The sequence below is a fragment of the Tamlana crocina genome (assembly GCA_040429635.1).
GTDB classification, from domain to species: domain Bacteria; phylum Bacteroidota; class Bacteroidia; order Flavobacteriales; family Flavobacteriaceae; genus Flavisericum; species Flavisericum crocinum.
This window is the reverse complement of sequence record CP158972.1, coordinates 3,453,528-3,568,870: the sequence shown is the minus strand read 5'-3', so window position 1 is coordinate 3,568,870 and position 115,343 is coordinate 3,453,528. Positions and strand designations below refer to the sequence as shown.

Below are 115,343 nucleotides of genomic sequence, written 5' to 3'. Positions count from 1 at the left end.
CATGGTTGATGTGGTTTTAGGCGGACAGAAAATTGAACCTAATAAAATAGAAAACGTAAAAGTGGAAGCTGGAACGGGCTATTTTAAAACCTCATGGAATACTGGGGAAATAAAACCCGAAATGGCCGAGGTTAAAATGTCTAAAAAAGGAGAAGGCATCGCATGGGGCGCACTGTATTGGCAATATTTCGAGGATTTGGATAAAATTACTTCGCCCGAAACGCCTTTGAAATTGAAGAAAAAACTCTTTTTGAAGAAGAATACCGATGCGGGCGAGGAAATTTCAGAAATCACAGAAAACACTCATTTAAAAGTGGGCGATTTGGTGCGTGTGCGTATTGAATTACGTAGCGACCGAAACATGGAATTCATCCACATGAAAGACATGCGTGCTGCCGGATTGGAGCCCGTAAACGTAATTAGCCGATACAAATGGCAGGATGGTTTGGGCTATTACGAAAGCACCAAAGACGCCAGTACTAATTTCTTTTTCGATTATTTGCCCAAAGGCGTTTATGTTTTTGAATACGATTTGCGGGTAAACAACGTCGGAAACATGAGCAACGGCATCACCACCATACAAAGCATGTATGCGCCCGAGTTTAGTAGCCATAGCGAAGGCGTTCGGATAGAAGTAAAATAGCAAGCAGTTTGTCGTTAAACGGCACAGTTCGTTTTCAAAATAGGCATTTTTAAGCAGATTCAAGGTTTTAATCATTAATTTTGTGGAAACCTTGAATCTGTTTTGACATTCATTTTAACCCATAACATTCTAAAAACCGTTTGGTGTTTCGGCTTACTATTTTTGTTGTGCCTATCGTGTGGAGGGAAAAAACAGGCTGTTCATTCTTCAGCTGGCCTCGAAAAGAGCAACAGCATTATTTTTTTAAATTATAAAATGAATAAACTTGCCGATGGAAAAAGGGAGGTTAAATACCTAAACCATGTGGTTCGCCAAGGCCGTTTGAAAAAGCATTTTGATGAAGCAGGGCAGGAAGGCGATTTGGAAGCTACTCAATTGGATAAAAAGAATAGGGTTTTAAACCGAATGATTATCAAAAATCCTTTAAAAAAGACTTTGGAATTTGTTGATGAATCTAAAGGGTTTCAAACTAAAGCCTTAGATTTGAATGAAGTGTCATTTTCAGTCCGAATGCAACTCCATCCAAAAACAAGCGAGGTTTTAATAAAATCATTTTCTGAGGACAGAGATTTAATCCAAACCAAAATAAACCAAGAATGAAACAGCTGTTATTGGGATTGCTATGCTTACTAAATGGCGTTTATTCATTTGCACAGATATTTGATGTTGAAGCCATAAAAGTTTCAGGAGCTAACGAAAACCGAATCAATTTAGTGGTGCTGAGCGAAGGTTATCAAGTTACGGAATTTGAGGACTTTATTGCAGATGTTACTGCGTTTAGTGATGCGATGTTCAACCAAAGTCCGTTTAAGGAATATACCAATTATTTTAATGTTTATGCCATAAAAGTGCCTTCGAACGAAAGTGGTGCAGATCATCCAGCGACAGCAACCGATGTGGATGAATCAGGAAGTACGCCACAATTGGTCGATACCTATTTTAACGCTACTTTCGATGCTTTTGGTTACCATAGGTATTTGTATTATGGCATCGATTATGCCGAAGCGGCAACGGCCGAAGCAAAAATCCGTTCGGTGCTGGCAGATAATTTTCCGACTTACGATCAGGCTTTAATCTTGGTTAATACGCCTTATTATGGTGGAACGGGAGGCGAGTTTCCCATCGCAGCGGCTAGCGCTGATGCCAACGAATTGGCGTTGCATGAGTTGGGGCATTCCATGTTCTATTTAAAGGATGAATACCTATTGCCTGATGAGTACTATTCCGAAGGCATTAATATGACACAAGAGTCAAATTCTAATTTGGTGAAATGGAAAAATTGGATGGGTATTAACGGTATAGGTACCTTTCAGCACGGTACTACTGGCGTGCCAGCTTCCTGGTACAAGCCCATAAATGCACAATGTAAAATGGAAGTATTATATAAGCCGTTTTGTTCGGTTTGCACGGAAGGTATTGTTGAAAGAATACACGATTTAATCTCTCCAATTGAATCATATTCCCCTGTTTTGAATACGGTTGAAGGTTCCGGTTTCCCGATGGATTTTCAACTGAATTTAATAAATACCATTCCGAATACTTTGGAAACGGAATGGACTTTAAATGAAACCAATTTTTCAAACAATCTTGACGGTGTTTCGGTTGAAGAAACGGATTTGGTTGAAGGAGAAAATACGTTGATTGCTGCGGTGCATGATGCATCGTCGTTCCTAAAAATTGATAACCACGAAAGCTTGCACATTAATACGGTAACTTGGACGATAAATTATTCCACTTTGGGCGTTGAAGGCATTACAAGTACAGAAAACAGTTTAAGTATTTCGATGTACCCCAACCCAACTAGCGACATAATTCATTTTAAGTTTGAAAACAATAACGGTCGCAGTTTAAAAATCGATATTATTGGTGTGGATGGGAAAGTCATAAAATCACTGTCCGTTGAAAATTATGGACAACAGCAATTAAACCTCGGAGATTTAAAAACGGGCGTATATATTGCCCGCTTTTATTCCGATAAGATTCTTTTAGCGACCAAAAAAATAGTGAAAAATTAATTATTTCTTTGGAGGCATAGTGGGACGAACTTCAATCTTGCTTGGTAAGGTTCTGGGGTTCATTTTTAATAAATCAACTGCCAATTCGCCAATATCTTCAATTTGTATTTTCCAATCGTCGTTTTCGCCGGGCGTTCGATTATTAAAATAGGTAGATACCGAACCGGGCATAATGGTACTTACTTTTACACCGTGGTGCCTTAAATCGAGCATCACAGCTTGCGTGAATCCTGTTAAGCCAAATTTACTGGCATTGTAAGCCGAGCCATTGGCAAAAAAGTTGGTGCCCGCTAAACTTGAAATGGTAATGAAATAGCCCTTGGATTGTTTTAGGGCTTCCACACTCGATTTGATAGTGTAGAAAACGCCTGTAAGGTTGGTGTCAATGGTTTCGTGCCACTGTTCCACGCTTAAATCTTCAATACTGGCGTAGTGTCCCAATCCAGCATTGGCAACTACCACATCCAATTGGTTGAAATGGGTCAAGACCTTTCTAACAGCGTTTTGCTGACTTTCAAAGTTTCTAACATCGGCTTTTATGCCAATGGCTTCAGCTTTGGTTGTGTTGCTTTTGTTTAACAAACCGGCTGCTTCGTTTGCTGCTGATTCACTTCTACTGGTAAAGGCAACGTTTACGCCTTCTGCCAAAAATGCTTGAGCAATGCCAAAACCTATGCCTTTCGATCCGCCTGTTATTAGGGCGACTTTATTTTTTATATCGTTCATAATTATGTCGTTTTTGTAAAACTACAAAATCATAAAAAGACGAAAGCATTAAAAATGTTATGATAATTATAAAATGTGAATGCTACTTGGATGGTGGATATTCCGAAAGTATTTTTTCGGCTACAGCATTGAATTTTTCTTCTCTTTTTTCAGGTTGAAAATTGGGATTAAAATCGAACTCGCTAACGGCTTGCCAAAAGAGTTGTTTTTTACTTTCGTCAACGAAATCGATGGTAAGTTGTTTGTTTACGTTACTTTGCCCAACGGGAATACCAATGGAAATACCGCCACCAACATTTCGGCCGCCACCGCCCAAGCCAACGCCAACAGAGCTGCGTTGAGGTTCGTGGTATTCGGCACTTTTAATGTCGATAAAAAAATCAGGGATTTCAGAAATGGAGAAACCTTTTGCCGACATTTGGGCATCGATGGCATCCAAGAGGCGTTTGGTATCCAATTCGCTCAAGCCCGTTTCCATGTTTCCGTAATATTGGTAGGTTTTGTAGTTACTGAAGGAAGCCTGTTTGTCGTAATCATAATTCACCCGAATAGGTGCACAGGCTACAAAAAGTAGAGCTAAAAGTGTGGTGTATAGAAATTTCATAGTGGGTGCTTTTATGGTAAATTTAATCAAAAATTATTCCAATGCTGTTTTTAAGTTTGGGTTTGCGCTAGGGATTGAAATGGAAAGCCCACAGCGAGGTACGAGCGAGGACTTGGAATGAAAAGCCCGACCCATTTGCTTTGATCGGAGCCCAAGGGTGGGGTAGCGCCCAAAATGAAATTAATAGTTGTACTTATCTTTCCAGCGTTGTTTTAAAAATTCGCGGTGCGCATTTTCGCGGGCGTTGTTTCCGGGGTCGTAAAGTTTGGTGTTTTTTATTTCGTCGGGCAGAAATTCCTGATTGGCAAAGTTGTTCTCGTAGTTGTGGGCATATTTGTAATTATCGCCATAACCGAGTTCTTTCATGAGTTTGGTTGGGGCGTTACGAATTTCCAATGGAACGCTTAAATCGCCCGTTTGCCTCACCAATTGTTGGGCATTGCCTATAGCCTGGTAGGCGGCGTTACTTTTGGGCGAGCAGGCCAAATAGGTGGCACACTGGCTCAGGATAATGCGCGATTCGGGGTAACCAATGGTGGTTACGGCCTGGAAGGTGTTGTTGGCAATGACCAGGGCCGTGGGGTTGGCGTTGCCGATATCTTCGCTGGCCGAAATAAGCAACCGGCGGGCAATAAATTTTACATCTTCGCCGCCCTCAATCATGCGGGCCAGCCAATATACGGCACCGTTGGGGTCGCTGCCACGAATGGATTTTATGAATGCCGAAATGATGTCGTAGTGCTGTTCGCCAGTTTTGTCGTAGCGTACCGTGTTGTTTTGTACGCGTTGCAGTACGGCTTCGTCGGTGATTACAATGGGTTCGGAATCGTAGGAATTAATGATGAGTTCAAAAATATTGAGCAGTTTTCGGGCATCGCCGCCAGACAACCGCAATAGCGCATCGGTTTCCTGTAAGTCGATATTTTTTTTTGAAATGAATTCGTCTTTTTCAATGGCACGTTTCAACAAAGTTTCCAAATCGGTTTTGTCGAAGGCATTTAAAATATACACCTGACAGCGGGAAAGCAATGCCGAAATAACCTCAAAGCTGGGGTTTTCGGTGGTGGCGCCAATAAGGGTTATCCATCCTTTTTCAACGGCCTGTAACAGCGAATCTTGTTGCGATTTACTAAAACGATGGATTTCGTCAATAAATAAAATGGGGTTTTTGGTGGTGAAAAGTCCACCACTTTTTTTGGCTTTTTCAATCACATCACGAACGTCTTTCACCCCTGAGTTTATGGCACTCAAAGTATAAAAAGGTCGGCCCGATTCAGTGGCAATAATATTGGCCAAAGTGGTTTTTCCCGTTCCCGGTGGCCCCCAGAAAACCATGGACGGAATCAAACCTTGTTTAATGTGCTGTGTTAACGAGCCGTTTGGCCCCACCAAATGGGTTTGACTTACGTAATCGTCTAAGGTTTTTGGCCGTAATCGTTCTGCTAAAGGTTCGTTTGCATTCATAAATGTAAAATTAAATCAAATTTTTAATGTTTTGGGCTTGCCCCCTAAAAAATCGGGGTCGGGCTTTACGCTGCAATCTTTTTGATCGTGCCTCCCAAAAAGGATTTCCACTGCAATCCCTCACGCGGGCTTATCTGCCATTTTTACACAGTTCACCAAATTGGTCAGCTATTTGCTATCTTTAGATTTATGAAAACGCAAGACCATTTTAAATTTTCAACGGGGGTAGTGGCCTACCCCGTTTGTTTTGTGCTTGTTATTTGGTTGGTGTTTTGGTTCGAAGTACGTTTTGGGTATAATTTCAGTAAATATGGGGTTTATCCGCAAACTTTAAAAGGACTACGAGGCATAGTGCTTAGCCCGTTTATCCATGGCAGTATCCAGCATATTTATCATAACACCATTCCGTTGTTTGTGCTATCGGTGGCGCTGTTTTATTTCTATCGCAATATTTCTTGGAAAATTATAATTTATGGCATATTGCTGTCTGGTTTTTTAACGTGGTGTATTGGTCGACCATCGTACCATATTGGGGCTAGCGGACTCATTTATGTTCTGGTAAGTTTCACCTTTTTTAAAGGTGTTTTTGCTAAACATTTTAGGCTTATTGCTTTATCGTTGTTAGTCGTGTTTCTTTACGGAAGTATGATTTGGTACACCATGCCCATTGAGGAAGGTGTTTCGTGGGAAGGTCATTTGGGAGGATTAATAACCGGATTGTTGTTTGCCATTGCTTTTAGAAAGCAAATTGCTAAACCCAAAAAATATGAATGGGAAGAAGACACTTTTAATGAAGATGACGACCCGTTTTTGAAGCATTTTGATGAAGACGGCAACTTTATAGAAGCTCCTTCTAACTTCTCCAAAGGGGAAGAACTTGGTAATGATAATAAGGATAAAATTACTGTAAACTATGTTTTTAAACCGAAGCCCCAAAATTCAGATGAGGTAGGCAAGAATTCCCCCTTTGGGGGTTAGGGAGCTATACGTTGTCTTACCGCTTCGTACAAAAAGGCGCCACAGGCTACCGATACATTTAACGATTCAATATCGCCCAATAAAGGCAGTTTAGCTTTGGAATCTACAACTTTTAAAATTGATGGGTTAATGCCACGACCTTCAGAACCCATAATAATAGCGCTTGGTTCGGTAAATGAAACGTCGAACAATGAATCGTTCGTTTTTTCGGTTGCAGCAATCACTTTAATTCCTGATGCTTGCATGTAAAACACAGCATCTTTAATATGGTCCACTTTACAAATGGGAACTTTAAATACTGCCCCAGCACTGGTTTTTATAGTATCGCCATTAATGGGAGCAGCACCTTTTTTCTGAATGATAATTCCATCGACTCCTGTGCATTCTGCAGTACGTATAATAGCACCAAAATTACGCACATCACTCAATTGGTCCAACAACAAAAACAAGGGTGTTTTTCCAGATTCCGTAACTTGCAAAACCAATTCTTCCATGTCGTAAAATGCGATGGGTGATATTTGCGCCACTGCACCTTGATGGTTGCCTTTGGTAAGTTTGTTCAATTTCTCAATAGGAACATAGGATTTATTAAGAGACGTTTTGTTGATTAACGATTCCAGTTCGCTAAATAAATCGCCCTTTAAGCCTTTTTGAAGAAAGACTTTATCAATGGTCTTTCCTGCATTTATGGCTTCTATGATTGCTCTTATCCCGAAAATTTGAGTTTGGTTTTCCATGGGGTAAAGGTATGAAATGAGGTAGCTCAAAAACAATTTTGGATAAATTCTTTTCAGATTGTATTTGTTTAAAAGTAATACAGGGATTTGGTGTTTGAGGCATTTAATAAATATTTCAACCAAATATTGGGGTTAGCTAAAACATGTAGATAGTGGTTTCCTGTAAATGAAAAATCAGGATTGGTTTTGTGAAGATTGGAAAGAAAAAAGGTCTTCGTTTGAAAGAAGACCTTAATTTTTCTAATTAAGTTGTTTGAAAACTTAAAATAATTGAGTGACTTTTAATGCTCATCTTCTAAATAGCCACTACGTTTATAGCCTTCAATGTGATATATGTTTCCTGGTTCATCCGAAAACTCAGCGTCAAATGAAATTAAATCAGTAGTCATATTGGTGTCACTGGTAAGAGTCCCATTTTTCTCAATTTTTCCATTGGTAATGTTTACTGTTATTTGATAGCCATCAACGTCGCTTGACAAACTTGATCCCTCAAATGTTAAGTTTTCTACGTTAACAGGAACAGCAATATTAAACGCCCAGATATGCTCATGGTCAAATATTCTAATGGCTGAGTTATCATTCGCTGTGTTTGAAGTTGTGATAATTTCATAACCAAGAACAACACTTCCATTTAAAGATGTTTCAACATACCAGTCTCCAGATAATTCAATTACATCTGTTTTTTCAACATTAAAATCTTTATAGCCTTCTTCTGTTTCACATGAAGTGAATAGAGATACAGTAAGTGAAAGCAATATAAGAATGTATTTCAAATGATTTTTCATGGTTTTTTAATTTTAGTCTTTAAGAAAATTACGAGTAAATATGCCACAGCATCCAATAAATGTATTGAGGGTGATATCTCCATCTCCAGATATGATCCCACTGCTTCCTGATACATCACTTGGGTCAGCAACAATATCACCGAAACGGCTTGGTTGTCGTGGTATAACGACTTCGGTGTCAGAAACATGGAATACAAATACAGATATGTTGTTTGTTGGTAAAATATCATCAGCATGGTAAACACCGTCTGCGACTTTAGTTAAAGTCATAATATGAGCAGAGTTAGAATCTCTTGTGTAGCTTCCGCTTAAATCACTTGACTTAACAAAATCTGGATTGTCAACAACAATTATATACCTAAAAGCGGTTCCATCAAAACCATCATCGTTAGTAGCGGCATAATCTAGTTTGTATACACCTGGAGTATTTGTGTTAACCGTGCCGGATGTTGTAAAAGGTAGTTCGTCTGTCCCTGCAATAGCTTTTACTCCAGAGTCAGAGAACGAAGATCCTGTTTGAATGATTGAATATGGTTCATCGATCTCAAAACTAGGAAATTCAGTAATTTGCGACTTAATTGGACTAGCTTCAGAACAAGATGCTAATACAACTAGCAAGCAAATTACAGAAATAAGCCCTATAAATTTATTTTTTATTTTCATTATCTTATTTTTTAAGTTAGAATACTTTAAATTATTTTTGATCCCACCATACCTTCTCTGTTAATGAAGTCTTCTGAGTGATATTAGGGTTTTTTGAGGTTTCTGTGTCAGGATAGAAAAGTGTATTTGGTGTTTGAGTACCTGTTAAAACAGAACCTACTGATGCTACAAAACTACCATTTGTATAATCTTCATCTCCAAGGGCTACAGTTTCAGGGTATTGAGTTCTGTTTGTTTCAAAGAATCCTTCAATATTATTCACATAGGCTAAAGAGATCCACTTCTGAATAATCACTTGCCTTATCGACGTTTCAATATCTGTTGAAGGAACATATTCATAAACTCCTCCTGGGCCAGTTAAAGCATTGGCTAAGCTAGGGTCAAGACCATAAGTTAAAAAAGAGTTCGAAATACCAGCATCATATTTAGCTTTTGCACCAGTACCTCCAGAATATCTAATTAAAGCTTCTGCTTGAAGGAAATTGCTTTCAGAGACAGTCATTAAGTAAACAGGCGTAGTAGCGGTAATGTTTGGTCTTGAAAAATTTGATGCGACTTCAGAAGCATAATTACCGCGATCACCTTGGTCAATCCCTCTAAATATTCCAGGAGTGTCGTCGTTTAATCTGTATATTGCCGCATCTCGCGGGTCGCCATTTGTTAACAAGAATTGAAGTAAAGAATTACTTGCAATATTGTTGACATCACCTAGGCGATCTATTTGAACGTCGTAGAATGGGTTTGCTTTATCTACGGCATCTTCATATAAGGCAAATTTAGCATCGGAGGTAATAAAATTGTCAACTGCTAAAAGTGCAGTTACGGCTGAAGGGTCAGCTTGTGAAGTGTATGCCATTCTAATGTATAACTTCAATTTTAACGTGTTTGCAAATCTTACCCATTCATCCATATCAGCATTATAAATTGCATCTTGCGCACCAACATTTGAGGCAACAGGATTATTATTATATTTGCTTAATGCTGAATCAATTTCTGCTAGCAATCCGGTGTAAATATCTGCTTGAGAATCTGGACTTGGCGTAATGTTTTGATCTCCTAATAATGCTTGCGAATAAGGAATGTCTCCATACAAGTCAGTCAACACTTGAAACGTATAAACCCTTAGTAATGTTGCGATTAAAAATGATCCAGTATCTCCTTCTTCATCCGATTTCTCCATAACAAACTTCAAATCGTTCAAGCAACCCGCCCAAATTTCATTCCATAATCTGTCTGAAAAATCGATATTCATGTTGTATGTATCTATTGAAAGATACTGAGACGCACTAGGGGGCTGTGTATGGTATTGAGCTAAAAAGCCCCCTAAATTTGATAATTGTCCCCCCAATCCGGTAGCCAAAGAACCTTGAGCGGCAGTCAGTACAAAACTTTTGTCAACATTCACTGGGGTGTTTGGGTTTTCATTTATATTCAGATTCTCTTCACATGAAGTAATGAGCACGAAGAAAAAAAGAAGCTTTAAAATATTTTTCATTTTTTTATTTTTTTAATTAAAATTTGGCCTTAAGTATAATTCCTAGACTTCTAGTACTTGGATTGGCACTGAACTCACCAAAAAGACTAGCTAAATCTGTACCAAATGTAGACACCTCAGGGTCAATATATTGATTAGATTCAGGTGTGAACAATAAAAGATTCCGGCCTACAACATTTATTGACAATGATTCAAAAGGGGTCTTTTTAATTATTTTTTTTGAAAAATTGTAACCAAAAGTAACCTCTCTTAACTTAACAAAAGACTTGTCTATAACATCGCCTCTTTCATTAGCGACTGCTCTATAATAATCATCCCAATGTTCAATATCTATTGGTATAGTATTTTCTTCGTAACTTATGTTACCATTACCATCGTCAATTCGAACTACTGAGCCAGGGATAATGTAAGGGTTTCTATCATTAATTGTTGTTGTAATCGAATTACCTGTAAAGCGAGTGTTACTAGCTGTGCGACTAAACATTAAACCTCCTTGTCGAATATCGAATGAAAAGCCGAAAGAAAACCCTTTGTAAGAAAAATTATTAGATATGCCTAATGTGTAGTCATACTGAGTGTCACCATAAACTTCTTTTTCAGGAGCTGCTACTGGAACACCAACAGCGTCAACAACGATGTTTCCATTGGGATCTCTCAAAGGAACGCTTCCCTCTATCAAAGCTATTGGTTGTCCTTCTCTAGCAACCAAGCTTATTGTGCTCAAGCCACCTAGGGCAATTTGTTCTACTCTATCGTCAAGTTTTTCTAATATGGCGTCGTTGGTAGAATAATTAAAAGCCATATCCCAATTAAAACCATCAATATTTTTAAATAGGCCTAAAGTAAGCAAGGCTTCGTACCCTTTATTTGAAATAGTACCAATATTAGCTGTTTGATTTGTAAAACCAGAAGTAGACGCTAAAGGTAAACTCAAAATCTGATCTTCAACAGTAGCGTCGTAATACGCAAAGTCTAGATTAATACGATTCTTTAAAAATGATAATTCAGCACCAATTTCGAATTCTTTTCTCCTTTCAGGCGCTAAGTCTGGGTTACCAGCTCTATTTCCTACCTCAAAAGCATTTAATCCTCCCACAGGGAATAGAAGGTCTCTAAATCCTTGATTGTCATTGTTTCCTGCAACATTTACAGGAGATATTTGGTACGGATCCGTGTCAACTCCAGTTTCTCCATAACCAACTCTTATTTTACCGTAACTAAGTATGTTTTTAATACCTGGAAAAGTTTCGGTCATAACCCATGAGGCATTGGCGCCTCCATAGAGAACTGAACGATTCTCCTCAGGCAAAGTAGAGTACCAATCATTTCTAAGATTTGCTGTAAGAAAAAGCATGTCTTTAAAGGAAAAGGTTGTTGAATTTAAAACACCAAATAATCTTCTTTTAGATATAGTTGAAGCTGCTGCTACTGGACTTGCTGAATTAGATAGAGAGTAAAAATCGGGTATATCCTGTGATGAAACAGTTGCACTAGATCCTAATGTGCTTCTATCATTGTAGTTGAATCCAAATGTTGATGCAATGTTAAAATCTTCGTTTACATCAAAGTTAAGATTTAATAAAATGTCATGGTTAACTTGTTTTACAAAGTTCTGAAACTCACCGTAGAAGCCAGGTTGTTCAGTAGTAGTCCCGTCGTTTGGACTTCCTGGAACAGCGTCAATAATAGCATTCCATACTTTTGTGTAGTCAGAGTAAGAATCAATACCTAATCGGTAAGTTGCACTTAACCAATTATTAATTTCAGCACTTACATCAAATGAACCATAAACTCTTTCTTTTGTATATTTTGCTCCGTCTTCGTTTAGCGTAAAGTATGGATTAGTTATGCCAAAGGGTGTGTAATAATTACTAACATTATTGAACGGGTCATTTTTATAGTCCTTAAACTCAGTAATGTCAAAATCAGTTGGGATCTGCATTAAGTTATTAATAACACTATTCCCTTGGCCTCCTTGAATACCTGAACCTCTGGTCCCCACATAATTTAGGGTACCGCTAAACGTTAGAAAATCTATTTTTGAATTAAACGAAGCAGAAATAGTGTTTCTTTCATTAGAGTCGTTACTGGTTGGATATATACCATCAGCAGTAGTATTATTAAATGCAATTCTGCCTGATGTGCCACCCGAACCTCCTGAAATCGCCAAGTTGGTTACGTAAGATGTGCCAATATCAAAAAAGTTTCTCCATTGATCTTTTTGAAAAGCATACCGCTTTATTTTCTGGGAGTTGTTAACGACATTACCCCAAACGAGAACTTCATTGTTGAATCTAGGTCCCCAAGAACCATTTTCATTTAAGAAATGCTGTCCATCCCATCCTTGACCAAATTGAGTTTGGTAATTAGGAGCTCTCAAGAGATCTGTAAACGTTGCTTGAGTAGAAAACTCAATACTTAGCTTGTCCGATGCCCCTTTCTTAGTAGTAATAATTACAACACCGTTTGCTGCTCTAGAACCGTAAAGAGCTGTACTTGAAGCACCCTTTAAAATCGAGATTGATTCGATATTTTCAGGGTTTATGTCTCCAGCTCCATTTCCGAAATCATATGAGCGATTTAATCCGTCAACAGATGAATTGGTATTGGTTTCACTTGATGTTGAACCGTTATTAACCGGAACGCCATCAATAATATACAAAGGTTGGTTACTTCCACTAAGAGTACTAAAACCTCTAATAATAACTCCAGATGAAGCTCCAGGGTCAGTACTTGCATTTGAAATAACCACACCAGCAACCTTGCCTTTAATAGCATCCGAAATGTTTGTTTGAGCTCCTTCGTTTAAGGATTCACTGTCCAGAGTTGTAATTGCAGAACCAAGAGATTTCTTCTCTCTTTTAATCCCCAAAGCAGTTACAACAACTTCTTCTAAAGCAGCTGCATCTTCAATCATGGTGACATTAATCGTGTTCGATGCTCCAACAGTTTTTTCTTGAGTGGCATAGCCCACAAAACTGAACACCAAGGTAGCGCCTTGGGGTGCAGAGATAGAGTATTTGCCATCAAAATCTGAAGATGTACCTGTTGTAGTACCTTTAATTAAGACAGTTGCTCCAGGGAGTGGTAGGCCAGAGCCATCCAAAACTGTACCTGAAATTGTCTTTTCTTGTGCAAAAGTTAATTGCACAACAAACGCTAGTAATAGCGTTAAAATTCCACTAAACTTTGTTTTCATTTTGTAATTATTTGAATTAGTCAACGTCAAAAATCCTAAAATAAAGTTAATTAAACAATAATTTCCCGTTAAAATTTGTGCTAGGCTCACAAAATGATTGTGGTTTTTTTAGTGAAAAAGGCCGTTTTAAAAACATATTTTAAAATAGTTTTGAGTTTGTTGTGAATTTTATGATTTGATAATCACTAAGTTATGCGTGCATAGTTTCGGCGGTTGTGGGTCTGAATTAAGGCTGTTGAGTTTGAGGAAAAATTTTACTTTATTGAGGCGGTTTTAAAAAAATGCCGTTAAACTGAGGTGGACTTTGGAGTCGGAAAGTTTAAAGTTGGTGTTTTCATTTTTGCCGTTAGCATAATTCAGTTTAAATAAGCCAGCTTTGGTGAGTAGCCCGAATCCGAAACCAAATCCAAAAAGTTTTTGTTGAACGGAAGTGATTTTGTTGTCAAAGTACGCTGCGTCGAAAATAGTGTGTATGTAAACCGTATTGGCCAATTGGTAACGGTACTCGGTGTTGATTAAGCCGAACAATGACGCGAAAAGGCTGTTTTCTTCAAAGCCTCTAATTGAATTGATGCCGCCAAAACGAAAGAGCTCATTTTCAAAATAACTGTCCGATTGTAAATAAGCCCCAGTCGTTCTCAAGTATATAGAATTTTTAGTGTTAAGGTTGAATATGTTTGAGGCGTTCAAGCTTAGCAGTGTTTGTTTTTCGGAGTCTGATTCCGTTTTTCTTTTGCCTATCCCTATTTCGATGTTGAAATGTGATTTTATAGGAAATAATACGTTGGAAGCTTGCAGATTGTTGTATTGGTGTGAAATTGTGAAAAAATTAGAGTCGTAGTCTCGAAGGGTTGGAGAGTTGGTGGATTGTAAATAACTGGATTCTGTTGAAGTTATTCCTAGATCAATGTGGTGTTTGGCGTTTATTTGGTAATTTATTTTGGCGGTTTGGTTGGTGGTTGTGAATGATGAGTCTTTTTTGAAAATACGTAATGCAAATTCTATTCCTATGGGGGAATTAAAAACATAGGGCATCGTAACGTTGCTTTCAAATGTTTTTTGGTCGTTTTCGTCACTTTTGTATAATAGCCTAAAGGACTCGCCAAAATTTAAATTGTTGGTCAGGTTTAGGCTTAGGTAGCCGTCAAATTCTAATTTATTGCTGTCTTCATTGGTGCCAAAACCTAAAAATCCGTCAAAAGCGTTGCTCGTAGTTTTTTCTGTGTAGACATATAATATGGTCGAGTCTTTTGAAAATAGTACTTCGGGTGACCTGAGTTCTTTTGCGAAATTCAGATTTGCCAATTGTTCGGTTTTATTTTTTATGGCGGTTAAATCAAAAACCTGCCCGGGTTTGATTTTTAAATAGTGTTTTAAAAAGCTTTTCGGGAATTTTTCGTAACCCCTTAAAACAATGTTGTCAATGGAACGTGGCTTTTTGGCGGAACGGATTATGAGTTGAGCTTGTATCGTGGAGTCGTTTTTTATTTTGATATCCGATAAGTTCAATTTTGAAAAAGGTAGTCCGTTTTCTGAAATTTTTTGGTTGATGCGATTCAGTGCTTTTTCAACTTGATTAAAGGGTGTTTCAAAATAGCCATCAAATATTTCGTTTGAAATGGGTTTGATTGTCGATGCATTCAATGTTTCGTTGTCATAATAAATACGAATGCTATTGAATTTCCTTTTTAAAGCGATTTTCACTGAAAATGTGGAGTCGTTTATTTTTTCAATGCCGTAAGCTTCATTTTCAATATAGCCCAGTTCATAAAGTGTTTGCTGTGTGTTGTTTACTTCGGTAGTTAAAGACTTAAAATCGACATGCCGTTTTTGGTAATTAAGGGAATCTACTGTCTTGGTTTCGTCGCTTTTTGCACCTTTTATGTTAAGCCATAAATTTTGTCCGAAACTCTTCGGAGGAAAAATAATATACATAAAAAGGAGTAAAAAGGTGAACTTTTTCACGAAATACAAGGTGGGTTTTTAATGTAAATCTAACGGAAAATTTTGCCGATTGATATAGCGAATGTTATTATTTTTAAATTCAACTGAAAATTAATGATTTAGGATTTGAATTATTCATTTTAATTTCTACCTTTGCAGCCCTCTAAATAGAGGTTAATAAAATTTATATTAAAATTTATGCCAACAATTTCGCAATTAGTAAGAAAAGGAAGAGCCAAAATAACCAAGAAGAGTAAATCGGCTGCTTTGGATTCTTGTCCGCAAAGACGTGGTGTATGTACTCGTGTTTACACAACAACCCCTAAAAAACCTAACTCAGCAATGCGTAAGGTGGCAAGGGTGCGTTTAACAAATGGAAACGAGGTTAACGCATACATTGGCGGTGAAGGACATAATTTACAAGAGCACTCGATAGTATTGGTTAGAGGCGGAAGGGTAAAAGATTTACCAGGTGTTAGATATCACATTGTGCGTGGCGCGCTTGATACCGCAGGTGTTAACGGCCGTACGCAACGTCGATCTAAGTATGGTGCAAAACGCCCTAAAAAGTAATTAAAACTTTAAGAAGAAGACATGAGAAAAAGAGCAGCAAAAAAGAGACCGCTTTTACCGGATCCACGTTTTAACGACCAGTTAGTAACGCGTTTCGTTAACATGATGATGTGGGATGGTAAAAAGTCTGTAGCTTTTAAAGTATTCTACGATGCTATTGATATTGTAGATTCAAAGAAAACTGACGAAGAAAAAACAGCTTTAGAGCTTTGGAAAGATGCCCTTTCTAATGTGATGCCTCACGTAGAAGTACGTAGCCGTCGTGTTGGTGGTGCAACATTCCAGATCCCGATGCAAATTCGTCCAGATAGAAAAGTTTCAACTGCCATGAAGTGGTTGATTGGCTATGCAAGAAAACGTAACGAAAAATCTATGGCGTTGCGTTTGGCTTCAGAAATTTTAGCAGCAGCTAAAGAAGAAGGAGCAGCAGTTAAGAAACGTGTAGATACTCATAAAATGGCAGAAGCCAATAAAGCATTCTCACACTTTAGATTCTAATAAAACATGGCAAGAGATTTAAAATATACAAGAAATATAGGTATTGCAGCTCATATTGATGCTGGTAAAACAACAACTACAGAGCGTATACTTTATTATACTGGTGTTAGTCATAAAATTGGTGAGGTGCACGATGGTGCTGCAACCATGGACTGGATGGAGCAAGAGCAAGAGCGTGGTATTACCATTACTTCTGCAGCTACAACTTGTACTTGGAAGTTCCCTATGGAAAACGCGCAGCCGTTACCAGATACCAAAGACTATCACTTTAATATTATCGATACTCCGGGCCACGTGGATTTTACCGTAGAGGTGAACCGTTCTTTACGTGTGTTGGATGGTTTAGTATTCTTGTTTAGTGCGGTTGATGGTGTAGAGCCACAATCTGAAACTAACTGGAGACTTGCTGATAACTACAAAGTGCCACGTATTGGTTTCGTAAACAAAATGGACCGTCAAGGTTCTAACTTCTTGGCAGTATGTCAGCAAGTTAAAGATATGTTGAAATCTAACGCTGTGCCAATTGTGTTGAATATTGGTGATGAGGCAGATTTTAAAGGTATCGTAGATTTAGTAAAAAACAGAGCTGTAGTTTGGCATGACGAAACTCAAGGGGCTACCTTTGATGTTGTTGAGATTCCAGACGATATGAAGGAAGAAGCTCGTAAGTACCGTGCGCTTTTAATTGAAGAAGTTGCGACTTACGACGAAAACCTTCTTGAGAAGTTCATGGAAGATGAGGATTCAATCACAGAAGACGAAGTGCACGCTGCACTTAGAGCTGCTGTAATGGATATGGCTATCATTCCAATGATTTGTGGTTCTTCATTTAAAAACAAAGGGGTGCAGTTCTTATTGGATGCTGTATGTCGTTACTTGCCTTCTCCATTAGATAGAGATAACATTGTAGGTACAAACCCAGATACTGGCGCAGAGGAAACTCGTAAGCCAGATGCAAATGCGCCATTTTCTGCATTGGCATTTAAAATTGCTACCGATCCTTTCGTTGGTCGTTTAGCATTCTTCCGTGCGTATTCTGGTCATTTAGATGCTGGTTCTTACGTAATGAACAACCGTTCAGGTAAAAAAGAGCGTATCTCTCGTATTTACCAAATGCACTCTAACAAGCAAAACGCTATCGAGTTTATCGAAGCTGGTGATATTGGTGCAGCAGTTGGATTTAAAGATATCAAAACTGGTGATACTTTATCAGATGAAAAGCATCCTATTGTTTTGGAATCAATGGAATTCCCTGATCCAGTAATTGGTATCGCGGTAGAGCCTAAAACAAAGGCAGACGTTGATAAATTGGGTATGGCTTTGGCTAAATTGGCAGAAGAAGATCCAACATTTACAGCAAGAACAGACGAAGCTTCCGGACAGACTATTATTTCTGGAATGGGTGAGCTTCACTTAGATATTATTGTTGACCGTCTTAAGCGTGAGTTCAAGGTAGAGGTTAACCAAGGTCAGCCTCAAGTAGAGTACAAAGAAGCCATTACACAACGTGCAGAGCACAGAGAGGTTTACAAAAAGCAATCTGGTGGTCGTGGTAAATTCGCCGATATTGTATTTACTATTGAGCCTGCTGACGAAGGTAAGGATGGATTAGAGTTTATTTCTGAGATTAAAGGTGGTAACGTTCCTAAAGAATTTATCCCTTCAATTGAAAAAGGTTTCCAAATGGCTATGGTAAATGGTCCGTTGGCAGGTTATGAAGTAGATTCTATGAAAGTAACTTTAACTGATGGTTCTTACCACGATGTGGATTCTGATCAGTTGTCTTTCGAATTAGCTGCAAAACTAGGTTTTAAAGCTGCTGCAAAAGCTGCTAAAGCCGTAATTATGGAGCCTATGATGAAATTGGAGGTTATTACTCCAGAAGAAAACATGGGTGATATTGTAGGTGATTTGAACAGAAGAAGAGGTCAAGTAAGTGACATGAGCGACAGAGCTGGAGCAAAAGCCGTTAAAGCTATTGTACCGTTGTCAGAAATGTTCGGTTATGTAACTACATTAAGAACACTATCATCTGGTCGTGCAACGTCAACTATGGAATTTTCACATTACGCTGAAACACCTTCAAATATTTCTGAAGAAGTGATTAAGGCAGCTAAAGGTGTTGAAGCTTAAAATCTAAGAAAATGAGTCAAAAAATCAGAATAAAATTAAAATCTTACGATCACAACTTGGTTGATAAATCGGCCGATAAGATTGTAAAAACAGTAAAAAGTACTGGTGCTGTTGTAACTGGACCAATTCCTTTACCAACACACAAAAAAATCTTTACTGTATTACGTTCTCCACACGTAAACAAGAAGTCAAGAGAGCAATTCCAATTATCTTCTTATAAAAGATTAATGGATATCTACTCTTCATCATCAAAAACAATTGATGCCTTGATGAAGCTTGAGTTGCCAAGTGGTGTTGAAGTAGAGATTAAGGTTTAAGTATAAACCGGCTGCCTCGTGTAGCCAAGTACATGTCCCACCGATGCGGTCGCGGGAAAAACGGAAAAATACATTTCAGGGACGGAAGGTATTTTGTCCCTGAAGTTTTTTAAATAAGTAACAAATAAATTAATAATTAAATTATGTCTGGGTTAATTGGAAAAAAAATCGGTATGACCAGCATCTTTGATGAAAACGGGAAAAACATTCCTTGTACAGTAATCGAAGCAGGTCCATGTATCGTTACCCAAGTCAGAACTGAAGAGGTTGACGGCTACGAAGCTGTTCAATTAGGTTTCGATGACGCGACAGAAAAAAGCGCTACAAAGGCAGACATCGGTCATGCTAAAAAAGCGGGTACTTCTGTAAAGCGTAAAATCGTTGAGTTCAAAGGTTTTGATGAGGAGTACAAATTAGGAGATTCTATCACTGTAGATCACTTTGTTGAAGGTGAATTTGTTGATGTGTCTGGTATTTCAAAAGGAAAAGGATTCCAAGGTGTTGTAAAGCGTCATGGTTTCGGTGGTGTAGGTCAAGCTACCCACGGTCAGCACAACCGTTTAAGAGCGCCAGGTTCTATTGGAGCCGCTTCTTATCCTGCTAGAGTATTCAAAGGCATGAAAATGGCCGGAAGAATGGGTGGTGAAAAAGTGAAAGTTGAAAATTTAAGAGTATTGAAAGTAGTTGCTGAAAAGAACTTACTTGTTGTAAAAGGTTGTGTGCCTGGACACAAAAACTCTTATGTAATTATTAGAAAGTAATGAAAGTAGCAGTTTTAGATATAAACGGAAAAGACACAGGTAGAAAGGCAGACCTTTCTAAAGATGTGTTTGCTATTGAGCCTAATAATCACGCCGTATATTTGGATGTTAAACAATATTTAGCAAACCAACGTCAAGGTACTCACAAATCGAAAGAAAGAGGAGAAATTGCCGGAAGTACGCGTAAAATTAAGAAGCAAAAAGGTACTGGTACAGCTCGTGCTGGTAGCATCAAGTCTGGAGTATTTAAAGGTGGTGGACGTATGTTTGGTCCAAGACCAAGAAACTATAGCTTCAAGCTTAACAAAAACCTTAAGCGTTTAGCACGTAAATCTGCATTAAGTATTAAGGCCGGAGAGCAATCAATTACAGTTTTAGAAGACTTTAATTTTGATGCTCCAAAAACCAAAAACTTTACTGCGGTACTGAAAGCCTTAGAGTTAGACAACAAAAAGTCTTTGTTTGTGTTGGGTGGGTCAAATAATAACGTATATTTGTCGTCGCGCAATTTAAAAGGTTCTGAAGTGATAACAGCTTCAGAATTAAGTACTTACAAGATTATGAATGCTAATCAAGTAGTGCTTTTAGAAGGTGCAATTGAAGGAATTGAAACAAACTTAAGTAAATAAGAAACAGATGAGTATCTTAATTAAACCTATAATCACAGAAAAAGCGACAGCTGATAGTGAGTTAAAAAACTGCTATTGGTTCTCAGTGAACACAAAGGCGAACAAGGTAGAAATCAAAAAAGCGGTTGAAGCTGCTTATGGTGTTTCTGTTGAAAAAGTTCGTACTATAAATGTCCGTCCAGATAGAAGAACCCGTTACACAAAAACAGGTCTTCAACATGGTAAAACAAATGCTGTTAAAAAGGCAATTGTACAACTGGCGGAAGGTGAAATGATTGATTTATACAGTAACATGTAATTAGACAACAATGTCAGTAAGAAAATTAAAACCAATCACACCAGGACAGCGTTTTAGAGTAGTAAATGGGTATGACGCCATAACTACTGATAAGCCGGAAAAGAGCTTGCTCGTTCCGAATAAAAGGTCTGGTGGTAGAAACAGTCAAGGAAAAATGACCATGCGCTACATAGGTGGTGGTCATAAGAAGAAGTATCGTATTATCGATTTTAAAAGAGACAAAGCAGGAATTCCTGCCGAAGTAAAATCGATAGAATACGATCCAAACAGAACAGCTTTTATCGCTTTGGTAAACTACCAAGATGGCGAAAAGAGATATGTAATTGCTCAAAACGGATTGCAAGTAGGGCAAAACATTGTGTCTGGTAAGGAAGGCGTAGCACCAGAAATTGGTAACGCTATGCCATTAAGTGAAATTCCATTAGGAACCATTATTTCTTGTGTAGAATTACGTCCAGGACAAGGCGCTGTTATGGCACGTAGTGCTGGTGCTTTTGCACAATTAATGGCAAGAGACGGTAAGTTTGCTACTATAAAATTGCCTTCAGGTGAAACCAGAATGATTCTTGGAACTTGTATGGCTACTATCGGAGTTGTATCTAACTCAGATCACCAATTAATAGTAGGTGGTAAAGCAGGTAGAACAAGATGGTTAGGTAGAAGACCGCGAACTAGACCGGTGGTAATGAACCCGATTGATCACCCAATGGGTGGTGGTGAAGGACGTTCTTCAGGAGGTCACCCACGTTCAAGAAACGGTGTTCCAGCTAAAGGTTATAGAACACGTTCTAAAACAAAAGCGAGTAATAAGTATATTGTAGAACGTAGAAAGAAATAAGACATGGCAAGATCATTAAAAAAAGGACCTTACGTTCATTATAAATTAGAAAAGAAAGTTGCCGCTAATGTTGAGGCTAACAAAAAAACAGTAATCAAAACTTGGTCTCGTGCTAGTATGATTACTCCAGATTTCGTTGGACAAACAATAGCAGTGCATAATGGCCGTCAATTTGTTCCAGTTTACGTAACTGAAAACATGGTAGGTCATAAATTAGGAGAATTTTCACCAACACGTTCATTCCGTGGGCATGCCGGTGCTAAAAATAAAGGTAAAAAGTAGTAAGCTATGGGAAGTCGTAAAAAACAAATGGCAGACGCTATTAAGGAAGGTAAAAAGCAAGTGGCTTTTGCAAAACTTAATAATTGTCCTACATCACCAAGAAAAATGCGCTTAGTAGCCGATTTAGTAAGAGGTGAAAAGGTAGAGAAAGCACTTAATATCTTAAAGTTCAACCAAAAGGAAGCTTCAGCTCGTTTAGAGAAGTTGTTATTGTCGGCTATCGCTAACTGGCAAGCAAAAAATGAAGATGCCGATGTTGAATCTGCAGAATTATTTGTAAAGGAGATTAGAGTTGACGGAGGATCTATGTTAAAAAGATTGCGTCCAGCACCTCAAGGTCGTGCACACAGAATTAGAAAACGTTCTAACCACGTAACATTGGTGGTTGGTGCTAACAATAACACACAAGCTTAATAAAGAGTATGGGACAAAAAACAAATCCAATCGGAAATCGCTTAGGAATTATCAGAGGATGGGAATCTAACTGGTACGGAGGAAACGATTATGGCGATAAACTTGCCGAAGACGATAAGATTAGAAAATACGTTCACGCGCGTCTTTCTAAAGCTAGTGTAAGTAGAGTAATTATTGAAAGAACTTTAAAGCTTGTAACCGTTACTATCACTACGGCACGCCCAGGTATCATTATTGGTAAGGGAGGTCAAGAGGTAGACAAGTTGAAAGAGGAGCTTAAGAAAATTACCGGAAAAGAAGTTCAGATTAACATCTTTGAAATTAAAAGACCTGAACTGGATGCATTTTTAGTAGCATCAAGTATTGCCCGTCAAATTGAGAACAGAATCTCTTACCGTCGTGCAATCAAAATGGCTATCGCTGCTACAATGCGTATGAATGCTGAAGGAATAAAAATCCAGATCAGTGGTCGTTTAAATGGTGCTGAAATGGCACGTAGCGAGCACTACAAAGAAGGACGTATTCCTTTATCGACCTTTAGAGCCGATATTGACTATGCTTTAGTTGAGGCACACACTACTTACGGTAGGTTGGGTGTTAAAGTATGGATCATGAAAGGTGAAGTATACGGTAAAAGAGAGCTTTCTCCGCTTGTTGGATTGTCCAAAAAGCAAGGAAAAGGTGGAGCCGGACGTGGCGGAAACAAAGGGCCTCGTCGTAGAAAGTAATTTTTTATAAAGTAAAGAAAAATGTTACAGCCTAAAAGAACAAAATTTCGTAAGCAGCAAAAAGGACGCATGAAAGGTAATGCCGGTAGAGGCAACCAACTTTCAAGCGGAACTTTTGGAATAAAAGCATTAGACTCAGTATTTATAACATCTCGTCAAATTGAAGCAGCACGTATAGCCGCTACACGTTACATGAAAAGAGAAGGGCAACTTTGGATCAAAATATTTCCAGACAAGCCTATCACAAAAAAGCCTCTTGAAGTACGTATGGGTAAAGGTAAAGGTGCCGTTGAGCTTTGGGTAGCTGTTGTAAAGCCAGGAAGAGTGCTTTTTGAAGTAGGTGGTGTGCCATTAGACGTAGCTAAAGAAGCATTGCGTCTAGCCGCACAAAAACTACCGGTAAAAACTAAGTTTATAATTGCTAGAGATTACGAAGCATAATTGATTTGATATTATGAAACAATCAGAAATTAAAGAATTATCTGTAGCTGAGTTACAAGAAAAGCTTAGTGAAACTAAAAAGAGTTATTCAGACCTAAAATTGGCTCATGCAATTTCTCCTTTAGAAAATCCAATTCAATTGCGTAACCTACGCCGTAGCGTTGCCAGAATTGCGACGGAATTAACTAAAAGAGATTCACAATAATTCTGCTTAAAATGGAAACAAGAAAGTTAAGAAAAGAACGTATAGGAGTTGTTACAAGTAACAAAATGCAGAAATCTATTGTGGTTTCTGAGGTGAAAAAAGTAAAGCACCCTATGTATGGTAAGTTCGTGTTGAAAACAAAAAAATATGTTGCACACGACGAGAAAAATGACTGCAACGAAGGAGATACTGTAAGGATCATGGAAACACGACCTTTAAGTAAATCTAAATGTTGGAGATTAGTTGAAATAATTGAAAGAGCGAAGTAATCATGGTACAACAAGAATCAAGACTTAAAGTAGCAGACAACACCGGAGCCAAAGAAGTATTAACCATACGTGTTCTAGGTGGTACTAAAAGAAGATACGCTTCTGTAGGGGACAAAATTGTAGTTTCAGTAAAAGACGCAACACCTAATGGAAACATTAAAAAAGGTGCTGTTTCAACTGCAGTGGTAGTGCGTACCGTTAAAGAAGTGCGACGTCCAGATGGATCTTATATCAGATTCGACGATAACGCATGTGTACTTTTAAACCCTCAAGGTGAAATGAGAGGCACACGTGTATTCGGACCAGTTGCAAGAGAGCTTCGTGATAAACAATTCATGAAGATTGTATCATTGGCACCAGAGGTGCTTTAATACAAATTATTAAGATGGGAAAGCTTAAAATAAAAACTGGAGATACCGTAAAAGTAATTGCTGGAGACCACAAAGGGGCCGAAGGTAAAGTACAAAAGGTGTTAATAGAGAAGAACAAAGCGATTGTTGAGGGCGTAAACTTAGTGAAAAAACACACTAAGCCAAGTGCTCAAAATCCTCAAGGAGGAATCGTAGAGAAAGAAGCCGCTATTCACGTATCTAACTTGTCGTTATTGACCTCCAAAGGTGAAGAAACAAGAGTAGGCTACAGAATGGAAGGCGATAAAAAAGTACGATTTTCTAAAAAATCTAATGAAGTAATATAGTTATGGCATATTCACCAAGACTTAAAGAAGAGTATAAAAGCAGAGTAATTGCAGCTCTTACAGACGAATTTGGATATAATAATGTAATGCAGGTTCCTAAACTGGAAAAGATAGTAATATCTAAAGGTGTGGGTGCTGCCGTTGCAGACAAAAAGTTGATTGACTACGCAGTAGAGGAATTGACTACTATATCTGGACAAAAAGCCGTAGCAACGATATCTAAAAAAGACGTTGCATCTTTCAAACTTCGTAAAGGGATGCCAATTGGGGCAAAAGTAACTTTACGTGGCGAAAGAATGTACGAATTCTTAGATCGTTTAGTAACTTCTGCACTTCCACGTGTAAGAGATTTTAATGGAATTAAGGCTACAGGATTCGACGGAAGAGGTAACTACAACCTAGGTGTTACCGAGCAAATCATCTTCCCAGAAATAAACATTGATAAAGTGAACAAAATTTCTGGAATGGATATTACATTTGTAACTTCAGCCGAGACTGATAAAGAAGCAAAATCATTATTAACTGAACTAGGATTACCTTTTCAAAAGAACTAAGATATGGCTAAAGAATCAATGAAAGCCCGTGAGGTAAAAAGAGCTAAAACAGTAGCCAAGTACGCTGCTAAACGCAAAGCTTTAAAGGAAGCAGGCGATTACGAAGCATTACAAAAGCTGCCTAAAAACGCATCTCCTATCCGTCAGCATAATAGATGTAAGTTAACCGGAAGACCAAAAGGATACATGCGTACCTTTGGTATCTCTCGTGTAACGTTCAGGGAAATGGCAAACCAAGGTCTTATCCCAGGAGTAAAAAAAGCAAGTTGGTAATATTATTTAAATAATCAGGCTTAAGGTTCGGGACCAACCGAAAACCAAGGCCACAAAATCAATTCATTATGTACTCAGATCCAATTGCGGATTATTTGACACGAATTAGAAACGCGGTGCGTGCCAACCACAGAGTGGTGGAGATACCAGCATCTAATTTAAAAAAGGACATCACCAAAATATTATTCGAGCAAGGATATATTTTAAGTTACAAATTTGATGATTCTACTGTACAGGGCACTATCAAAATAGCGCTTAAGTACAACAAAGAAACAAAAGAACCAGTAATCAAGAAGCTTCAAAGAATTAGTACGCCAGGTTTACGTCAGTATGCCGGTGCTAAGGAATTGCCTAGAATCCTTAACGGTCTTGGTGTTGCTATCGTTTCAACTTCTCACGGAGTAATGACGGGCAAACAAGCCAAAAAGGAAAATGTAGGTGGCGAAGTTTTATGTTACGTATACTAATTTTTAATACCGAAAAGAAATGTCAAGAATAGGAAAAAATCCAGTAGCCATTCCAGCAGGTGTAACAGTTGATGTTAAAGATAACGTAGTAACTGTAAAAGGAAAATTAGGAGAGTTAACACAAGCGTTCGATACTGTTGAAATTAAAGTTGAAGAAGGTAACATTATTGTAGAGCGCTCTTCAGATGCCAAAGATCACAAAGCTAAGCACGGTTTGTACAGAGCATTGCTTAACAACATGATTGCTGGTGTTTCAAAAGGTTGGACCAAAGAACTAGAATTGGTTGGTGTAGGTTACAGAGCATCAAACCAAGGCCAAAAATTAGATTTAGCATTAGGTTTTTCACACAACATCGTTTTAGACTTGGCTCCTGAAGTTAAAGTAGAAACGGTTTCTGAAAAAGGAAAGAACCCTATCGTTAAACTAACTTCTCATGATAAACAATTAGTTGGTCAAGTAGCAGCGAAGATTCGTGGTTTTAGAAAGCCTGAACCTTACAAAGGAAAAGGAATCAAGTTTGTTGGTGAAGAAATAAGAAGAAAAGCAGGTAAATCAGCTTAATAATTAAGTTATGGCATTGACAAAGAACGAAAGAAGACTAAGAATAAAAAACAGAATCCGTAAGGTTATTTCTGGTACAGGAGAGCGACCAAGATTGGCTGTTTATAGAAGTAATAAAGAAATTTATGCTCAGTTGATAGATGACCTAACTGGTAACACCATTAGCGCGGCATCTTCAAGAGATAAAGATATTAGTTCTGCGAAAGCAACTAAAGCTGAAGTAGCTAAATTAGTAGGTAAAGCACTTGCTGAAAAAGCGGTAAAAGCTGGTATTGAAACGGTTTCTTTTGATAGAGGCGGTTACCTTTACCACGGTAGAGTAAAATCATTAGCTGAAGGAGCTAGAGAAGGCGGACTAAAATTCTAAGATATTATGTTTCAAAAATATAAAAGTGCAGAGTTAGTAAAACCAGGTGGACTAGATCTTAAAGATCGTTTGGTTGGTGTACAAAGGGTTACTAAAGTAACTAAAGGTGGTAGAGCATTTGGTTTTTCAGCAATTGTAGTAGTTGGTGACGAAGCTGGTGTTGTAGGCCAAGGTTTAGGAAAATCTAAAGACGTCGCCAGTGCTATTGCAAAGGCCGTTGAGGATGCAAAGAAAAACTTGGTTAGAATTCCAATTAGAAAAGGAACTTTACCTCACGAACAAAAAGGAAAATACGGTGGAGCTAGAGTAAACATTATTCCTGCTGCTCCTGGTACTGGTGTAATTGCTGGTGGTGCTGTTAGAACAGTGCTTGAAGCAGTTGGTGTACACGATGTATTATCTAAATCTCAAGGGTCTTCTAACCCTCACAACGTAGTAAAAGCTACTTTTGATGCCTTATTGCAATTAAGAGACGCGAACACTATCGCGAGAGATAGAGGTATTTCACTTGAAAAGGTTTTTAACGCTTAATACAGACAGAAATGGCAAAGATTAAAGTAACAAAAGTTAAAAGCGCTATCAATCGTCCGCAAAGACAAAAAAGAATTTTAGAATCTTTGGGTCTTAGCAAGATTGGTCAAGTAAAAGAGCACGAAGCTACACCAAGTGTTTTAGGAATGGTAGCTAAAGTTTCACATTTAGTTTCTGTAGAAGAAGCTTAAAAATATAAACTGAAATGGATTTAAGTAATTTACAACCTGCAGAAGGTTCAGTAAAAAGCCAAGGAAAACGAGTAGGTAGAGGGCAAGGATCTGGTAAAGGTGGTACCGCTACACGTGGTCACAAAGGTGCCAAATCGCGTTCTGGTTATTCTAAGAAATTAGGTTTTGAAGGTGGACAAATGCCTCTTCAAAGACGTGTTCCTAAGTTTGGCTTTACTAACATTAACCGAGTGGAGTACCAAGGTGTTAATCTTGATACCTTGCAACAATTGGTTGATGATAAAAAGATAAACGATACTGTAGATTTTGAAACCTTGTTCGCTAACCGTTTGGTTGGTAAAAACGACCTAGTTAAAATATTAGGTAGAGGTGAATTGAAAGCTAAATTAAAAGTATCTGCTCATAAGTTTACTGCTTCGGCTAAAGCTGCTATTGAAGCTGCTGGAGGAGAAGCTGTAACTATATAAGACTTGTTATAAGTATGAAATTTATAGAATCAATTAAAAATGTTTGGAAGATAGAGGAACTAAGAAACAGAATCATTGTGACTTTGAGTCTGTTGTTAGTCTATCGATTTGGTGCCCAAGTAGTATTACCAGGTATTGACGCCGCCCAATTAAGTGGCTTGGCCGATAAAACCGATAGCGGTTTACTAGGTTTGTTAAACGCCTTCACTGGTGGTGCATTCGCTAATGCTTCGGTTTTCGCACTTGGTATCATGCCTTACATTTCTGCTTCTATTGTTGTACAGTTAATGGGTATTGCCATTCCTTATTTGCAGAAATTGCAAAAGGAAGGTGCTAGTGGGCAAAAGAAAATCACTCAAATTACACGTTGGTTAACTATTGCTATCTGTTTGGTGCAGGCACCGGGCTACTTGGCTAGTTTGCCAGCTTTGGGGATTCCAACTAGTGCGTTCTTATTAGGAACAGGGCCTTTATTCTATTTCTCATCAGTTACTATTTTGGTAACAGGATGTATCTTCGCGATGTGGTTAGGTGAGAAAATTACAGATAAAGGTATCGGTAATGGTATTTCATTGTTAATTATGGTTGGTATCATTGCTACCTTGCCACAAGCATTTTTACAAAATGCAGCTACCCGATTAGAAGGTGGTGGTAACGGTGGATTAATGATGGTATTGATTGAATTCGTAATCTGGTTCGTAATCATTTTGGCTTCTATTATGTTGGTAATGGGAGTAAGAAAGATTGCCGTACAGTATGCGAGAAGAACAGCTACTGGTGGTTACGAAAAAAGTGCCGCTGCTGGTTCAAGACAATACATACCATTAAAACTGAATGCCTCTGGGGTAATGCCAATTATTTTTGCTCAAGCTATTATGTTTGTGCCTGGTTTAATTGGAGGGTCGGCTTTCTTAAAGGAAACGGCAACTGGAACTTGGTTACAGACTAACTTTTCAGATATTTTCGGATTGGTTTATAACATCACCTTTGCATTGTTGATTATTGTATTCACCTATTTCTATACGGCGATTACAGTACCGACCAATAAAATGGCCGACGACTTAAAGCGTAGCGGTGGTTTTATTCCAGGCATCCGTCCAGGTTCTGAAACTTCAGAGTATTTAGATAAAATCATGTCGCAAATCACTTTGCCAGGCTCTATATTTTTGGCATTGATTGCAGTATTCCCTGCATTTATTGTTAAACTTATGGGTGTACAGCAAGGATGGGCATTGTTCTTTGGAGGAACCTCATTATTGATTATGGTTGGTGTGGCAATAGATACCATGCAGCAAATAAACTCTTATTTGTTGAACCGCCATTATGATGGGTTGATGAAAACAGGTAAAAATAGAAAAGCAGTAGCATAAATAGTTAAAGGTTTCAGGTTTAAAGTTTAGAGTTAACTTGAAACTAGAAACAAAAAACTAGCAACATACTATGGCAAAACAAGCAGCAATAGAACAGGACGGAACCATTATTGAAGCATTATCAAATGCGATGTTCCGTGTTGAATTGGAAAACGGTCACATTGTGACTGCCCATATTTCTGGTAAAATGCGTATGCACTACATTAAGTTGTTACCAGGAGACAAAGTAAAATTAGAAATGAGCCCTTACGATTTAACTAAGGCTCGTATAACTTATAGATATTAAATAGTTCAAAGTTTCAAGTTTAAAGTTGTAAGTTCCCATTAGGGCAAACCTTAAACTTTAAACCAAAAACCTTAAACTTAAAAGAGATGAAAGTAAGAGCATCAGTAAAAAAGAGAAGCGCAGATTGTAAAATTGTGCGTAGAAAAGGAAGACTTTACGTTATAAACAAAAAGAATCCTAGATTTAAACAAAGACAAGGTTAATTTGTACATGAGTTATTAGTGTTTGGTAGTTAGATGAATCTGTTTGAAATAGCAATGTTTAGGATTCTAACAACTAAAAACTAGCAACAAAAACTAATAAAAACAATATGGCAAGAATTGCAGGTGTAGACATACCAAAAAACAAAAGAGGAGTTATTGCTTTAACTTATATCTACGGTGTAGGAAAGAGCAGAGCACAAGAAATTTTAGCGACTGCTAAAGTGGACGAAAGTATTAAAGTTCAAGATTGGAACGACGACCAAATTGCGGGTATTCGTGAGGCCGTTGGAACTTACACTATTGAAGGTGAATTACGTTCTGAAACTCAATTGAACATTAAGCGATTAATGGATATTGGTTGTTACAGAGGTATCCGTCACAGAGCGGGCTTACCGTTAAGAGGTCAAAGAACCAAGAACAACTCCAGAACCAGAAAAGGTAGAAGAAAAACTGTTGCTAACAAGAAAAAGGCAACTAAGTAATAAATAGTCTTTAGTCTTTAGACGTTGGAAGGAATCTGTTTGAAATTTATACGGTTTAGGATTCTAGCGACTATTGCTAATAGCTAAAAACTAAAAGAATCATGGCAAAAACAAGCACAAAAAAACGTAAAGTTAATGTTGAAGCTGTAGGTGAAGCTCACGTTACAGCATCGTTCAACAACATAATTATTTCACTTACCAACAAAAACGGAGATGTAATTTCTTGGTCTTCTGCTGGTAAAATGGGATTTAGAGGTTCAAAGAAAAATACACCTTACGCTGCTCAATTGGCTGCTGAAGATGCTGCAGGAGTAGCTCAAGAAGCTGGATTGAAAAAAGTAAAGGTTTATGTGAAGGGACCAGGAAATGGTAGAGAATCTGCCATCCGTTCTATCCACAATGCTGGTATCGAAGTAACCGAAATCATCGATGTTACTCCATTACCACATAACGGATGTCGTCCTCCAAAAAGACGTCGAGTATAACAAATTTACATAGTAGAATGAATATCAATTGTTTTTGCAGTTGATATTCATTTTTTATATGTACATTTGCAGACTGAAAAAAATAAACAAGTATCACCGAGAGGACTACGGTTATCGAAGGATAAGATTTAGACCTTAATTCATAACCACTCTCACAAATTAATTTAAAATGGCAAGATATACTGGTCCTAAAACTAAAATAGCTCGTAAGTTTGGCGAAGCTATCTTCGGAGACGACAAGTCGTTCGAAAAAAGAAATTACCCTCCAGGGCAACACGGAAACAACCGTCGTCGTGGTAAAAAATCTGAATACGCAATCCAATTACAGGAAAAGCAAAAAGCAAAATATACTTACGGTATATTAGAGCGTCAGTTTAGAGGTTTGTTTAAAAAGGCAAGAGCTGCGCAAGGTATTACCGGTGAGGTGCTTTTACAACTTTGCGAGTCTCGTTTAGATAACGTAGTATTCCGTATGGGAATTGCTCCAACAAGAAGTGCTGCAAGACAATTGGTATCGCACAGACACATTACAGTAAATGGCGAGTTGGTAAACATTCCTTCTTACCAATTAAAGGCTGGTGATGTTGTTGCGGTTCGTGAAAAATCAAAGTCTCTTGAGGCTATCGAAAGATCACTTTCAAACTCAAGCAATGTTTTCGAATGGATTACTTGGAACAACGATACCAAGCAAGGAACCTACGTTTCTGTGCCACAAAGAATTCAGATTCCTGAAAACATAAACGAGCAATTCATCGTCGAATTATACTCTAAATAATAAATTAATCACATTGGTATTTGGCCAAAGGGTTTATTCGTACTTCTTCAAACTTATAAACCGCGCAACCAAGTAACAATTAAAACGAAGAAAACAATATGGCAGTATTTAATTTTCAAAAGCCGGATAAAGTAATCATGATTGATTCTACTGATTTCGAAGGTAAATTCGAATTCAGACCATTAGAACCAGGTTACGGTTTAACAGTGGGTAATGCTTTGCGTCGCGTTCTTTTATCTTCATTAGAAGGATTCGCCATTACATCGGTTAGAATAGAAGGCGTTGATCATGAATTTTCAGCAATCGCTGGAGTAGTAGAAGATGTAACAGAAATCATCTTAAACCTGAAGCAAATCCGCTTTAAGAGACAAATTGAAGATATCGATAACGAATCGATTTCCATTTCAATTTCAGGTCAAGAGCGCATCACTGCTGGAGATTTCCAAAAGTTCATCTCAGGATTCCAAGTGTTGAATACCGAATTGGTAGTGTGCAACCTAGATCCTAAGGTAAACATAAACATGGAAATCACTATCGAAAAAGGTAGAGGATATGTGCCTGCTGAAGAAAACAAAAAAGCTTCTGCACCGATAGGTACTATCTTTACAGATTCTATTTACACGCCAATAAAAAATGTTAAGTATAGCATTGAGAACTACCGTGTTGAGCAAAAGACTGATTACGAAAAATTAGTTTTCGAAATCATTACCGATGGTTCAATTACGCCTCAAGATGCTTTAACCGAAGCGGCAAAAACGTTGATTCACCACTTTATGTTATTCTCTGATGAGCGTATCACTTTAGAGGCTGATGAAATTGCACAAACAGAGACATATGATGAAGAATCACTTCACATGCGTCAATTGCTTAAAACGAAATTGATTGATATGGATCTTTCGGTTCGTGCGCTTAACTGTTTAAAAGCTGCAGAGGTAGATACTTTAGGTGACTTGGTATCATTCAACAAAAACGACTTGATGAAATTCAGAAACTTTGGTAAAAAATCGTTGACCGAGCTTGAAGAGCTTGTAAACGTTAAAGGCCTTAACTTCGGAATGGATTTAAGCAAATATAAATTAGATAAAGATTAATTCTAACTCCCTTATATTTTGCTCCTTAAAAAAGTAGCAGCAAGATAAGGGTTTAAAACAAATGTCATGAGACACGGAAAAAAATTCAACCACTTAGGTAGAAAAACGGCTCACAGAAAATCAATGTTGGCCAACATGGCTTGTTCTTTAATCGAGCACAAGCGTATCAACACAACAGTTGCAAAAGCTAAAGCCTTAAAGCAATTTGTTGAGCCTATGATTACAAAGTCTAAAGCCGATACCACACACAACAGACGTTTGGTAATGGCTAAACTTAGACAAAAAGATGCTGTAACCGAATTGTTCAGAGAGGTTGCTACAAAGGTGGCAGACAGACCAGGTGGTTATACCAGAATTATCAAGTTAGGAAACCGATTAGGGGATAACGCCGATATGGCTATGATCGAGCTTGTAGATTACAACGAAATTTACAATGCAGACAAGGCTAAGAAAAAGACAACAAGAAGAAGTAGAAGAGGTGGTTCTAAACCAGCAGCTGCTCCTGTTGAAACTAAGGCATCTAACGAAGAAGAATAAATGTTAGTAAGCATTTTAAATATTAAGGATAAACTATTTTAGTTTATCCTTTTTTTTATGCAATTTTGTAAAACTTTTCGAATTTATGAAATATCAAAAAAGACAAAAAGCCATCGTACTTCTAGCTGATGGTACTATTTTTTACGGTAAAGCAGTTGGCAACAAGCAAGGAACATCGTTTGGTGAGGTGTGTTTCAACACCGGAATGACAGGTTACCAAGAAATTTTTACTGATCCATCTTATTACGGACAGTTAATGGTGGCGACCAATGCCCATATTGGGAACTACGGAACCAATGAAGATGAAGTAGAATCTGATTCTGTTAAGATTGCGGGATTGATCGTTAAGAACTTTAGTTACGATTATTCAAGAGTTTCAGCTGATGATTCGTTGGAAAACTTCCTTGAAAAGAATAACCTATTGGCCATTTCAGATGTAGATACTAGAGCTTTGGTAAGCTATATCAGGGAACACGGAGCCATGAATGCTGTGATCTCTACAGACGTGGATAACATTGAAGGTTTGAAAAAACAATTGGCTGAAGTGCCAAACATGGAAGGTTTGGAGTTGGCTTCAAAAGTGTCAACCAAAGAGCCATACTATTATGGCGATGAGAATGCCACTTACAGAGTAGCAGCTTTAGATATTGGTATAAAAAAGAACATCCTTAGAAACATTGCCAAACGTGATGCCTACATCAAGGTGTTTCCGTACAATTCAAAGTTTGAAGATTTAGAAGCCTTCAATCCAGACGGATATTTTCTATCTAACGGACCTGGTGACCCAGAGCCATTAGTAGAAGCCCAGGGAATAGCTAAGGAGATTATTAAAAGGGATTTACCACTATTCGGAATCTGTTTGGGTCACCAAGTTATTGCATTGGCAAACGGTGCTACTACTTATAAAATGTACAATGGTCACCGCGGAATCAACCATCCGGTTAAAAACCTAAAAACAGGAAAAGGTGAAATCACCTCACAAAACCACGGGTTTGCCGTAAATCGCGAATCGGTTGAAAACAACCCAGATTTGGAAGTAACCCACGTCCACCTAAATGACGATACCGTAGCCGGATTAGCCATGAAAAGCAAGAATGTATTTTCGGTACAGTACCACCCAGAAGCTAGCCCAGGGCCGCACGATTCGTCTTATCTTTTCGATCAATTTATTGAAAACATCAAAAAGCAAAAGGTAAGCGCCAGCTAAGTTTAAACCAGTATTGTTTGTGAAAAGTGGCAACTAAAACGTTATAGAGCATTTTATGATGATTTTTGTTAAAACATTAAAAAACAAACAAGATTTAAGCGTAAATTTGAAATAATAAAAAGAATAAAAACAAACCAATTATGAGTATAATCATTAACGTTCACGCTAGACAAATTCTAGACTCAAGAGGAAATCCTACAGTTGAAGTAGATGTAGTAACAGAAAATAATATTTTAGGTAGAGCTGCCGTACCATCAGGAGCATCAACCGGAGAGCACGAAGCTGTAGAATTACGCGATGGTGGAAACACTTACATGGGTAAAGGGGTGTTAAAAGCCGTTGAAAACGTAAATACCATAATTGCAGAAGAATTGATTGGCATTTCGGTTTTCGAACAAAACTTAATCGATAAAGTAATGATTGATTTGGATGGTACGCCAAACAAATCAAAATTAGGTGCTAACGCTATTTTGGGTGTGTCTTTGGCCGTAGCTAAAGCAGCAGCAAACGAATTGAACATGCCATTGTACAGATACGTAGGTGGTGTTTCTGCCAACACGCTTCCTGTACCAATGATGAACATCATCAACGGTGGTTCGCACAGTGATGCGCCAATCGCATTCCAAGAGTTTATGATTATGCCCGTAAAGGCTAAAGATTTCACTCATGCCATGCAAATGGGAACCGAAATTTTCCACAACCTTAAAAAAGTTTTGCACGACAGAGGTTTAAGTACTGCTGTAGGTGACGAAGGTGGGTTTGCTCCAAACTTAGCTGGTGGAACTGAGGATGCTTTAGATTCGATTAAAGTAGCGGTTGAAAAAGCCGGTTACTCTTTCGGCGATGAAATAATGATCGCTTTAGATTGTGCTTCTGCTGAATTCTACAAAGACGGAAAATACGATTACACCTTGTTTGAAGGCGATAAAGGTCAAGTAAGATCTTCTGCCGAGCAAGCAGAGTACTTAGCGGAACTGACTTCAAAATACCCAATCATCTCTATTGAAGATGGAATGGACGAAAACGACTGGGAAGGCTGGAAATTATTAACCGAAAAAATCGGTGATAAAGTACAGTTGGTAGGTGACGATTTATTTGTAACCAACGTAGAGCGTTTATCAAGAGGTATTGAAAACGGTATTGCCAACTCTATCCTTATCAAAGTAAACCAAATCGGTTCTTTAACAGAAACGATTGCGGCGGTAAATATGGCTAAAAATGCAGGTTATACTTCAGTAATGTCTCACCGTTCTGGTGAAACAGAAGATAACACCATTGCCGATTTAGCGGTGGCACTTAACTGTGGTCAAATAAAAACAGGTTCGGCTTCGCGTAGCGACCGTATGGCCAAATACAACCAATTACTTAGAATTGAGGAAGAATTGGGCGATGTGGCTTATTTTCCACAAGAAAAAGCCTTTAAGGTTAAGTAAAAGAATATTAAAACTTTATAACAAAAGCGATTATTTTTTAATAATCGCTTTTTTATTTAATATCAATTTTGATAATTTGGTTAATCGTTTAAATGAATATAAATTAACTTTAGAAATCAAGCTATATTTTGTAAATTAGCGTTCTTCTTAACAAAAAAACTTACAATAAATAATGGCAAACACAGCTAGTATAGAAATAGACGGGAAAAAGTATGATTTTCCTTTAGTAAAAGGTACAGAAAATGAAGTAGCAATTGATATCACAAAACTAAGAGGTTCAACTGGTGGAGTAATTACACTAGACCCCGGATATAAAAACACCGGATCTTGTGAAAGTGCCATAACGTTTTTGGATGGAGAAAAAGGAGTTTTACGTTACCGAGGCTATTCTATAGAAGAGTTAGCTGAAAAAGCAGATTTCTTGGAAGTGGCTTATCTTTTAATTTTTGGAGAGCTTCCAACAAAAGAACAAAATGATAAATTCCATGACGATATAAAAGCAGAAGCGGTAGTTGACGAAGATGTTAAGAAAATTGTTGAGGCTTTTCCAAAGTCTGCACACCCCATGGGAGTTATTTCTTCTTTAACCAGTGCTTTAACGGCCTTTAACCCTTCTTCGGTTAACGTTGAGTCTGAAGAAGATATGTATAAGTCGGTAGTAAGGTTATTGGGTAAATTTCCAGTTTTGGTAGCATGGACTTTCAGAAAAAAAGTGGGCAGACCATTAAACTACGGAGACGATACTATAGGCTATGTTGAGAACATCTTAAAAATGATGTTTAAAAAGCCAAATGGCGAGTACGAACAAAATAAGGTTTTAATCAACGCTTTAGATAAACTTTTAATCCTTCATGCCGATCACGAGCAAAACTGTTCAACATCAACGGTAAGAATCGCTGGTTCATCTCATGTTGGTTTGTTCGCTTCGATTTCAGCTGGTATTTCAGCGCTTTGGGGGCCACTTCACGGTGGGGCCAACCAAGCCGTATTGGAAATGCTTGAAGCTATTAAAACCGATGGTGGCGACACTAAAAAATACATGGCTAAAGCTAAAGATAAACAAGATCCTTTCCGTTTAATGGGCTTTGGTCACCGCGTTTATAAAAACTTCGATCCTCGTGCAAGAATCATTAAAAAGGCAGCCGATGAAGTTTTAGGCGATTTAGGTGTTAACGATCCTGTTTTAGATATTGCAAAAGGTCTTGAAAAAGAAGCCTTGGAGGATCAATATTTTGTAGATAGAAAATTATATCCGAATGTTGATTTTTATTCTGGTATCATTTACAGAGCTATGGGTATCCCAACCGATATGTTCACCGTAATGTTTGCATTGGGGCGTTTGCCAGGTTGGATCGCACAATGGAGAGAAATGCGTTTGCGTAAAGAACCTATTGGAAGACCAAGACAAATTTACATAGGTGCTACCGAAAGAAAGTTTGTACCTATTGAAGAAAGATAGAAAAGCGCAATTTTATGTTTTAAATAAAAGCTCCTTAACATTTTAGTTAAGGAGCTTTTTTATATTTACAACATGATAAAGCTCAATGTAAAAAACGAAACGTCGCGTTTGCGCTCTGTTGTTTTAGGAACGGCAGAAAGCAACGGTCCTACACCAAAAGTAGAGGAATGTTATGACCCCAAAAGCATTGAGCACGTATTGGCAGGAACTTACCCAATTGAAGCCGATATGGTACGCGAAATGGATGCCGTTGCCGAAGTTTTTAAAAAATACGATGTACAGGTGTTTCGACCGGAGGTGATTAAAGACTGCAACCAAATTTTTACACGCGATATTGCCTTTGTGGTTGAAGATAAAATCATCCGTGCCAATATTTTACCCAACCGGGAAAAGGAAATTGAAGCCATACGCTATGTGTGGAATCAAGTGCCACGCGAAAACCGTATCATTTTACCTGAGGAGTGCCATGTGGAAGGTGGCGATGTTATTCCGTGGAACGACTATATTTTTATTGGGACTTATTCGGGCGAAGATTATCCCGATATTATTACCGCGCGAACTAATTTAGATGCCGTAATAGCCATTCAGGAATTGTTTCCCGATAAAATCGTAAAATCGTTTGAACTTCGAAAATCGAATACCAATGCCAAAGAAAATGCGCTGCACCTCGATTGCTGTTTTCAGCCCTTGGGAAAAGGCAAGGCCATCCTGCATAAAAACGGATTTTTAATAGAAAGAGAATATGATTGGCTGGTTAATTTCTTCGGAAAGGACAATGTTTTTGAAATAACAAAAGATGAAATGTACCAAATGTGCAGCAATGTGTTTTCCATTTCGGAAGATGTAATTATCTCCGAACAAAACTTCACAAGATTAAACAACTGGCTGCGCCAAAACGGTTTTACCGTTGAAGAAGTGCCTTATGCCGAAATTGGTAAACAGGAAGGGCTGCTGCGTTGTAGCACCATGCCTTTGGTTAGGGATTGATAACGTAAAAAAGCAGAAAAGAGATTTAAACCCGTTCTCTTTTCTGCCTTTTTTTTATTTAGATTTTTTTATGAAAATTTTATAAAAAAGAAAAATAGCGAAACCAATTATATATGCATTGACAACAAGGTTACCTGTTACAGAAAGCCAATCCATATTTTTTATATCCATTATGAAATGATATGAATTATAGACAGAAAGCTCAATATAATGACAATGAATAGAATCCAAAACAATTTTGTTTTCATGGTCATTGAATTAAAGGAGCAGTGTTAATGAGACTATAACTTTATTGATTTTAAAATAATTATTCATCAAATTTAGTTGAAATTACTTATAAAAACAATATTGTTAAATGATTGGAATTCTACCATTCTAAACTAATTAATCCTAATTTTGCATAGAACAACTTCAGCGTCATGTCACAAACAACCAATGCCATTTTAATGGTTCGCCCTTTAAATTTCAGGATGAACGAACAAACTGCGGTAAACAATTATTATCAGGAATCAGCAAACTTGTTGCCTGCGGCCATAACGGCCAAGGCGCAACAGGAATTTGATGCCTTTGTCGAAAAGCTAACGGAAGTGGGAGTGAACGTTGTTGTGGTGAGTGATAACGAAGACACCGATACGCCCGATGCTGTTTTTCCGAATAATTGGGTGTCTTTCCACGAAAATGGTGATGTGGGATTGTATCCTATGTTTGCAGAAAATCGTCGTTTGGAACGTCGAGAGGATATTTTAGAAACTCTGGAAGAGCAGGGGTTTTCAATTGAAAATATTATTGATTACACCAGTGCGGAAGAAGAAGATATTTTTTTGGAAGGCACGGGCAGTGTAGTGTTAGATCGTGAAAACCGTAAGGCTTATTGTGCGTTATCGCCACGTGCCGATGAGGATTTGTTTATCGAGTTTTGCGAAGATTTTGAATATTTTCCCGTGGTATTTACTGCCAATCAAACGGTTGATGATCAACGAAAACCCATTTACCATACCAACGTAATGATGTGCGTGGGCGAAACCTTTGCCGTGATTTGCCTAAGTTGCATTGACGATAAAAAGGAACGCAAAAATGTCATTAAACATTTAAAGGAAAGTGGCAAAGACATCATTGATATTACTGAAGAACAATTAAAACATTTCGCGGGAAACATGCTTCAAGTAAAAGGGGAGAACGACAAGCGCTATTTGGTGATGAGTGAAGCCGCATACAATACTCTTACCGAAAATCAAATAGCAGCGTTAAAAAAGCATACCGAAATCCTTTACAGTTCATTGGAAACTATAGAAACTTGTGGTGGCGGTTCGGCGAGATGCATGATGGCTGAGGTGTTTTTGCCTAAAAAATAACTGCGCTGTATTACTCTGCGGGTTTCGATTTTGGCAATTGTACATAAAATGTACTACCCACGCCTTGGGTACTTTCCACCCAAATTTTACCGTTGTTGAGTTCTACTAATTCTTTACAGATAGAAAGCCCTAAACCAGTGCCTTTTTCGTTATTGGTGCCCACCGTAGTAAACGAACTGTTTTTAAATAATTTAGATAAATTTTCTTTTGAAATACCCACTCCTGTATCGGCAATGCTAATAATACAACTGCCGTTGCTAATGTGGTTAGAAATGGTAATGGTATCACCTTTACTGCAGAATTTCAGGGCGTTGGCCAATAGGTTTTGTATCACAATTTCGAACATACTTCTGTCAGCATAGGCAAAATCGCGTAACGAGTGGTCTACCAAATTGATACCTTTACTTTGCATTCTAGGTTCAATCAATTTCACTTTGTCCTCAAACACTTCTTGTACATCGAACAGGCTGGGTTTTGGTTCTAACGACTGCATTTGTGATTTAGACCAATTAAGTAAGTTGAATAACAACAACGAGGCATTATTGGCATTTTCGCTTAATTCAGGAATTAAATTATCGAATTCTTCGCGTGATAAAGAGCCTTCGCGAAGCAAGTCGATAAATCCATTGATAGAGGATAGTGAATCCTTTAAATCGTGCGATACAATAGAAAACAATTTATCCTTTACGTTATTAACGTTTTCAAGGTGTTTGGTCTGTTCTAAAAAGGCTTCGTTTTGAAGTTCAATTTTTAGGTTCTTTTCTTCCAGCTCTTGCATGTACTTGATGTGGTTGTTTCGTTTTAGGTAAATCAGAACTAAAAAGGTTGAAACAATAGCCAAGGCAGCCAATAAGCCGTAAAAAATCAATTTGAACTTCCGTAAGCGTTCATCGGCTGAATTTGATGCTGTGGTAGTCGCTGCCATCGATTGTTCATTACTATCGCCTAAACGCATTTCTTCAGCAGTATCAGGGTTTAAACCAAATTCATCAATCGAGCTGGTTGATGCGGTTATTTCGGGCTCATCATTTTTTAAAGCTTTGTTCAGTTCGTAGTATTCACGTTGCCAAACAAAGGCTTTATCAAATCGTTTTCGGGTAGAATCGAGGGTTTTTAGTAGCTTGTAGTGCTTCAGCAATTCCGCTTTATTGTCTAAAGCTCTTGCCAGTTCACCCGCCTCCATCAATTGGCTTTCGGCTGTTTTTAAGCGATTTTGCCTAATGTTTAAATCACCTAAATTGTTTAAGGTAAGCAGCATGCCCAATTGGTCATTACTGCGGTGGTTTAAGTTATAGCCCTGTACCAAATACTTTGTAGCATTTCCGTAATCGTTAAACTTCAGGTATTCGCCACCCAATTTAGGAAGCAGCACACCACGAAGCGAATCACTGTTGGTAACGTTACTTTGTAATACACTTTGATAATAGTCAATGGCTTTGCGGTGTTCTTTTCTATTTGAATACAATTCGGCCAGTTTAAGGCTCGATTGATTTATGCCTTCAACATCCTTTAGTAATTTCTGCTTTTCAAGTGCTTTTAGATAGAACTCAAGTGCTTTATCGTATGCATTAATGTTGTAATAGGCTTCGGCCAAATTACTGTAGGTAACATTGAGTTCTTTCGTAAGATTGCGTTTTTCTAGTTCACTTATGGCCAAAAGCGAATATTGAAGACCTTTGGTGTAGTTGCCGCGCTTTATTTCAATTAAACCAATGCTATTGTTCACTTTGGCAATTCCCAAAGTATCCTTTAAGGTTTTAAATAAATCTTTGGATTTGTTGTATCCGCTAACGGCATTAATATAATCGCCTTTATGGGCATAAATTAAGGATTTATAATAGGTGATTTCTGCAATAGCTTCAGTGTAGTTTAAAGTATTCGACAACTTTTCGCTTTCAATAACGTATTTTAGGGCACGCTCGTAATCGTCGGCATTATAAAGTAGCCTGATAAGCTTTAAGGAAGTATCTACTTTCAAGGAATCCTGATCCTGAAAAGCAAGATCTATAGCCAAACTGTCTATATCATTGGACTGTGAAAAGCCTATAGATACAGATAGCATCATCACTAAAATTATTATTCTCCTCATAAAACGGTTAATCACAACGGTAATAAAGCCACGTTTAAGGGTGTCTTATATTTGAGGGAAAATAAGATAGCTTTACTAAGCTGTAATTTTGGTGTTAATTTAATTCAATACAGTTAAAATTGAATAATAGCATTACGTCACAAATGTGGCAAAAAAGCATATTTATTTTCTAATTTCTAGGTTTTAATACCAATAAATTAGTTAAAATGACAAGGTGCAAAAAGGGCAAAAACCGACGAATAGATAAAAGGCATAAAACATAGAAAAAAGGCAAAACCACAGCTAAAAAGCCTACCTTTTCTTTCATTATTGGTATTAGAGTTTAATGTGTTGAAAACGTGTTTGTTAATGGGGTGTTCAGGTGTTTATACGGATAAATACTACAATTGAATAGCGTTGGTTTTTTATATTCTTTCCAAAATATAAGCGAATACAACTAATGACATTTGAGTTATAATCTTGATTTAAAAATTCTATCTTTGCACACTTAATAAAATAAGCGAAATGAGCCTTCAAGACACCTTATCGAACGACGTAAAGCAAGCTGTAAAATCCAATTTTAATGTAGAATTGGAAGCGGTTGAATTCCAAGCCACCAGAAAAGAATTTGCTGGCGATATTACCGTAGTGGTGTTCCCGATGTTGCGCTTTGTAAAAGGGAATCCGGTGCAAATTGGCGAAACCATTGGAAATTTTTTGGTCGAGCACGTCGATAACGTAAAGGCGTTTAACGTGGTAAAAGGTTTTTTAAATATTGAAATAAGCGATTCGTATTACATTGATTTCTTCAACGTCATTAAAGCCAATAAGTCCTTCGGATTGGTGCAACCCAACCCCGATGAAAAAGCCATTATGGTAGAATACTCGTCGCCAAACACCAACAAACCACTGCATTTGGGGCACATCCGAAACAATTTATTAGGCTACAGCGTGGCCGAAATTTTAAAGGCTTCGGGTAAAAAAGTATACAAAACCCAAATTATAAACGACCGTGGCATCCATATTTGTAAAAGTATGTTGGCATGGGAAAAATTTGGAAATGGCGAAACACCAGAAAGTACTAGTTTAAAAGGCGATAAATTGGTGGGGAACTATTACGTGAAGTTTGATCAGGAATACAAAAAGGAAATTGAATTATTGGTGGCCAACGGAAGTACCGAAGAGGAAGCCAAAAAGAACGCACCACTTTTAATAGAAGCCCAAGACATGCTCAGAAAATGGGAGGCAGGCGATGAAGCGACCGTGGCCCTTTGGGAAAAAATGAACGGTTGGGTGTACGATGGGTTTGATGAAACCTATAAAAACCTGGGCGTAGATTTCGATACTTTATATTACGAAAGCAACACCTATTTATTGGGCAAGGAATTTGTGGCCGAAGGTTTAAAATCGGGGGTGTTCCATAAAGAAGAAGACGGTTCGGTGTGGTGCGATTTAACCGATGAAGGCCTCGATAAAAAAATTGTGCAACGTGCCGATGGTACCGCTGTTTACATGACGCAGGATATTGGTACGGCCATACAGCGTATTAAGGATTTTCCAGATGTGGGCGGTATGGTTTACACCGTGGGGAACGAGCAGGATTATCACTTTCAGGTGTTGTTTTTAATACTGAAAAAATTAGGCTTCGATTGGGCCAAAAACCTATACCATTTAAGTTACGGAATGGTAGATTTGCCCAGCGGAAAAATGAAAAGTCGCGAAGGTACTGTGGTGGATGCCGACGACCTGATTGATGATATGGCGAAAACCGCCGAAGAAATTTCAGAAGAGTTGGGTAAACTCGATGGCTATTCGGAAGAAGAGAAGCAGGAGCTATACAAAACCATTGGTTTGGGGGCACTGAAATACTATATTTTGAAAGTAGACCCTAAAAAACGTATTTTGTTCGACCCAAAAGAGTCCATCGATTTTCAAGGAAATACCGGGCCATTCATTCAATATACCTATGCCCGAATCCAGTCTATTTTACGAAAAGCCAATGTAGATGCTAATGTCACACTGAGCGCAGTCGAAGTGTCTTTAAATAGTAAAGAACGCGAACTCATCAAACAAGTGCAGTTGTTCCCCGAAGTGGTGCAAAATGCGGCTGAAAACCACAGTCCGGCGTTAATTGCCAATTACACTTACGATTTGGTTAAGGAGTTCAATTCGTTTTACCAAAATGTGTCTATTTTAGGAGCCGATAGCGACACCGAAAAGTTATTCCGTGTGCAATTATCAAACACCGTAGCAAATACCATTAAAAATGCTTTTGGACTTTTAGGGATTCAGGTGCCAGAGCGGATGTAGAAAAGTTTTAAGAAAGCTAAATTTTAGTTCTCTGTCATTTCGACCGATAGGGAGAAATCGCATCGTGTAAGAAATGAGAATTCAGTATTTTGATATACTTTATTATTTTGTTTCGTTTATTTTTTCAGGCGATTGTCTGGTATCAAAAATATTAGCGATTTCAATTCGACTGAAGTCATAATTTACCCAATAGACAATCTTGTAATTTTTGAATACTAAATACCGAAATTCTTGTTTTCGGTGCTTTAAACTGAGTTCAACTTGTCCGATTTCCGGTTGTTTTTCAATCCCTATTGTAGCATCAACAATGCCGTTGATTAACTTTTTAGCTACATTTTTACTGGCTTTTACAGAATAGTAACTATAAATGTCTTCAAGTTTTGTTTCGGCCAGTTCCAACCAGTAAACTTCTAACGCCATTTTTGAATTTTGGCCTTTAAATCGGTTGCTTTTATCATTCGCCCATTTTTAGAATCCTCCATGGCTTGATCCATTTCAGCATCATATTGTTCCATGCTCATGGGCTTTAAACTCTTTTCAAGTAATTCGGCCTTTCTTTTGCGCAATAATTTTTCTAGACCACTAACGATTTCTTCGTTTTGTAGTCTTAAAAATTCTTTTACAAATTCTATTTTACGAGCTTCTAAATTCATTTTATTCAGCTTTTTATCAAAGATACGAAAATATCAATTTGTGGTTTTAGTTTTGTTGGGGGGTATAAAACCAAATTCAAAAAGAACAAACGTGCTTAAAATGGGCGTTTTTATATCATGTTTTTTTAAAAAAAATATGGGGTTTTGCAACGGTTACCGGTGTCGTGAACCGTTTTTATTCAACACGTATGTATTCTGTGTAATAATATGTTGGTTTAATTCCGTCATTGCAGTCGTTCGGGTCATCACTTAAATATCCTATTTGAAGAGTAGTATCTGTCAATTTATAAACAGTTGCGTTTAAATTATCATTTTCTTCTTCACCTGTGTTAGCATATTTTATAAATAAATCAAGTTTGTTTTCTTTTAGTATCCATGTTCCACTACCATTTGAAGATTCAACACAATCACCGCTTGCACCATTAATATATTCATTACCATAATCGTTTGTGCTTAAAGTGCCATTATCATTAAATGTAATTCTTCCATTCTGTTCACAGATAGAGAGCTCATCTACTTCATCTATTGTCGAACAAACGGTAACTACTTTTGTAGGTTTCCAAACTCCTATTATAGAAGCGTCTTTAGGTGTAGAATCAGAATTTTCATTATTTGAGCAAGAAAATAAAATCATTAGTATTATTAAAAGTCCGCTTATTAAATTTGTTTTTTTCATCCGTAATGTTTGGTTTAAATGGTTTACAACTTGCAGATAAACACAATTGCGTTTATCACATAATATTTATGTGGCTAAATATACCAGCTACAAAACCAAACTAAAAATTTTTCGTACAAATCAAGGCCTCTTTTTTAAAAATAAACCCGAAAACTCACATTGGGCGTAATGCCCAGCGATTCATTTTCAATCGTGTTGATGTTGTTGTCGCTATCTAAAGTATAGTAGGTGTTAATAATGTTTCGTTTATTGAGCACGTTCCAAACAGAAGCACCAATGCTGGCACGGGTGGCATCGCTAATATTAAAAGCATATGTGGCCGAGCAATCAGCACGTAGGTAGTCGTTCAATCGGCTGCTGTTCGGTGGGGCGTAGGTAATGGTGTTGTCGTCAGGACTGTCGCTGTTACTGGGGTCGGTATGGGGTGTTCCAGAGTGCCAATTTACACCTACTGCCAATTTTAGGTTATTACTGGTGTAGGTGCCCGCAAAGCTTACGGCATGGGTAATATCGACATTATTGGGGAAGGGTTTACCGTTGTTTAACTTGTCAAATTGGTAACGGTTATCGCTGTAAGAATACGATACCCAGCCGCCCAGCACATCGCTAAATTGTTTGTTGAGGAGTACATCGATGCCTTTTATTTCGTAACTGCCAATGGCGTTTACAAACTGGTATTGGTTTTGAAAACCTTGGCTTCGGGTAGTAATGCCATCCACTTTTTTAATGTAGGTTTCGGCACTCACCAATAGTTTATTTTTGTTAAAATGAATGCCCGTGGAAAGCTGTTTGCTCCTAAGCACCGGAATGGGGTAAATGGTTTGGTTGCCGTTTTCAATCACTTCGGTTTGGTTGTTCGAAAGGACCCAACGGCGTTTTTCAATGCCCAGAAAGTCATTCTGCAAATCGATAATTTGTTGAGTGGTTTGGCTTTTAAATTCACCCAAAACCTCAAATCTAAAATGGTTTAAAAACCGCTGACTGAAACTGAGTCGGGGTTCGGCCAGAAGCATATCGAATTTGCCGAAATAGTTCAATCGGCCGCCCAAATTTAATCGTGTTTTGGCGTCGTTGGATAAATACTGGCTTTCGGCATAAACGGAATGCGTGCGCACCACTTCTTTTATATAACTCCTGAAATTGGGGTTGTTGACGTCTTCCAAATTACTAATGCCCGTTTCGGTAAATTGATAGCCCCCGTTAAAATGGAAATTGAGATTGGCCTCGTAATTAATATCGAATTTTGCCGAACCATCATAAACTTCGTTTTCTTGGATAAGCCGTTGGTTGTTGAGGATGTCGAAATTCGTGGCGTCCAAATCGTAATTGGTGACATACATTTGTGCGGTGGTGGATAGCTTGTCGTTCCAATCGCGCAAATAAGTAGTCCCAAAAGCCAAATTGTTTTGAATTAAATTACTGTTAAGCGCTTCGCTTCGGTCATTGATGACCGATTGCTCATCGTAATTCAATTGGTTGTGGATGTTCAAAAAATGAAAACGGAACTTGTCTTTTTTTGTGGCATCAAACAGAAATTTCACGGCAATATCATAAAAGTAAAAGCTTTCGTTTTGCGAGATAAAATCGTCGTTTTTTTTGGCATCGTTAAAATCGGAATCCTGAAAAATACGCTTAAAATACTGTTCGTAGGTTGAGGTATTGATGAGGTCGGTGATGGAACGTCGGGCCGATAATTGCAGTTCGGTGTTTTTTGAAAGCGGTATTTTGGCAAAACCATCGGCATTGATAAAGTTGAAACCCATTCCGGCTTTAAATTCGTTATCAATTTCGTCGGGCAATTGCATGTCGATAATGCTCGAAATGCCATCACCGTATTTGGCGCGGGTACCGTTTTTAAACACGGAAACTTTTTTTGTGGTATGCGGATTAAAGGCTGAAATGAGTCCGAAAAAATGCCCCGATTGAAACATTTTTATGCCGTCCCAAAGCAGTAGGTTTTGGTCGTGCGTGCCACCACGAACGTTAATATTCGATACGGTTTCGTCGGCACTCAATACACCGGGAAGGGCCTGAATGGTCTGCAATACGTCGGGCTCAATCAATCCGGGTAAAATACCGAAAGTTTGCGGCTTTATGGTTAACGAACCATCGTTGAGTTTAGTAATTCCCGAGGTTAAATAATTGGTGACAAAAACTTCCTTTAATTTTTGGGGGAGAAATTTTGCTTCAGAAGATTTCGGTTTTGAAATGACGATATATTCGTTGTTGAGCAGTTCAAAATCCAATTGGGTTTCGGTGTTTAAAAACTCCAAGACGGCTTCCAACGGCATATCAGTTGGGGGAAGCGCACTTTTCTTGTTTTTTATGGTGTCGTCGATGTATGAAAAACTCACTCCAAATTTTTCCGAAAGCACCTTTAAAACGGTGGCAAGCGGTTGCTTTTCCTTTTGCGGGTTTTGCGCCGTAAGTGGCACAACATTCAAAAGAAACAATAAAAAAACAATGAAAAAGAAGTGGTTTCTACTCACGCTTTAATGTAATCGAATGGTCGGTTTTGCTATAAGTTACATGTAAAGGTAAGGTAATAGATTTTAAGGCCACATCCATATTGTCGTGGGTAAAACTACCGGTAAACAATTGTGAGGAATCGATGCCCAATAGGGTGATGTCGACGTTATATTGTCTCTCAAATTCTTCAACTACCATTTTATAGGGTACGCTGGTAAAGCTACTGGCATTATTTAGCCACGAAGGCTCGCTGCGGTTTTCTTTTTCTTTAGCAATTGTTTTCCCGTCGATAATTAAAAAACTGTCGCCAGGTTTTAATTTCGTTTCATGAGAATTGTAGGTTACCCCAACAAGCCCTTCGTAGCAAATAACTTCAAAATAATTGTCGCGTTGTTTTACATTGAACTGGGTGCCGTAAACGGTGACGTGTCCAGCCGATGTGTTTACTTTAAACGACGACCCTTTGGCTACTTTAAAAAAGGCCTCACCCTGCAACTCTACTTCGCGGTGGTCTTGCCAATCTCTTTTGTTGTACACCAAAACCGATTTGGCATTAAGCGATACTTGGGAAGCATCCGGCAGTTCGATGGTTGTTTTTTGAGCAAACTCGGTAGCAACTGTCGTGTTTAAAGTGGTGGTGTAATAGTACACACCAAAGCAAATGGCCAAAACGGCGGCGATGCGCAGCAGTGGCTTTAAAAGGTTTGCAGACGATTTTTTTCTGGCTTTTACCACCTGCATGACTTTTTCAAGTTCTTGCTCGGTGTTGTAATCATCAGCTTTAAATGCCTGTAAACTGCTGTTCAAGGCAACCAGTTCGTCGTAGTCCTCAAGGTTTTTAAATGCCTTGAGTTCTTGCTCGGTTAGGTTGTTGTCCAGCCATTTTAATATGAGTTCTTCTCGGTTCATCATTTGCTTATTCAACTATATAACAGTTAACTTTTATTTTTTCCTACCCCATTAGTTAAAAAAGTTTCAAGTTTCACGTTTTTTGTTGGTTTTGGAAAAACTTGAAATCCGAAACTCGAAACCTGAAACCAAAAAACTTATAGTTCTTTAATGTCTTTCCGCAGTTTTTCCAAAGCGCCATAAATACGTTTTTCAACGGCTTTGGTCGAAATATCTAAAAGCTCGGCAATTTCCTTAAAACGTTTGCCTTCCACCCGGTTCATTAAAAAGGCTTCGCGCTGCGCTTCGGTTAAATTGGCCAATGCTTTTTGGAGTTTGACATTATATTCGGTTTCCTGCATTAAAAATTCAGGGCTTTCGTTAGTGCTCAGTTTGGGCTTGGTCTGCTGGTATTTTAAAACCACTTTTTGGTGTGCGGCTTCATTAAGCATTAAATTATTGGCAGTGGTGAACAAAAAACTCTTGGCCTTATCAGGCGAAATTTTAGCGCAGTTTTCCCAAAGTTTAATAAAGGCTTCCTGCACTTTGTCTTTTGGGTTGAGCAATTCACCAAACTTGTAATAGAGAAAATGGTGTAAATCTTTAGAGTATTTCGTAAAAATGGAAGAAAATAAATGCTCTTCGCAAATGTTTTCGTGTAGTTGTTTCCCCATGTTTATTGGTAGTTGGTGCCACTAAAATAAGCCTTTTTACAGTTTAGGATTTAGGAATTTTTAATTTTTTTTAACATTAGGGGTAGGAATTTTTAAAGTTGATCTGTTTTATAAACAAAAGCTATGTTTAACCCAAAATCACTAATCATGAAAACTAACATTAAAACGTTATTACTAATTCCTTTTTTTGCCCTTTTATTGTTCACGTCCTGTCAAGAGGAGGCCGTTGAAATAACGCCCATTGACGAAAGTGAAGCCCTAGCCCCAGATGCAGAGTTAACCAATTTAATGCTCTCCACATCTACCATGGACGGATCTGCTGATAACATTATCGACGGCGCGAGCTGTTTGGCGGTAGAACTTCCAGTTACCGTTATTGTTAAGGATGTTGAAATTATTATCGATTCTAAAGAAGACTTCAAAGTTATCGAAGCCATTTTTAAGGAGTTTGATGATGATGAAGACCGATTGGATATTGTGTTCCCCATTACCATTGTATTGTCCAATCACGAAGAAATTGTTATCCAAAATCAAGATGCCCTTGAAGAATTAATCGATGAATGTAGGGATGAAAACGAACCCGATAACGATATCGAGTGTGTCGATTTCCAATACCCCATTTCATTTTCTGTGTATGATACCGATTTCCAAATCATCAATGTTGTTACCATTGAAAACGACCGCCAATTATACCGTTTCATTAAACGTGTAAAAAATTCAGAGGTGTTTGCTAGTTTAAATTTCCCCGTAACTATGGAGTTGGCTGATGGTACCGAAATTGTGGTTAACAACAATATTGAATTGGCCAGAACCATTAAGGAAGCTAAAGATGCCTGTGATGAAGACGACGATAACGATTATGGCGATGATGATTTTACAAAAGAACGTTTAGATAAATACTTGATAGCTTGCCCTTGGGTGGTTTACGAATACCAAAGAAATAACTTGGATAGTACGGCCGATTTTAAAGAGTTTGCACTAAACTTTAAGGCAGATAGCGTTGTAGTAATGCGTGCCAGAGGTGGCGATATTTTAACCGGAACGTGGAGCACTCGTGTTACCGATAGGGGAGCCCTTTTAAAAATGGAGTTTGAAAACTTGGCCGACTTCACCCTAGAGTGGTTTGTTTACGACATTGAAGATGGTAAAATTAAACTGTATCAAGAAGGCGGTAACCGTATTATTATGAAGCGTAACTGCGAAATCGTAATCGATATTACCAAAGAACGTATTGAAAATTATTTGCAAAAATGCCTGTGGCGCGTGGCTCGATTGAGCGTTGATGGTGCAGATAATGAAAAAGATTACATCGGTACGCCGCTTAAGTTCTACGAAAATAATGTCGTGAAACTACGTGTGAATGGCGAATTGGTTGAAGGGACTTACGAAATAGGATTCCGAAATGCTGGTTTTACGCTTAAAATCATGTTGGAAGGCCGACCAAATTTAAAACTGGAGTGGTTAATCACATTCTTGGAAGAAGGGTTGATGAAACTTGAAAGTGCCAACAACAAAATGATTTTAGAAAGACATTGCCCAGATGTTGATGACGATTTAACTTATATTGATAGAGTGTTGGTTAACGGACTATGGGAAGTAGCGGCCTACCATGTTGAGGACAACAATAACCCAGAGCCGTTTTATATGTACACTTTAGATTTTAAAGTAACTGGAAGAGTGGTTGTAACCGATCCCAACAACGGTACGTTTAGCGGGGCCTGGTTGGCTTATCGAAAAGATGGTTTAAACCTAGGGTTGTACTTTGGAAACAATGAGCCTTTCAACAAATTAAACCACAGATGGAAAATAAGAGAAGTTTCACCTAATAGAATAGAACTAAAGGATTTAAATGCCAATGGCGGCATAGAAAGAATTTTGGTTCTGGAAAAGAAAGCGTAACAAAACATGTTTGCAACAAAAAGGAATCCTGCATTTTCGGTTGGTTAGGTTAATTATTACAGATTCCTTTATAAAGGCTGTCATTTTAAAATGGCAGCCTTTTTTTTTGTTCACATTAATGAACGATTCTTGTCATAATACGCTTCAAATCATTAAATTTGCAACTCTTAAAAATTTAGAAGAATTATGTTCAATAATTTAAGCGATAAATTAGATAAGGCCTTACACGTCCTGAAAGGGCACGGAAGCATCACCGAAGTAAACGTTGCCGAAACTTTAAAAGAAGTTAGGCGTGCACTTTTAGATGCCGACGTTAACTTTAAAATAGCCAAAGAATTTACCAACAAGGTAAAGGAAAAAGCATTGGGGCAAAACGTATTGACCACTTTGCAGCCTGGGCAGTTAATGGTGAAAATCGTTAAGGACGAGTTAACAGAATTGATGGGAGGTGATGCCGAAGGAATCAATTTATCGGGCACACCAAGTGTTATTTTAATGTCGGGTTTACAGGGGTCTGGTAAAACCACCTTTTCTGGTAAACTGGCTAACTATCTTAAAAACAAAAAAACTAAAAAGCCTTTATTGGTTGCTTGCGACGTTTATCGTCCTGCAGCGATAGACCAATTGCACGTAGTTGGAGAGCAAATAGGTGTTGAGGTTTTTAGTGATAAAGGAAACAACAATCCCGTGGCCATTTCGCAAGCGGCAATAGCGCATGCCAAATCTAACGGACACAATGTGGTAATCATCGATACCGCTGGTCGTTTGGCGGTTGATGAGGCCATGATGACCGAAATATCGAATATCCACAAGGCTATCCAACCACAGGAAACATTGTTTGTAGTTGATTCCATGACGGGTCAAGATGCCGTAAACACGGCAAAAGCCTTCAACGATGTGTTGAATTTTGATGGGGTTATCCTTACCAAATTAGATGGTGATACCCGAGGTGGTGCCGCGATATCAATTAAATCGGTAGTAAATAAACCAATTAAGTTTATTGGTACTGGCGAAAAAATGGAAGCTATCGATGTGTTCTATCCTTCTCGTATGGCCGACCGTATTTTGGGTATGGGTGACGTGGTGTCGTTAGTAGAGCGTGCCCAAGAACAGTTTGATGAGCAAGAAGCTAGAAAACTTCAAAAGAAAATAGCCAAAAACCAGTTTGGGTTCGACGATTTCTTGAAGCAAATCCAGCAAATCAAGAAAATGGGTAACATGAAAGATTTGATGGGCATGATTCCTGGTGCTGGTAAAATGCTGAAAGATGTTGATATTGATGATGACGCTTTTAAAGGGATTGAGGCCATTATCCATTCCATGACACCAAAAGAGCGAACCACCCCTTCGATATTAAATGCGAGTAGAAAAAAGCGAGTGGCCAAGGGGTCGGGTACTTCGGTTCAGGAAGTCAACCAGCTTTTAAAGCAGTTCAACCAAATGAGCAAAATGATGAAAATGATGCAAGGCGGTGGCGGCAAAAAGATGATGCAAATGATGAAGAATATGCGCTAAACTTGTTAAAAGTGTCATGCTGAGCGTAGTCGAAGCATCTCATAACAAATAAAAAACTTTGTGCTTTATCGAGATAAATTTCGTGTATTCGCAGCACAAATCAAATAAAATAATCTTGGCGTATTTTGCGCCTTTGCGAGAAAAAATATGACAATCTTAGACGGTAAAAAAGTAAGTAACGACATTAAAGAGGAAATTGCCGAGCACGTAAGTGGAATGAAGGCAAAAGGCGAAAAAGTGCCGCATTTGGCGGCAGTTTTAGTAGGTAGTGATGGTGCGAGTATGACCTACGTTAACGCTAAAGTAAAAGCTTGTGAGCGTATTGGTTTTGAATCGACGCTTATTGAACTTCCGGAGTACACTTCCGAAGAAGAATTGCTTGAAAAAATCAACGAGCTGAATACCAATGATGACATCGATGGGTTTATCGTGCAGTTACCATTGCCAGAACAAATTGATGAGCAAAAGATATTGATGGCGATTGACCCTGATAAAGATGTGGACGGATTCCATCCTGTAAATGTTGGCAGAATGGCTTTAGATTTGCCTACCTTTTTACCGGCAACACCATACGGAATACTAGAGCTTTTAGAGCGTTACCAAGTAGAAACTTCTGGTAAAAACGTGGTGGTTATGGGGCGCAGCCATATTGTAGGCCGACCTATGAGTATTTTAATGAGCCAAAAAAGAAAAGCTGGCGATGCTACCGTAACAGTTGTTCACAGCCGAACTAAAAACTTGGCTGAGATTACGAAGCAGGCCGATATCATTGTGGCAGCTATCGGGATTTCAGAATTTTTAACAGGAGACATGGTTAAGGAAGATGTTGTGGTTATTGATGTGGGTATTACCCGTGTGCCAGATGCTACAAAGAAAAATGGCTACCGATTAGCTGGCGATGTGGAGTTTTCGAGCGTGAGCCAAAAAGCCAGTTACATTACTCCGGTGCCTGGAGGTGTTGGCCCTATGACGATTGCCATGTTGCTTAAAAATACGCTTTTGGCAAGAGAAAGACGCTCTTAAAAAGAAGAAAGCAAAATAAAAATAAACGAAGAAAAGGCAGGTAATTTGCCTGCCTTTTCCGGTTTAGACAACATTAAGTCATCAGGGATTTAAAGTGAATTTTTAAATGGGGAAATATTTATAAATGGCTTGTATAATCTGGTTTACACGGCCAAAATTGAATGTTTTCATGTACAGGTAGCTTCTGTCCAACAATCGCTGTACCGTTTTATTTTGTTGGTATTGTTTTCTACATTGGTACAACCGGGCTGCAGTGGCTAAGTCATCTTCGTCATAGGGTACGCCTGTGTATTCTTGGAGCATGGTTAAATAGTCAAACCCAAATTCTTTAGTTGGTTCTATTATGGTGCCTTCTCCAAAATCGTTCCATGTGATAATTTGAATGAAATCGGCACTTTCGTAGCTCGAATTGTTCAGTGTTTCTACAAAGGTTAACCCGTTATGCCTTGGCAAAGTCCAAGTATTAATGCCATCGGACCAGCCGCCTTCCTCATAATAACTTTTAAAACCCGGATACGTCGAACCAATGGTAATGTCGTTGGAACTGGCAAAGGTTGAATAGTAATAGTCTTGGGCCAATAAGTGGTCTGGTGCAACCCATAAAAACTCACCGTTAAAATGGCTTGAAATACTGTTTTTCAGACCCCAGAGAGAAATTAATGACGGTTTATGGCTTTCTGGAAACACGCTGTAAATTTGGTTCCAGTCATTGATTTGGGTTAAAAAATGGGGACCAAAAACAGCAATAAGTTTCGTGCCGTTAAAGGTTAAATAATTGGCACTTTTAAAATAGGTGTTTTTTATATAATTAAAATCTTCAATGGCCTTTTCAATGGGACTTCTGGAGGTGGTCCCATTATCTAAAAAGGCCACTCGATCTTCATACATAATGCTGAAATCTAAATCTACACTCTCTAATCTGGGGATAAATTTTTCAGTAGCGTTTTTAATAAGGCCGTAATCGTGTATGTTCCTGCTACCGTACCAGTCGAAAATAACACCATCGATACCTGACAGTTTCATTAGTAAAAAATGATATTCGTGCAAATGTGAATCGAATGACGAGTAGGGACCAACTAAAGGGTTAAAATACGAGGCAATCTCGTTGTTGCCGTTTTCATCGATACTGTCGGGGTTTTTGTTGGTCATGGTCCAGTGCTGCCCCCAATAGCCATCGTGGGGTTTAGACTGAAACCATGGTAAATAGTGCACGTACACTTTTTTAGGGTTCGATTTGTAAATCTCCATACCGGAATTGGTCTTGGCCAAAATGTTCAGGTTATTTTGCCCTTTCAGTAGCAATAGTTCTTCATCGAGAACTTGTTTTAAAACCGAATCGTTGTAAATCGTGTTGTGTTCTAATTGGTAAGGAACTGTTCTGGTTTCACTCGGCGCAGGCTCATGGTCTATTTCGCAGGAAGCAAGTTGTAAAATGCACATCAGGGCAAGAAGTGATTTTACTCTTTTGGTAAAGTAGGTTTTTGTCATAATTTATAGGTTGGTCAATTAACCTTATAAAAGTATGACTAACAGAGTGTTGTTGTAAGTTAATATCTATAACCTCAAGAAAAAGTATAGATGAAAGGTTTTGTTGTTTCGGTAAAAGGTTGTTGTTGAGGTGTTTGTGTACGCTATTTTTTTCTTTTTTTAGCAGAAACAAAAGTTTTAGAAGAATCTTTTAAAAGTTGATTCAGTTGGGTGAATTCCTCTTTGGTCAATTCGCGGTATTGGCCAACGGGAACGTCTAGCTTAATGTTCATAATCCGAACGCGTTTCAAGGTTTGTACCTCGTAGTTAAGGTATTGGCACATGCGTCGGATTTGGCGGTTTAATCCTTGGGTCAACACAATCCTAAATTTATAAGTGCCCAATTTTTCAACCTTGCATTTTTTTGTAGTTTTGTTGAGGTCGGGTAGGTGTATGCCACCAGTCATGCGCTCAATAAAAGTTTGCGAAATGGGCTTGTCAACGGTTACAATGTATTCCTTTTCGTGATTGTTGCTGGCCCTTAGAATTTTATTCACAATGTCACCATCATCCGTCAAAAGGATTAAGCCTTCACTGGGTTTGTCCAATCTTCCGATAGGAAAAATGCGTTTGTGGTAGTTGATAAAATCAATAATATTGTCTTTTTCAACCGAGGTGTCGGTGGTGCACACAATTCCCACAGGCTTGTTGAAGGCTAAATACACAAACGATTCCTTAGTGTTTTTAACCAAAGTTCCGTCAACGGTAACTTCATCGTTTGGCCCAATTTTAGTGCCCTTTTCAGGAACGCTGCCATTAATAGTTACACGCCCGGCTTCAATAAGCTTATCGGCCTCACGGCGTGAGCAATAGCCTACTTCGCTTAGGTATTTGTTGATTCGTTTTAAGGATGTGTCTGCCATGCTTCAAAAATACAACAAACTTATGCGTTTAAAAAGTCTAAAATATGTTGGTAAACCGTTTCCGATTTTAGTCGGTGCCCCAAGCCTTTGGTTTTAATGAGTTTGGAATTTTTGTAAACCCGATGGATGTCCAAGGCTTCTTTAAATGAAATGATGCGGTCTTTTTTATCGTGAATAATTAAGCCTTCGGGGGTGATGTTCGAAAAGAAATTTTCAACATTATAGAATTCGGGCAGTTGGTTAAAATGTTTCAGATAGTACTGGTTAATCGCATTCTCAACCCGTTTGTTGTAACCCATCATGTTTACATAATTGCCCACCGAAATGGCCAAGTTGGAAGGAGCTCCCAGTAGTACGATTTGCTCAACTGAAGGAGCATTATGATTTTTTAGCGCAATGGCCGTTGCTGTGCCACCAATGGAATGCCCAATAACAATTTCTGGCTTAAACGTTTTTAAAGCAATATTTATACACTCGGAATACAGCGGGGCATTAAAAATATTGTTGCCTGAAGCACCATGCGCGGGGGCATCAATCGATATAATGTTGTAGCCGTCCTGCTTTAAGAACTCAATGAGGTCTTTCCATCGAAACGAATTACTATCCCAGCCATGCACCAATAGAACCGTTTTGCCATGGCCTTCCCATTGATAGGTTTGTATTTTGAAGTTGTTGAAAGATAAATCTGTTTGCGTAGCCGTTTTTAAATAAGTGCTTCCCTCGTGTGTTAATGCTGCTTTTCGGGGTGTAGAAAATAATTTTACTGCAATTTTAGCTGATAAACTTGGCGATAGGTAGCTCAGGAGATTTATTAAAAAACCAACTATTTTAATATTGTTCATTTAATCTTCTCGATTTACGGCATCCATTGAAAATGCTGGAGTGCAAATAGCGATATATTCGCAAACTTCGGTAAACGGATTGGAATACTGAACCCGAGTGTTTCGCTCTATTTTTATGGATTGCCCAGCTTGCAAAATTACGGTTTCGCCTTCAATAACAAACTGTTTTTTCCCTTTTATTATAAAGGTGAACTCATCGAATTCTGGTGTCTGGAAAGGTTCGCTCCAACCAGCCGGGGCTTTCATGTGGGCGATGCTTATTTTTGAGTTGCCGTCACTAGCCAAGCCGAAATGTTCTTGGATAATTTTTCCGTCAGTAGTGGGTACTTCAAATGGCGCATCTTGTACAATGTATTTCTTCTTTGTCAATTGTTTATTTTTAGTCAATAGTCAATAGTCAATAGTCATTGGTTAGTGGTCTTTCATCGGCTTCTTTTTAATCATACCGCCTTTTAGGTCTTTTACAATGCCCATTATAATGAATGCCCTTTTATCAATTTTATCAATTTCCGTTTGTAACTTGGCGAGTTCAAGTCGGGTAACAATAGTGTAAATAATGTCTTTGTCGTAGCTGTCGCCGCTTTTACCGTAGCCGCCCTTTCCCGCATAAATAGTGCAAGCCCGTTGCAGTTTTTCGGTAAGCATAAGGCGTAGTTCTTCGTGTTTGTTAGAAATTATGGTAACGCCCACGTATTCCTCAACGCCATCTACCACAAAATCGACGGTTTTTGCAGCGGATAAATAAGTTAAAATCGCGTAAAGCGCCGTTTCAATAGAAAGAATATAAGCACCTACCGAGAAAATGATAATATTGATGATGAGAAGGACATCGCCAATGGTGAGCGATAGTTTTCTGCTTAAAAATATAGCGAGTACTTCGGTGCCGTCAATAACGCTGCCGCCTCGCATAGACATGCCAATACCCAGCCCCAGGAAGAATCCGCCAAATACGGCTATTAATAATTTGTCGTCTGTAATAGTAGGGTACTCCACAAAATGAACTACTACTGCCAAAAAGGCAATGGCAGCAATACTTTTTAATGCGAATTTTTGGCCAATGGTTCTGTAAGCCAAAATTAAAAAAGGTAAGTTGACCATCACCAAAAGAATACCAAGTTGTATTGAGGTAACATGCTGTAACAACAGTGAAATGCCCGTGGCGCCACCGTCAATAAATTTGTTGGGGAGTAAAAAACCTTTCAGCCCAAAGCCTGCGGAAAACACACCGACTACAATAAAAATATATTCTTTTATAGCATGCGAAAGTTCCACTTGAAACCTTCTTACTAAGGGCACAATTTCCCTTTTCCGTACAGGTTTGCCAAGACGTCTTTTTTCAAGCCGTTTTCGGGCGGCCTCAAATAAAAGTTTGGACAGAAACGGATTCATAAATTTATTACTTACTCCAAGTTATGAAAAAGTATTTAATTTTGGCGTTGTCTGGAATGTGGGTAGCTTCAAATTTTAAATTTCTGTCGAACCTTAAATTGGCAGGAAGTTCTTCTTTGTCGATGGTAAAAGCCGCGTTGATTTCATCTACGCCCACAACAATCGAGTTGATCAAATTACTGATTCTCGATATTTTGTAATGGTCTTTGATGTCCTTAAAAGTACTGGCTGAAGTCACGCCTTTTTCAGTTTTAAATCGCTCGTCGTAAACGCGAATGCTGGAAATGGTTGAGGTAGAATCTAACCCTCGTTTTGCGGTAAGTGTGAGCAATTTTTTGCCGCCTTTTTCAAAAATTTCTATTTGGTTTGGGTTTCCTGAAAACTCCTCGCCGCTAACGGATTTAACTATGGAATCTTTAGCGTAAATGGTTTCAAGATCTTTTACTTGAGTGGAGTCGGTTAAGAGTCCAATATGCTGTTTTGAAATTTCGAAAGGACCGGGTTGGTTACTGCAAGCAACAGCAAAAAATATGGTGGCAATCAAGCCTAAATGAGATAAGCGCATTAAATAGTTCGGGTTTTAAATTAGTAAAAAGTTAATCAATTTATTTTTTCATCACTTTGGTTAAAATGCCAAAAACACTGCGGATGAAGGTCGCGCTGGTAAGCACTTTTACTATAGGGTTCATTCGGGTGCTTCGGCTTCTGGATGTGGTTCGTTGTTTAGATTCCGCTTTTTTGAGGGCTTCACGTTCCTGTCGGGCCTTTTCCTTGGCTTCTTCGGCTTCAGCCCGTTCTATTTTGTCGTTCAGCAATTCATAGGCACTTTCGCGATCTACCGTTTCGTTGTATTTTTTAGCTAATTTAGATTGCGAAAGTAACTGAGTCAATTCAGTTTCAGAAAGTATGTCCATTCGGCTCATGGGTGCTCGCATCATAGTAGCAGCCAATGGAGTGGGGCGGCCTTTTTCGTCGAGGGCGGAAACCAAGGCCTCGCCAATACCTAACGAGGTAAGCACTTCGGCAGTGTCGTAATAATCAGAATCGGGATAATTTTCAGCCGTGAGTTTTATCGCTTTTCGGTCTTTAGCGGTGAACGCTCGTAATGCATGCTGTACCTTTAATCCCAATTGCCCCAACACTTCTTCTGGTACATCGGTTGGGTTTTGCGTTACAAAATATAAACCAACGCCTTTGCTTCGAATCAGTTTTACGATACTTTCAATCTGGTTTAAAAGCGCTTTCGAAGCTTGGTCGAAAATTAAATGAGCCTCGTCAATAAACATTACCAATTCAGGTCGGCCGCTATCGCCTTGCTCTGGAAATGTGGAATAAATTTCGGCCAACAAACTCAACATAAACGTAGAAAATAATTTGGGCCGGTCTTGAATATCAGTAAGCCTTAAAATGTTGATATAGCCCCTTCCGTTTTCATCCACCCTCAGTAAATCTTGGGTATCAAACGAGGTTTCCCCGAAAAATAAATCGGCGCCCTGCTGCTCTAATTCTACAATTTTTCTGAGGATAGCCCCAGTGGAAGCCGTAGAAATACGTCCGTAAGCCTCGTTGAATTCAGATTTACCTTCATCGGTAGCGTACTGTAAAATCTTTTTGAAATCCTTTAGATCCAGAAGCGGTAATTTATTGTCGTCGCAATATTGAAAAATCACTGAAACAACACCACTTTGCGTTTCGGTCAAATCTAAAATACGGGATAACAAAACTGGGCCAAACTCACTGATGGTGGCCCGCAACCTAACGCCATCTTGTTCCGAAAGGGTTAAAATTTCAACAGGAAAGGCTTTGGCTTCAAAAGGCAATCCTATTTTTTCGTGGCGTTCGTCAATTTTGGGATGGCCCGGGCTGGGTTTTGCCAAACCGCTTAAATCGCCTTTAATGTCCATTAGCAGCACCGGCACCCCTTTTTCACTTAAATTTTCGGCCAAAACTTGCAACGATTTGGTTTTTCCAGTTCCGGTAGCCCCAGCGATCAATCCGTGGCGGTTCATGGTTTTGAGTGGGATTTTTACATGCGCCCCAGTAATGGTTTCGCCATTCAACATCGCTGCGCCAACAGGGATGTATTCGCCTTTAGTTCCGTAGCCTTTGGTAATGTATTCGTGAAAAGTCTCTTTTGTGCCCATGCCTAAATTTTGCATAAAAATACAGAAATTAAAAAATAAAAAAATAAGGTTTTGCGTATTAAGGTTGAATTGAAGTTTAAAATATTCCAAATCAGGATGGAATACGTATCTTTGCACACTTAATTATGGAGAAAGAGATACAATTATTGGTAAACAAAGGCGAGATGTTACCGCTTATGGAAGAGTTTTACACCATACAAGGTGAAGGCTTCCACAAGGGCACAGCGGCCTATTTTGTTAGGATTGGTGGCTGCGATGTGGGTTGCCATTGGTGTGATGTGAAAGAAAGTTGGAATGCTAAATTGCATCCACCTACGTTAACAACCAAAATTGTTGAAAATGCCAAAAAATACAGTGACACGATTGTGGTAACCGGAGGTGAACCGCTAACTTGGGATATGACTTTCCTCACTTCAAAATTGAAGGCGGAAGGACTACAAATTCATATTGAAACTTCGGGTGCTTATGAGTTGACCGGGCAGTGGGATTGGATTTGCCTATCGCCCAAAAAGATGAAGCTTCCTACCGATGAGGTTTATGCCAAAGCCCACGAGCTTAAAATGATAATTTACAACAAGGACGATTTTCGTTTTGCTGAAGAGCAAGCCGCCAAAGTAAACGACAATTGTATTTTGTACTTACAGCCCGAATGGAGCAAACGTGATAAAATGATTCCGCAAATTGTGGATTACGTGATGCAGAACCCCAAATGGAAAGTGTCGCTACAAACCCACAAGTATTTGAATATTCCTTAAATTTTTGTTTATTTTTAGGTGTACAACCAAAAGAGCGACCTTTTATGAAAGCACCTGTAAAGTTGAAAAAAATGAAACTTCTACGTTTCGGGCGCGATTTTAAGCCCGATCAAGAAGTAATTCTGCGAGATTATTTAGCCATCGAGCGCACCCGCTTGGCCAATGAACGTACTTTGCTGTCTTACATTCGGTCGTCATTGTATTTGCTGTTGGGCAGTATTGCGCTTTTCCAGATAAAAAACTACCCCAACTTTGAGTATTTAGCCTTGGCCTCGTTAGTGTTCAGTATAATATTTTTTGTGATTGGGGTGTACCGATTTACCCTGCTAAAAAAGAGTTTAAAGCGTTTGTATTATATGTCTGAATCGGTTAATAATGGAGACGATAAATAAAAACGGTTGTTTTAATTAGCATGTCATTCAGAGCGAGTCGAAGAATCTTATGAATAAAAAGTCAGATTCACAAAGTATTGAGATTTCTCGACTCCGCTCGAAATGACAATGTGCTTTATTATATAGACTGGATTAAACACTCACAGGAACAGCAACCCTAACCGTGCCCCAAGCCAAAAACATTTGGTTGTCATCAAAGGCTATTGAAAAGGCTTCTACAGGCTCTCCGCTGGTTACGGGAGCTGTCACTCGCAGTTCGTCGTTACTTTCGTTATAATTGTAGGCGCCCCAAACATCGGTGTCGTTGCTTAAAATAACAGTCCATTCCTTTTCACCTGGAATAGTGTACAACGAATATGTGCCGGCTTTTACCGTTTTGCCACCAAATTGGGTGTCTTGGTAGAATTTAATTTCGGCGGCTTCATTGGCGCCGGTTCTCCAAACTTTACCGTTCGGGGCCAACTGGCTTAAATCGCGGCCGTTTAATTGTGGGCGACTGTAAATCACTTTCGCCATAGGTGTGGCGCTACGGCTGGTGCGATAATAGCTGATGTCTAACGGGCTTTTGTCCAGTTTTGCAAACTTTTGTGCCATAGCGTTGCCGGAAAGCAGCAAAGCAAAAACACAGATAAACATTGTGGTTACTTTTTTCATCTGTTTCATTCTAATGATTTTAGTGGTTTTTAATGTTTTAAAGTTAAGCCGAAAAACCTTTAAAGTTTTTATAAAAGTGCGGAGTTTTTGTTAAAGTTTGGATGATTAGGTAAAGTTAAAATTTTTGTTTTTATAATCTTTGTGACGAATTGTTTGTGAAAAAGAAATAAGCATAACTATATTGCGTAAATTAGTGTCGAAGTAATTTAATCCTTTAAAAAAAACAACTACATGTATACTCTCACTTATGAGTCTAAAGCAATTGATGGCTTAGAGGAAACAGCGATAAATGATATTTTAGAGACAGCAAGATCATTTAATACATCTCATGGTATAACTGGTTGCCTCATTTTTTATGCCAATCGATTTATTCAAATACTTGAAGGGCCACGAGAAAAAGTAAAGGAATTGTTCGCTCAAATTGAAAACGACAAAAGACATACCGACGTTTCTCTTTTTTCAGAAGACAACATTTCGGAACGTAATTTTCCTGACTGGGGTATGGCATATTACACAGCTAATGACAACTCTACTCAATCGGAGTTGAATCAATTTAAAAGCAATTTAATCATGTTGGCAGATTTAAGTAAGCCTACAAGTGTTACTGCAATGTTGTTTTGGAAGAAAATGAAATTTTTAATTTCTGATGAATAAACCTATTTGACAAAACAAATCCCGACAAATTCATGTCGGGATTTTTTCATTTATAAGTTGTCTTTAAATTAACTACTTCCGCATCACTTTTACATTCATTTCTTCCACTTTTTTATCGGAAAGTAAGGATGGTGCGCCAAACAATAAATCGTCGCTGGTGCCCGTTTTTGGAAACGCCATGACCTCACGAATGGATGCTTTTTTCTCCAAGATCATCATCAATCGGTCCACGCCCCAAGCAATACCGCCGTGTGGTGGCGCTCCGTAATGGAAAGCTTTGTACATGGTGCCCACGCTTTTTAGCATTTCTTCCTTGTTGTAGCCCATGTTTTTGTAAGTGGCTTCCAAAATTTCGGGTTTGTGGGCACGCACCGAGCCGCCGCCAATTTCGTAACCGTTTAAAATGAGGTCGTATTGTTGGGCGATGATGCTTCCAATTTCCTCTTCTTTGCCGTTCATGTGTTTTTCAATATCGTAAACGGCCGGCATCGAGAATGGGTTGTGGGTAAAGGTCCAACGGCCCTCGTCGGTCTTTTCGAACATCGGGAAATCAATCACCCATGCAGGGCGCAATTCCTTTGGATTGATGAGTCTCAACATACTACCCAATTCTTGGCGAACAGCATCCAAAGCTTTGTTGGCCGTGGCATAATCGGCTGCCGAAAAGAACACAATATCACCCACCTGTGCGTTGGTGGCTTTAATGATTCCAGCGGCAATCTCCTCACCCAAAAACTTGATGATGGGCGATTGCAAATCGTTTTCATTAACGATAATATAAGCCAAGCCACCCAAACCATGCTGTTGCGCAATGCCCGTCAACTTTTCAATTTGTCCTTTTGAAAGGCGTTTTTTGCCCTGCTCTTCGGCCGAAACCTTAATGCATTTTACAATACCGCCTTCTTCAATAGGCTTGCTGAATACCTGGAAGGTGGTGTCCTTTACAATTTCGGTGATGTCCTGCAGTTTTAAACCGAAGCGTAAATCGGGTCGGTCGCAACCATAATCGTCCATCGCTTGTTTGTATGTCAGCACTTCAAACGGACGTAAAATCCATTTTTTGCCGTAAATTTTTTCAACAATTTCATTGAACATTTTGGTGTTCAAATCAATAATTTGCTGCATGCTAGCGTAGGCCATCTCAATATCCAACTGGGTGAATTCCGGTTGGCGGTCGCCACGAGAATCTTCATCCCTAAAACAGCGAGCTAATTGGAAATATTTTTCGTAACCGCTCACCATAAGCATTTGCTTAAACTGCTGCGGGGCTTGCGGAAGTGTATAAAACGCTCCGGCCTGCTTACGCGATGGCACGATAAATTCTCGGGCACCTTCATCGGTTCCGGCACTTAAAATAGGGGTTTCTATTTCAAGGAAATCTTCGTTGTCCAGAATATCGCGCATCAATTTGATGACTTTGTGGCGGTTAACAATAACGCGGCGCACATCGTCATTTCTGTGGTCTAAATATTTGTACTGAAAACGGGTGTTTTCGTTGGTTTTAGTGGCACGTTTAATTTCAAACGGAAGTGTTTTTGATAGGTTTAAAATATCCAGTTCGGTGGCTTCCAATTCAATTTTTCCAGTGCGTAAGCTCGGGTTGTAATCGTCTTCTTTTCGTTGCACGATTTTCCCGGAAACCGAAATAACCGATTCGGGTTTCAATCGCACCAATTCATCTAAATTCGGGAACGACTCGCGACTTAAGCGCACTTGGAATTTTTCGGTACTCGAATCGCGTAAATCGATAAACATGAGCTCGCCGTGGTCGCGCACACTGGCTACCCAGCCCGAAAAGGTGACGTTTTCGTCAATGTTGTCATCAGTAATATCGGTGATGAGGTGTGTGCGGTATTCATCCTTTACCACAATAGGAATTTGAGGCAATACTTCTTCTTGCTGTTTGGTGGTTTTTCTAGCTTCGACTGCGCTCAGCTTGACATCATTGGTACTATTGGTTTCGGTCTTTGAGCTTACGTTAGAATCACCAGCCAATTGCTTCAAAATACCTTCGCGGATCACTTTTCCAGAGGCGCCTTTGCCAATAATTTTGATCACTTTTCCGACTAAAATACCGGCTTTGCCTTGGTTTCCAGCTTTAATATCGTTCGCAATGGCTTCGTTTTCTGAAATCACTTTGGCGATGGCCGCTCCTATTTTTTCTTCAGAAATGGTGTTTTCCTCAAAATAAGTTTTGTAGTCGAATTGCGCATCGGCCAACAACGATTTTATAGCATGTTGTGCCAATACTGGCGTTACCTTTTCATCTTTAAACAAGCTGAAAATTTCAATAAAATCAGCTAGGTTTTTAATGCTCGAATAATCTTCGGGCTTGATGTTATTGGTCAGTGTCTTGGCAACAAACGATGGGTCGTGCAGTTGGTTGTTAATGGCAACAAAGGTTTCCGAACGCAGCGAATCGGCCGTAAAAAACTTAGCATCCTGTGGTAAAACGCCGCCTTTTATCAAGATGCGCTCTACGGCAAAGGGCAGCGCGCTTATATCGACATCAATCGACTCGACGGCATTTTTTATGTTTACAAAAGGAAGGTCTGGCTCCGATATGAAACGGTAATCGGCCTCGAATTCCTTTTTACGCATGGTTTTGGTCTGCTTTAAATCGGCATCAAAAAGCACGGTAGTTTGGTCTGGTCTAAACTCTTTGTGCTCCAAATAATAGTTGAGTTGTTTTTCAACTTCCTCTTTTAAAGCCTCGACCATAAATTTAAACGAGTTGAGGTTTTTTATCTCGGTACGCGGATTTAAATTGTAAGTGTGTTTTTTTCGGAGTGAAACGGAAACATCCGATTTGAATTCCCCTTTTTCAAGGTTGGCTTCAGAAATTTTTAGGTTTTGAACAATACGCTGAATGTACTGCGCATAGGTTGAAGCATCTTCGATATGACGGATGCAGGGCTCGGTAACTATTTCAATTAAGGGAACCCCGGCTTTGTTAAAATCGACCAACGAAATTTTCTTTTCGTGCATCAATTTAGCAGCATCTTCCTCGAGATGGACCTGCGTTAAATTCACCGTAAATTGCGAACCGTCATTTCTGAAACACGACACTTGCCCATCGGGAATAATGGGGTTATGGAATTGGGTAATCTGAATATTTTTAGGGTTATCGGGGTACTCGTAATGCTTACGGTCCCACGAAATCACCTCATTTTCAAAAGTCGATTTTACGGCTTTTCCAAAGTAAATGGCCTTTTTTACCGCCTCTTTATTTACGGCTGGCAAAACACCCATTTGTCCAGTACATACCGAACAGATATTGGTGTTCGGAGTTTCAGTTTCCTGGTTGGCACAAGAACAGAACAGTTTGGTTTTGGTATTCAATCGAACGTGGGTTTCCAGTCCAATGACCAACTCCAGTTCGTGTTTTTTCAGTAAATCGTTTAATTGTTCCAAGTCCATTATATCGTATCTTTTAAGAAGTTAGCAAACTTCAAAACAAGTTCGTCGTTATTTTTTGCGGCTGTAATTTGTAGCCCAGTTTCGGTGCCTTGCGGAATCGTTAATGTTGGTAGTTGCCCCAAGCTAAACCCAACGGTATAAGCATCGCTTAAATACATGGCCAGTGGGTCTTTTAGACTATCCCCAATTTTTGGTGGCGTACTTGGCGTTACGGGTGAAATAATCACATCAACCGCTTTAAAATCCGCTTCGAAATTATTGGAAATGGCATCGCGAAGCGCTAAGCCTTTTAAGTAAATTTCATCTGAAAACCCTTGGGAAAGCACTTGGTTTCCACCAACAATTCTGCGTTTGGTTTCTTCCGAAAAGTTTTCCGAACGGGTAACAGCATAAGTTTCCTTTAAATTTTCAGCTTCAATGCGGTTGCCGTAGTTGGTACCGTCCAATCGGGAAAGGTTGGAAGCGGTTTCGGCCATAGCCAAAGTATAGTAAGTGGATACCAAAGTATTCGATTCAAAGAAATCTAAGGCTTTTACCTCGATACCTTTGGCTTTTATTTTTTCGATAGCTGCTAAAAAATCGGTTTTTACCTTATCGTCGATGGCTTCACTTTCAATAAAGTTTTTAAAGTAGCCCACTGTTTTTATGTTTTCGGAAGAAGTAAGACTGTCTTCTGAAATTTCCGCGGAAGCGTAAGTGGTTTGGTCCTTGGCGTCCTTTCCACTCATCACATTTAAAACAATTCGGATATCTTCAACCGATTTCGCGATTGGGCCAACACAGTCGGTTGACGAGGCATAAGCCATCAATCCGTATCGCGAAATGCGTCCGTAAGTAGGTTTTAAACCATACACGTGATTGTAACCTGCTGGTTGGCGAATAGAACCACCGGTGTCGCCACCAATGGAAAACACCGTGTAATCCAACGCCACGTTTACTGCCGATCCACCACTAGAACCACCACCAACCAAATCGGGGTTTTTGGCGTTTTTTACGGCACCAAAAATGGTGTTTTCGCTCGATGATCCGTGGCCAAAGCTGTCGCAGTTTTCTTTTACTAAAGGAATAGCACCGGCATCCAATAATTTTTGGATGGCCGTTGCTGTGTATGCCGATTTATAATCTTTAAGCAGTTTAGAACTGGCCGTGGTTACTGTACCCTGCACCATGTAAACGTCCTTTATGCCAAAGGGAATACCTTCTAAAAGACCGATATTTTCACCATTAGCAATTTTATCGTCCACTTTTTTAGCCAATTTTAATGCGGTATCGATTAATAGGCTGTTCACGGTGTTATGGCTGTTCTTGGCCAGTAAATCCAATTTTTCCTGAACCAAAGCGGTGCAAGTAATTTCTTTGTTCACCAATTGTTGGTGTATGCTGCGTATTTGAGAGTCCATGATTATTCTTCTATAACTTTAGAGACTACTAAATAGCCGTTTTTTTCTTTCGGGAAGTTTTCGATAATGATTTGTTTTTCCGTTTCTGGGCTGTCAATAACCACATCTTCGCGTAAATCATCTAAAGACACACTGCTGATATTATGGTTAATAGCATTGTTGTTTGCTGCGTTGGCGTTTTTTATCACCTCAAATAATTGATTTACGGCCTCGCTGGGCTGCGCCCCTTTAATGCTCGACAATACATCGACTGTCATAATTTTGCTCATGTCTTAACTATTTAGATTAAAAAAAAGCCTTCCGAACTCGGAAGGCTTTACATATTTTTAAACAACAACCTTCCAGTCCTAAATGTTAGGATTATTGAAATTATTATTGTTGTTATTAGTGTTCATCATTTTTTTGCGCCTCAAATATATGTAGAAATAATGTACTGCGCACCATGTTTTACAGATAACCTATATGCTATTGTCAAATTGTTAAAAATCTACAATTATAATTGCAGGTTTTTTAAGCAAATACAAAAGTTGGTGGTTTTTACTTCTGAAAACGGATAAGCTGAAGAGCTGATTTTATTATTTAAACGAAATTTGATACTGCAAAACGGCCATGCCTTTGTAGTTTTTCTGTTGCAGTGTTGTGGCATTAAAAATAGGACGGTGTTGGTAGCCCAAACTAATTTTATCTTTATGCGAGCCGTTCACAAAAAAGTTAACGGTAAAGTCGAAAACGGTCATGTTGTTGTTTAGGAGGTTCCAATCGGAATGCTGTACGGCGATATTCGGTTGGATAACGGCCATGTGGTTAAAAATGTTTGTAGGTTTAAAAGCATAACCAAACTGCCCGTACCATGATGTGCCGGTGCCAATCATCGGGAAGGCCACGCCCGAACCGTTAAAGTCGGTGCCACCGCCTGTTGTAGGGTTGTTGGCGCCAACGTTCCTAATGTAATCTTTTCCAAAATTGTAGTCGTAATAGCCTAAATAAGCTGTAATGGCATTACCATTTTTTAGAGGAAGATTTATGAAGGAGTCAGCAGCAAAATGAGTGATGTCGTAAATGTTTGTTTCCGGTAGATTGGTGTCACCATCGCTCATGGCTTCCGGCTGATATTGAAATCCAGCTCCAATATTGAATACTTTTTTGTTTTGCATATAGGTGCCAATTTGGTAAGCCGATTTATTCGATTCGTGTTCAAAAAATTGATATTTCACATAGGCTGAAGTTTTTACCCGTGGTTTGTTATTGGCAAAGTTTACGGCGCCGTTGGGAATAGTTTTCACATAAAACGGCCGGTTAAACGCCATTCTGTAATCGAACTTTCCGGCTTGGCCTTTAAGCCAAAAGCCGAACAAACGGCCAACATCGTCGTTAATTTGAACGGAGTTAAGTGTGAATAAGGGAGAGTCTAGCCCCATGAGTGTGCTGCTGGAACGGATGTTCCAACGGTTCAAGCCTTGCCACCCGGATTTTCCAATGCCGACTTCTAAGAATTTGCCAAAGGAATATTCGGCGTACAGATCTAAAATCTCAATAGGGAAATCATTTCCTTTAAAATTATAATTGTTGCCGCCAAAAATCGCATAAACAAAAACCTTAGGAGAGATTTGCGATGAAACCGGAATGCGCAATCGGCGAATAGAAATATCGAAAAACTGCGAGGTTGGCTCGCCGTGAATAATCGAACCCTCGTTTAAATCGGAATACCTCATCCAAAATTGAGAGGTGATATTCCATTTTAGAGTGGGCTTAAATGGTTCTGTCTGGCCGCTGGCGACTGTAGAAATAATCAGTGCAAAAATAGAAATATACAGGTTTAAAACGCTTCTTTCAGGTGTCATGTATAAGGGTTTCTAAAGATTCAATGCAAAATTAGTGTGAACTTTGCCGCTGAATTCTGATATAAATCAGGTTTAGGGATTTTAAGTGCAATTGTTTAGCCTAATTTCGGGCGGTAATAGGCTATAATTCGTCTGTTTCTTTTGAAATGATATGTGTGTGGCAAATTGAAATAAGCGCCAGAGAACGGTTTTGCGAAATTTGGGCTTAGGGGAGTGGGGTGAAAGTGGCTAAAATCCATTTTAAGATGTTTTTTAGACGATTTAAGGCGTTTTTGAGTAATCAACAAATGTTGATAATTTTATGCGCGGGTCGATAAAAAGCTTCCTTTGTAGCTGAAAATTTCGTATATTTGTTTGTGTTCAAAAGGATGCTCAAAAGGCATCTTTTTTTGTGAACAACACCTAACAAAATTTAGATTAAAGAAGATATGAGCGAAGCAAACGAAGATTTGAACAAGCAGGGCTATTCGGCAGATAGTATCCAGGCCCTCGAAGGGATGGAGCACGTACGTATGCGTCCGTCTATGTACATTGGAGATGTTGGGGTGCGCGGATTGCACCATTTGGTTTACGAGGTGGTTGATAACTCCATTGATGAGGCGCTAGCCGGGCACTGTAACAATATAACCGTTACTATTAACGAAGATAACTCGATTACTACTGAAGATGATGGTCGTGGTATCCCAGTAGATTTGCATAAAAAAGAAGGCGTTTCGGCACTTGAGGTGGTAATGACCAAAATTGGTGCTGGAGGTAAATTCGATAAAGATTCCTATAAGGTTTCCGGTGGTCTGCACGGTGTTGGTGTAAGTTGTGTTAACGCTTTGTCAGAACATTTAAAAGCTACGGTTTATCGTAACGGACAAATTTGGGAGCAGGAATACGAGCGCGGAAAAGCCTTGTATCCCGTAAAAGCTATTGGAGAAACCGATAAAAGAGGAACTATTGTAACTTTTAAGCCAGATGGGACTATTTTTCAACAAACTTTGGAATATAGCTACGACACCTTGGCTAGCCGTTTGCGTGAATTGGCCTTTTTGAATAAAGGAATCACGGTTCATTTAATAGACCGAAGAAGTAAAAAGGAAGATGGTTCTTTTGAAGGGGAAACGTTCAACTCAGAGGAGGGATTGACCGAATTTGTGAAATATTTGGACGCCACTCGCGAACCTTTAATGCAAGACGTGATTGCTTTTGAAGGCGAAAAAAATGGTATTCCCGTTGAAGTGGCGATGGTTTACAATACTTCGTATGCTGAAAACTTACATTCGTACGTAAACAATATCAATACCCACGAAGGGGGAACACATTTATCGGGTTTCCGTCGTGGATTGACGCACACGCTTAAAAAATATGCCGATGAATCGGGCATGTTGGATAAGCTGAAATTTGATATTTCGGGTGATGATTTCCGTGAAGGGTTAACGGCTATTGTTTCCGTAAAAGTGGCTGAACCACAGTTTGAGGGACAAACCAAAACGAAATTGGGTAACCGAGAAGTTTCGGCTTCTGTGAGCCAGGCGGTTTCAGAAATGTTGACCGATTATTTGGAAGAGCACCCAGACGATGCCAAAACCATTGTGCAAAAAGTGATTTTGGCGGCTCAAGCACGCCATGCGGCACAAAAGGCTCGCGAAATGGTACAACGTAAAACAGCCATGAGTATAGGGGGGTTGCCAGGGAAATTATCCGATTGCTCAGAACAAGACCCAACAAAATGCGAAGTATTTTTGGTAGAGGGTGATTCGGCAGGTGGAACGGCAAAACAAGGCCGTGATAGAAACTTTCAGGCTATTCTTCCGTTAAGAGGTAAAATTCTAAACGTTGAAAAGGCCATGCAGCACAAGGTTTTTGAAAACGAAGAGATTAAAAATATTTTTACCGCACTTGGGGTAACCATAGGTACGGAAGAAGACAGCAAAGCTTTGAATCTTTCAAAATTGCGTTACCACAAAATCGTGATTATGTGTGATGCCGATATTGACGGTAGCCACATTGCGACGTTAATTTTAACGTTCTTCTTTAGATATATGAAGGAACTGATTGAAAACGGACACGTTTATATTGCAACTCCGCCATTGTATTTGGTTAAGAAAGGTAGTAAAAAGGCCTACGCTTGGAATGACAAAGAACGTGATGCGTTGGTTGAAGAGTACGGAGGAACGGCCAACATCCAACGATACAAAGGTTTGGGTGAGATGAACGCCGAGCAGCTTTGGGATACAACTATGAACCCAGAGTTTAGAACCCTGCGTTTGGTGCAAATTGATAACGGTACCGAAGCCGATAGAATTTTCTCTATGTTAATGGGTGATGAAGTGCCACCACGTAGAGATTTTATTGAGAAAAATGCCGTTTACGCCAATATTGACGCGTAAACTTTTATAAAAATAAGTGCATAAAAATAGGCTATCCAATTTTGGATAGCCTATTTCGTTTTAAAAACCTACGTTTAAAACGCCCCTAATCGTATACTGGGTGTGCCAATGCTTACCCGGGTGTTTATACCACTTCTGTAATGGGGGCGGTGGTAGTACCCGTCGTACCTGTAATAGTAAAATGAAGCATGGTTATAATAATGGTCGCTATGGTGACAATGGTGGTTACAGTGCTCGTAATGCTCTGCGTAGGCATCTCGCTTTCCTTTCATGTAGGCTTTATAAGCCTGTTTGTCTTTTTTCTTCAGGTTTTTTTCGTATGCTTTTTGTTCTTTCCAAAATTGCTCTTCTTCGGCTTTGGTTTCTGCGTTAAATTGTTGCTCGAATTTCGCGTCTTCCTCAGCACGTTTTTGGTAATACGTTTTTTTGTCCATTTTAGTTTCGGTGGCTGCGGCTTGTTCTTGCGCAAAACCTCCAAACGAAAATAAAAGGGCCAGAGTGAATAATGATGTTTTAAATATATTCATGACTTTTAGTTTGTAATTATGTTGCCTTTATTGGCTTTCATAATTAAGACAACCAAAAGTTGTTTTACCCTACCCTTAAAATCATGTTAAATAAAAAAAGGTTGGTTTAAATATTTAAGCCAACCTTGATGTTTTTATGTTTTCGGTAATTTTTAAAAATCGAATCCTAACGAGAACTGCCATACTCTGTTTTGCGGGCTGCCTTGGTCGTAAATGTCGCCCATACCCAGGTGGTAACGCACACCCAAAGATACACCAGATTCGGTTTTAAAACCGGCACCGAAATTGAATCCCCAATCGAAATTGTTGGGCTCAAACTCACGAGAGGTGTCGAATAGGTTAAAATTACTATCAAACTCTTCTTTGTGGGAAATCGCCAAGCCAATTTGTGGTCCAGCCTCCAAATAAAAGGTGTTGGCAGGATAGATTTTTAAAGATAGTGGCATGGTAATGTAATCTAACTTCTGTGTGAAGGTACCGCTGCCATCTTCTAATTCGTAACCTTGTTGTGAGTATAAAACCTCTATTTGCAACGCAACGGCTTCGGCAAGGAACGATTCACCATAGAAGCCCACATGGAATCCATGTCGCTGACCTGTTTCGGTGTCGCCATCAAAACTTACGGCGGCCAAGTTGTAACCAAATTTTAATCCGGCGTTTCCTGTATTGCTGTTGCCGTCTTGTGCCATAGCACTAAATGAAAGGGTTAAAATCGATAAAATTGATAAAAAATAGGTTTTCATAATTTATAATGTTTAGGGTTTTTGTAAATTTTATTTTCCGCCGTTGGCTTGTAAATCAGCTATGCATTCGGGACCTAATTGTGGAGCCGATCCAGAATTGACCATATTACCAACAGCAGCTCCAGATTCGGCTTCCCAATACATTAAACAATCATTGTTGTCGCAATGTTTGGGGTGTTCGCTGTCCTCATGCTCACTTTGTAGCGGAGCTCCCAAGTTGGTAAGTCCTAAAATGTGTCCGAATTCATGGTTAATAACCGTGGTTTCCAATACACTTCGACTGGGTTCAACGGGGCTATTACTAAATTCTCTTAGAGTTTCTTCGTAAATAACAAAAGATGTATTCCAATAAGCAGAACCGAGCACCACATTGTTGCCGTCGTTTTTATCCGATTCACCGTCCACAAAAAGTGCCCAAACAGCAATAGTGTTTCCATTGTTGTATTTGGTGCGGTAGGTGTTTTCAATATCGGCAATGTCATTAATACTTAGTTGGTCTATTCCCGGAGAAGGAATTTCTATTTTTTCAACCGAAATGCCATCTGGTTTGTGGGTTCTGGCTTCCAAAAAAGATACAAAATTGTTAATGGCTGCTTGTGTAGGATCGAACCCTTTAACGTAGGCCAATTGAATTTCCATACGGGTAAAGGTGTTGCTCGATAACAGATCGTTTGATGAACTTCCCGTTGCTTGTTTATTGGCATTAACATTAATGGTGTTTTCTTGGTTTTCGGAATTTTGGTCTTTAGTACAGCCTTGAAGGAAACCGATTAAGGTCAGGACTATAAGGGATGTTTTTAAGGTTCGTAACATCTGTTTTACAATTTTTAAAGCCTAAAATAGGATTTTAATTTTTAAAACAGCCGCTTTTTTGAAAAGCGGCTGTTTTTACCATAACATACGTAGCAAATGCAAATCTAGTTTATATTTGGGCTAAAACTAAAGTTATGGCTGCATTTGTTGTGCTTTGTAATTCGATTGAGTTTTCAGAATAACTGGTTACTTTCCAAGTGTGGTTTAACAATTCGAAACTGGCATTGCTTGAAAAATTTAATGTTAAGAATACTTCTGTTACTGAAGCGACTTCGTAAGTACCTTCTACGTTTTCAATAGTTGTGCTTACCGTATTTTCGGCAGTACAGCTTAAATCATTGGCAAAATCAATGGTGTAATCGGCGTAGGCATCAGCGGTATCAACTCCAGCAGATACGAACGACTGTACTTTAAAAGCGCCTTCAACTAAAATAGTTTCCAGACTAGCGGCATTTTCTTCGGCCTCTTCTTCCATGTCTTCATTGGCCAAACATTCGTTAATTTTGGTTTGCAAGTCCATGTCGCTGGTAATTTCAACAACCGTATTACTTTGTCCGTTTAAGGTTGCGGTAATTGGATAGTTTACGGCAAACAATTGGTCGTTTCCAAAGTTGTTAATGTAGGCGTAAAGTTCCTGTTCAGATTCAATCACTACGCTTCCGGTTTGCTCGGCATTTAAACTGTAGGTTAAAATGGAGATGGGGAAATCGATGTCGAAGCAGTTTATGGCATCTTCGGCATTTTCTTCAGCTTCTTCACAAGCGTCCATTAATGCATCCAATTCAGATTGGTTGGATACTTGTACTTCGGTGTAGTTGCTCAGTTTTACTGTTAAAGGAAATTGGAAGCTGATTACATCGTTGTCGCTAATAATTTCGCCCAAAATATTTAAAACCAAACTATAATCCAGTTTGCTTAAAAGAGTGATTTCTGTGCCATTTATGGTGGCGGTGTAAGGGAATAAAATTGAAGAACACGACATGCCGTCGATAAAGTCGTCAAAGCTACCATCGTACATGGCTGAACGCTCTAAGTTGCTTGCTGTTGGCGAAGTGGCCGAATTGGTGTTTGGGTTTTGCCCGTTTTCGCTATCTATTTCATCTTGGCAGGAAGTGAAACTGAATATTGATGTTAATAAGATTGCGGTTACTAATTTAAAATTTTTCATGATAATCATTTTAGATTTGTTTTCTCTTTCTGTAGTTAAGACAACTCATTTTCTGTTTACCCTACCCAAAAACTTATTTTTTTTCGAAATATAGTTATAAAGGATGTTTTTGTAAACAAAAAAAACCGGCAGACCTCAATTGGCCTACCGGTTTGGGAAATTGATAATAGCAAAGTGTTAAACTCGGTTAAGAACCAAAGTTATGGCCGCATTGGCAGAACTTTGAAGGGTAACGGAGTTCTGGGTGTAGCTAGTTACTTCCCATGAATGGTTAAGCAACTGCAAAGTAGAATTGCTGCTAAAGTTTAAATTTAAATTAACCTCGGTTTCTGCAGCAACTTCATAAGTACCTTGAATATCGTTTGCTGTAGAGTCTGCAGTATTTTGAGCTAAACAAGACATGTCGCCAGCAAAAGTAATGGTGTAGTCGGCAAAAGTATTAGCCTTATCTACGCTCGCTTCGATGAATGATTGTACTTTAAAAGCACCTTCAACTAAAATAGATTCAACTTCTTCGGCGTCCTCCTGGGCTTCTTCCATTTCATCTTCGGTAGCCAAACATTCAGTAATTTTTGTGCTCAAGTCCATATCGCTGCTAATGGTAACTTGTGTATCGTTGCTCATTGTGGCAGTAATAGGGTAGTTTACGGCAAAGTAAGCATCATCGCCAAAGTCGTCCATGTAAGCATAAAGTTCTTGGTCAGACTCCAACACAACACTACCAGTTTGCTCTAAATTAAGATTGAAGGTAAAAATGCTAATAGGGAAATTGATGTCTAAACAATTAATAGCATCTTCAGTAGCGTTATCTGCTTGCTCGCAAGCTGTCATTAAAGCATTATACTCAATTTGGTTAGAAATAGTAACTTCAGTATGGTTGCTCAATTTAACCGTTAAAGGGAAATGCAATACTACACTATCGTCGTCATCATTGTATTCGGCTAAAATATCGGTTACTGTTTCGTAATCAGATTCACTGGCTACAGTAACTTCGGTGCCGTTAACGGTAGCGGTAACTGGAAGTAGGATAGACGAACAAGAAACGCCGTCTAAAAAATCATCATGGTCACCTTTGTGCATTGATGAACGTTTTAAGTTACTTGCCGTTGGCGAAGTAGCTGCATTGGCGTTATCGGCGCTAGGGGTAACGTTATCGTCGTTATCTTGACAAGATGTTAAACTAAAACCAACTAAAAGTAAGGTTGCGGTAATAAATTTTAAAGTTTTCATAATTATTAATTTGGGTTAAATTTTCATTTTAATAGCACGCTTTGTGCTTTGTGACCTTAAGACAACCAAAAGTTTTTTTACCCTACCTTTTTTTTAAAAATTTTTTCTAAATGGCTTTTACAGCTGAAAAAGAGCGGTTTGTTAAATTAAACGGCAACTAAATAATTTTACTATACTTTTGTAATGACAATTGAACTTGATTAAGACCAATTTGACTATGACGAAAAGCGATGCCAAGCTTTGTGAAGAAGCCTACTTTAATGAGTTTTATTTAAAACACGTGCAGCACGCCAGTAATTTTACCTATTATAAATGCGGAGACCAGGATAATGCCTTGGATTTGGTGCAGGATGCCTTTTCAAAAATTTGGGAGAATTGTGCCAAAATTGATTTCACCAAAGCAAAAACCTATTTGTTTACCACGGTGAATAATCTTTTTTTAAACAAGGTAAAGCACAATAAGGTGGTGATGGAGTATGCCAAAGCCGCCCCTTATATTGATGAAAACAACGAGAGCCCCGAATATTTATTAGAGGAAGAAGAGTTTAAAAAGAAATTGCAGGCTGCCATGGCATTACTCTCTGAAGCCCAACGTGAGGTATTTTTAATGAACAGGATTGAAGGGAAAAAGTACCGCGAAATTGCCGAATTGCTGGATGTTTCTCAAAAAGCCGTTGAAAAACGCATGAGCGGCGCACTTAAAATTTTACGCAAACACATTGAAAATATATAACTTAAGGTAGGGTAAAAAGACTTAAAGGTGTCTTGTTTGTACAAAGCATATAAAAATGAATAAGGAAAACGACATATTAAAATGGTTTAACGGCGAGATTTCTGGCGAAGAAATCAAAAAGCGTTATCCCGAAGAAGACTTTTCGGCGCTCGAGAAGATGGGGTTTTATGCCAAACAGTTCAGTGTGCCTAAAGTCGATGCCCAAAAAGCCCTAGAGCAATTTAAAAATCGAACGCTCAAAAAAGCCGAGCCAAAGGTGATTCCGTTAAACTTTAAATCGTTCTTAAAGGTAGCGGCCGTTTTAGTGGTGTTGCTAACATCATCTTACTTTTTGTTCTTCAATAATACCAAATCATTTGAAACGCAAATGGCACAGACCGAGGTTTTGAGCCTTCCCGACGATTCTGAAGTGATATTGAATGCCCAATCTAAATTGTCGTTCAATAAAAAAGAATGGAAAAGCAACAGAACGTTGGAATTGGATGGTGAAGCCTTTTTTAAGGTAACCAAAGGGGAAGCCTTTACCGTGCAAACCGAAGCTGGGAACATTCAAGTGTTGGGTACTCAGTTTAACGTAAAGGAACGCGAAAACTATTTTGAAGTAATGTGTTATGAAGGTTCGGTGAAAGTGACTTCCGCTAAAAAGGAAACGATTTTAAAACCCGGAAAAACCTTTAGATTGGTTAATGGTAACGTTGTTGAGGTGCCTGATTTTAATGCCGAAACCCCATCGTGGTTGGCAAAAGAATCGAGCTTTGATAATGTGCCGCTTTGGCAAGTCATTGACGAATTGGAAATTCAGTACGATATCAGCATTGAAGCTTCGAAAGTAGATGTTTCAAAAACCTTTTCGGGTACGTTTACGCACACCGATAAAAACATAGCGCTACAGTCTGTAACCATACCATTAAAATTAAGTTATAAAATAAATGGAAAGCAAGTAGAGTTGTATAACTATGCATCTGAATAAAAAAAGTCTCGTTTTTTTTCTACTTTATATAAATTTTGCTTTTGGTTTTCAGCAGCAAAATAAGCTATCGTTGCTGGAGCTGTTTCCTGTTTTGGAGGCTAAGTTTGAAGTTAAATTTTCGTATTCAGAAACTGATGTAAAAGATGTTATTGTTGATGCTCCGCAAGAATCGGAGACCCTAAATCAAATTATAGACCATTTAAACGCTGTTACCCATCTTAATTTTAAGATTCTCGATTCCCGGTACATTGCTGTAACAACTATCGACAAAAAGATTACCGTATGTGGGGTAGTGATTTCGGGAGCTGATAGCCTGCCGTTAATGGGGACGTCGGTCGTTGTTCAAAATGGCTCAAAAGGCACCATAACCAATATTGAAGGCAAGTTTAGTTTAGAACAGGTTGGAATAAATCAACAAATTATCTTGTCGTATTTGGGGTATGACGCCGTAGTTTTAAACGCCAGAGACCTAAGGGCGAACGAGACAGCTTGTAAAACTATTGTGCTTGACGAAAAGAATGAAGCCCTTAACCAAGTCGTGATTTCTAAATTCCTTACCACAGGTTTACAGAAACGAATTGACGGAAGTACCATTTTAAACACGGAAAAATTTGGTGTATTGCCTGGTCTTACCGAACCCGATGTGTTGCAGTCCATTCAAGCGCTTCCTGGAATTGAAAGTGTGAATGAAAGTATTGCCAATATCAATGTGCGGGGCGGTACCAACGACCAAAATTTAATACTTTGGGACGGTATAAAAATGTATCACTCGGGGCATTTTTTCGGACTCATTTCGGCGTACAATCCGTATTTAACCAGTAAAGTGGAAGTGACTAAAAATGGAACATCTGCCGAGTTTAGCGATGGTGTTTCCAGTACCATTAATATGTTCACTAAAAATGAGATTGCTGAAACCATTTCTGGTGGTTTTGGGGCCAATTTAATTCATGCCGATGCGTATTTGGAAGTGCCCATTTCTAAAAAATTGGGATTGCATTTTTCTGGTCGTCGCTCGTTTACCGATGTTTTTAATTCGCCTACTTACGATAATTATTTTAAGCGCAGTTTTCAAGATAGCGAACTCACCACCAATAGCGATAACATAAGTGAAAGTAATCGGTCGTCAGACTTTTTCTTTTATGATTACTCAGCAAAACTGCTGTTCGATTTAAATGATAACCACAAGTTTCGGGCACATGTTATCAGCATTCATAATAATTTGGATTATAACGAAAGTTATGCCAATAATCAGGGTGAAACGGAGTCTAAAACCAGTAATTTAAAGCAGGACAATTTAGGATTTGGAGGGAGTTGGAATGCCGTTTGGAATGATTCGTTTTCCACAGAGTTAACTTCATTTTACTCTAAATATAATGTGGATGCGATTGATTTTAGAATTGAAACTGATCAAAGATTGACCCAAGCCAACGAAGTATTGGAAACCGGACTAAAATTAAAAACTAACTTGAAATTAAGTGAAACCCTTAATTTTTTGAATGGTTATCAATTTAGCGAAATCGGTATTTTAAACGAAACCACGGTTAGTGCGCCATCGTACGATAAAACTAAAAAAGATGTGTTGCTTAACCACGCGCTGTTTAGTGAACTGGAATTTAATAACAATCGGACCTATTTTAGGTTGGGGGTGCGAGGTAACTACTTTCAGAAATTCAGTAAGTTCATTTTGGAGCCCCGATTGAATGTGCGCCAAAAACTAGGCAATCAATTCGCCTTAAAATTGCAGGGAGAATTTAAAAACCAGTCGGCCACACAAATCATCGATTTTCAGGACGATTTTCTGGGGGTTGAAAACCGACGCTGGATTTTGGCCAACAACGGGTCCATTCCCATTTCAGAAAGTAAACAAGGCTCTTTCGGGGTAGAGTTCAACCATAATAATTTAATGTTAGATGTGGAGGGGTTTTACAAATATGTTGATGGCATTACGGCATCAAACCAAGGGTTTTACAATAATTTTCAATATGTCAATGCCTCGGGAAGCTACACGGCCAAAGGTGTTGAGTTTTTAATTAATAAAACGGCTCAAAAATTCAGTACGTGGTTGAGTTACACCTATAGTGTTAACGATTACGAATTTAAAAACATTACGCCATCAGTGTTTCCAAATAATGTGGATATTAGGCACTCGGTGTCGATGGCAATCAATTATAGTGTTTCTGATGATGTAGAATTGTCTACAGGCGGAATATGGCGTACGGGGCACCCCTATACGAAGCCTTTGGAAGGTAATGAAACCGTTCAGGACGGGAATAACGTTATAGTTAATTATGATACCCCAAATGGTGAAAATCTCGATGACTTTATAAGATGGGACGCTTCTGTACGTTACCAATTTGATATTTCAAATGACATTGATGGGACTGTTCGAGCAGGTGTTATTAATATTTTGAATAGAAAGAACAGCATCAATCGCTATTATGAGGTCGATCCTAATGATAGCGAATCGGCGATTATGGTTAATAATACCTCTCTTGGATTAACACCAAACATTAGTTTAAGAGTTAAATTTTAGTTTGAAACATCGATTAAAAACATATTTTTTCGATTAAATGTTGTTTTGTATTGATTTTTCCCTATATTCGTAAAACCAAAATCTACATAATGAAAAAGAAAGCTTTATTTATATTGCTATTTTTATCGGTATTTCTTTCAAAAGCACAAGACATAGACGCCTTATTTGCTTTTGGTGTTGAAAATGCTGAACGCTTCACTGACGATTATTTGAAACCGGGAACCAAAGGCTTGATGCACAGTATGAACGCCAATTGGTTTAATACGGCCGATGCCAAGCCATTAGGTGGTTTTGAAATATCAATCGTTGCAAATGCAGCAACTGTTCAAGACGAAAACAAATCATTTATGATGGACTTAGATCTGTATGAAACAGAAGATTTTACAGTTGAGTTTGCTGACAACTCCAGCCTTAGAACAAGAGCCGTTGCTAGTGTTTTGGGAGAAAACGACCCTGATATAGATTTGATTATTAGGGATAACGATAACCCTGTGCTAACAGAACAAATAACCTTGCCCACGGGAATTGGAGATGCCAGTGCTAATTTATTGCCTACAGCTTTTATACAAGGGGCGATTGGGTTAAGTCAAGGTATTGAATTGAAAGCACGTTTCGTTCCCAAGGTAGATACAGATGATGTAACCTTAAGCATGTATGGTGCCGGTTTGCAATTTGAAATGACCAAATGGTTGCCTGCCGATAAGTATATGCCAGTAGCTGTTTCTGGGCTTGTAGCTTATACTCATTTAAATGGCTCTTATAATATTACAGAGTCTTCAGGTATTGATGGCGAAAATCAACGTGTTGAAAGTAATACGAATACCATGCTTTTTCAGTTGGTAGCGTCGACTAAGCTCCCCGTTATCAATTTTTATGGTGGTTTGGGCTATATTAAAGGAAAGTCAGAATCGGATGTTTTGGGAACCTATACCGTTACGGGAGGGCCATTTGTGACCAGAACTTACGAAGATCCCTTTTCGGTGTCCAGTGAGGTGTCTTCCGTTAGGGGTACAGCAGGTTTAAAGTTAAAGTTGGGATTTTTTAGGCTCAATGCCGAATATCATTTATCGGAGTTCAATGCCTTTTCTGTAGGTATAAACTTTGGATTTAGATAATTTATCACATGTAAAAAATGAATTTATTTAGTTTTAGTTAGTTATATTTAATTTTTGTTTAAAAGTGCGGGATTTTGTCCCGCACTTTTTTATTAAAAAGGTTTTAATTCGTAATTTCGCATGGTTTGAATTGTGGGATGTTAGGTTTTTAAAATCAAAATTTCACAAATTGATAAATAATTAACAAGTAACTAAAAATAAACAAAAAATGAAAGTAACAGTAGTAGGTGCAGGAGCAGTTGGTGCCAGTTGTGCAGAGTATATTGCTATTAAAGATTTTGCATCGGAAGTGGTATTGTTAGACATCAAAGAAGGCTACGCCGAAGGTAAAGCTATGGATTTGATGCAATGTGCATCTTTAAACGGGTTCGATACTAAAATTACGGGTGTAACCAACGATTACAGCAAAACCGCAAACAGTGATATTTGTGTCATTACTTCTGGTATTCCACGTAAACCGGGAATGACTCGCGAAGAATTAATTGGTATTAACGCCGGTATTGTAAAATCTGTTGCTACAAGTTTACTTGAACATTCTCCAAACATGATCCTTATTGTGGTGAGTAACCCAATGGATACTATGACGTATTTAGCGCACAAATCGCTTGATATGCCTAAAAACCGAATCATTGGTATGGGTGGTGCGTTAGATTCTGCTCGTTTCAAGTACCGTTTGGCCGAAGCTTTGGGTGCGCCTATTAGCGATGTAGATGGTATGGTAATTGGTGGTCATAGCGACACAGGTATGGTGCCTTTAACCTCTCACGCTACAAGAAACAGTATTAAAGTTTCAGAATTTTTAAGCGAGGAGCGTTTAGAGCAAGTGGCTGCCGATACTAAAGTGGGTGGAGCTACATTGACTAAATTATTAGGAACTTCTGCTTGGTATGCACCAGGTGCTGCGGTAAGCGGTTTGGTACAAGCCATTGCATGCGACCAAAAGAAAATTTACCCATGTTCAACCTTCTTGGAAGGTGAATACGGATTGAATGACATCTGTATTGGTGTGCCAGTGGTTTTAGGTAAAAACGGTATTGAAGAAATCGTTGACATTCCTTTAAGTGAAGCTGAAAAAGAACACATGAAATCTAGTGCCGAAGGGGTTAGAAAAACCAACGGGTTGCTAGAGGTTTAGTATTCAGTACATTCAAAATATGATATTTTTTAAAGACTGTAGCAATACAGTCTTTATTTTTTTATATTTGGCGCATGATTGCAAGATGGTGCATTAGCATTTTTATTTTTTCGCTTACCTTATTTGGTGTGGTAAACCAGCAGCAAGCTGTATTGCCCAACCAAGAAATTGTACTGCAATTTAATGAGGAAGGTCTGTCTTCAGACGATGCCCAAAGCACCATCAACCTCCTAAAAAAACAACTACAAAGCTTAGGCGCCGAAAACATTCAGGTTGATATTCTCGAAAATGGCAGCGTTAACATTGCTTACCACTCTACTTCAGATGCGGTCAGCATAAAAAAACGCCTTTCAAAAGCAGATGGATTAGTCCTCGATGTTAACCATAACGAACAACCGAGCAACCTTCCCATAAAAGAGAACAAGAGCATTGATTATAATATCGATGTTTTTGAAATCCATACCGATTATGGACAAAGCGGTGATTTAAACGGCAATTTGGTATTTCAGGTTGAAACCAAAAGCGACCGTTATGTAGAGCCTTACAGTTTATTTTACAACCCTGCCGTTGTTGACAACGAAAAGGTTGCTGTAAAACTGGTATTGGCGATTTGTAAACATATCGAGATTGCCACAAAAGATATTCCGCATAAAATTCCCGAGGGCAGGGCGGGGCCTAGCTATTCTTAAGGGGTTTTTATATTCCTATCATTCAGAAATGATTCATTTTAATAGCCGCCAAAAGTAAAATGGTATGGCTATACATTCATCAAAAAAATAAAATTTGTCGAAGTTGGGCTTAAAAAATTATATTTGCCCACCCATTTTTGGGACAAAATAAAAGACATTAAATAACTCAAAAAATGCAAAATAAAGGATTAGTAAAATTATTTGCGGTTTTGTTTGGTTTGGTCAGCCTTTACCAGCTGTCGTTTACCTTCAAAGCCAGCCAGATTGAAAATGAGGCTGAAGAAATAGCCATCAATAAAATTGCGGAAACCGAAGACGATTACCGCGCCAAGCGTAGTCAAGAAGAGGCCAACTATCTTCAGTCGATAGCCACCGATACGGTTTTCAATATAGGTATTGCAAAGTTCACTTATAACGAAGTGAAGCAAAAAGCCATGAACCTTGGCTTAGACTTAAAAGGTGGTATTAACGTAATTCTTCAGGTGTCTGTAAAAGACATTTTGAAAGGATTAGCAAACAATACCAGCGACCCTGTGTTCAACAAAGCTTTAGAGGACGCTTCCGAGCTTCAAAAGAATAGCCAAAATACCTATTTACAGGATTTCTTCACGGCTTTCGATAAGATTAAAGGCGATACCAAATTGGCTTCACCAGATATTTTCTATACGAAAGAATTGGATGGGGAAATTGACGGCAGTATGAGCGACGATGAGGTGAAGAGCATCATCGAAACTAAAATCGACGAGTCTATCGTTTCAGCGTTTGAAGTATTGCGTAAGCGTATCGATGAGTTTGGTGTTACTTCACCAAACATTCAGCGTTTAGGAACATCAGGGCGTATCTTGGTGGAATTGCCTGGTGTTAAGGATGTAGAAAGAGCCAAGTCGTTACTACAAAGTACTGCCCAATTGGAATTTTGGGATGCCTACAAAGGTGAAATGTTTTACCAGTTTTTAGGTCAGGCCGATGCCGTGTTGAAAGACATTGTAGAGGATGAAACCCAAACTGCGGAAGTTGAAAGTCAAGATGAAGAAGATGCCCAAGATTCACAAATTGATGACCTTTTGGGGGATAGCCAAACGGATTCAACAGCGGTTGACAATAATGTCAATCCATTAGGAAAATTAATTAGAGGCGTGGGTTACCAAGGAGGTCCAATCATCGCCAAATTTGAAATTAAGGACAAAGAAACCGTTCTTGATTATTTAAACCGCGATGAGGTGAGAGCCTTATTGCCTGCCGAAATGCGTTACACGAAATTTGTTTTCGGTAAGCCAGAAAAGAATAGCGAACTTATCGATTTATATGGATTGGTAGGTAACAGAGAAGATACTCCACCATTGAGTGGAGCAGTAGTTACAGATGCTAGCAATGAATTTAGCCCCGTTGGAAACAAACCGGAAGTATCGATGCAAATGAACTCTAAAGGCGCTAAAATCTGGGAAGAAATGACTGGTAATGCGTATCAGCAAGGCAGCCAAATCGCTATTGTTTTAGATGATGTAGTGTACTCTGCGCCGGGTGTGACTTCTGGCCCAATTGCTGGTGGACGCTCATCTATTTCAGGGGATTTCACTTTAAATGAGGCCATCGATTTAGCCAACGTATTACGTGCAGGTAAATTACCAGCTTCTGCAGATATTATTCAAAGTGAAGTTGTTGGTCCATCATTGGGTCAAGAGGCGATTGATAGCGGTACAACATCATTCTTAATTGCTTTGGCTTTAGTATTGTTATGGATGATTTTCTACTACGGAAAAGCGGGTGCTTTTGCTGATGTAGCCATGCTATTGAACATCGTGTTAATTTTCGGTGTATTATCTGGTTTAGGAGCCGTGTTAACATTGCCTGGTATTGCGGGTATTGTATTGACTATCGGTATGTCGGTTGATGCGAACGTACTTATTTTCGAACGTATCCGAGAAGAATTGGCGAAAGGCAAAGGACAAATCGATTCTGTAAAAGATGGTTTCAGCAATGCCTTGTCTTCTATTTTAGATGCCAACATCACTACCGGTTTAACGGCATTGATTTTATTCGTATTCGGTACGGGTCCGATTAAAGGTTTCGCTACTACCTTATTGATTGGTATTTTAACCTCGTTATTTACTGCTATTTTCATCACCAGATTATTGATTGACTGGCACGTAGATCGTGGTGGGAAATTGGATTTCGCTACAGGAATCACCAAAAACCTTTTCAGAAATATCAATATCGAATTCTTGAAGAAACGTAAAACCGCCTACATCATTTCAGGTGTGCTTATCGTTTTAAGTTTAGGGTCGTTGTTCACTAACGGTTTAGATCAAGGTGTTGATTTTGTTGGAGGTAGAACGTATCAAGTGCGTTTTGCACAAGATATCAGTGCCGAAGAAATCACTAATTTACTGTCGCAACCCGATGTATTTGGAAGTGCCGATGCTAAAACTTTTGGTGACGCCAATCAGTTGAAAATCACCACGAAATACAAGGTAAACGAATCAGGTTCTGAAATAGATGAAGAAATCAGAAGAAACCTATACGATGCGTTAGTACCGCATTTAGAGGGTATCTCGTATGAGCAGTTTATCGACTTAAACGATGAAAACAAACAAGTTGGTTTGTTGGAGTCATACAAAGTAACACCAACCATTGCCGATGATATTAAGCAAGCTTCTATTTGGGCTATTTTAGGATCGTTAATCGTGGTGTTCCTTTACATCTTATTCCGATTCAAAAAATGGCAATATTCATTGGGTGCGGTTGCTGCCGTATTCCACGATGTATTGATCGTATTGGGTGTATTTTCCATTACATACAAGTTTATGCCATTCAACATGGAAATCAACCAAGCGTTTATCGCGGCTATACTAACGGTAATTGGTTACTCATTAAACGATACCGTGGTAGTGTTCGATAGAATCCGTGAGTTCTTTAACGAGCATACCAACTGGCCGTTTAACCGTGTGGTAAACTCATCATTGAGCAGTACCTTAAGTAGAACCTTGAACACCTCGTTAACCACATTGGTGGTATTATTGGCCATCTTTATTTTTGGTGGTGATTCCATCCGCGGATTCATGTTCGCCTTAATTGTGGGTGTGGTTGTAGGTACCTATTCGTCGTTGTTTATCGCAACGCCGGTGATGTACGATACAGTAAGCAAATCTGAAGAAAAAAAGAAGAAAGACTAATAACTAACTAAAACGTTCTTCTTGATAAGCCTATCGATAATTGTCGATAGGCTTTTTTTATGTCGTTTTTGCAAAAGAAAGCCTGTACTGAGCGCACACGAAGTAAGCAAACTGTTGAATTATAGAAGTGATAAGTATGTTATTATCAACTAAAATTAACGTTTCCTTATAAGTCCTAAACAAATAAAATTAAGATCTTTAGCTGAATTTTTTAACATGATTTTAAAGAAAACCGCTACTCCAGTTTTATTCGGCATCTTATTGATGTTCAGTTTTATAAGTACTGCCCAAACTACAAAAATAGAAGGTCGGGTTGTCGAGCAATCCAGTAATCAGCCCTTGGCGTATGCCACGGTAATGTTGGCCGATAAGGAAACCAACAAGCCCATTTCGGGCACCACCACCACCGAAGAAGGAACTTTTGTTTTAGAAACCGAAACCAATAATTATTACATCAAAGTAAGTTTTATTGGGTTTGTTACCAAAAGCATCCGCGATTTTGAGGAAAAAAACAACACCATAAATTTAGGTGCCATTACCTTGGCTGAAGACGCTGCCCAACTCGATGAGGTGGTGGTTCAGGCCGAAGTATCACGAACCGAATTTAAGCTGGACAAACGGGTTTTTAATGTGGGTAAGGATATTGCCAGCACCGGAATGAGTGCTCTGGATGTACTCAATAACGTGCCATCGGTAAATGTGAATATTGAAGGCGCCATTAGCCTGCGAGGAAGCTCGGGGGTACAAGTGCTCATAAACGGAAAGCCTTCCATTTTAACAGAAGACGGTGGGGCACTGGGCAGCATCACCGCCGATATGATTGAAAGCATCGAAGTGATCACCAACCCATCGGCCAAATACGATGCCGAAGGTACTTCGGGTATTATCAATATCATCATAAAAAAGGAAGAACGCAAAGGCTTGAACGGCTCGGTGAGCCTTAACACGGGGGTGCCAGATAACCACAGTGTGGGCATCAGCTTAAACCGTCGGTCGGAAAAATTCAACCTCTTTACCCAGCTGGGGTTGGGGCGTAGGAGCTATCCGCGCGATAGCGAAAATATCAATAGAAATTTAGAAACCGAAACCACCTTGTTTAATACGGGTACCGACTACCGAAACGAAAAATTTTACAACATCACTTTGGGTACGGATTATTACCTCACGCCAAACGATGTGTTTACCCTTTCGGGGAATTTTGCCTACGAAGTCGAGGACCAACCATCCAATTATAATTTCCAACTTTTTGACGAGGCCAATGCTTTGGTGTCTGAATGGAACCGTTCGGAAGATACCGAAGCGACCAATCCTAAATATCAGTACGAACTCATTTATAAAAAAGATTTTGAAGACCACGAAGACCACGATCTGCTCTTTAGTGCCACCGGAAATTCCTTTGCTAAAGATCAAAGTTCGTTGTTTGATGATGTAACGGTATCGGGTCAAGATCGCGATGCCCAACAAAGAACGCGAACCGATTTTGCCGAAGATAATTTCACATTCAAACTGGATTACATGAAACCCTTTTCAGAACAATGGAGTATTGAAACGGGAGCGCAATACGTGATGACCGATGTGAGCAACGATTACGAAGTTGAAGATTGGATTAATAGTGAGTTTGTTACCGATGCGGGGCTGACCAATATTTTTAACTACGACCAAAAAGTGTTGGGAGCTTATTTTTCGGCAGCGTACGAAGGCGAAAAATGGGGGCTGAAAGGTGGACTGCGATTAGAGCAAACCGACCTAAAAACCCTTTTGGAAACCACTAACGAGGCCAACGACCAAAATTATACCAATCTATTCCCTAGTGTGCATACCTCGTATAAGTTTTCAGAAGCTGTATCGTTACAGGCTGGCTATTCCAAACGTGTGTACAGGCCACGAATGTGGGACTTAAATCCGTTTTTCAATATTCGAAATAGTTTTAGCATCCGCCAAGGAAACCCCGAATTGCAGCCCGAATTTACCGATTCGTACGAAGTCACCACCATTGTCGATATTGGTAGAACCTCCTTAAATTTTGGTGTATATCACCGCTTTACTACCGATATGATTGAGCGTATTACCTTCTCCGAAGACAATGTTAATACCACGCGCCCAGAAAATATTGGCACAAACAGCACGGTGGGTGTCGAGTTCAATACCAAATATACTCCCATAAATTGGTTGACGTTTAATGTCGATTTTAATTATAACAGCTTCAATCGAGAAGGGACGTTCCAGTCGCAAGTGTTCGATTTTAAAGGTGACCAATGGACCTCCAAACTTATGGCTAAACTAAAGTTGCCCGCCAATATCGATTTTGAGGCTACCGCAAATTACGAGTCCGAATACAAAACCGTTCAAGGCCAAAACGATGATATCGCCTTTTTAGACCTCGGTCTTCGGAAAAAAATATTCAACGGAAAAGGTGTTTTTAGCTTAGGGGTTCGCGATGTGTTCGCTTCACGCTATTTTAAAAGTTTTACGGCCCAGGAAACCTTTACCAATTATACTGAAAGTACGCGAGGCCGTTTTGTTACCCTTGGTTTTAGTTACGGTTTCGGTAAAGGCGAAGCCATGGAATACAGTGGCGGTAAGCGGCGCTAAACATTGCAGGTGGTGCTTCTTATTTGAGGGCAGCACATTTAATTGCAAGTGATTATCTTTGCAACAATTTGTTTTTATAATCGATTATTATGACATTTTACAACAAGATTAAGTGGGTATTGGGTATTTTAATTGTTTTTGTTTTAATTGTGGCAACCAATTTAATTGACCGAAACAATTTTGTTCGCGTAAAAGAATCGGTGGAGACCATTTACGAAGACCGATTAATCGCCAAAGATTTAATTTTTGAAATGTCGCAGGCCGTTCAAGAAAAAGAACTGGCTTTGGTGCTGCCCGATACCGTGTTTTTTAAAGGCAGAAACGCGAAAGTTAACCAAACCATACAAGGGTTAATCGGTACTTTTGAAACCACTAAACTCACCAAGGAGGAAAGTGCTGTTTTTGATACCTTAAAGGATAATTTTGAGAAATTAAAAGACGAAGAAGCCGCTTTTACAACCACAGGTTTTGCCGATAAAAAGCGGGTGTCAAAGCGCGTAGCGGAAATAAATGGCAACTTACAGAGCCTGTCTGATATCCAAATAACCGAAGGCAAGCGGCAAATGTCTATCACCAAAAGGGCACTCGACACCGTAGAATTGTTTACCCAAATTGAAATTTATATTCTGGTTTTTCTGGCGATTATCATCCAAATTATTGTGATGTATAAACCGAAAGGGGATGTTTAGAAAGTATATGTTTTTACCTGTCAAGCAACATCAAAACTTATGAATGTCTCAATCATTTTAAATTGCTAAATCTGTTTCGTTTTCCACGATTTCAAGTTTGTTTTTTCTTGCCAAAATAGCCAATCCAAAAGTTAATAGACCAAGCCTGCCAACAAACATTACAAAAATAATTATTGTTTTCCCTAAAGTACTTAGGTCTCCTGTAATGCCGGTACTTAAGCCAACTGTGCTAATGGCTGAAGTGGTTTCGAATAAGATTTGGTTTAGAGGAAAATCTTCAGTCATTGCCAATAGCACAGTAGAAAGAAAAATTACAAATGCATATAGTATAAAGATAGAAGTTGCTACGTAAAGTCTTTCCTGAGGGATAGTTCTTCCAAAAAAGGTTACGCGTCCGTTATTTCTAATTCTACTCCACATGATAGCGAGCAAGGCCGTGAGCGTGGTAGATTTCATGCCTCCACCTGTACCCGAAGGCGAAGCTCCTATGTACATCAAAGAAATGACGATGAGCAAAACACCCAATGAAAAACTTCCTATTGGTACGGTATTGAAACCAACTGTAGTAAGTGCAGTCATTGATTGGAAGAAGGAGGCCATTAATTTCTGTTCTCCCAGTTGGTTTACGGAAGGTTCAAAAAAATAAATTGCCAAAGTACCTAAGGCAAGTAAAATAGTAATTACCCCAAAGATGATTTTAGTAGTGAATGTTATTTTGTTAGTTTTTTTTGTAATTCTATTCCAAAGATCTGTAACCACAATAAAACCCAACGAGCCGCTTATGGCTAAAACGGAAATGATTGAATTGATTGAAGTATTGCCGGCGAACTGTTCAAAACTATCATTGTAAAGGCCAAAGCCTGCGGTACAGAAAGCCGATACACTATGAAAAATGCTGCTCCAAACGGCAAAGTTAGGTTCTACACCTGCCCTTGTAAAGGCTATGTAGAAGCACAAGGCTCCAATGGTTTCTATTATAATTGTAAAGACGATTACCGATTTAAGAAAATCTTTCAGCTCAAAGCCTCGAGGCATGGTAAACTCTGCATTCAAAACCCTTTGGTGCCAATGTGTTAAAGGGCTTTTCCTTGAGAGTAAAATAAACGAAGTAAAAGTCATGTACCCAACACCACCTATTTGAAAAAGCAACATGATTACCAGTTGTCCAAACCATGTATAGGTGTCGAATATACTAACTGTTACAAGTCCTGTGGTTGATATGGCTGATGTAGCGATAAATAAACTGTCTAATCCGCCAACGGCTTGTTTCTGGAAATATGGCACGCACAACAAGGCCCAACCCATTATGGTATAGGTTAAAAATCCATAAAGTAGATTTTGTTGAGGCGATAATGTTAATTGAAATTTTCTATATCGCCTTACCAGACGATACCATATACCTAATTTGTTTTCATTGTTGCCAATTGTGTCGTTTTCTTGTTTCATCGTGTAATCTTTTGGTGTTACAAAGTTCCGATGAAAGTGATAAGTGTAAAATCAAGATTTTATAAGATTATATAAAGATTTTATAAAGATTATTGAAAACGGTACCCAACACCACTTTCGGTAATGATATGCTTTGGGTTGTTGGGGTTTTCTTCAATTTTTTTCCTAAGAGAACCAACAAAAACGCGCAAGTATTGTGTTTCATTTTGGTAGCTGAAGCCCCATATTTCTTTTAAGAGAAATTGGTGTGTAAGGACTTTACCTTCATTCTTTGCAAATAAAGCAAGCAAATTATACTCAGTAGATGTTAATTTAAGTACTATTCCGCTTCGTTTTACAATTCGAGCCACCAAGTCAATCTCAATAGTTCCAATGGAAATAGTGGTTTTGTTCTCAATATTTTCATGGTTTCTTATTGCTGAACGGATTCGGGCCAACAATTCGCCAGTTCTGAACGGTTTGGTTAAATAGTCTGTTGCGCCATTATCTAGCGCCTTTACAATATCCTCTTCGTTATCTTGTACAGAAAGAATGATTATAGGGTTGTTGTACCATTCCCGTAATTCGTTTAAAACCTCGTGGCCACTTTTGTCTGGCAGGCCAATATCAAGCAATATCAAATCTGGAGGATGGCTTGCAGATAATATCACCCCTTCTTTAGCTGAACTTGCTTGTGATACTATATAGTCATTGCTCTCTAGGTTTATTTGAAGTAATTTTCGTATTTGTGGCTCGTCGTCAATAATTAATATTTCTGCTTTATTCATCTTTAATGTTTTCATTGTATAAAAACTCGCAAGGTAATTCAATGGTGAATTGTGCGCCGCCATTGGGTGTGTTCTTCAGTTGCACATTGCCATCCATGGCATCTGTAAAACCCTTAACTATTGAGAGTCCCAGACCTGTACCTCCTGTAACAGAGCTTTTTAAACGGTAAAATTTATCAAAAACATGGTCGATTTCAGACTCCGGAAAACCATTTCCATTGTCAGAAACCTCAATCGTGCAATGTGCTTTTTTATGATTTAATAGAATAGATATAATGGATTTTTCTGGTGTGTACTGAATGGCATTATGAATTAAATTGTGAAGAATTTGAGTGATTAGGCCACTATCTATTTTGACTAACGGCATGTTTTCTTTGGCTTCGAATGAAATAATGTGTTGTTGGTCATCTTTTTCGATATTCCTGATACAGGAATAAACGAGCTCATTTAAGTCGCACCAATCGTTTTTGGGCTGAATAAAACCTGCCTCAAGTCGGCTCATATTTAGAAGGTTTTCCACTTGTTGGTTTAACCTAAGGCTTGCAGTTTCAATTTCAGAGTACAATTCATTTTTATTAAATTCGGAAAGTTTGGTTTGGTTATCTTTTATGGTGTCGATAGATCCGATTATTGTAGAAATAGGGGTTCTTAACTCGTGAGATAGCGAATTCAATAAAGTATTGTATAACTTTATGGATTTTTCTTTTTCCAGTTCATCACGTTCCTTACGTTCCGTTTCCCTTATTTTGTTGGTTAAAACACCATTTATCAACGCAATAACGAAATACATTAAAAACATTAGCCCGTCCTCGGCTGTGCCAATATAAAATGTAAATGTTGGCGGAATAAAGAAGAAATTCCAAATCAAGGCGCTTAAAAAAGAAGATAACAGAACAGGAAAAATATCAAAGAGAATGGCGTTTACCGAAACAGCCAAAAGTAAGATGAGTGAAACAGCACTGTAGCCAATTAAGTCGATTGAAGCGAAGCATACAATAGAAGTCATCATAATAAGCAAGAGGCTTATCAAATACTGTTTTTTGCTACTATACTTTTTTGTTTTGAACAAGTTTTATTCTTTTTTGTAAAGATAAATATTGAAATATAAAAATTATGTAAAATTTAGTTTCTAAAAGTGATGTGAAAATTGGTTCTCTTGCTTTTACGGCAACAAAGTTATGCTCATTGCAAAAATGAATACACCATTGGAAAAACTTTTCAAAGGCAGAAACGCGAAAGTTAACCAAACCATTCAAGGGCTTAGCTACTTTTGAAACTACTAAACTCACCCAGGAGGAAAGCGCTGTTTTTGATACCTTAAAGGATAATTTTAAGAAATTAAAAGACGAAGAAGCCGCTTTTGCAACCACAGGTTTTGCCGATAAAAATCGAGTAGCAAAGCGCGTGGCCGAAATAAATGGCAACTTACAAAGCCTGTCCGATATCCAAATAACCGAGGGCAAGCGGCAAATGTCTATCACCAAAAGGGCACTCGATACCGTAGAACTGTTTACCCAAATTGAAATTTATATTCTGGTTTTTCTGGCGATTCTCATCCAAATTATTGTGATGTATAAGCCGAAGTCAGAGGAGGCTTAGTTGTGGGGTTTGAACGGTCTTGTATATGAAAAGTAGCGGATTTTAAGCACTAACTTTTCAGTTTTACACTAACCTTTAATTTGTTCATTTTCTATTGTTTAAGCGATTAAACCGCTATTTTTTATATACGTTGTTGTACGCTGGCTTTTTTCCGTTTAGGTTGTCATTCAGCGTTGGCGTGAAAGCTCTTTTAAATTTGTGAGGCACGAGCAAAATTTAAATGTGCTTGAACTTTGCACTGGCTATTCAAAATCTATATTTATGTCAAAAAGTTGCTCTTTATAAGAAGCTATTCGACTTTTTAACTCAATAATGTATTCATACTTTTCAATTACCTCTTGTTGTTTTTCAATATTGATTGAACCATCATCATTAAAAGGTAGTTTGATTTCAACCTGTTTCATATTTTTAATAGATGCTCTTAAACCTCTATCAAATCCATATTTATGTTTAACATTATCGAGTTGAATCATTAAATATTCAGGAAGAATGTCATCTTTCAATACTTTTATGGTACCGCAATGGTCTGTTGAAACAAAAGGTGTGTTTTTGGGGATAGTATTGAATTCAAAGTTTCCATCAATTCCCCAAAGAACATAGTTCTTTGAAAAATCATCAATATTGCTTTTAATATGGAAACCTACAGGTACTTTTACATTCGCACTGTAAATAGGTATTGTACCATCTAGCTTAACTATATCACGTTTCAAAACTCTCTTTCCTATCCCAAGTTCAAAGAATTCTGAGTTGGATAATTTTATGTCCTCGAAGGTGCAAGAAACTTTTGCCTTTCCTGCAACGGAACTGAACAAATTAGAGTATTCATTAAGAGTAGATGAAAAATCTGTAATCATTTCACTAAGGTCTTCGAGTGAAACAGTTTCATCTTTTTCTATAATTCCAAGTTCAATTTGTTCTTCTTGCGACCACCAACGGTCAACTGACCAATGATTATCTGGGTCGAACATTTTAAACTCCTGTATTTTACATCGCTTGTCTGTATTAATTTTTTTGAAACCACTTTTATTGCCCTTGAAAAACGAGTATAAAGCGACAGCTTCTTTGAGGTCGTCCTGTTCTATGTCGAATCGATAAACATCTCTACTTTCTCCCATTTCACTCACTAAATATGTGAATACAGGGTCTTTTTGAACAGCTTTTTTATCTGCTTTTTTGGTTATGCAAAGTAAGTACGTCTTTTTCGGTGTTGTAAAAAATGTTTTTACTGGAAGCGAAATAATGCCATCAATGTAACACTCATCGATTAGGAACTGTCTTAGATTTTTGTCATTTTGTCTATTGAAAATACCATCTGGAACTATTATAAAAGCTTTTCCATTTGGTTTTAGTGCTCTGATTATCCACTCCATAAACAAACCCTCAACACCAAGAGCATTGATTTTGTAATAATTGACTAAAGTGCCATCTTTTTTGATTTCTTCTTTTAGGTTACTACTACCGCTTGTAACATACGGTGGATTTGTTACAATTAAATCATATTCCTCTTCTACAGGTTCTGATAATGTTCCAAGGATTGAATTAGTCTTTAAAAGAAAACTATCATTGAAAAGCTGAGCAAATTCGGTTGTTATATTTGGATTTTCTTTGATAATGTCGGAAAAGTAAATTAACATATTAGCCTTAGCTAATATTATCGTTTTTTGCTCATCCTTATCAAATCCTTTGTCATAGCCTTGAATGGTAATTTTTGGAATTAGTTTCCCATTCTTTATTTCATAAAATTCATCAAGTTTTGTGATTATTGGCTCTAATAGAAATTTCCCAACTCCGCAAGCTGGGTCACAAATTTTAGAACCAACTTTTATTTCATCTTTTGCTATTTCAACAACAGCTCTAACCACCTTTATTGGTGTGAAAAATTGACCCCAATTTTTTTTGCTAATACTCTCCTTTAGGAAGCTTTCAAAAAGCTGACTCTTGAAATCATAATCAATATGCTCTAGTTTTCCGTAATCTTTAAATTTTCCTAAAACCTTTTTAAAAACAGTACTATAGCCTTTAACCGCTTTTTGGTCTTTACTTACAAATATTGTCCCATTGATAATTGTTGTTTTATCTGAAGGGTTTTCCGGAAACAATGCTTTAATTTTTGGTCTTATGATACTTGCATAAGTTTCAAGTACTTCATCTTCTGTATTCTGATTGAAGCTATCATATAAGGTATAGAAATTATATACTCCTTTTAGAACATCCAAATCGCTCAGGTATTTGAATATAAATAATTCAACAAATGTATAAAGGCAGTTTTCTGGTGTCGCACCGCTAACAGACCAAATGTCCTGCCAAATCTGTTTAGCTAAACTTGTAGGGTTTACAAGTTGTTTGGGTTTTATTTGGTCGTTGAGTTCATTAATTGATTCAACTATTTTTTCTATTAAAGAAACAGTTTTCTCATCTTTTGGGTCGAAATTGTCTTTTACTATTCGGTTGTTTTCATCTTTAATTTTATTACCTGTTTCTGGATTAACCCAAACAGTTTCTTTTGTATCGGTTGCAATTATTAAATTCGCTCCAATTTTTCTTGCAACTTCAAGTTCTTGCTTTATCGCCTTTTCTTTTTGTTTTGCCGTTTTGAATTCAGAGGGTTTTTTATATTCGATTACGGCAATTACATTTTTGTTTTTTACGATTAGGGCGTCAACTTTCTTTCTATCTTCTTTTCCGTAATTGACATTTCTAATGATGCCATATTCTTTAAGAGATTTGATTGAAGTTGCACCAATATTATAAAAATCCCAACTACCAATTTTATCAGGATTCTTTTGAAGGTCTCTTTGCAATAGTTCTTCGCTCATAGTATTGCTAGATTGCTAATTTGCCTTGTTTGGCATTTTTGTTTTTAATGTATTTTGATTGTGATTCTGCTAGTGAAAAAACTATATCAGGACAATCATATTTATGTGCTTCATCAACAAGCTTATCAGCTACATATAGATTTTTAACATTGGAATATTCCATTTTTAAAAATTCCGCAAGCTTTTCTAAGCTTTCAAAAGGGAATTTTTTGTGCCCATTTTCAATCTTGCTAATGTCCGTCATAATTATATCAAAGTTTTGTCCGAATTGACTTTGATTCATTCCCAACTCTTTCCTTTTCTTTCGTAAAAACTCTCCAAAAGTTGCCATATACTAAACTTGCCAATTATAATCTTGCCAAAAATAAGCAAATATTTGACATTTCCGATGGTTTGTATTGTTAATTATTTTGGGTGGTGGTGGGGAAGTGAAAGCTCTTTTTATTTTGTGAGGTACGAGCAAAATGAAATGTGCTTGAACGTGCGGTTGGCTGTTTTTTCAGCTTGCGTACAACAATTGGCTAAACACAATTGCGTTTAGCACCATTATATTTATAGCTTGACGAATATAGCGAAAAATCCTATAAAATAAATAGCATCCAGTTTAAAAAGTGTCCATGAGCAAGTGCAATAAGTACGGTTTAGTTTTTATACGACATCACATTTAGGTTAAACTAACAACGATAAGCATTAACCCATTACCGGTTTATGTTGTTTTTTTATAGCAAAGAAATTAATTATGGGCTTATTGGCATGTTTGTTTTTGGGGTTTGGTGTGGCAACGGTGGGCAGTATTACGCCCAGTTTTTTAAATATGACGGTAGTTAAATTCAGTTTAAACCGCGGGAGGACTGCCGCCTTTTACCTTATTGCCGGTTTTGCAACGGTACTGTTTTTTCAGGCAAATTTGGGAGCGTACCTATCAAACGTGTTAATGGAAAACTCAGAATACATTATCGCAATCCAAAAATTGGGTACGGCCATTTTGCTGTTGCTGTCCATTAATTTTTTTAGGCTGCATTTTACTTCTCAAAAAAGAGTAAAAAAAGTAGAAACCGACAAATCTCAGGCTTATTTACATGGAGTGGGCATGTCACTATTAAACACCTTTGCTATTCCGTTTTACTTTACCACGCTTTCTTTGTTAATTGCTCTGGAGTATTTTAAGTATTCGATTGAAAATAGCGTGTTTTTCTCCATAGGTTCTACCCTGGGCTCGTTTTGTTTGTACGCTTTGTATGCGATTGTAGCCAGCAAAATTGAGCACAAGCTCGCTTTTATAGCCACAAAAATGAATCTGGTTTTAGCGGGCATCACCGGTATAGTAGGGCTGGGGAATTTAATTTACCTACTTAAATAAAAAGTAACCATCTTAAAACGCCAAACTATCGCCAAGCTGTAAATTCCACCTATCGGCCAGTCCGGCATTCACTTCCAAAACATATTGTGCGGGTTGGTTGGAGGGCAACGACGACTCGTCAAAAGGCTTCGCGTTTTTCTGGAAACTCACGATTTTTTTGTCGGCCCCAACATAAATCAAGTCCAATGGCATTTGGGTGTTTTTCATGTAGAAAAAGCGAGGTTGTTCATTGTCAAAAACAAACAGCATCCCTTGGCTATTTTTCATGCTGCTGCGGTACATGAGTCCCGTTTCGCGGTCGAACTCGGTATCGGCAATTTCAATATCCAAAGTCACCGTGGTAGAATCGGCTGCTTTATAAATGGTAAGTTCGCCTTCTTTCTTAAAACTGACTTCGGTTTGCTTGATGCTTTTCTTTTCGTTTTTACACGCCGAAAACATCAATAAACAACCAACAGAAACCAGTAATAGGGCACGTTTTAAAACCATGTTATTGTACTTCGGTTTTGGGTTTGTAAACAAACATAAAGTACAATCCGATTAATATAAACGGAATACTAAGCCATTGCCCAGTGTTTAAACCAAACCAATTGATGTATTCTTCGCCTTGCGGTTCTTTGGTAAACTCCACAAAAAAGCGAATGGTCCATAGCAGGATTAAAAACAGACCGAACAAAAAGCCGGTGCGGTTCTTTTTTTCGGTTTTCGAGTAGAAATACCACAAAATTAAAAACACGAAAATATAGCAAAACGATTCGTAAAGCTGAGCAGGGTGACGGTACGGTACTTGTTCCAAAAGTTCGGGGTTGGCTGCGATAGCATCATAGGCTTTTTGCACGTTTTTGGTGCCCGCAATGCGCATGGCTTCATATTTATTATAATAATCTTGAATGAAGCGCACACCCAAGGGGAAGTCGCCCGATTCTTTACCGATGATTTCAGAATTGATAAAATTTCCGATACGGATAAAAATAGCACCCGATGCTACCGAAATCACCACGCGGTCTAAAATCCAAAGCAACGATTTGTACTTGTATTTTCTGCGATACAGATACATGCCAATGATGATGCCGATGGCCGCACCGTGGCTGGCAAGTCCTTGAAATCCGGTAAATTCAAAACCACCTTTAAATTTGAATGGTAAAAAGATGCTGAAAAAATCTTCTGAAATTAATTCCGATTGGTAAAACAACACATGGCCCAAACGTGCTCCGAGCATGGTGGCCAAAACGGTGTAAATAAAAAGCGGGTCTAAATAATCCAGCGACACTTTTTCTTTGGTGAAAATGCGTTTCATGATGTACCACCCTAAAATAAAGGCCACCACCCACATAAGGCTGTAAAAATGGAGTTTGAAATTACCGGCAATATCAATGCCTGTTATGGGATTCCAATCGAATTTTAAGAGTTGCATACGTGTTGTTTTTCGCCGTAAATATAACGGATAGAATAGGGTTTAGTGTTAAAATTTATTTAAGAAGTTCTATTATTTCCACTTCAAAAATAAGGTTAGATTTTTCGGGGATACCGCGGGTGCCCGATTCGCCATAGGCCAAATGGTACGGAATAAATAAGGTGGCTTTATCGCCAACGTTGAGTTGTTGTAAGCCTTCCTTAAACCCGGGAATCATTCCCGCATTTGGGCCAATGTTGGCGGTAATGGGTTGGTAGCGGTCCATAGCTTTGCGTTTGGGGTTCACAGCATCGAGAGCTTCTGCCGTTTCGAGCTTGCTGGTTTCCAAAAGCTTTCCATTTTCAAAATAAACGGCGTAGTGCACCAAAACTTCAGCATCTTCGGGAAGTTTTTCACCTGTTCCTTTTTCGGAAATATAATATTGCAATCCGGAATCCATGGTTGTGGCTTCGGACTGCTGTGCGTTAAATTTTTCTTTGGAAGTCTTAATGATGGCTTCAGCCTTGGCCGCTTTTTCTTTTTCCAAACGCTCGGCTTCTACAAAATGGTTTTTGAATATTTCAGGAGCATCAAATTTTTTGGCCATTTTCCCTTTACGGATAATTTTAATGTGCTGGATGGTGTCGTTTTGCTCAATCGAGTCGACCACTTCCAGCCCGAGTACCACTTCTCCAAAAACGGTATGGCAGCTTACACGGCGGTCTTCACAGTTTTTCAGGAAGCCTTCTTCGTCGTACGCATCCAACCAAGGGGTGGCTTTGTGGGTAATGTAAAATTGACTGCCATTGGTGCCAAAGCCGGAATTGGCCATGGCCAAAACACCTTTTTTGTCGTGTTTTAAATCGGGGTGGAACTCATCGTTAAATCGGTAACCCGGATTGCCAGAACCGTCGCCGCTGGGGTCACCGCCCTGAATCATAAAATCGGGGATAACACGGTGGAATATCAGTCCGTCGTAAAAATTCTTCTTTTTAAGGGAGTCGGCAACCAAGGTGTTCGAGCCTTCGGCCAACGACACAAAGTTAGCCACGGTTGTGGGGGTTTTTTCCTGTTCCAACTTGGCCACCATAATGCCTTTGTTGGTAATGAATTCGGCATACATGCCATCTTCCAATTCAGGATACGGAGCTTTGCAGCCGGTAAATTGAATCAATAAAGTAAACAGTAAAACTTTGCCAAAAAGATGGGGTTGTGCCATGTTAATTCGTTTCATTAGGGGTGATGGAGTTTACGGTAACTTCACAAATTAAAGGGGTGTTGCTGCCAATGCGGTTTTCGTCGCCGTAGTAACCATAAGCCTTTTGCGACGGAAATAAAAACGTAACGGTTTCACCGGTTTTCATCAGTTTTAAACCTTCGCGAAGCCCTGTGAACAATTGTTCTTTATCCATGGCGTAAGTTTGTGTTTTTAAATCTTCAGCTGAATAAATCACGGAACCGTTAAGCGATTTTACATCATAATTGAAGTTAACGATATCGCCAAAATCGGGTGTTTTTAAAGTGTCGTTTTCAACTTTATTGTTGTAGTAGTACCAAAAACCGCTTTCGGAAGCGAGGTAATCCAATTGTTTTTGTTTCAAGAGCTTTTCTATGGAGGCTTGTTCTTTGGCGTTCAGCTTTTTGTTCCGTTCCACCGAAACATCAATAAACGAGCCTGTTTTTACCGAAATGGGTCGGCGGGCTTCTGGGGTTTTACAGCCAATAAGCAATAAAACAAAAGCGATTTTTATGAGTTTACTCATCGTTTAGGGCTTTATTATAACTAGGCAATATACTAATAAATTTTTCAACGGTTTCGTTTAAAGATAGTTCGCTTCTGCCGCCTGCTGCATTGATGTGTCCGCCACCGTTAAAATGGGCTCTCGACATGTCGTTTACTGAGAAATTTCCTTTAGAGCGCAACGATATTTTAACGATACCTTCCTGTTTGTCTTCAATAAAAATGGCGGCCAAAACAACACCATCCAAAGACAGCCCGTGATTAACCACGCCTTCGGTATCACCTTTTTTATAATTGAACTGGTTGAGTTCGTCTTGCGAAAGTGTGATGTAGGCCGTTCGCGATTCGGGGATGACTTTTAAATTGCTCAGTGCCCGCCCCAATAATTGAAGCTTTTCGTAGCTATTGCTGTCGTATATGCTGTTGTGTATATCGGCATTCTTGGCACCTTTTTCAATCAATTCTGCGATAACGCGGTGGGTGGTGCTGGTGGTCGACGCAAAACGGAACGACCCCGTGTCGGTCATAATGCCTGTATATAAACAAGTGGCAATGTCTTTGTCGATTAAGCTCGCATCACCAAGCCTGTCAATAAAATTAAAGACCATTTCGCAGGTGGAACTCATGCTCACATCGCTGTAAGTAAACTGAGCATAATCGTCGGGCGATTGATGGTGGTCAATCATAATTTTGATGGCCTGGCTGTTGGCCAAAACCGGTTCCATATCGCCTGTTCTGTGGAACGCATTAAAATCTAGAGTGAAAATCACATCGGCATCGTTGATTAGGGCATCACAAAATCGCGATTGCGAATCGTATTTCAGTATGTCATCGCTGCCCGGAATCCATTTTAAAAACGAAGGAAATTCGTTGGGTACCACTACATGTACTTTGTGGTCGCCTTTTAAAAGGTAATGGCAAAGCCCAAGTGACGAGCCAATAGCGTCGCCATCGGGGTTTTTATGGGGAACGATTACAATCTTTTTTTTGGTGCTCAATAATGCTTTAACGCCTGTGATATCATGTTTTTCCATAGGAGGCGAAGATACGATAATTTTAAAATTACATTACTTGCATTTCTTTAGAAATACATTACTTTTGCAGCACAAATAAAAACACAGAAATGGCAACAAATAGAACATTTACCATGCTTAAGCCCGATGCGGTTGAAAAAGGACACATTGGTGCGATATTAGAAAAAATTTCGGCTTCTGGATTTAAAATCGTAGCCATGAAATTAACCCAAATGACCAAAGCTGATGCCGAGGAGTTCTACGGAATCCACAAAGAGCGTCCGTTTTTTGGAGAGTTGGTAGAGTACATGACGCGTGGCCCTATTGTAGCGGCCATTTTGGAGAAAGACAATGCAGTTGAAGATTTTAGAACCTTAATTGGCGCCACAAACCCTGCTGATGCTGCCGAAGGTACTATTAGAAAATTGTACGCTGATTCTATTAGCGAAAACGCAGTACACGGTAGCGATAGCGATGAAAACGCTGCTATTGAAGGTGCCTTTCACTTTTCTGGTCGCGATACCTTCTAAAAAAAACAGATATACCATATTTTAAAATCCCGCCAACGGCGGGATTTTTTTGTGCCTAAGCCAGTTGGCCAAATCCCCATTTTTGGGGATTGATAAATTCTCGCATTATAACTATTTTGTAAGACTAAGCCTCTTTATATGTAGAGGTGCTCGTGCTTTTCAGTGAAAATAGATCTGCGCTGCATTTTATAAAAATCTAATCGATAGGGACTATGGCTAAATTTTACAAATCTCCAGGGGTTTATATCCAGAATGTTGGCCGATTTCCGTCGTCCATCGCTCAGGTAGAAACGGCCGTTCCGGGGGTTGTCGGTAGTACCCAGCTGCTAAATGGTGTTAGTGCATTTCAACCCCAAAGAATTTCATCCCTTTCTGAATATCAGCATTATTTTGGAACCGCCGTGCCACAGGCTTTCAATGTTAAGATTAAGGTTGAAAAACAAAGCAGTAATATTTCAAATGTTGATGTTACTTGGGCTGACGGAAATCCAACAAATGCAGCCGATTTAGTCCCAAGAAATCCTATGTATTATGCCATGCAATTGTTTTTTGCCAATGGCGGAGGTAATTGTTATGTGGTGTCGACGGGGATTCAAAATGATGAAGGCGACGTTAATAAAGCGGACATAAAAAAGGCTGTTGAAGCTTTGGAAACTGTAAGCGAAGTGACTTTGATTGTAAGTCCGGATGCTTCAAAATTAAGTCCAACGAATTATCAATCCTATTTTTCTGACCCCGTTCTCAAACAATGCTTGAAACGGCGTGATCGGTTTGGCGTTTTTGATGTGGTTGGGGCAGATACCGAAACATCGGCAGCAGCTGATATTCTTAATTTTCGAATGCATACCAGTAACATAAAAGAAGAAGTGAAGTTTGGTGCAGCATATTTTCCGTACCTAAAAACCAATATTAATATTTTAATCGAAGATGCTAAAATTACCATAGCGGAACACCAAGAAATTAATGATGGAGGCACACCCGTTGATGGTATTTTAAAAGGAAAGCATTTAGACCATGCGATTTTTGATGACCATATTTTGGCTTACAGGTCGGTAAAAAAATATTTGGAAGCGTTTTATGCGGTGATGCCACCATCTGCAGCTATTGTTGGGCTTTATGCTCAAGTGGACCGTACACGCGGAGTTTGGAAAGCGCCTGCCAGCTTGAGTTTAAGCCATGTGTTAGGGCCTGCGTTTTCAATCAACAGTCAAATGAACGATAATTTGAATGTTGATGCATATAGCGGAAAATCAATCAATGCCATTAGGCAATTTCCGGGGAAGGGTACACTAGTTTGGGGTGCCCGTACTTTGGCAGGAAACGATAACGAATGGCGTTATATTTCAGTGAGACGGTTTTTCAATATGGTTGAAGAATCGGTAAAAAAGGGGACGAAATATCTCGTGTTTGAGCCGAACGATGCCAATACATGGGCAAAAATTAAAGTCTTAATCGAAAACTTTTTAACCCAGCAATGGCGTTCGGGAGCTTTGGTGGGCTCTAAACCCGAGCATGCCTTTTTTGTTAAGGTGGGTTTGGGGGAGACCATGACAGCCAGCGATATTTTAAATCAAAATATGAATGTTGAAATAGGCATGGCTGTGGTAAGACCTGCTGAGTTTGTTGTATTGAAGTTTATGCACAAGATGCTTAAAAATTAAACGGATGTTAGGGTGATGAGTATTTGGCAAAAAAAAGGTTTTTCAATATAAACAATAACCAAAAACAATGATTATGAAAAAACTCAAAACAGTATTGATGGCCATTGTGGTTTCAGTCACTATGTTCAGTTGTACCAGTCTTTACGACCATTTTACGTACACTGAAACCATACAGACCAAGTTGGAAGCCTTAAGCTTAATGGATAAAAGTACCCGTCCGTTTAGCGATTCTGAAAATCAGGTAGTCGACCTAAAAAACGAAATGGAGAGAATGGTCATTTATGAACGCGGTAAACAGAAAAACGAGATTACCCTAAAAATGTGGGAGCTCATTAGTAGCGACGAGCATTTAATGGGCAGTTACCTTAAACTTTGGGAAGCAAAAGGGCAGCTAAATGAGGCTTTTAAAGACGAGGCCAAACCACAAATTGAAAAGGCTTTCGATTTAATGATTCATTATGAAGAGCAAAAGGACAAAAAAAGTGAGAATGCCCTAACCCAATTTATCAATCAATTTATACAGTAGCATCATGGATTTCGAAAAATTACTAAAAGAGCTTAAAGAAGAAATTGTTGCCGAAGCCACAGATAAGTTTGGTGGTGAAGGTAAGCTGATTGTTGACGATATGAAAGAGTACCTTAAAAGTTCTGAAGAAAAACTAAAAAAATGGAGTGGCTTGTTTTTGGCCGGTGCCATTGATAAAAACGAACTGGAATGGCTGTTAAAAAGCCAAAAAGATCTGTTGGTTATGCAGGCTTTGGTCAAGGCTGGAGTGAGCAAAATTAAGGCCGGTCATTTTAAAAATAGAGTAATCACTATAGTGTTAAATAAATTAGTGTCGTTGGTTATTTAGTTTATGTTTAGTTAGTTGAAAAAACATCAAATGATTTGAACGGTAAGTTCAGTTTGTTTGGTGTTTTTTGTTTTAACTTGTTTAAGTTTTTGAAAATGAATATATTTATTGTTGTGTAGCTTTGGAAAATGAATAGCAAAGTAGTTTTTTCAAAATGCACAAACTAAAAATAGAAAAGGTCTATCTTTCTGTTTTTTGAAATAGTGCTCCCTAAAATTCTAAAAATAAGTTGAATCGGTAATCCAACCAAAGGTTATGGGTGAGCAAATCAATCATTTTAAATTTTCAGCTTCTAATGAGGCGGCTTTAGCCAGTCAAATTTCAAAGTTAGTCCAATCCTGCAATGGGTTAGATCATTTAAACATAGCTATTTATTCTTTAGAAAAAGGTGTTTTTGTCTTCGGAACGCCAACACTAGAAAAAATAATGGGCACAGATGTTTCATATATTTTTAATAACAATTGGAATTACTGGTTCAGTTTGATAAAGAAAGACGAAAGAAACACCATTAAAAACAGAATAAAATCATTTTTATCGGCTCCTTTTTTTGATCCTGCGTTTTCCTTAAAATATCATTTGATTAACAAAACAGGCACCTCGGTTTTTCTAAAGCACGACATAGTGTTGCACAGAATGGGCGACGACACTTGGATGGTGAACTATTTTTTCGATTTATCGGCCAAAGAGCAATTTGAAGCCTGTTTAAAACAGTTGGAACACAACAACGATGCTGAAAAGCGCGGCAGTGCTGGATTAATTTCGCCTCGAGAGAAGGAAGTGCTAAAACTGGTGGCTGATGGCTTTTCGTCAAAACAAATTGCCGACCGACTTTTTATAAGTAGCCATACCGCAATTACACACCGTAAAAACCTCATTGAAAAATTCAACGTAAAAAATACGGCACAACTGATAAAAAGGGCGTACCAAAACGTTGAGCTTTGGTAATTTTTGTGCACAAAAAAAGCCTGTTAAAAACAGGCTTTAAATGTAATTGTTTCTAGTATATCGTTAGACTACTTTTACGTTTACGGCGTTTAATCCTTTTCTACCTTCTTGTAGATCGAATTCCACTAGATCACCTTCACGAATTTCATCGATTAGTCCTGAAATGTGAACGAAATGTTCTTTGTTGTTGTCCTCCTCAACGATGAATCCATATCCTTTAGAATCGTTGAAGAATTTTACGGTACCTTTACTCATTGTGTTTGTATTATAAAAATTAAAGCACCAAAGGTAATGTAAATAATGATTGCTTGGTTGATTTTGGGCAATTATTTCTATTAAATTTTAAAGAGTAATTATCTTAAAACCAGTTTTTTAATAATTTCCTTGCCCAACTCCTCATTCAGCATGGTAATAATTTTTTGTTTGCCATAGCTTAATTCTTCGCGTAACACGCTCGAACTCAGTTGTACGTAAAGGGTTTCACGTTCCAATTGTACCGAAGTGGTATAATTATTAACGCCATTGCCCATAAGTTTGGTCCAGGCATCAGCCACATTAACCTTGTCCAAGCCTTTTTCAAGTTTATTGGTTTGGATAAATTCCTTTAAGGCGTCGCTAATTTTTAAGTGTTCGTTATTGCGTTTGGCCATGGCCGGTTAGGGTTTTATAAATTGAAACGGTACAGTGTTTTTACGTGCTGTTCTTTTTGGTACCAATCGTTAAATACCAATTCGAGTTGGTCGACTTTGAACGTGCCAAAATTACAATTTTTGAAAGCTTCAACCGTGCTTAAAAACGCTGTTTTGTTAACAATTTTGTCGCTAAAACGCACAATAGTGGCGTGGGCCGTCTGTATGGCGTAGCGTTGGTCGAGGCTTTGCTGTAAATCTGAATTTTTAAAATGGAATCTTAAATTATCGCGGATGGTGTTTAAGGCATCGTTCGTCATAAATCCCTGCACCATAATACACGATGGCGATGCCGTTAAACCTTTAAATTGAATTTCAATTTTGGGTGTGTCGGCAATACTCTTTTTGATGATGTCTACATATTTTGAAATATCGATACCGTTCAAATCAAAACCATCATAACAGGAAATGATGGACATCACCGTAATATGAATATCAGAATCGGGATAATAGTATTGATTGGGAGCAATGGTACGCAACTCGTTTAAAAACCTTTGGATGCAATGTTTTACTTCCTGCGGCGGACGAATTAAAAGCGTAATGCCAAAGCGGTTGTCGTTTGGCGAATGGATGAGTTCGTCAATGGCATAATTATCGTTTTTAATTTTTTCAATCGAGTTTTTATAAAGGTTTTGGTAGTGTTCGTTGAGGTTCATTTTTTAAAACATTTCAAAAAAAAATAAAAATCATTCGGCTGTATCTTGAAAGAAAATATAAAAGCAAGAGTTTCTTGGCAATTATTGATTGAAGCAACGGTTTCCGTTGTTACAGCACGTCTTTTCAATCAGCAAACCATTCAGTTATTTCTGAAAAAAATATAGCAATAGCAAACCCCTGTGCGAAAGCAGATATAACTATTGGTTTCCAAAAAATGTTTTTCCGATTTTTAAATAAATAGATTGGAGCGAGCAATAACCATGGTAAGGCTGTGATTACCCATAAATTTCCAAAAAACGAGATTAGCATCTCGTAATTTTCATAAAATTCGAGTGTTTTAGGGTCGGGTTGGTTGTATTTTGGAAGTTTTCCGAGAACTATTCCAGCATGAAAATAAAATGTTAGAAGTGTTATTGAAAACCCAATTGCAGGTATAGTCACTAAATAAATTATACGTTTTAAATATTTCATTGATTTGAATTTTTCTAATGAGCTATAACTTTTAGAATGTACATCGTTTCAAAACAGAAAGGAGCTTAATACAAGAAAACGAAAACAAATGAAATTTATTACAAATAAACAATGAGTTTATTCGTGAATTCGTGGCAAAAAAATTACAACTTAAAAACCTCATAACTTTGATGCACTTGTTTTACGGCGTTTTCGGTACGGTCGGCGTGGGTGTCGCTAATGAATAACTGTCCGAAATTTTCATCGTCCACCAATTTTATAATCTGTGCCACACGGTTTTCGTCCAGTTTGTCAAAAATATCATCCAACAGTAAAATGGGGTTCACGCCGCTTTGCGCTTTTATAAAATCGAATTGAGCCAGTTTTAAAGCAATTAAAAACGACTTTTGCTGCCCTTGGCTTCCAAATTTTTTAATGGGGTGGCCTTCAATATTAAAGTTTAAATCGTCTTTGTGTATGCCCACACTGGTGTACTGCAAAGCTTTGTCTTTGTTGATGGACTGCATTAAAAGCGCGTTTAGGTCGCCTTCAAACAGCGGGCTATGGTATTCCAAATCCACCACTTCATTGCCGTTGCTAATGGCTTGGTATCGCGATTTAAAAATGGGGATGAACTCCTTTAAAAACCCGTCGCGTTTTTCAAAAATAATGGTGCCGTACTCGGTAAGTTGGTTGTTGTAAACCTCTAAAGTATCTTTGTTAAACGTGTGGTTTAGTGCAAAATATTTTAAAAGGGCATTGCGTTGCGCCAGTACTTTGTTGTAATTGATAAGCTGGTTCAGGTAGTTTTTGTCGCTTTGCGAAATCACGCTATCAATAAACTTTCGGCGGGTGCTGCTGCCTTCAATAATTAAATCGCGGTCGGCGGGCGAAATAATCACCAGCGGCAAAAAACCGATGTGTTCACTGAACTTGTCGTAAGCCTTTCCGTTGCGCTTAATCACTTTTTTTTGCCCGCGTTTTAAACTAATGGCCACTTTTTCGGTTTTATCTTCCTTTTCATAATCGCCATTGATCACAAAAAAATCTTCATCGTGTTTAATATTTTGCAACGCAATAGGGTTGAAGTAGCTTTTTCCGAAGGACAAATGGTAAATGGCATCGAGCACATTGGTTTTTCCGATGCCGTTATTACCCACAATACAGTTTATTTTGTCGTTGAAAACAAACGATTTACTATCGAAATTTTTATAGTTTAAAAGGGAAAGCGATTTTAAAATCATAGAAAAAACAACTTATAGGGCACTTGGGCGGTTAAAGCCCAAAAAGAACTGCAAATTATTGAAAAATATCAAATAAATAGGCTTTTAGTTATGAAGAAAAATTATATTTTTGCGCCACATTAATCTATACTGAATAAATGGCAACTTACAAGAAGAAAGGTTACAAACCAAAAACAAAAGTAGAGAAAGAAGAGAACATTGAAGAAGGGTCAACAACTGCTGAAGTTTTTAACACGCTTGATGAAACTGCATCGAAGACGGAGGATTTTGTAGCCAAAAACCAAAAATATATTTTTATCATTATTGGCGTTGTGGCCTTAGTGGTTTTGGGCTCTTTAGGGTATAAAGAATTTATTGAAAAACCTAAGCAGGCCAATGCGATGAACGATATGTTCCAAGCGCAAAAGTATTTTGATCAAGCGGTTTCTGGTGCTGCTACAGCAAAAGATTCGTTGTACAACCTAGCTTTGAACGGTGGTGAAGGTAAATTCGGTATGCTCGATATTATCGAGGAATACAGCGGAACCGCATCAGCAAACTTAGCGACTTATTATGCAGGTACGGCTTATTTACGTTTGAAGGATTACAAAAACGCCGTAGAATACTTAAGTGAATTTAAAAGTGACGACGAAATTTTAGCGCCATTGGCTAAAGGAAACATTGGTGATGCTTTCGTGCAACTAAACCAGGCAGAAGATGCCTTAGGTTATTACGAGCAAGCTGCCGAAATGCGCGACAACGAATACACAACACCAATGTACCTTTTCAAGGCAGGAACCATTGCTTTAGATTTAGGGCAGGCCGATAAAGCGTTGAAATATTTCAAAAGAATAAAAGACGATTATTCGAATTCTACCGAAGCTTCAAAAGTAGAAGTGTTTATAGGAAAAGCCCAAGTGTTGGCAAACAAATAACATTTTATGGCTACGGCAAATAAAAATTTATCAGAATACGATAAAAACACAATCCCAAATGCGAAAGGTTTTCGGTTTGGGATTGTTGTTTCAGAATGGAACGATACCATTACTGAAGGTCTTTTTGAAGGCGCTTACCAGGCTTTGGTTGAGAATGGTGTGGAGGATGAGGACATTATCCGTTGGGATGTGCCGGGTAGTTTCGAGCTTATTTACGGGAGTAAAAAAATGCAGGAGCAGTTTGTTGATGCCGTTATTGCCATTGGTAGCGTAATTCAAGGAGAAACCAAACATTTCGATTTTGTGTGCGAAGGCGTTACCCAGGGGATAAAAGATTTGAATGTGCTTCACGATGTGCCCGTTATTTTTTGTGTACTTACCGATAACAACATTCAGCAATCCATAGAGCGCTCTGGAGGAAAACACGGCAACAAAGGCACCGAAGCTGCTATTGCTGCTATTAAAATGGCCGAACTACGGAAGAATAGTTAAGTTCTTTCAGGTTTCAAGTTCCAAGTTTCGGGTTGACGCTGATTGAAAATTCCATCTTGGGGTTTTACAGTTATGGTTTCTCATATTGGAATTTAGTCTTTTGTGATTTGGAATTTCAAACCTCCAACTTCAAGCTTCGCCCTTCAACCTCTATTGTTAACATTTTTTAGCAGTCCAATCCCGGTTTTCTGCCCATTTTTAAGTAATTTTGAAAGATAAGCCGTGCTCTATTTTGTTCAAACAACGCAAACATAAAACCTTTAATTATCAGCCTCGTTTTTCGAAAGAAAACGAAACAAATTCCGACGCTAAAAACGATTCTGATAGGAGAGACTTTGCTTCAAAATGGCGAAGGGCCAGCAATACAAAAACCAAGGTTAGGGGCGCCATGTCCATAAAAATCCTAATTTTAGTTTTGGTACTATTATTGATTTGTATGTATTTATTGGAGAAAAAATACATGTAATCAAAAAAACTAAGCATCATGGGACTTTTAAAACTTCGGAAAAACAAAAAATTCAGCTACACGCCGCGTTACTACGACGATAAAGGTGAGGGTAGCCCGTATGAAATAAAACATAAATTTGATGAATATCGAAAAACGGTTGGTGGAAATAAAGGTATTAAAGCAAAATTCAATGATGCTTGGGAAGATTATAAAAACCCCGACAGGCAAGCTAACAGGCGCATTTTAATTATTGTAACGATTTTGATTTTGGTATTTTTGTTCATCATCGATTTCGATTTATCTATTTTCTTACCCAAATAAATTTATGGCAGACATCATACAGCTTTTACCCGACCACGTTGCAAACCAAATTGCCGCTGGAGAAGTTGTACAACGCCCGGCCTCAGTAGTAAAAGAACTTTTAGAAAATGCTATTGACGCTGGTGCAGACACGATAAAACTTATTATAAAAGACGCCGGGAAAACGCTCGTGCAAGTGATTGATAACGGCAAGGGCATGAGCCCAACCGATGCACGATTGAGTTTTTCGCGACACGCTACCTCAAAAATCAGGAATGCCGAAGATTTGTTTCAGTTGCACACCAAAGGGTTTCGTGGTGAAGCTTTGGCCAGTATTGCCGCAATTGCGCATGTGGAATTGAAAACCAAACAACCCGATGACGATGTAGGGACTTGTTTGGTGATTGAGGGCAGTAATGTGACTTCGCAAGAGGTAGTGGTTACGCCTACGGGAACATCCGTTTCGGTGAAAAACCTGTTTTTTAATATCCCTGCTCGACGTAATTTTTTAAAATCGGATGCTGTAGAGTTGCGTCATGTTACCGACGAATTCCACCGTGTAGCCTTGGCACACCCCAGTATTTCGTTTGCCATGTACAACAATGGCAGCGAATCCTTTAATTTGCCCGTTAGCAATTATCGCCAACGTATCGTTAATATCTTCGGAAATAAAACCAACGAAAAGCTGGTACCCGTTGATGAGGATACCGAAGTACTTAAAATTTCAGGTTTTGTGGGCAAGCCCGAATTCGCCAAAAAAACACGTGGCGAGCAGTATTTTTTCGTCAATAACCGATTTATAAAAAGTGCCTATCTAAACCACGCCATTGCTTCGGCTTTTGAAGGGTTGTTGAAAAACGGTACGCACGCCAGCTACTTTTTAAATCTGGAGGTCGATCCGCAAACTATCGATATAAATATCCACCCCACAAAAACTGAAATTAAGTTTGATGATGAGCATACGCTTTATGCGCTATTGCGTTCGGCAGTTAAGCACAGTTTGGGACAGTTTAATATAGCTCCGGTGCTCGATTTTGAGCACGATCCCAATTTAGATACGCCGTATAATTACAAAAATAATCAGGCGCAAGCACCAAAAATTGAGATAGACAGGAGTTTTAATCCGTTTAAAACCGAAACTAAATTTTCGGGTAGTTCGGTGAGGCAAACCACCTCTTTTAAATCCACACCCAATAATTGGGACAGTTTGTACGTGGGATTGGAATCAAAAGGAAACGATCAGGAAGACGATTCCCAAACTGATTTTAGTGAACTGCAATTTGAAAGCGAAGAAGAAACGGTCTCCATGTTTGGGAGCGACCAACCCGTTGAAACAGGTTCGTCCACTTATCAATTGCACAACAAATATATCGTCAGTACCATAAAATCGGGCATGTTGCTGATAGACCAACACCGTGCACACCAACGTATATTGTACGAAGAGTTTTTAAAAAACATCACCATTAAGGAAGCTACGAGTCAGCAATTGCTGTTTCCGCTGCAGTTGCATTTTTCATCGCAGGACATCGAGGTGGTTAAGCAATTAAAGAGCGATTTGGAATACACCGGATTTGTGTTTTCAAAAGTCGATGATGGCGAAGTGGAAATAACCGGGGTTCCCGTTGGCGTTCCCGAAAGCGAAGTGTCCATTGTACTGGAGCAGCTTATTAGTGATGTGGAAAATGAGGTGCCTGATAGCCATTTTTCGGCCACCGATCTTATGGCAAAATCTATGGCGAAGAGTTTAGCCATAAAAACGGGACAGGCTTTAAAGAGCGACGAACAGGAATATTTAGTGAACAAGCTTTTTGCCTGTAAAGAGCCCAATATGTCGCCCGCCAACCGAACGGCGTTTATTACCATGAGCGTTGACGAGTTGGATAAAAAATTTATGTGATAATACCTTTGGAAAGCATAACTTTTCAAAAGGAAAAAGAAAGATTTTAAATTATGATGCAAGTTTCAGAAACCGTTAAACATTTAATCATCATTAACGTGATTATGTTTGTGGGGACTCTGGCCATTGGTAACGGAACCTTATTTTACGAATGGTTCGCTTTATATTTTCCAAAAAATGATGCTTTTCAGCCTTGGCAAATTTTAACCCACATGTTTATGCATGGCGGGTTTATGCATATTTTCTTTAATATGTTTGCCCTTTGGATGTTCGGTACGCCTGTGGAGCAGGTGTTGGGCTCTAGACGATTTTTATTTTTATATATCTCGGCCGGCTTGGGTGCCGTGTTGCTGCAACTGGGGTACTATTATTTTGAGTACATACCCAATTATAGTGCGCTGTTGGAAACAGGAATGTCACCCGAAAACATAAAACAAATGCTTACCACAAATAAGGTGATGGCGGGCACTTCGGCAAGTCAGGTGGAGCTGTTAAAATCTATTTACGTTGCTTTCAATGCTTCAATGGTGGGTGCATCGGGTTGTATTATGGGCGTTATGGCTGCTTTTGGAATGATGAACCCCGAGGCGAGATTGATGTTGATATTTTTGCCTGTGCCCATAAAAGCGAAGTATTTTATCCCCGGAATTATTATTTTAGATTTGATTTCAGGACTTACCGGTCAGTCGTTTTTCAGTCCGAGTAATACGGCGTACATGGCACACGTTGGCGGTGCGTTAACCGGGTTTTTCATTATGTGGTATTGGAAAAAGAATCAGTTTAACCAAAACCGTTGGTATTGATGAATAGTTTTTTGCAAAACATAAAATACAAGTTTGCCAACCTGAATGTGTTGGAAAAAATTATCGCCATAAACGTGGTAATATTTGTATTGGGCTTATTACTGAAAAGCGTCATGCACTGGTTTAAATTGCCAAGCGACTTCGGTGATGCTGTACTGCAGCCATGGAGTATTTTGACTTATGCGTTTTTGCATTTTGATATTTGGCACTTACTGTTCAACATGTTGTGGTTGTATTTCTTAGGACAGATGTTTCTGAATTTGTTCAGTCCTAAAATGGCACTGAATGTTTATTTTTTAGGAGCTATTTTCGGCGGATTGCTCTTTATGTTGGGCTATACGTTGCTACCTAGTTTTTTTGGTGGTTACTCTACTTTGGTGGGGGCATCGGCGGCCGTTAGGGCACTGCTTGTTTTTCTTTGTGCTTACATGCCCAATCAAGAGATTCGCTTTTTTACCTTCAATTTAAAACTGTGGTACATCGGGGCCGCTATCGTGGTACTGGACGTTATTGGTCTGTTTGGGGCAAATTCCGGTGGAAACCTAGCGCATTTGGGCGGTGCACTTTTGGGCTACTTTTATGCCAAACAACTATTAAAAGGCCAAGATATTGGTAAGGGTTTTGAGCGTATTATGGATACCGTGGCGAGTTGGTTTAAACCCTCAAAAAAAACACCGCTAAAAACCGTTCATAAAAACAAAAGTAAAGTGGGCGGTTATACTAAATCGGATTTTAATGAGTTTAACAATCAAAAGAAAATCGATGTTATTCTTGATAAAATAAGTAAAAGCGGATACGATAGTTTAACCGCCGAGGAAAAGGAATTTTTGTTTAGGGCGGGGAAGAAGTAACGGATGCTTTACAATAAACTATCAAATTTAGGTGGATTGCAAATAGGTGGTTAGCAAAATATGGGCAAACTCAGTTTCTTAAATAAAATCATTTATTGGGTAAATGTGCTGGTCGCTTTGCTCTTGCTATTCTCTTTTGTTTTACCGTTTTTGCCTCCAAAAACCTTCGCCATTTTAGCGGTGGTTAATTTAGGTGTGTCGTTGTTGATTATTCTCAACGTACTGTTTTTTTTGTATTGGTTGGTTAAAATTAAAAAGCAGTTTTTACTATCGCTCACGGTGCTGGTTATAGGTTATTTTTCATTTGGTTCGCTATACAAATTTTCGGCTTCCAAAAAAATTGAACATCCCAACAACTTTAGGGTGATGAACTACAATGTGAGGTTGTTTAACCTTTACGAGTGGATTCCCGAAAAAGGAGTGGAGACCAAAATAACCGATTTCATTAAAAAAGAAGCGCCCGATGTGCTGTGTTTACAGGAATACCATCCGCATAAAAATATCGATTTATCGT

The 115,343-nt window shown here is 38.7% G+C and carries 120 protein-coding genes (2 of these 120 cut by a window edge); 71 read left to right on the top strand and 49 right to left on the bottom strand.

From position 1 onward, the window contains the following. From ABI125_15570 to ABI125_15560, 3 genes are all read left to right on the top strand, one after another. Positions 1-643, top strand: the 3' end of a protein-coding gene (locus ABI125_15570; protein XCF06126.1) for an MG2 domain-containing protein. Its footprint begins 5,492 nt before the window's first position; the window shows 643 of its 6,135 coding nt (coding positions 5,493-6,135); its start codon lies off the left edge, out of view; it ends in the stop codon at positions 641-643. A 255-nt stretch (positions 644-898) separates the two neighbouring features. Then, a complete protein-coding gene (locus ABI125_15565) occupies positions 899-1,243 on the top strand; it encodes a hypothetical protein (protein ID XCF06125.1) in 345 nt (114 codons plus the stop codon). Beyond that, the gene (locus ABI125_15560; GenBank protein XCF06124.1) at positions 1,240-2,658 is read left to right on the top strand and encodes a M64 family metallopeptidase; all 1,419 of its coding nucleotides are present in this window, start codon (positions 1,240-1,242) and stop codon (positions 2,656-2,658) included. The genes ABI125_15565 and ABI125_15560 overlap by 4 nt, the downstream gene beginning before the upstream one ends. Here ABI125_15560 and ABI125_15555 read toward each other — a convergent pair whose 3' ends face one another. The 3 genes from ABI125_15555 to ABI125_15545 form a co-directional block, all read right to left on the bottom strand. Then, a complete protein-coding gene (locus ABI125_15555) occupies positions 2,659-3,384 on the bottom strand; it encodes an SDR family oxidoreductase (GenBank protein ID XCF06123.1) in 726 nt (241 codons plus the stop codon). Between the two features lie 82 nt (positions 3,385-3,466). After that, positions 3,467-3,988: a DUF4136 domain-containing protein gene (locus ABI125_15550; protein XCF06122.1), complete on the bottom strand. Its 522-nt coding sequence runs from the start codon at positions 3,986-3,988 to the stop codon at positions 3,467-3,469. Positions 3,989-4,168: 180 nt separating this feature from the next. Next, positions 4,169-5,452 (bottom strand): replication-associated recombination protein A, encoded by a 1,284-nt coding sequence (locus ABI125_15545; protein ID XCF06121.1) that lies wholly within the window; start codon positions 5,450-5,452, stop codon positions 4,169-4,171. 189 nt (positions 5,453-5,641) lie between these two features. Here ABI125_15545 and ABI125_15540 point away from each other — a divergent pair, with 189 nt between their 5' ends. After that, positions 5,642-6,430, top strand: a complete 789-nt coding sequence (locus ABI125_15540; GenBank protein ID XCF06120.1) for a rhomboid family intramembrane serine protease — start codon at positions 5,642-5,644, stop codon at positions 6,428-6,430. Here the strand turns inward: ABI125_15540 and rlmB are convergent. From rlmB to ABI125_15510, 6 genes are all read right to left on the bottom strand, one after another. Next, the gene (gene rlmB, locus ABI125_15535; GenBank protein ID XCF06119.1) at positions 6,427-7,167 is read right to left on the bottom strand and encodes a 23S rRNA (guanosine(2251)-2'-O)-methyltransferase RlmB; all 741 of its coding nucleotides are present in this window, start codon (positions 7,165-7,167) and stop codon (positions 6,427-6,429) included. The genes ABI125_15540 and rlmB overlap by 4 nt on opposite strands. A 281-nt stretch (positions 7,168-7,448) precedes the next feature. Continuing rightward, the gene (locus tag ABI125_15530; protein ID XCF06118.1) at positions 7,449-7,952 is read right to left on the bottom strand and encodes a lipid-binding protein; all 504 of its coding nucleotides are present in this window, start codon (positions 7,950-7,952) and stop codon (positions 7,449-7,451) included. A 12-nt stretch (positions 7,953-7,964) separates the two neighbouring features. Further along, the gene (locus ABI125_15525; protein ID XCF06117.1) at positions 7,965-8,615 is read right to left on the bottom strand and encodes an immunoglobulin-like domain-containing protein; all 651 of its coding nucleotides are present in this window, start codon (positions 8,613-8,615) and stop codon (positions 7,965-7,967) included. Between the two features lie 31 nt (positions 8,616-8,646). Next, on the bottom strand, positions 8,647-10,110 hold the full coding sequence (locus tag ABI125_15520; GenBank protein XCF06116.1) for a SusD/RagB family nutrient-binding outer membrane lipoprotein: 1,464 nt from the start codon (positions 10,108-10,110) through the stop codon (positions 8,647-8,649). Positions 10,111-10,126: 16 nt separating this feature from the next. Further along, positions 10,127-13,309, bottom strand: a complete 3,183-nt coding sequence (locus ABI125_15515) for a SusC/RagA family TonB-linked outer membrane protein (protein ID XCF06115.1) — start codon at positions 13,307-13,309, stop codon at positions 10,127-10,129. A 273-nt stretch (positions 13,310-13,582) separates the two neighbouring features. After that, positions 13,583-15,244, bottom strand: a complete 1,662-nt coding sequence (locus ABI125_15510; GenBank protein ID XCF06114.1) for a POTRA domain-containing protein — start codon at positions 15,242-15,244, stop codon at positions 13,583-13,585. Between the two features lie 207 nt (positions 15,245-15,451). Between ABI125_15510 and rpsL the strand changes: the two genes are divergently transcribed. From rpsL to ABI125_15325, 37 genes are all read left to right on the top strand, one after another. Further along, complete coding sequence (gene rpsL / locus ABI125_15505) at positions 15,452-15,826, top strand: 30S ribosomal protein S12 (protein XCF06113.1); 375 nt, start codon at positions 15,452-15,454, stop codon at positions 15,824-15,826. Positions 15,827-15,847: 21 nt separating this feature from the next. Next, entirely contained in the window at positions 15,848-16,324 is a 477-nt protein-coding gene (gene rpsG / locus ABI125_15500) for a 30S ribosomal protein S7 (GenBank protein ID XCF06112.1), read from the top strand. A gap of 6 nt (positions 16,325-16,330) precedes the next feature. Further along, positions 16,331-18,457 (top strand): elongation factor G, encoded by a 2,127-nt coding sequence (gene fusA / locus ABI125_15495; GenBank protein ID XCF06111.1) that lies wholly within the window; start codon positions 16,331-16,333, stop codon positions 18,455-18,457. An 11-nt stretch (positions 18,458-18,468) separates the two neighbouring features. After that, a complete protein-coding gene (gene rpsJ / locus ABI125_15490) occupies positions 18,469-18,774 on the top strand; it encodes a 30S ribosomal protein S10 (GenBank protein ID XCF06110.1) in 306 nt (101 codons plus the stop codon). 143 nt (positions 18,775-18,917) lie between these two features. Continuing rightward, positions 18,918-19,535: a 50S ribosomal protein L3 gene (gene rplC, locus ABI125_15485; protein XCF06109.1), complete on the top strand. Its 618-nt coding sequence runs from the start codon at positions 18,918-18,920 to the stop codon at positions 19,533-19,535. Continuing rightward, on the top strand, positions 19,535-20,164 hold the full coding sequence (rplD, locus tag ABI125_15480; protein ID XCF06108.1) for a 50S ribosomal protein L4: 630 nt from the start codon (positions 19,535-19,537) through the stop codon (positions 20,162-20,164). Before rplC ends, rplD begins: the two co-directional genes overlap by 1 nt. Positions 20,165-20,171: 7 nt before the next feature. After that, entirely contained in the window at positions 20,172-20,462 is a 291-nt protein-coding gene (gene rplW, locus ABI125_15475; protein XCF06107.1) for a 50S ribosomal protein L23, read from the top strand. Between the two features lie 10 nt (positions 20,463-20,472). Next, the gene (rplB, locus tag ABI125_15470) at positions 20,473-21,300 is read left to right on the top strand and encodes a 50S ribosomal protein L2 (protein XCF06106.1); all 828 of its coding nucleotides are present in this window, start codon (positions 20,473-20,475) and stop codon (positions 21,298-21,300) included. A gap of 3 nt (positions 21,301-21,303) precedes the next feature. Then, entirely contained in the window at positions 21,304-21,582 is a 279-nt protein-coding gene (rpsS, locus tag ABI125_15465; protein ID XCF06105.1) for a 30S ribosomal protein S19, read from the top strand. Positions 21,583-21,588: 6 nt separating this feature from the next. Further along, entirely contained in the window at positions 21,589-21,996 is a 408-nt protein-coding gene (rplV, locus tag ABI125_15460) for a 50S ribosomal protein L22 (GenBank protein XCF06104.1), read from the top strand. An 8-nt stretch (positions 21,997-22,004) separates the two neighbouring features. After that, complete coding sequence (gene rpsC / locus ABI125_15455; GenBank protein ID XCF06103.1) at positions 22,005-22,724, top strand: 30S ribosomal protein S3; 720 nt, start codon at positions 22,005-22,007, stop codon at positions 22,722-22,724. Between the two features lie 21 nt (positions 22,725-22,745). After that, complete coding sequence (gene rplP, locus ABI125_15450) at positions 22,746-23,165, top strand: 50S ribosomal protein L16 (GenBank protein ID XCF06102.1); 420 nt, start codon at positions 22,746-22,748, stop codon at positions 23,163-23,165. A gap of 13 nt (positions 23,166-23,178) precedes the next feature. Continuing rightward, positions 23,179-23,370: a 50S ribosomal protein L29 gene (rpmC, locus tag ABI125_15445; protein XCF06101.1), complete on the top strand. Its 192-nt coding sequence runs from the start codon at positions 23,179-23,181 to the stop codon at positions 23,368-23,370. A gap of 11 nt (positions 23,371-23,381) precedes the next feature. Continuing rightward, positions 23,382-23,639 carry a 30S ribosomal protein S17 gene (gene rpsQ, locus ABI125_15440; GenBank protein ID XCF06100.1) on the top strand — a complete coding sequence of 86 codons (258 nt, stop codon included), beginning with the start codon at positions 23,382-23,384 and terminating at the stop codon, positions 23,637-23,639. A 2-nt stretch (positions 23,640-23,641) separates the two neighbouring features. Next, the gene (gene rplN, locus ABI125_15435; protein ID XCF06099.1) at positions 23,642-24,010 is read left to right on the top strand and encodes a 50S ribosomal protein L14; all 369 of its coding nucleotides are present in this window, start codon (positions 23,642-23,644) and stop codon (positions 24,008-24,010) included. A gap of 14 nt (positions 24,011-24,024) precedes the next feature. After that, on the top strand, positions 24,025-24,336 hold the full coding sequence (gene rplX, locus ABI125_15430) for a 50S ribosomal protein L24 (GenBank protein XCF06098.1): 312 nt from the start codon (positions 24,025-24,027) through the stop codon (positions 24,334-24,336). Between the two features lie 2 nt (positions 24,337-24,338). Further along, complete coding sequence (rplE, locus tag ABI125_15425) at positions 24,339-24,890, top strand: 50S ribosomal protein L5 (GenBank protein ID XCF06097.1); 552 nt, start codon at positions 24,339-24,341, stop codon at positions 24,888-24,890. A 3-nt stretch (positions 24,891-24,893) separates the two neighbouring features. Continuing rightward, positions 24,894-25,163, top strand: a complete 270-nt coding sequence (rpsN, locus tag ABI125_15420; GenBank protein ID XCF06096.1) for a 30S ribosomal protein S14 — start codon at positions 24,894-24,896, stop codon at positions 25,161-25,163. Positions 25,164-25,231: 68 nt separating this feature from the next. Then, positions 25,232-25,630 (top strand): 30S ribosomal protein S8, encoded by a 399-nt coding sequence (gene rpsH, locus ABI125_15415; protein ID XCF06095.1) that lies wholly within the window; start codon positions 25,232-25,234, stop codon positions 25,628-25,630. Between the two features lie 19 nt (positions 25,631-25,649). Continuing rightward, on the top strand, positions 25,650-26,192 hold the full coding sequence (rplF, locus tag ABI125_15410) for a 50S ribosomal protein L6 (protein XCF06094.1): 543 nt from the start codon (positions 25,650-25,652) through the stop codon (positions 26,190-26,192). Positions 26,193-26,202: 10 nt separating this feature from the next. Next, the gene (gene rplR / locus ABI125_15405) at positions 26,203-26,559 is read left to right on the top strand and encodes a 50S ribosomal protein L18 (GenBank protein XCF06093.1); all 357 of its coding nucleotides are present in this window, start codon (positions 26,203-26,205) and stop codon (positions 26,557-26,559) included. A gap of 6 nt (positions 26,560-26,565) precedes the next feature. Continuing rightward, entirely contained in the window at positions 26,566-27,090 is a 525-nt protein-coding gene (gene rpsE, locus ABI125_15400) for a 30S ribosomal protein S5 (GenBank protein ID XCF06092.1), read from the top strand. 11 nt (positions 27,091-27,101) lie between these two features. Continuing rightward, complete coding sequence (rpmD, locus tag ABI125_15395) at positions 27,102-27,281, top strand: 50S ribosomal protein L30 (protein XCF06091.1); 180 nt, start codon at positions 27,102-27,104, stop codon at positions 27,279-27,281. 14 nt (positions 27,282-27,295) lie between these two features. Then, positions 27,296-27,748 carry a 50S ribosomal protein L15 gene (gene rplO / locus ABI125_15390; protein XCF06090.1) on the top strand — a complete coding sequence of 151 codons (453 nt, stop codon included), beginning with the start codon at positions 27,296-27,298 and terminating at the stop codon, positions 27,746-27,748. A 14-nt stretch (positions 27,749-27,762) separates the two neighbouring features. Then, positions 27,763-29,118, top strand: a complete 1,356-nt coding sequence (gene secY / locus ABI125_15385) for a preprotein translocase subunit SecY (protein ID XCF06089.1) — start codon at positions 27,763-27,765, stop codon at positions 29,116-29,118. Between the two features lie 70 nt (positions 29,119-29,188). Next, positions 29,189-29,404, top strand: a complete 216-nt coding sequence (gene infA / locus ABI125_15380) for a translation initiation factor IF-1 (protein XCF06088.1) — start codon at positions 29,189-29,191, stop codon at positions 29,402-29,404. 86 nt (positions 29,405-29,490) lie between these two features. Continuing rightward, a complete protein-coding gene (ykgO, locus tag ABI125_15375; GenBank protein XCF06087.1) occupies positions 29,491-29,607 on the top strand; it encodes a type B 50S ribosomal protein L36 in 117 nt (38 codons plus the stop codon). Between the two features lie 107 nt (positions 29,608-29,714). Then, a complete protein-coding gene (rpsM, locus tag ABI125_15370) occupies positions 29,715-30,089 on the top strand; it encodes a 30S ribosomal protein S13 (protein XCF06086.1) in 375 nt (124 codons plus the stop codon). Between the two features lie 101 nt (positions 30,090-30,190). Further along, on the top strand, positions 30,191-30,574 hold the full coding sequence (gene rpsK / locus ABI125_15365) for a 30S ribosomal protein S11 (protein ID XCF06085.1): 384 nt from the start codon (positions 30,191-30,193) through the stop codon (positions 30,572-30,574). A 169-nt stretch (positions 30,575-30,743) separates the two neighbouring features. After that, a complete protein-coding gene (rpsD, locus tag ABI125_15360) occupies positions 30,744-31,349 on the top strand; it encodes a 30S ribosomal protein S4 (GenBank protein ID XCF06084.1) in 606 nt (201 codons plus the stop codon). A gap of 98 nt (positions 31,350-31,447) precedes the next feature. Beyond that, complete coding sequence (locus tag ABI125_15355) at positions 31,448-32,440, top strand: DNA-directed RNA polymerase subunit alpha (GenBank protein ID XCF06083.1); 993 nt, start codon at positions 31,448-31,450, stop codon at positions 32,438-32,440. A 66-nt stretch (positions 32,441-32,506) separates the two neighbouring features. Further along, entirely contained in the window at positions 32,507-32,977 is a 471-nt protein-coding gene (gene rplQ, locus ABI125_15350; protein XCF06082.1) for a 50S ribosomal protein L17, read from the top strand. 85 nt (positions 32,978-33,062) lie between these two features. Continuing rightward, on the top strand, positions 33,063-34,184 hold the full coding sequence (gene carA / locus ABI125_15345) for a glutamine-hydrolyzing carbamoyl-phosphate synthase small subunit (GenBank protein ID XCF06081.1): 1,122 nt from the start codon (positions 33,063-33,065) through the stop codon (positions 34,182-34,184). A gap of 140 nt (positions 34,185-34,324) precedes the next feature. Beyond that, positions 34,325-35,617, top strand: coding sequence for a phosphopyruvate hydratase (gene eno, locus ABI125_15340; GenBank protein ID XCF06080.1), 1,293 nt, complete (start codon positions 34,325-34,327; stop codon positions 35,615-35,617). Between the two features lie 172 nt (positions 35,618-35,789). Beyond that, positions 35,790-37,076 (top strand): citrate synthase, encoded by a 1,287-nt coding sequence (locus tag ABI125_15335; GenBank protein XCF06079.1) that lies wholly within the window; start codon positions 35,790-35,792, stop codon positions 37,074-37,076. Between the two features lie 72 nt (positions 37,077-37,148). Further along, on the top strand, positions 37,149-38,063 hold the full coding sequence (locus ABI125_15330; GenBank protein XCF06078.1) for an arginine deiminase family protein: 915 nt from the start codon (positions 37,149-37,151) through the stop codon (positions 38,061-38,063). A 419-nt stretch (positions 38,064-38,482) separates the two neighbouring features. Then, the gene (locus ABI125_15325; GenBank protein XCF06077.1) at positions 38,483-39,415 is read left to right on the top strand and encodes an arginine deiminase-related protein; all 933 of its coding nucleotides are present in this window, start codon (positions 38,483-38,485) and stop codon (positions 39,413-39,415) included. Between the two features lie 10 nt (positions 39,416-39,425). Here the strand turns inward: ABI125_15325 and ABI125_15320 are convergent, their stop codons facing one another. Beyond that, positions 39,426-41,504 carry a tetratricopeptide repeat-containing sensor histidine kinase gene (locus ABI125_15320; protein XCF06076.1) on the bottom strand — a complete coding sequence of 693 codons (2,079 nt, stop codon included), beginning with the start codon at positions 41,502-41,504 and terminating at the stop codon, positions 39,426-39,428. 504 nt (positions 41,505-42,008) lie between these two features. Between ABI125_15320 and argS the strand changes: the two genes are divergently transcribed. Then, positions 42,009-43,793, top strand: coding sequence for an arginine--tRNA ligase (gene argS, locus ABI125_15315; GenBank protein XCF06075.1), 1,785 nt, complete (start codon positions 42,009-42,011; stop codon positions 43,791-43,793). Between the two features lie 102 nt (positions 43,794-43,895). On the opposite strand, the gene ABI125_15310 is transcribed toward argS, so the two are convergent. The 6 genes from ABI125_15310 to ABI125_15285 form a co-directional block, all read right to left on the bottom strand. Next, a complete protein-coding gene (locus ABI125_15310; GenBank protein ID XCF06074.1) occupies positions 43,896-44,213 on the bottom strand; it encodes a type II toxin-antitoxin system RelE/ParE family toxin in 318 nt (105 codons plus the stop codon). Next, entirely contained in the window at positions 44,204-44,446 is a 243-nt protein-coding gene (locus ABI125_15305; protein XCF06073.1) for a hypothetical protein, read from the bottom strand. Before ABI125_15305 ends, ABI125_15310 begins: the two co-directional genes overlap by 10 nt. A gap of 175 nt (positions 44,447-44,621) precedes the next feature. Then, on the bottom strand, positions 44,622-45,122 hold the full coding sequence (locus ABI125_15300) for a lipocalin family protein (GenBank protein XCF06072.1): 501 nt from the start codon (positions 45,120-45,122) through the stop codon (positions 44,622-44,624). A 134-nt stretch (positions 45,123-45,256) separates the two neighbouring features. Beyond that, positions 45,257-47,611 (bottom strand): TonB-dependent receptor plug domain-containing protein, encoded by a 2,355-nt coding sequence (locus ABI125_15295; protein ID XCF06071.1) that lies wholly within the window; start codon positions 47,609-47,611, stop codon positions 45,257-45,259. After that, complete coding sequence (locus ABI125_15290; GenBank protein ID XCF06070.1) at positions 47,604-48,503, bottom strand: FecR family protein; 900 nt, start codon at positions 48,501-48,503, stop codon at positions 47,604-47,606. The genes ABI125_15295 and ABI125_15290 overlap by 8 nt, the downstream gene beginning before the upstream one ends. A gap of 134 nt (positions 48,504-48,637) precedes the next feature. Beyond that, entirely contained in the window at positions 48,638-49,153 is a 516-nt protein-coding gene (locus ABI125_15285) for an RNA polymerase sigma factor (protein XCF06069.1), read from the bottom strand. Between the two features lie 147 nt (positions 49,154-49,300). On the opposite strand from ABI125_15285, the gene ABI125_15280 reads away from it, so the two are divergent. The 3 genes from ABI125_15280 to folD all read left to right on the top strand — a co-directional run bounded on the left by ABI125_15280 (position 49,301) and on the right by folD (position 53,590). Next, entirely contained in the window at positions 49,301-51,052 is a 1,752-nt protein-coding gene (locus ABI125_15280) for a hypothetical protein (protein XCF06068.1), read from the top strand. Between the two features lie 186 nt (positions 51,053-51,238). Continuing rightward, positions 51,239-52,567 carry a signal recognition particle protein gene (gene ffh / locus ABI125_15275; protein XCF06067.1) on the top strand — a complete coding sequence of 443 codons (1,329 nt, stop codon included), beginning with the start codon at positions 51,239-51,241 and terminating at the stop codon, positions 52,565-52,567. Between the two features lie 147 nt (positions 52,568-52,714). After that, complete coding sequence (folD, locus tag ABI125_15270) at positions 52,715-53,590, top strand: bifunctional methylenetetrahydrofolate dehydrogenase/methenyltetrahydrofolate cyclohydrolase FolD (protein ID XCF06066.1); 876 nt, start codon at positions 52,715-52,717, stop codon at positions 53,588-53,590. Positions 53,591-53,692: 102 nt separating this feature from the next. Here the strand turns inward: folD and ABI125_15265 are convergent, their stop codons facing one another. The 7 genes from ABI125_15265 to ABI125_15235 form a co-directional block, all read right to left on the bottom strand. Then, entirely contained in the window at positions 53,693-55,078 is a 1,386-nt protein-coding gene (locus tag ABI125_15265) for a glycoside hydrolase family 71/99-like protein (protein ID XCF06065.1), read from the bottom strand. Between the two features lie 143 nt (positions 55,079-55,221). Next, positions 55,222-55,980 carry a 23S rRNA pseudouridine(2604) synthase RluF gene (gene rluF / locus ABI125_15260; protein XCF06064.1) on the bottom strand — a complete coding sequence of 253 codons (759 nt, stop codon included), beginning with the start codon at positions 55,978-55,980 and terminating at the stop codon, positions 55,222-55,224. Positions 55,981-56,000: 20 nt separating this feature from the next. Next, positions 56,001-56,822, bottom strand: a complete 822-nt coding sequence (locus ABI125_15255) for an alpha/beta hydrolase (protein XCF06063.1) — start codon at positions 56,820-56,822, stop codon at positions 56,001-56,003. Then, entirely contained in the window at positions 56,823-57,191 is a 369-nt protein-coding gene (locus ABI125_15250; protein ID XCF06062.1) for a cupin domain-containing protein, read from the bottom strand. Between the two features lie 42 nt (positions 57,192-57,233). Continuing rightward, on the bottom strand, positions 57,234-58,211 hold the full coding sequence (locus ABI125_15245) for a YitT family protein (GenBank protein ID XCF06061.1): 978 nt from the start codon (positions 58,209-58,211) through the stop codon (positions 57,234-57,236). 7 nt (positions 58,212-58,218) lie between these two features. Further along, positions 58,219-58,776, bottom strand: a complete 558-nt coding sequence (locus ABI125_15240) for a hypothetical protein (GenBank protein ID XCF06060.1) — start codon at positions 58,774-58,776, stop codon at positions 58,219-58,221. Positions 58,777-58,816: 40 nt separating this feature from the next. Then, entirely contained in the window at positions 58,817-60,355 is a 1,539-nt protein-coding gene (locus tag ABI125_15235) for a helicase HerA-like domain-containing protein (GenBank protein XCF07916.1), read from the bottom strand. 125 nt (positions 60,356-60,480) lie between these two features. Here ABI125_15235 and ABI125_15230 point away from each other — a divergent pair, with 125 nt between their 5' ends. Together ABI125_15230 and ABI125_15225 are read left to right on the top strand one after the other, a co-directional pair. Then, positions 60,481-61,110 (top strand): 7-carboxy-7-deazaguanine synthase QueE, encoded by a 630-nt coding sequence (locus ABI125_15230; protein XCF06059.1) that lies wholly within the window; start codon positions 60,481-60,483, stop codon positions 61,108-61,110. A 44-nt stretch (positions 61,111-61,154) separates the two neighbouring features. Continuing rightward, entirely contained in the window at positions 61,155-61,502 is a 348-nt protein-coding gene (locus ABI125_15225) for a DUF202 domain-containing protein (protein XCF06058.1), read from the top strand. 132 nt (positions 61,503-61,634) lie between these two features. Here ABI125_15225 and ABI125_15220 read toward each other — a convergent pair whose 3' ends face one another. Further along, positions 61,635-62,165, bottom strand: a complete 531-nt coding sequence (locus ABI125_15220) for a DUF2911 domain-containing protein (GenBank protein XCF06057.1) — start codon at positions 62,163-62,165, stop codon at positions 61,635-61,637. Positions 62,166-62,387: 222 nt separating this feature from the next. Here ABI125_15220 and ABI125_15215 point away from each other — a divergent pair, with 222 nt between their 5' ends. After that, positions 62,388-62,810 carry a BLUF domain-containing protein gene (locus ABI125_15215; protein XCF06056.1) on the top strand — a complete coding sequence of 141 codons (423 nt, stop codon included), beginning with the start codon at positions 62,388-62,390 and terminating at the stop codon, positions 62,808-62,810. Between the two features lie 72 nt (positions 62,811-62,882). Here the strand turns inward: ABI125_15215 and gatB/aspS are convergent, their stop codons facing one another. The 4 genes from gatB/aspS to ABI125_15195 form a co-directional block, all read right to left on the bottom strand. Further along, positions 62,883-66,230: a bifunctional amidotransferase subunit GatB/aspartate--tRNA ligase AspS gene (gene gatB/aspS / locus ABI125_15210; GenBank protein XCF06055.1), complete on the bottom strand. Its 3,348-nt coding sequence runs from the start codon at positions 66,228-66,230 to the stop codon at positions 62,883-62,885. Then, on the bottom strand, positions 66,230-67,630 hold the full coding sequence (locus ABI125_15205) for an amidase family protein (protein ID XCF06054.1): 1,401 nt from the start codon (positions 67,628-67,630) through the stop codon (positions 66,230-66,232). Before ABI125_15205 ends, gatB/aspS begins: the two co-directional genes overlap by 1 nt. 2 nt (positions 67,631-67,632) lie before the next feature. Next, positions 67,633-67,899 (bottom strand): hypothetical protein, encoded by a 267-nt coding sequence (locus ABI125_15200; protein ID XCF06053.1) that lies wholly within the window; start codon positions 67,897-67,899, stop codon positions 67,633-67,635. Positions 67,900-68,205: 306 nt separating this feature from the next. Further along, the gene (locus ABI125_15195) at positions 68,206-69,471 is read right to left on the bottom strand and encodes a porin (GenBank protein ID XCF06052.1); all 1,266 of its coding nucleotides are present in this window, start codon (positions 69,469-69,471) and stop codon (positions 68,206-68,208) included. Positions 69,472-69,899: 428 nt separating this feature from the next. Between ABI125_15195 and gyrB the strand changes: the two genes are divergently transcribed. After that, positions 69,900-71,849, top strand: coding sequence for a DNA topoisomerase (ATP-hydrolyzing) subunit B (gene gyrB / locus ABI125_15190; protein XCF06051.1), 1,950 nt, complete (start codon positions 69,900-69,902; stop codon positions 71,847-71,849). 74 nt (positions 71,850-71,923) lie between these two features. Here the strand turns inward: gyrB and ABI125_15185 are convergent, their stop codons facing one another. The 5 genes from ABI125_15185 to ABI125_15165 all read right to left on the bottom strand — a co-directional run bounded on the left by ABI125_15185 (position 71,924) and on the right by ABI125_15165 (position 76,330). After that, positions 71,924-72,376 (bottom strand): hypothetical protein, encoded by a 453-nt coding sequence (locus tag ABI125_15185; protein ID XCF06050.1) that lies wholly within the window; start codon positions 72,374-72,376, stop codon positions 71,924-71,926. A 152-nt stretch (positions 72,377-72,528) separates the two neighbouring features. After that, positions 72,529-73,119, bottom strand: a complete 591-nt coding sequence (locus tag ABI125_15180; GenBank protein ID XCF06049.1) for a porin family protein — start codon at positions 73,117-73,119, stop codon at positions 72,529-72,531. A gap of 30 nt (positions 73,120-73,149) precedes the next feature. After that, positions 73,150-73,932, bottom strand: coding sequence for a membrane metalloprotease (locus tag ABI125_15175; protein ID XCF06048.1), 783 nt, complete (start codon positions 73,930-73,932; stop codon positions 73,150-73,152). Between the two features lie 109 nt (positions 73,933-74,041). Continuing rightward, complete coding sequence (locus ABI125_15170; protein ID XCF06047.1) at positions 74,042-75,100, bottom strand: hypothetical protein; 1,059 nt, start codon at positions 75,098-75,100, stop codon at positions 74,042-74,044. A 177-nt stretch (positions 75,101-75,277) separates the two neighbouring features. Next, the gene (locus tag ABI125_15165; protein XCF06046.1) at positions 75,278-76,330 is read right to left on the bottom strand and encodes a hypothetical protein; all 1,053 of its coding nucleotides are present in this window, start codon (positions 76,328-76,330) and stop codon (positions 75,278-75,280) included. Between the two features lie 217 nt (positions 76,331-76,547). Between ABI125_15165 and ABI125_15160 the strand changes: the two genes are divergently transcribed. The 9 genes from ABI125_15160 to ABI125_15120 all read left to right on the top strand — a co-directional run bounded on the left by ABI125_15160 (position 76,548) and on the right by ABI125_15120 (position 89,959). Continuing rightward, complete coding sequence (locus ABI125_15160) at positions 76,548-77,063, top strand: sigma-70 family RNA polymerase sigma factor (protein ID XCF06045.1); 516 nt, start codon at positions 76,548-76,550, stop codon at positions 77,061-77,063. A gap of 55 nt (positions 77,064-77,118) precedes the next feature. Next, a complete protein-coding gene (locus ABI125_15155) occupies positions 77,119-78,033 on the top strand; it encodes a FecR domain-containing protein (protein XCF06044.1) in 915 nt (304 codons plus the stop codon). Beyond that, complete coding sequence (locus ABI125_15150; protein XCF06043.1) at positions 78,020-80,566, top strand: carboxypeptidase-like regulatory domain-containing protein; 2,547 nt, start codon at positions 78,020-78,022, stop codon at positions 80,564-80,566. Before ABI125_15155 ends, ABI125_15150 begins: the two co-directional genes overlap by 14 nt. An 89-nt stretch (positions 80,567-80,655) precedes the next feature. Further along, positions 80,656-81,681 carry a DUF6588 family protein gene (locus ABI125_15145; GenBank protein ID XCF06042.1) on the top strand — a complete coding sequence of 342 codons (1,026 nt, stop codon included), beginning with the start codon at positions 80,656-80,658 and terminating at the stop codon, positions 81,679-81,681. A gap of 208 nt (positions 81,682-81,889) precedes the next feature. Next, positions 81,890-82,816, top strand: coding sequence for a malate dehydrogenase (gene mdh, locus ABI125_15140; GenBank protein XCF06041.1), 927 nt, complete (start codon positions 81,890-81,892; stop codon positions 82,814-82,816). 74 nt (positions 82,817-82,890) lie between these two features. Further along, positions 82,891-83,505 carry a hypothetical protein gene (locus tag ABI125_15135; GenBank protein XCF06040.1) on the top strand — a complete coding sequence of 205 codons (615 nt, stop codon included), beginning with the start codon at positions 82,891-82,893 and terminating at the stop codon, positions 83,503-83,505. 173 nt (positions 83,506-83,678) lie between these two features. Then, a complete protein-coding gene (gene secDF, locus ABI125_15130; protein ID XCF06039.1) occupies positions 83,679-86,678 on the top strand; it encodes a protein translocase subunit SecDF in 3,000 nt (999 codons plus the stop codon). 216 nt (positions 86,679-86,894) lie between these two features. After that, on the top strand, positions 86,895-89,270 hold the full coding sequence (locus ABI125_15125) for an outer membrane beta-barrel family protein (GenBank protein ID XCF06038.1): 2,376 nt from the start codon (positions 86,895-86,897) through the stop codon (positions 89,268-89,270). An 89-nt stretch (positions 89,271-89,359) separates the two neighbouring features. Continuing rightward, entirely contained in the window at positions 89,360-89,959 is a 600-nt protein-coding gene (locus ABI125_15120; GenBank protein ID XCF06037.1) for a chemotaxis protein, read from the top strand. 57 nt (positions 89,960-90,016) lie between these two features. Here ABI125_15120 and ABI125_15115 read toward each other — a convergent pair whose 3' ends face one another. The 6 genes from ABI125_15115 to ABI125_15090 all read right to left on the bottom strand — a co-directional run bounded on the left by ABI125_15115 (position 90,017) and on the right by ABI125_15090 (position 96,918). After that, positions 90,017-91,405, bottom strand: a complete 1,389-nt coding sequence (locus ABI125_15115; GenBank protein ID XCF06036.1) for a potassium transporter TrkG — start codon at positions 91,403-91,405, stop codon at positions 90,017-90,019. An 89-nt stretch (positions 91,406-91,494) separates the two neighbouring features. Beyond that, positions 91,495-92,172: a response regulator transcription factor gene (locus ABI125_15110; protein XCF06035.1), complete on the bottom strand. Its 678-nt coding sequence runs from the start codon at positions 92,170-92,172 to the stop codon at positions 91,495-91,497. Continuing rightward, complete coding sequence (locus ABI125_15105) at positions 92,165-93,181, bottom strand: ATP-binding protein (protein ID XCF06034.1); 1,017 nt, start codon at positions 93,179-93,181, stop codon at positions 92,165-92,167. The genes ABI125_15110 and ABI125_15105 overlap by 8 nt, the downstream gene beginning before the upstream one ends. A 37-nt stretch (positions 93,182-93,218) precedes the next feature. After that, entirely contained in the window at positions 93,219-93,596 is a 378-nt protein-coding gene (locus ABI125_15100) for a hypothetical protein (protein XCF06033.1), read from the bottom strand. 417 nt (positions 93,597-94,013) lie between these two features. Next, positions 94,014-96,587, bottom strand: coding sequence for an N-6 DNA methylase (locus ABI125_15095; GenBank protein ID XCF06032.1), 2,574 nt, complete (start codon positions 96,585-96,587; stop codon positions 94,014-94,016). 7 nt (positions 96,588-96,594) lie between these two features. Next, positions 96,595-96,918 (bottom strand): helix-turn-helix transcriptional regulator, encoded by a 324-nt coding sequence (locus ABI125_15090; protein XCF06031.1) that lies wholly within the window; start codon positions 96,916-96,918, stop codon positions 96,595-96,597. A 408-nt stretch (positions 96,919-97,326) separates the two neighbouring features. Between ABI125_15090 and ABI125_15085 the strand changes: the two genes are divergently transcribed. Then, the gene (locus ABI125_15085; GenBank protein XCF06030.1) at positions 97,327-97,947 is read left to right on the top strand and encodes a LysE family transporter; all 621 of its coding nucleotides are present in this window, start codon (positions 97,327-97,329) and stop codon (positions 97,945-97,947) included. Between the two features lie 12 nt (positions 97,948-97,959). On the opposite strand, the gene ABI125_15080 is transcribed toward ABI125_15085, so the two are convergent. Genes ABI125_15080 through ABI125_15060 form a run of 5 tightly spaced genes read right to left on the bottom strand, consistent with a single transcriptional unit; the run spans position 97,960 to position 102,115 of the window. Further along, the gene (locus tag ABI125_15080) at positions 97,960-98,436 is read right to left on the bottom strand and encodes a DUF192 domain-containing protein (protein XCF06029.1); all 477 of its coding nucleotides are present in this window, start codon (positions 98,434-98,436) and stop codon (positions 97,960-97,962) included. Position 98,437: 1 nt separating this feature from the next. Further along, positions 98,438-99,361, bottom strand: a complete 924-nt coding sequence (gene lgt, locus ABI125_15075) for a prolipoprotein diacylglyceryl transferase (GenBank protein ID XCF06028.1) — start codon at positions 99,359-99,361, stop codon at positions 98,438-98,440. Positions 99,362-99,416: 55 nt separating this feature from the next. Beyond that, positions 99,417-100,574: a peptidylprolyl isomerase gene (locus tag ABI125_15070; protein ID XCF06027.1), complete on the bottom strand. Its 1,158-nt coding sequence runs from the start codon at positions 100,572-100,574 to the stop codon at positions 99,417-99,419. After that, entirely contained in the window at positions 100,561-101,103 is a 543-nt protein-coding gene (gene gldI / locus ABI125_15065) for a gliding motility-associated peptidyl-prolyl isomerase GldI (protein ID XCF06026.1), read from the bottom strand. Before gldI ends, ABI125_15070 begins: the two co-directional genes overlap by 14 nt. Further along, positions 101,096-102,115 (bottom strand): bifunctional oligoribonuclease/PAP phosphatase NrnA, encoded by a 1,020-nt coding sequence (locus ABI125_15060; protein XCF06025.1) that lies wholly within the window; start codon positions 102,113-102,115, stop codon positions 101,096-101,098. The genes gldI and ABI125_15060 overlap by 8 nt, the downstream gene beginning before the upstream one ends. An 89-nt stretch (positions 102,116-102,204) precedes the next feature. On the opposite strand from ABI125_15060, the gene ABI125_15055 reads away from it, so the two are divergent. The 5 genes from ABI125_15055 (at position 102,205) to ABI125_15035 (ending at position 106,084) form a co-directional block, all read left to right on the top strand. Then, positions 102,205-102,624 carry a nucleoside-diphosphate kinase gene (locus ABI125_15055; GenBank protein XCF06024.1) on the top strand — a complete coding sequence of 140 codons (420 nt, stop codon included), beginning with the start codon at positions 102,205-102,207 and terminating at the stop codon, positions 102,622-102,624. A 212-nt stretch (positions 102,625-102,836) separates the two neighbouring features. Beyond that, positions 102,837-104,285, top strand: a complete 1,449-nt coding sequence (locus tag ABI125_15050; protein XCF06023.1) for a phage tail sheath C-terminal domain-containing protein — start codon at positions 102,837-102,839, stop codon at positions 104,283-104,285. A 73-nt stretch (positions 104,286-104,358) separates the two neighbouring features. After that, complete coding sequence (locus ABI125_15045) at positions 104,359-104,811, top strand: hypothetical protein (GenBank protein XCF06022.1); 453 nt, start codon at positions 104,359-104,361, stop codon at positions 104,809-104,811. Positions 104,812-104,815: 4 nt separating this feature from the next. Next, on the top strand, positions 104,816-105,139 hold the full coding sequence (locus tag ABI125_15040; GenBank protein ID XCF06021.1) for a hypothetical protein: 324 nt from the start codon (positions 104,816-104,818) through the stop codon (positions 105,137-105,139). Positions 105,140-105,394: 255 nt separating this feature from the next. Next, positions 105,395-106,084 (top strand): helix-turn-helix transcriptional regulator, encoded by a 690-nt coding sequence (locus tag ABI125_15035; protein ID XCF06020.1) that lies wholly within the window; start codon positions 105,395-105,397, stop codon positions 106,082-106,084. Positions 106,085-106,147: 63 nt separating this feature from the next. Here the strand turns inward: ABI125_15035 and ABI125_15030 are convergent, their stop codons facing one another. The 5 genes from ABI125_15030 to ABI125_15010 all read right to left on the bottom strand — a co-directional run bounded on the left by ABI125_15030 (position 106,148) and on the right by ABI125_15010 (position 109,124). Continuing rightward, positions 106,148-106,339, bottom strand: a complete 192-nt coding sequence (locus ABI125_15030) for a cold shock domain-containing protein (GenBank protein ID XCF06019.1) — start codon at positions 106,337-106,339, stop codon at positions 106,148-106,150. 98 nt (positions 106,340-106,437) lie between these two features. Beyond that, positions 106,438-106,734 (bottom strand): DUF721 domain-containing protein, encoded by a 297-nt coding sequence (locus ABI125_15025; protein XCF06018.1) that lies wholly within the window; start codon positions 106,732-106,734, stop codon positions 106,438-106,440. A 14-nt stretch (positions 106,735-106,748) separates the two neighbouring features. Continuing rightward, complete coding sequence (locus ABI125_15020; protein XCF06017.1) at positions 106,749-107,429, bottom strand: mutarotase; 681 nt, start codon at positions 107,427-107,429, stop codon at positions 106,749-106,751. 124 nt (positions 107,430-107,553) lie between these two features. Then, on the bottom strand, positions 107,554-107,901 hold the full coding sequence (locus ABI125_15015; protein ID XCF06016.1) for a hypothetical protein: 348 nt from the start codon (positions 107,899-107,901) through the stop codon (positions 107,554-107,556). 143 nt (positions 107,902-108,044) lie between these two features. Further along, positions 108,045-109,124 carry a DNA replication/repair protein RecF gene (locus ABI125_15010; protein ID XCF06015.1) on the bottom strand — a complete coding sequence of 360 codons (1,080 nt, stop codon included), beginning with the start codon at positions 109,122-109,124 and terminating at the stop codon, positions 108,045-108,047. A 137-nt stretch (positions 109,125-109,261) separates the two neighbouring features. Here ABI125_15010 and ABI125_15005 point away from each other — a divergent pair, with 137 nt between their 5' ends. The 7 genes from ABI125_15005 to ABI125_14975 form a co-directional block, all read left to right on the top strand. Next, the gene (locus ABI125_15005; GenBank protein XCF06014.1) at positions 109,262-110,038 is read left to right on the top strand and encodes a tetratricopeptide repeat protein; all 777 of its coding nucleotides are present in this window, start codon (positions 109,262-109,264) and stop codon (positions 110,036-110,038) included. Between the two features lie 6 nt (positions 110,039-110,044). Next, entirely contained in the window at positions 110,045-110,530 is a 486-nt protein-coding gene (gene ribH, locus ABI125_15000) for a 6,7-dimethyl-8-ribityllumazine synthase (GenBank protein ID XCF06013.1), read from the top strand. A gap of 484 nt (positions 110,531-111,014) precedes the next feature. After that, positions 111,015-111,299 carry a riboflavin synthase subunit beta gene (locus ABI125_14995; GenBank protein ID XCF06012.1) on the top strand — a complete coding sequence of 95 codons (285 nt, stop codon included), beginning with the start codon at positions 111,015-111,017 and terminating at the stop codon, positions 111,297-111,299. 4 nt (positions 111,300-111,303) lie between these two features. Next, positions 111,304-113,175 carry a DNA mismatch repair endonuclease MutL gene (gene mutL / locus ABI125_14990; protein XCF06011.1) on the top strand — a complete coding sequence of 624 codons (1,872 nt, stop codon included), beginning with the start codon at positions 111,304-111,306 and terminating at the stop codon, positions 113,173-113,175. Between the two features lie 53 nt (positions 113,176-113,228). Then, on the top strand, positions 113,229-113,978 hold the full coding sequence (locus tag ABI125_14985; protein ID XCF06010.1) for a rhomboid family intramembrane serine protease: 750 nt from the start codon (positions 113,229-113,231) through the stop codon (positions 113,976-113,978). Then, complete coding sequence (locus ABI125_14980; GenBank protein XCF06009.1) at positions 113,978-114,829, top strand: rhomboid family intramembrane serine protease; 852 nt, start codon at positions 113,978-113,980, stop codon at positions 114,827-114,829. The genes ABI125_14985 and ABI125_14980 overlap by 1 nt, the downstream gene beginning before the upstream one ends. Before the next feature lie 60 nt (positions 114,830-114,889). After that, on the top strand, positions 114,890-115,343 hold the 5' portion of the coding sequence (locus ABI125_14975) for an endonuclease/exonuclease/phosphatase family protein (protein ID XCF06008.1). Its footprint extends 569 nt past the window's final position; the window shows 454 of its 1,023 coding nt (coding positions 1-454); its start codon is at positions 114,890-114,892; its stop codon lies beyond the right edge, outside the window.

What these genes read in the sequence shown, in the direction of transcription:
- ABI125_15565 (XCF06125.1), top strand. Translation starts at nt 899, where the DNA reads ATGAATAAACTTGCCGATGGAAAAAGGGAGGTTAAATACCTAAACCAT.
- ABI125_15560 (XCF06124.1), top strand. Translation starts at nt 1,240, where the DNA reads ATGAAACAGCTGTTATTGGGATTGCTATGCTTACTAAATGGCGTTTAT.
- ABI125_15555 (XCF06123.1), bottom strand. Translation starts at nt 3,384, where the DNA reads ATGAACGATATAAAAAATAAAGTCGCCCTAATAACAGGCGGATCGAAA.
- ABI125_15550 (XCF06122.1), bottom strand. Translation starts at nt 3,988, where the DNA reads ATGAAATTTCTATACACCACACTTTTAGCTCTACTTTTTGTAGCCTGT.
- ABI125_15545 (XCF06121.1), bottom strand. Translation starts at nt 5,452, where the DNA reads ATGAATGCAAACGAACCTTTAGCAGAACGATTACGGCCAAAAACCTTA.
- ABI125_15540 (XCF06120.1), top strand. Translation starts at nt 5,642, where the DNA reads ATGAAAACGCAAGACCATTTTAAATTTTCAACGGGGGTAGTGGCCTAC.
- rlmB (XCF06119.1), bottom strand. Translation starts at nt 7,167, where the DNA reads ATGGAAAACCAAACTCAAATTTTCGGGATAAGAGCAATCATAGAAGCC.
- ABI125_15530 (XCF06118.1), bottom strand. Translation starts at nt 7,952, where the DNA reads ATGAAAAATCATTTGAAATACATTCTTATATTGCTTTCACTTACTGTA.
- ABI125_15525 (XCF06117.1), bottom strand. Translation starts at nt 8,615, where the DNA reads ATGAAAATAAAAAATAAATTTATAGGGCTTATTTCTGTAATTTGCTTG.
- ABI125_15520 (XCF06116.1), bottom strand. Translation starts at nt 10,110, where the DNA reads ATGAAAAATATTTTAAAGCTTCTTTTTTTCTTCGTGCTCATTACTTCA.
- ABI125_15515 (XCF06115.1), bottom strand. Translation starts at nt 13,309, where the DNA reads ATGAAAACAAAGTTTAGTGGAATTTTAACGCTATTACTAGCGTTTGTT.
- ABI125_15510 (XCF06114.1), bottom strand. Translation starts at nt 15,244, where the DNA reads ATGTATATTATTTTTCCTCCGAAGAGTTTCGGACAAAATTTATGGCTT.
- rpsL (XCF06113.1), top strand. Translation starts at nt 15,452, where the DNA reads ATGCCAACAATTTCGCAATTAGTAAGAAAAGGAAGAGCCAAAATAACC.
- rpsG (XCF06112.1), top strand. Translation starts at nt 15,848, where the DNA reads ATGAGAAAAAGAGCAGCAAAAAAGAGACCGCTTTTACCGGATCCACGT.
- fusA (XCF06111.1), top strand. Translation starts at nt 16,331, where the DNA reads ATGGCAAGAGATTTAAAATATACAAGAAATATAGGTATTGCAGCTCAT.
- rpsJ (XCF06110.1), top strand. Translation starts at nt 18,469, where the DNA reads ATGAGTCAAAAAATCAGAATAAAATTAAAATCTTACGATCACAACTTG.
- rplC (XCF06109.1), top strand. Translation starts at nt 18,918, where the DNA reads ATGTCTGGGTTAATTGGAAAAAAAATCGGTATGACCAGCATCTTTGAT.
- rplD (XCF06108.1), top strand. Translation starts at nt 19,535, where the DNA reads ATGAAAGTAGCAGTTTTAGATATAAACGGAAAAGACACAGGTAGAAAG.
- rplW (XCF06107.1), top strand. Translation starts at nt 20,172, where the DNA reads ATGAGTATCTTAATTAAACCTATAATCACAGAAAAAGCGACAGCTGAT.
- rplB (XCF06106.1), top strand. Translation starts at nt 20,473, where the DNA reads ATGTCAGTAAGAAAATTAAAACCAATCACACCAGGACAGCGTTTTAGA.
- rpsS (XCF06105.1), top strand. Translation starts at nt 21,304, where the DNA reads ATGGCAAGATCATTAAAAAAAGGACCTTACGTTCATTATAAATTAGAA.
- rplV (XCF06104.1), top strand. Translation starts at nt 21,589, where the DNA reads ATGGGAAGTCGTAAAAAACAAATGGCAGACGCTATTAAGGAAGGTAAA.
- rpsC (XCF06103.1), top strand. Translation starts at nt 22,005, where the DNA reads ATGGGACAAAAAACAAATCCAATCGGAAATCGCTTAGGAATTATCAGA.
- rplP (XCF06102.1), top strand. Translation starts at nt 22,746, where the DNA reads ATGTTACAGCCTAAAAGAACAAAATTTCGTAAGCAGCAAAAAGGACGC.
- rpmC (XCF06101.1), top strand. Translation starts at nt 23,179, where the DNA reads ATGAAACAATCAGAAATTAAAGAATTATCTGTAGCTGAGTTACAAGAA.
- rpsQ (XCF06100.1), top strand. Translation starts at nt 23,382, where the DNA reads ATGGAAACAAGAAAGTTAAGAAAAGAACGTATAGGAGTTGTTACAAGT.
- rplN (XCF06099.1), top strand. Translation starts at nt 23,642, where the DNA reads ATGGTACAACAAGAATCAAGACTTAAAGTAGCAGACAACACCGGAGCC.
- rplX (XCF06098.1), top strand. Translation starts at nt 24,025, where the DNA reads ATGGGAAAGCTTAAAATAAAAACTGGAGATACCGTAAAAGTAATTGCT.
- rplE (XCF06097.1), top strand. Translation starts at nt 24,339, where the DNA reads ATGGCATATTCACCAAGACTTAAAGAAGAGTATAAAAGCAGAGTAATT.
- rpsN (XCF06096.1), top strand. Translation starts at nt 24,894, where the DNA reads ATGGCTAAAGAATCAATGAAAGCCCGTGAGGTAAAAAGAGCTAAAACA.
- rpsH (XCF06095.1), top strand. Translation starts at nt 25,232, where the DNA reads ATGTACTCAGATCCAATTGCGGATTATTTGACACGAATTAGAAACGCG.
- rplF (XCF06094.1), top strand. Translation starts at nt 25,650, where the DNA reads ATGTCAAGAATAGGAAAAAATCCAGTAGCCATTCCAGCAGGTGTAACA.
- rplR (XCF06093.1), top strand. Translation starts at nt 26,203, where the DNA reads ATGGCATTGACAAAGAACGAAAGAAGACTAAGAATAAAAAACAGAATC.
- rpsE (XCF06092.1), top strand. Translation starts at nt 26,566, where the DNA reads ATGTTTCAAAAATATAAAAGTGCAGAGTTAGTAAAACCAGGTGGACTA.
- rpmD (XCF06091.1), top strand. Translation starts at nt 27,102, where the DNA reads ATGGCAAAGATTAAAGTAACAAAAGTTAAAAGCGCTATCAATCGTCCG.
- rplO (XCF06090.1), top strand. Translation starts at nt 27,296, where the DNA reads ATGGATTTAAGTAATTTACAACCTGCAGAAGGTTCAGTAAAAAGCCAA.
- secY (XCF06089.1), top strand. Translation starts at nt 27,763, where the DNA reads ATGAAATTTATAGAATCAATTAAAAATGTTTGGAAGATAGAGGAACTA.
- infA (XCF06088.1), top strand. Translation starts at nt 29,189, where the DNA reads ATGGCAAAACAAGCAGCAATAGAACAGGACGGAACCATTATTGAAGCA.
- ykgO (XCF06087.1), top strand. Translation starts at nt 29,491, where the DNA reads ATGAAAGTAAGAGCATCAGTAAAAAAGAGAAGCGCAGATTGTAAAATT.
- rpsM (XCF06086.1), top strand. Translation starts at nt 29,715, where the DNA reads ATGGCAAGAATTGCAGGTGTAGACATACCAAAAAACAAAAGAGGAGTT.
- rpsK (XCF06085.1), top strand. Translation starts at nt 30,191, where the DNA reads ATGGCAAAAACAAGCACAAAAAAACGTAAAGTTAATGTTGAAGCTGTA.
- rpsD (XCF06084.1), top strand. Translation starts at nt 30,744, where the DNA reads ATGGCAAGATATACTGGTCCTAAAACTAAAATAGCTCGTAAGTTTGGC.
- ABI125_15355 (XCF06083.1), top strand. Translation starts at nt 31,448, where the DNA reads ATGGCAGTATTTAATTTTCAAAAGCCGGATAAAGTAATCATGATTGAT.
- rplQ (XCF06082.1), top strand. Translation starts at nt 32,507, where the DNA reads ATGAGACACGGAAAAAAATTCAACCACTTAGGTAGAAAAACGGCTCAC.
- carA (XCF06081.1), top strand. Translation starts at nt 33,063, where the DNA reads ATGAAATATCAAAAAAGACAAAAAGCCATCGTACTTCTAGCTGATGGT.
- eno (XCF06080.1), top strand. Translation starts at nt 34,325, where the DNA reads ATGAGTATAATCATTAACGTTCACGCTAGACAAATTCTAGACTCAAGA.
- ABI125_15335 (XCF06079.1), top strand. Translation starts at nt 35,790, where the DNA reads ATGGCAAACACAGCTAGTATAGAAATAGACGGGAAAAAGTATGATTTT.
- ABI125_15330 (XCF06078.1), top strand. Translation starts at nt 37,149, where the DNA reads ATGATAAAGCTCAATGTAAAAAACGAAACGTCGCGTTTGCGCTCTGTT.
- ABI125_15325 (XCF06077.1), top strand. Translation starts at nt 38,483, where the DNA reads ATGTCACAAACAACCAATGCCATTTTAATGGTTCGCCCTTTAAATTTC.
- ABI125_15320 (XCF06076.1), bottom strand. Translation starts at nt 41,504, where the DNA reads ATGAGGAGAATAATAATTTTAGTGATGATGCTATCTGTATCTATAGGC.
- argS (XCF06075.1), top strand. Translation starts at nt 42,009, where the DNA reads ATGAGCCTTCAAGACACCTTATCGAACGACGTAAAGCAAGCTGTAAAA.
- ABI125_15310 (XCF06074.1), bottom strand. Translation starts at nt 44,213, where the DNA reads ATGGCGTTAGAAGTTTACTGGTTGGAACTGGCCGAAACAAAACTTGAA.
- ABI125_15305 (XCF06073.1), bottom strand. Translation starts at nt 44,446, where the DNA reads ATGAATTTAGAAGCTCGTAAAATAGAATTTGTAAAAGAATTTTTAAGA.
- ABI125_15300 (XCF06072.1), bottom strand. Translation starts at nt 45,122, where the DNA reads ATGAAAAAAACAAATTTAATAAGCGGACTTTTAATAATACTAATGATT.
- ABI125_15290 (XCF06070.1), bottom strand. Translation starts at nt 48,503, where the DNA reads ATGATGAACCGAGAAGAACTCATATTAAAATGGCTGGACAACAACCTA.
- ABI125_15285 (XCF06069.1), bottom strand. Translation starts at nt 49,153, where the DNA reads ATGGGGAAACAACTACACGAAAACATTTGCGAAGAGCATTTATTTTCT.
- ABI125_15280 (XCF06068.1), top strand. Translation starts at nt 49,301, where the DNA reads ATGAAAACTAACATTAAAACGTTATTACTAATTCCTTTTTTTGCCCTT.
- ffh (XCF06067.1), top strand. Translation starts at nt 51,239, where the DNA reads ATGTTCAATAATTTAAGCGATAAATTAGATAAGGCCTTACACGTCCTG.
- folD (XCF06066.1), top strand. Translation starts at nt 52,715, where the DNA reads ATGACAATCTTAGACGGTAAAAAAGTAAGTAACGACATTAAAGAGGAA.
- ABI125_15265 (XCF06065.1), bottom strand. Translation starts at nt 55,078, where the DNA reads ATGACAAAAACCTACTTTACCAAAAGAGTAAAATCACTTCTTGCCCTG.
- rluF (XCF06064.1), bottom strand. Translation starts at nt 55,980, where the DNA reads ATGGCAGACACATCCTTAAAACGAATCAACAAATACCTAAGCGAAGTA.
- ABI125_15255 (XCF06063.1), bottom strand. Translation starts at nt 56,822, where the DNA reads ATGAACAATATTAAAATAGTTGGTTTTTTAATAAATCTCCTGAGCTAC.
- ABI125_15245 (XCF06061.1), bottom strand. Translation starts at nt 58,211, where the DNA reads ATGAATCCGTTTCTGTCCAAACTTTTATTTGAGGCCGCCCGAAAACGG.
- ABI125_15240 (XCF06060.1), bottom strand. Translation starts at nt 58,776, where the DNA reads ATGCGCTTATCTCATTTAGGCTTGATTGCCACCATATTTTTTGCTGTT.
- ABI125_15235 (XCF07916.1), bottom strand. Translation starts at nt 60,355, where the DNA reads ATGGGCACAAAAGAGACTTTTCACGAATACATTACCAAAGGCTACGGA.
- ABI125_15230 (XCF06059.1), top strand. Translation starts at nt 60,481, where the DNA reads ATGGAGAAAGAGATACAATTATTGGTAAACAAAGGCGAGATGTTACCG.
- ABI125_15225 (XCF06058.1), top strand. Translation starts at nt 61,155, where the DNA reads ATGAAAGCACCTGTAAAGTTGAAAAAAATGAAACTTCTACGTTTCGGG.
- ABI125_15220 (XCF06057.1), bottom strand. Translation starts at nt 62,165, where the DNA reads ATGAAACAGATGAAAAAAGTAACCACAATGTTTATCTGTGTTTTTGCT.
- ABI125_15215 (XCF06056.1), top strand. Translation starts at nt 62,388, where the DNA reads ATGTATACTCTCACTTATGAGTCTAAAGCAATTGATGGCTTAGAGGAA.
- gatB/aspS (XCF06055.1), bottom strand. Translation starts at nt 66,230, where the DNA reads ATGGACTTGGAACAATTAAACGATTTACTGAAAAAACACGAACTGGAG.
- ABI125_15205 (XCF06054.1), bottom strand. Translation starts at nt 67,630, where the DNA reads ATGGACTCTCAAATACGCAGCATACACCAACAATTGGTGAACAAAGAA.
- ABI125_15200 (XCF06053.1), bottom strand. Translation starts at nt 67,899, where the DNA reads ATGAGCAAAATTATGACAGTCGATGTATTGTCGAGCATTAAAGGGGCG.
- ABI125_15195 (XCF06052.1), bottom strand. Translation starts at nt 69,471, where the DNA reads ATGACACCTGAAAGAAGCGTTTTAAACCTGTATATTTCTATTTTTGCA.
- gyrB (XCF06051.1), top strand. Translation starts at nt 69,900, where the DNA reads ATGAGCGAAGCAAACGAAGATTTGAACAAGCAGGGCTATTCGGCAGAT.
- ABI125_15185 (XCF06050.1), bottom strand. Translation starts at nt 72,376, where the DNA reads ATGAATATATTTAAAACATCATTATTCACTCTGGCCCTTTTATTTTCG.
- ABI125_15180 (XCF06049.1), bottom strand. Translation starts at nt 73,119, where the DNA reads ATGAAAACCTATTTTTTATCAATTTTATCGATTTTAACCCTTTCATTT.
- ABI125_15175 (XCF06048.1), bottom strand. Translation starts at nt 73,932, where the DNA reads ATGTTACGAACCTTAAAAACATCCCTTATAGTCCTGACCTTAATCGGT.
- ABI125_15170 (XCF06047.1), bottom strand. Translation starts at nt 75,100, where the DNA reads ATGAAAAATTTTAAATTAGTAACCGCAATCTTATTAACATCAATATTC.
- ABI125_15165 (XCF06046.1), bottom strand. Translation starts at nt 76,330, where the DNA reads ATGAAAACTTTAAAATTTATTACCGCAACCTTACTTTTAGTTGGTTTT.
- ABI125_15160 (XCF06045.1), top strand. Translation starts at nt 76,548, where the DNA reads ATGACGAAAAGCGATGCCAAGCTTTGTGAAGAAGCCTACTTTAATGAG.
- ABI125_15155 (XCF06044.1), top strand. Translation starts at nt 77,119, where the DNA reads ATGAATAAGGAAAACGACATATTAAAATGGTTTAACGGCGAGATTTCT.
- ABI125_15150 (XCF06043.1), top strand. Translation starts at nt 78,020, where the DNA reads ATGCATCTGAATAAAAAAAGTCTCGTTTTTTTTCTACTTTATATAAAT.
- ABI125_15145 (XCF06042.1), top strand. Translation starts at nt 80,656, where the DNA reads ATGAAAAAGAAAGCTTTATTTATATTGCTATTTTTATCGGTATTTCTT.
- mdh (XCF06041.1), top strand. Translation starts at nt 81,890, where the DNA reads ATGAAAGTAACAGTAGTAGGTGCAGGAGCAGTTGGTGCCAGTTGTGCA.
- ABI125_15135 (XCF06040.1), top strand. Translation starts at nt 82,891, where the DNA reads ATGATTGCAAGATGGTGCATTAGCATTTTTATTTTTTCGCTTACCTTA.
- secDF (XCF06039.1), top strand. Translation starts at nt 83,679, where the DNA reads ATGCAAAATAAAGGATTAGTAAAATTATTTGCGGTTTTGTTTGGTTTG.
- ABI125_15125 (XCF06038.1), top strand. Translation starts at nt 86,895, where the DNA reads ATGATTTTAAAGAAAACCGCTACTCCAGTTTTATTCGGCATCTTATTG.
- ABI125_15120 (XCF06037.1), top strand. Translation starts at nt 89,360, where the DNA reads ATGACATTTTACAACAAGATTAAGTGGGTATTGGGTATTTTAATTGTT.
- ABI125_15115 (XCF06036.1), bottom strand. Translation starts at nt 91,405, where the DNA reads ATGAAACAAGAAAACGACACAATTGGCAACAATGAAAACAAATTAGGT.
- ABI125_15110 (XCF06035.1), bottom strand. Translation starts at nt 92,172, where the DNA reads ATGAATAAAGCAGAAATATTAATTATTGACGACGAGCCACAAATACGA.
- ABI125_15105 (XCF06034.1), bottom strand. Translation starts at nt 93,181, where the DNA reads ATGATGACTTCTATTGTATGCTTCGCTTCAATCGACTTAATTGGCTAC.
- ABI125_15095 (XCF06032.1), bottom strand. Translation starts at nt 96,587, where the DNA reads ATGAGCGAAGAACTATTGCAAAGAGACCTTCAAAAGAATCCTGATAAA.
- ABI125_15090 (XCF06031.1), bottom strand. Translation starts at nt 96,918, where the DNA reads ATGGCAACTTTTGGAGAGTTTTTACGAAAGAAAAGGAAAGAGTTGGGA.
- ABI125_15085 (XCF06030.1), top strand. Translation starts at nt 97,327, where the DNA reads ATGGGCTTATTGGCATGTTTGTTTTTGGGGTTTGGTGTGGCAACGGTG.
- ABI125_15080 (XCF06029.1), bottom strand. Translation starts at nt 98,436, where the DNA reads ATGGTTTTAAAACGTGCCCTATTACTGGTTTCTGTTGGTTGTTTATTG.
- lgt (XCF06028.1), bottom strand. Translation starts at nt 99,361, where the DNA reads ATGCAACTCTTAAAATTCGATTGGAATCCCATAACAGGCATTGATATT.
- ABI125_15070 (XCF06027.1), bottom strand. Translation starts at nt 100,574, where the DNA reads ATGAAACGAATTAACATGGCACAACCCCATCTTTTTGGCAAAGTTTTA.
- gldI (XCF06026.1), bottom strand. Translation starts at nt 101,103, where the DNA reads ATGAGTAAACTCATAAAAATCGCTTTTGTTTTATTGCTTATTGGCTGT.
- ABI125_15060 (XCF06025.1), bottom strand. Translation starts at nt 102,115, where the DNA reads ATGGAAAAACATGATATCACAGGCGTTAAAGCATTATTGAGCACCAAA.
- ABI125_15055 (XCF06024.1), top strand. Translation starts at nt 102,205, where the DNA reads ATGGCAACAAATAGAACATTTACCATGCTTAAGCCCGATGCGGTTGAA.
- ABI125_15050 (XCF06023.1), top strand. Translation starts at nt 102,837, where the DNA reads ATGGCTAAATTTTACAAATCTCCAGGGGTTTATATCCAGAATGTTGGC.
- ABI125_15045 (XCF06022.1), top strand. Translation starts at nt 104,359, where the DNA reads ATGAAAAAACTCAAAACAGTATTGATGGCCATTGTGGTTTCAGTCACT.
- ABI125_15040 (XCF06021.1), top strand. Translation starts at nt 104,816, where the DNA reads ATGGATTTCGAAAAATTACTAAAAGAGCTTAAAGAAGAAATTGTTGCC.
- ABI125_15035 (XCF06020.1), top strand. Translation starts at nt 105,395, where the DNA reads ATGGGTGAGCAAATCAATCATTTTAAATTTTCAGCTTCTAATGAGGCG.
- ABI125_15030 (XCF06019.1), bottom strand. Translation starts at nt 106,339, where the DNA reads ATGAGTAAAGGTACCGTAAAATTCTTCAACGATTCTAAAGGATATGGA.
- ABI125_15025 (XCF06018.1), bottom strand. Translation starts at nt 106,734, where the DNA reads ATGGCCAAACGCAATAACGAACACTTAAAAATTAGCGACGCCTTAAAG.
- ABI125_15020 (XCF06017.1), bottom strand. Translation starts at nt 107,429, where the DNA reads ATGAACCTCAACGAACACTACCAAAACCTTTATAAAAACTCGATTGAA.
- ABI125_15015 (XCF06016.1), bottom strand. Translation starts at nt 107,901, where the DNA reads ATGAAATATTTAAAACGTATAATTTATTTAGTGACTATACCTGCAATT.
- ABI125_15010 (XCF06015.1), bottom strand. Translation starts at nt 109,124, where the DNA reads ATGATTTTAAAATCGCTTTCCCTTTTAAACTATAAAAATTTCGATAGT.
- ABI125_15005 (XCF06014.1), top strand. Translation starts at nt 109,262, where the DNA reads ATGGCAACTTACAAGAAGAAAGGTTACAAACCAAAAACAAAAGTAGAG.
- ribH (XCF06013.1), top strand. Translation starts at nt 110,045, where the DNA reads ATGGCTACGGCAAATAAAAATTTATCAGAATACGATAAAAACACAATC.
- ABI125_14995 (XCF06012.1), top strand. Translation starts at nt 111,015, where the DNA reads ATGGGACTTTTAAAACTTCGGAAAAACAAAAAATTCAGCTACACGCCG.
- mutL (XCF06011.1), top strand. Translation starts at nt 111,304, where the DNA reads ATGGCAGACATCATACAGCTTTTACCCGACCACGTTGCAAACCAAATT.
- ABI125_14985 (XCF06010.1), top strand. Translation starts at nt 113,229, where the DNA reads ATGATGCAAGTTTCAGAAACCGTTAAACATTTAATCATCATTAACGTG.
- ABI125_14980 (XCF06009.1), top strand. Translation starts at nt 113,978, where the DNA reads ATGAATAGTTTTTTGCAAAACATAAAATACAAGTTTGCCAACCTGAAT.